Here is a 110,925-nt window from a genome sequence, read left to right on the forward strand (position 1 = left end):
GGTACGGACGGTGGCTGGTCATGCGGGAAGAGGCGTCGGTCATTTCACTTCTCGGCGGCCCATCGCGGTACGGAATCGCGCCAGGCCTGGTCGTGCACGGCGGTGGGTCAGACCGGGATCTCGCGCAGCTTCTTTTCCGCGTCCGTCAGGCTGCGCAGGAAGCCGGGATGCCGAAAGATGCGGTTGCCGTAATCCTCGATCGCCTTGCCATCCTTCGGCAGCGGCACGTCCAGCGACGGCAGGCGCCAGATGATCGGCGCCATGGCGCAGTCGGCCAGGCTCATCTCGGGATTGAGGAAGAACTTGCTCGCCTTGAACAGCGGCACGGATGCGGTCAGCAGTTCCTTCAGGCGCTTGCGGCCGGCTTCGGCCTGCGGCTTGTTGCCCAGCTGGATGGCCTGCACCTGCGGCACCCAGTCGTGCTCGATGCGCAACATCGCCAGGCGCAATCGGGCGCGCGACAACGGATCGACCGGCATCAGCGGCGGGTGCGGATAGCGTTCGTCGAGGTATTCGCTGACCACCGAGGCGGCGTACAGCACCAGATCGCGCTCCACCAGGGTGGGCACGGAATGGTAGGGATTCAGGTCGATGAGATCTTCGGGCGGATTCTGCGGGTCCACCGGGACCAGGTCGTAGCTCACGCCCTTGGCGGCGAGCACCAGCCGCACGCGGTGGCAAAGGACATCATCGGTGGAGGAAAACAACGTCAGTGTATTGCGCATACGTGGACTCGCAGCCATTCACGGCTCTCCGACGATCGGAATCCGCCGATCGCACCGACGCCGCCAGCCCCTTGCCGACGGTCGCCACGGTCCCTGAGTGTGCAATCCCCGCCGGAAAAAGCCAAGCAATCCCAACTGGCTTTCCCCATGCCGGCGCAGGCCTTCCGGCCTGCTCCGTGGCGTCGGACGCGCGACGCCGCTTAGTGGACGTCCTTCCAGTACTCCTGCTTCAGCAGGTAGGCCAGGAACGTTAGCGCCGAGAGGAACAGGATCACCCACACGCCGATGCTCTGGCGCTTCAGGGCTGCCGGCTCGCCGACATACTCCAGGAAGTTGGTGATGTCGCGCGCGGTCTGGTCGAACTGCTGCGCGTTCTGGCGACCGGCCTGCGTGACCTTGAGGCTTTCCACGTGGCGCTCGCCCGTGGCCGCGTCGGGCTGGCCGTACTCGGCGTGCTGCATGCCCTGCAGTTCCCACAGCGGGTTGGGCATGGACGCGTTGGGGAACAGCTTGTTGTTCCAGCCGAGCGGACGCGACTCGTCCAGGTAGAACGACTTGAGGTAGGTGTAGATCCAGTCGCTGCCACGCACGCGCGAGATGACGCTCAGGTCGGGCGGCATCTTGCCGAACCACTTGGTGGCCGGGTCGTGCGGCATCGACACCTGGATCTGCTCGCCGAACTTGGCGCCGGTGAAGTTGAGGTTCTTCATCACCTCCTCTTCGGTCAGGCCCAGATCCTCGGCCATGCGCGAATAGCGCATGTACTTCAGCGAGTGGCAGCCGGCGCAGTAGTTCATGTACAGCTGCGCACCGCGCTGCAGCGAGGCGCGGTCGCCCAGGTCGTTGCCGGCCTGCAGCTTCTCGCCGCCGCCGGCGGCGAACACGGAGAACGAAATCAGCAACCCGCTGGCGAAGACAGCTAGGCGAGAGGCGAAAGTCTTAGTCATGCGTCGTCACCCGCTCGGGCACTGGCTTGGTCTTGTCGATCTTGGTCCAGATCGGCATGGTCAGGAAGAACAGGAAGTAGAACGCGGTCAGGAAGCGGCCGACGATGGTCTCCACCGGATCCGTACCCGGACCGGCGCCGATCTTGCCCAGCCAGACGAAGCAGATCGCGAACACGCCCAGCAGCACCTTGGACAGCACGCCACGGTAGCGGTAGGACTTCACCTTCGCACGGTCCAGCCACGGCACCAGGAACAGGATCGCGATGGCGCCGAACATCACCAGCACGCCGCTCAGCTTGTGCGGCACCACGCGCAACATCGCGTAGTACGGCGTGTAGTACCACACCGGCTTGATGTGCTCCGGCGTGACCAGGCGGTTGGCTTCGGTGAAGTTGTCGTGCTCGAGGAACCAGCCGCCCATCGCGGGCGCGAAGAACACGATGAACGCGGCGAGGATCAGGAAGCCGCCGACGTAGAAGCCGTCCTTGACCGTGTAGTACGGGTGGAACGGCACGCCGTCCGCCGGCGCGGTCGGCGACCAGCGGTTGCCCTTCGGGCCCTTCTTGATCTCGACGCCGTCGGGGTTGTTCGAGCCGACCTCGTGCAGCGCGAAGATGTGCAGCACCACCAGCAGCAGCAGCACCAGCGGCAGCGCGATGACGTGCAGCGCGAAGAAGCGGTTCAGCGTGGCGTCGCTGGGCAGGTAGTCGCCCATGATCCACTCGGTCAGGCCGTTGCCGATCACCGGGATGGCGCCGAACAGCGAGATGATGACCTTGGCGCCCCAGAACGACATCTGGCCCCACGGCAGCACGTAGCCCAGGAAGGCTTCGGCCATCAGCACTAGGTAGATCAGCATGCCGAGGATCCACACCAGCTCGCGCGGCTTCTGGTACGAGCCGTACATCAGGCCGCGGAACATGTGGATGTAGACGACGATGAAGAACAGCGAGGCGCCGGTGCTGTGCATGTAGCGGATCAGCCAGCCCCACTCCACGTCGCGCATGATGTATTCGACCGAGGCGAAGGCTTCCGCCGCGCTCGGCTTGAAGTGCATCGTCAGGAAGATGCCGGTCAGGATCTGGTTGACCAGCACCACGATCGACAGCACGCCGAAGATGTACCAGATGTTGAAGTTCTTGGGCGCGTAGTACTCGCTCATGTGCTTGCGGTACACGGGCATGAAGCCCGGCGCGCGCGCGTTGAACCAGTCCACGACGCCGTCGGCGGTACGGGTGATGATGTTCGCCATGGCTTACGCGCCCCCTTGCGGATCGAGGCCGACCACGATGGTGTTGTCGTCCTGGTAGAAATGCGGCGGCACCACCAGGTTGGTCGGCGCAGGCACGCCCTGGAACACGCGGCCGGCCATGTCGAAGCGCGACTTGTGGCAGGGGCAGAAGTAGCCGCCCTTCCAGTTCGGGTCGTACGGTTCCGGCTTGATCTCGGCCGCCATTTCCGGCGAGCAGCCCAGGTGGGTGCACAGGCCGACCAGCACGGAGATCTCCGGCTTCAGCGAGCGCGTCTCACCGGTGATGTAGGCCGGCTGCTGGTCCTTGTTGGCCGACTGCGGGTCGCGCAGGTTGCCGTCCAGCGTGGGCAGCGCGTCCAGGATCGCCTTGGAACGCTTGACGATCCAGATCGGCTGGCCGCGCCATTCCAGGATCAGGCGCTGACCTTCCTGCAGACCGGTGAGATCGGCAGTCACCGGGGCGCCGGCCAGCTTGGCCCGGGCGCTCGGATTCCACGACTTGATAAAAGGTACTGCTGCAATACCGGCACCCACTGCACCCACCACCGCGGTGGTTGCAGTCAGGAACCGGCGTCGGCCCGTATTCACAGGCCCATTGACCCCATCGATGGCCATCCGGCACTCCGAAAAACAATCAGGTAGCTAAAAAGGCTGCCAAGGCCGCACGCCCAGACATCGGCGCGGACCGCAAAAGACGGCAAAGTGTAACGGAAGCCTTAATGGGCCGACAACGGCTGCCATGGAATCAAGGGCTTGCGTGCGCCCGGAGGCGCCGGCCGCGACTCAGCGCGCGGCGACGGCCTGCCGGTAACGGTCGGCCAGCACGGCCACGCGCTGGACGTAGCGCTGGGTTTCCTTGTACGGCGGGACGCCACCGTGACGGTCGACCGCGCCTTCGCCCGCGTTGTAGCCGGCGGCGGCCAGGGTCAGGTTGCCGTTGAAGCGCTTCAGCAGCCAGGCCAGGTACTGCGCGCCGCCACGGATGTTCTGGCCGGCGTTGTAGGAATCGGTCACGCCGAAACGGCGCGCCGTGGCCGGCATCAGCTGCATCAGGCCCTGCGCGCCGGCGTGCGAGAGCGCCATCGGGTTGTAGGAGGACTCGGCGTGCATGATCGCGCGGAGGATCGATTCTTCCACCCCGAACTCGCGCGACGCCGCGGCGATCTCGGCCGCGTAGGCGGAGGTGTTCAGGCGCAGGCGACCGAAGTCGACGCCCGGGTTGCCGCAGGCGAAGCAGGTCTCGATATAGCTGTACTTGATGGTGCGCAGGCTGGCCACCTGGGTACCGCCCTGCGGACGCGCGCTGGTGTAGTGGCGCACGCCGTCCTTGATATAGGAGTAGACCTGTCCGCTGACCACGCGGCGCGGACCCGTCGCGGCAGGCGCGGGCGCCGGCACGGCGGCCGGCACGATGGCGCTGGCCGAATCAGACAGTGCGGGCGCGGTGGCCGCCCCGATCGCCGGCGTGGCGACAGCCGGACGGGACACGGAGGCGACCTGGGTCGGACGACTGCGGTCGGGCGTGTAGCGGCTCACGACTTCGCAGCTGGCGCCGCTGACGCGCTTGCTGACATAGGCCGGCACACCGTCGGCGCCGGTGCACTTGTACAGCGTGCCCGCGCTGGCCGGCAGTGCGGTCAACGCGGCCAGCATGGCCAGAAGCGTCAGAGTCCCCCTCATGCCGCGCAGTGTCCCGAATTCCCGGGTGGTTGCCAAGTCCTTGTCCAACAAAGGTTTCCTCCAATCTGTGCGGCCGGTCGGAGTTCGACGCATCGGCGGCACGGCGGCCCGGTCGGGGCCAGATACCTCCTATCAACGCCATCCGGTCGGGCATCCGGCCGCCGCGGCAGCGCGTAAACTACGCCGCCCTGCCCGCCCACCCGACTGGATTAAGCGCCATGACCGGGACGCAAGCCCCCGAACTGCCGACCACGGCCAGCCCTGCCGTGACCGCCCCCGCCCTCGTTCCGCTACCCATCGGCCGCCCCCGTGCGCCGGACCAGGTGCGAGGCAAGCTGTACATCAAGACCCACGGGTGCCAGATGAACGAGTACGACTCGGCCAAGATGGCCGACGTGCTCGCCGCCTCCGACGGGCTGGAGCTGACCGACAACCCGGAAGAAGCCGACGTGGTGCTGGTCAACACCTGCTCCATCCGCGAGAAGGCGCAGGAGAAGGTATTCAGCCAGCTCGGCCGCTGGAAGGCGCTGAAGGCCGGCGGCCGCGACGTCATCATCGGCGTCGGCGGCTGCGTGGCCTCGCAGGAAGGCGAAGCCATCGTCAAACGCGCGCCCTACGTGGACCTGGTGTTCGGTCCGCAGACCCTGCATCGGCTGCCGGAACTGATCCGCGCGCGCCGCGAGCAGAACAGGCCGCAGGTCGACATCAGCTTCCCCGAGATCGAGAAGTTCGACCGCATGCCGGAGCCGCGCGCCGAAGGCCCGTCGGCGTTCGTGTCGATCATGGAAGGCTGCTCGAAGTACTGCTCGTTCTGCGTGGTCCCCTATACCCGTGGCACCGAAGTCAGCCGGCCGTTCGAGGATGTGCTGGTGGAAGTGGCGCAGTTGGCCGCCCAGGGCGTACGCGAGATCAACCTGCTCGGCCAGAACGTCAACGCCTACCGCGGCCCGTACGGTGACGGTGAAGTCGCCGACCTCGGCCTGCTGATCCGCACCATCGCCGAGATCGACGGCGTCGGCCGCATCCGTTTCACCACCTCGCACCCGCTGGAGTTCAGCGACTCGCTGGTGGACGCGTACCGCGACGTGCCGCAGCTGGCGAACTTCCTGCATCTGCCGGTGCAGGCGGGCAGCGACCGTGTGTTGTCGGCGATGAAGCGCGGCTACACGGCGCTGGAGTTCAAGCAGAAGATCCGCAAGCTGCGCGCGGTGCGGCCCGACATCTCGATCAGTTCTGACTTCATCGTCGGCTTCCCCGGCGAGACCGATGCCGACTTCGAGAAGACGATGAAGCTGCTGGAGGACGTCGGTTTCGACCAGAGCTTCAGCTTCATCTATTCGCGCCGCCCCGGCACGCCGGCGGCGGACCTGGAAGACGACACGTCCGATGCCGTGAAGCATGCGCGCCTCGACCGGCTGCAGCAGCACATCAATGCCTACGCCGCCGGCATCTCGCAGCGCATGGTCGGCACGGTGCAGTCGGTGCTGGTGGAAGGCCCGTCGAAGAAGAACCCGAACGAGCTGACCGGCAAGACCGAGAACATGCGCTCGGTGAACTTCCCAGGCCATCCGCGGCTGGTCGGCCAGTTCGTCGACGTGGTGATTACCGAGGCGCTGTCCAACTCGCTGCGCGGCCGCATCGCCGGCACCGACTGAGCCGGTGGATCAGCCGACGGCGGGCAGCGGCACGCCGTCGCGTTCGTTGCCCCAGATCATGTGGATGATCTTCCAACCCTCCTCGCCCTTGTAAAGCTGGATGCTGTTGATGCCGCGCCGCTCCGGCACGGCATCGCCGGGCGCGGTGCGCGCCTCGTATGCGCTCCAGACGTGGGCGATGTTGCCGAATACACGGATTTCGCGCCCGGTCTCGACCTCGAAGAAATCCATCTCCGCCAGCAGTGCGTCCGCATTGGCGCGGTACTCCGCCAGGGTGAACGACAAGCGCCACGGTGTGCCGTCCGCATCGACGCCGGTGCGGATCTGTCGGCAGTCGGGATGGAAGACCGCGTCCTGCGACGACCAGTCGCGCGGACCGGCTGGGCCTGAGATCATCGCGTACATGGCGTCCACCGCCGCGCCGATCGCCGTTTGCTCCATCGCCATGCTCCCCATCCCGGACAGGCCGCAAGCCTATCAGCCCGCGCTCCCCGTCCCGCCAGCGTACCGACCGGCGTTGATGTTTCCTTTCCAAGCAACGCGGTACGCTTCGACTCCTCTTGAGTTCGCCAGGAATCGCCGCCATTTCCCCGGATAGCCCGCGCCTGTGGGTGTTCACCCTGGAAGCCCGTCCCCTGCCCGAGAGCCCCGATTTCGTCGAGGCCGGCGGGGCGTTCGTCACCTGCTACCTGCGCCCGGGCTTCGTCCCGGACCCGATGCACCGCGCGGTCCAGTTCGTCCGCGAGCAGGGCTGGGAAGTGATCGCGGTGGAGGACGAGCCCCTGCAGATCGAGCGCCACGACGCGCCCGAGGAAAAACACTTCGACCAGGCCCTCGTCGACGACGAGGTCTATGTCTTCCACCAATGGCCGGTGGACGACGCAGACGAACAGACACGCCACTGATCCCGAATCCGAGACACCGCACGACCCCATGACCGTCCCCAGCCAACACGAATTCACCCTGCAGCCCGAGAACGTCGAGCGCCTCGCCAACCTGGCCGGGCCATTCGACGCGCACCTGCGCCAGATCGAACTGCGCCTGGGCGTGGAGATCGCCAACCGCGGCGCCATCTTCCGCGTCACCGGGCCTGAGAAGTCCGCCGCAGCAGCGGAGAAGCTGCTGCATGCGCTATACGAGGAGACCGCCAGCGAGACCTTCGACAGCGAGGCCATCCACCTGCGCCTGAACGCGTCCAACGTCGACCGTATCGCCGAGGCGGACTACCAGCCGCAGGACGTGGCCATCAAGGTCAAGCGCGGCACGGTGCGCGGCCGGGGCGCCAACCAGGCGAAGTACCTGCACGCCATCGCCACCCACGACATCAACTTCGGCATCGGCCCGGCCGGTACCGGCAAGACCTTCCTGGCGGTGGCCAGTGCGGTCGAGGCGCTGAACGAATCGCGCGTGCAGCGCCTGATCCTGGTGCGCCCCGCGGTGGAGGCCGGCGAGAAGCTCGGCTTCCTGCCCGGCGACCTGACCCAGAAGGTCGATCCCTACCTGCGCCCGCTGTACGACGCGCTGTACGAGATGCTGGGCGTGGAGAAGGTGGTCAAGCTGCTGGAGAAGAACGTCATCGAGATCGCGCCGCTGGCCTACATGCGCGGGCGCACGCTGAACGACGCGTTCGTGATCCTCGACGAGGCGCAGAACACCACCATCGAGCAGATGAAGATGTTCCTGACGCGCATCGGCTACGGCAGCACCGCCGTCGTCACCGGCGACCTGACCCAGATCGACCTGCCCAAGCACCAGAAATCGGGCCTCAAGGACGCGTTGGACGTGCTGCGCGGGGTGGACGGCATCTCGTTCAACTTCTTCACCAGCCGCGACGTCGTGCGCCATCCGCTGGTGGCGAAGATCGTGCGGGCTTACGATGCCCGTGACGGCAAGGATTTCGAAACCGGTCCTGCCTGATCCCCCCACCAGCCACGCACATCATGACCCAAGGTCCCGTCCGCCTCGAAGTCGCCGTCAACTACGCGCTGCCGCGCGCGGGCATTCCGTCCGCGGTGAGTTTCCGCAAGTGGGTCGCGGCGGCGTTGAAAGGCCGCATCCGCGAGGCGGATCTGGCCATCCGCATCGTCGACAGCAAGGAAGGCCGCGCGCTCAACCGCCATTACCGCGGCCGCGACTACGCGACCAATGTGCTGAGCTTTCCGGCCGAGATGGCCGAAGGCGTCAAGCTGCCGAAGTGCGTGAAGATGCCGCTGCTGGGCGACCTGGTGATCTGCGCGCCCGTGGTGGCGCGCGAGGCGAAGGAGCAGAAGAAGCCACTGGCCGCGCACTACGCGCACATGACCGTGCACGGCACCCTGCACCTGCTCGGCTGGGACCACGAGGACGACAAGGAAGCCGAGTGCATGGAACAGCTGGAACGCGAGATCCTGACCGAGCTCGGTATCGCCGACCCGTACGCGGAAGACTGAGCGAATGACGCGACTCCCGATCTTCGCGCCGCTGCTGGCGCTGTGCCTGCCGCTGTCCTCCACCGCGCAGGAAGCACGGCCCGACCTCGCCGCCCTGATCGAATGCCGCGGCGACCTCGGCCAGCTCACGGCGCTCGCCCCGCTGCTCGAAGACCCGTTGAAGGCGGTCGCGCTGGGCTGGGAGCCGCTGCCGCAGGCGAACATGTTCATGAGCGAGTACCGCCTGCTCGTCCCGATCCGGGTCTTCGGGCACGACACGAACCACGTCGCCTTCTCCGGCGGCGGTGTCGTCGCCGTGCTCGACCTGCCCGATCCGCGCCCGCTGGCGAGGCAGCTCGAGCTGGAGACCGCGGTCGACACGCCCGCCAAGGCCATGTTCGGCAAGGAAGTGCGCAGCGAGGATATCCGCGATCCCGCCACCGGGAAGGCACTGATCGACTCGGCCGTGCTCAACGTCAGCAACGTCTCCTCGCACCCGGGCAAGACCCTGGCCGGCTGCAGCTACAGCCTGGACGTGCCCGAGGACGAAGAGGAAGACGACGCCGGGGACCAGGCGCCGACGCCTGCGCCGGCCATCCAACCGGGTTAGACTGGCCGCCACGCCCCCTGCGGGCGACCACTCCCCCGAGATGTCAGAAGACGACAGTACCCTCGCGCCGGAAGGCTCCGACAAACCGTCGGAGAAACGGCGCACCTGGCTGGACCGCCTCAGTTCGGCGTTCTCCGGCGAACCCAGCACACGCGACGACCTGGTGGCCATCCTGCGCGATGCGCAGTCCGACGGCCTGATCGGCGGCGATACCCTCAAGATGATGGAAGGCGCCATTGCGGTCGCCGACCTCACGGTGGGCGACGTCATGGTGCCGCGCGCGCAGATGGTCTCCCTGCCGGTGGAAGCGCGCTTCCTCGACCTGATGAAGGATGTGGTGGAATCCGGTCACTCCCGCTTCCCGGTACACGGCGACAACAAGGACGAGATCCTCGGCATCCTGCTGGCCAAGGACCTGCTGCGCGGCGTCGTCGCCGACAACGGGCCTGGCAGCGTGCGTGAGCTGCTGCGGCCGGCGGTACTGATCCCGGAATCGAAGAAGCTCAACCTGCTGCTGAAGGAATTCCGGCTCTCGCGCAACCACATGGCGATCGTCGTGGACGAGTACGGCGGGGTGGCCGGCCTGGTCACCATCGAGGACGTGCTGGAGCAGATCGTCGGCGAGATCGACGACGAGCACGACGAAGCCGAGGACGGTGCGGCGCTGATCGCGGCGCAGGCTGACGGCCAGTTCGTGGTGGACGCGCTGACGCCGATCGCCGACTTCAACGAGCGCTTCGGCGCCGACTTCCTCGACGACGAGTACGACACCGTCGGCGGCCTGATCACCGCGGCCATCGGCCACCTGCCGGAGACCGGCGAGGAACTGACGCTGGGACGTTTCATGTTCCGCGTCGCGCGCGCCGATGCGCGCCGCGTGCATGCCTTCCACGTCGGAGTGCTGGCCGATGCGTAACGCGGCTGCGCGCCTGGCATTGCTGGGCGTGCTGTGGCTGCTGGCGGCGAGCGCATGGGCCGCACCGCGGATCGGCGTGGCGACGATGCAGCCGGGCGAGGTGTTCTTCGAGCGTTTCGGCCATAACGCCATCGTCGTGGTCGATCCCGCCAGCGGCGATGCGATCTCGTACAACTTCGGCTTCTTCGACCCGGGCGAGTCCGACTTCGTCGGCAACTTCGCCCGCGGCCACATGATGTATTACCTGGTCGCGCTGCCGTTCGAGCAGGACCTGATGCAGTACCGCGACAGCGGGCGCGGCGTGTCGCTGCAGTGGCTGGACATCGAGCCCGCGCAGGCGCAGGCGTTGGCGGACGCGCTGGCCGAACGTGCCAAGCCCGAGAACGCGCGCTACCGCTACGACTACTTCACTTCCAACTGCTCGACCCAGGTGCGCGACGCGCTGGATGCCGCCCTCGGTGGCCGGCTGAAGTCGCAGTTGGCCGGGCGCTCGCGCGGCAACACGTTCCGCAGCGAAGCCGTTCGACTCGCATCGCCGGCGACGTGGATGTGGCTGGGCTTCGACCTCGGTCTCGGCCCGAACGCCGACAAGCCGATGGCGCGCTGGGAGGAGGCCTACGTGCCGATGCGCCTGGCCGACAGCCTGCGCGAGGCGAAGAACGCTGCGGGCCGTCCGCTGGTGCAGTCGGAGATGCAGCTGCTGCCGCACCGCCTTGCGGCCGAGCCCGCCGAGACCCCGCGCCGCTGGCTGCCATGGCTGGGCGCCGGCGTACTGATCGCCATCGCCGTCGCGCTGGCCGGCCGTCGCTGGCCGCGCGCGCTCGTCGCCGTGGCGCTGCCGTTCTGGCTGGTGTGCTTCATCGGTGGTGCGTTGCTGGTCTATCTGTGGGGCTTCACCGACCACTGGGCAGCGTGGGCGAACCGCAACCTGCTGCTGCTCAATCCGCTGTGCGTGCTGCTGATTCCCGGCGCAATTGCCGTGCTGCGACGCCGCACGCCACCGGCGTGGTTCGGCTGGCTGCTCGTGGCCATCGCGGTGGGTGCATTGGGCGCGTGGTTCCTGCACTGGCTGCCGTTGCGGCTGCAGTACAACCAGACCTGGATCGCCCTGCTGCTGCCGATCCACCTGGCGCTTGCATACGTATTCATGCCGCGCCGCTTGTCGCGCTGAGCCACGCCACGCACGATGCGGCCCTCTGCCTATCGCGAGGGTCGCATGCTCCGTCTTCTTTCCCTGCTTGCCGTGTTCGGCGTCGCCGCATCGGCCCATGCCGGCCCCGGCCCCCGCGTCGCCTCGCCCGATGGTTCCATCGTGGTGGACCTGTCCACCGACAACGACGGTCGCCCTGCCTACGCGGTCTCGCGCAAGGGGCAAGCGGTCATCACGCCATCGCGGCTGGGCTTCCTGCTGCTGGACGCGCCGAAGTTCGAGCGCAACATCGAGATCGTGCAGCCGCGCACGCGCAGCTTCGACGAAACCTGGGAACAGCCCTGGGGCGAACGCCGCTATATCCGCAACCACTACAACGAACTGACCGTCACCCTGAAGGAAAAGGCCAAGCCGTTCCGCCAGTTCGACGTGGTGTTCCGCGTGTTCGACGACGGCGTGGGCTTCCGCTACCGCTTCCCGAAGCAGGCGGGTCTGGAGCAGGTGAAGATCGGCGAGGAGCTGACCGAGTTCTCGCTGGCCCGTGATGCGACGGCGTGGTGGATCCCGGCCGGCGAATGGAACCGCGAGGAATACCTGTACCACCGCACGCCGGTGCAGCAGGTCGGCGACGCCCAGACGCCGATCACCTTCAAGTTCGGGGACGGCAGTCACCTGTCGATCCATGAGGCGTCGCTGGTCGACTACAGCGGCATGAACCTGACCCGCGTCGAGGACCGACGCCTGAAGGCCGACCTGACGCCGGGCATCGGCGAAGGCAAGGTGGTGCGTGCCGCGCCGTTCGACACGCCGTGGCGCACGCTGCTGCTCAGCGACGACGCGGCCGGCCTGGCGATGTCCAGCCTGACGCTCAACCTCAACGAGCCCAACGCGCTCGGCGACGTGTCGTGGGTGAAGCCGATGAAGTACGTCGGCGTGTGGTGGGAGATGCACCTCGAGCTGAAGAGCTGGGCCTCCGGTCCCAAGCACGGCGCCACCAACGAGAACGTGCGCAAGCACATCGACTTCGCCGCCAAGCACGGCTTCGGCGGCGTGCTCGTCGAAGGCTGGAACGTGGGCTGGGACGGCGACTGGTTCGGCAACGGCGAGGATTTCAGCTTCACGAAATCGTATCCCGACTTCGACCTGGAAGCGCTGAGCGCCTATGCGCGCTCGAAGAACGTCGTGCTGATCGGCCACCACGAGACCTCCGGCAATGCGGCCCACTACGAAACGCAGCTGGGCGATGCCTTCGACCTGTACAAGCGCGTCGGCGTGCCCGCGGTGAAGACGGGCTACGTCGCCGATGCCAGCCAGGCCAAGGTCACCGGCACCGACGGCAAGCGCCACTACGCCTGGCACGAGGGCCAGGACATGGCGCGCCACCACCTGAAGGTGGTCACCGAAGCGGCGAAGCGCCACATCGCGGTCAATCCGCACGAGCCGATCAAGGACAGCGGCCTGCGCCGCACCTATCCGAACTGGATCACGCGCGAGGGCGCGCGCGGCATGGAGTTCAGCGCCTGGGGCCAGCCCGGCAATCCGCCGGAGCACGAGGCCAACCTGGTGTTCACCCGCCTGCTGGCCGGCCCGATGGATTACACCCCCGGCATCTTCGGCATGAAGACGCGCTCCACCGATGGCATCGCCACCACCTGGGCGAAGCAGCTGTCGCTGTACGTGGTGATCTACAGCCCGCTGCAGATGGCCGCCGACCTGCTGGAGAACTACGAGAAGAATCCGGCGCCATTCCAGTTCATCAAGGACGTACCGGTCGACTGGGACGACACCCGCGTGCTGAACGGCGAAGTCGGCGACTACGTCACTATCGCGCGCAAGGAGCGCGGCGGCGACAACTGGTACCTCGGATCGCTGACCGACGAGGATGGCCGCACGCTGAGCGTGCCCCTGACCTTCCTCGACGAAGGCCGCCGCTACACCGCGCAGATCTACCGCGACGGCGACAAGGCCAACTGGAAGACCGCCCCCCAGGACATCGTGATCGAGGAGCGCAGCGTGACCCGCGGCGATACGCTGACCTTGAAGCTGGCGCCCGGTGGTGGGCAGGCGATCCGCTTCGTGGCGCAGTGATCGCACGCCTCTGTAGGAGCGGGCCATGCCCGCGATGCTTTTGCGTGACCTAGAAGCATCGCGCCCATGGGGCGCTCCTACAGAGATGTTCTACAAGGAGCCCGACTTGCCGCAGCTGCGCTCGTGGCGCACGATTCCCGCCATGAATGACCTCGCGACCGTCGATACGAAACCCGCCCTGCCGCAGTGCGTGATCAACTGCGTGGTCTACGACAAGGACGGCAAGCGGCGCGACATCAGCCTCGATGAAATCAGCGACGTGCTCGCCGTCGACGATGGCAGCTTCATCTGGGTCGGTCTGTACGAACCGGCGGACACCATCCTCGAGAAGCTGCAGGAAGAGTTCTGCCTGCACGACCTGGCCGTCGAGGACGCGCAGAACGCGCACCAGCGCCCCAAGCTGGAGGCCTACGGTAATTCGCTGTTCGTGGCGGTGCATACCGCCCAGGTGGTCGACGACCGCATCAGGTTCGGCGAGACCCATGCCTTCCTCGGACCGCGCTACCTGGTGACCGTGCGCCACGGTGCCTCGCTGTCGTACGCGCCGGTACGCGAACGCGTGCAGCGCGAGCCGGAACTGCTCGCGCTCGGCCCCTCGTACGGCCTGTACGCGGTACTCGACTACATCGTCGACAACTACCGCCCGATCATCGACCAGTTCAAGCAAACGCTGGATACGCTGGAGAAGGACATCTTCGCCGACACCTACCGGAGGGTGACGGTGGTGAAACTGTACGAGCTGAAGCGCGAACTGACCCAGATGCGGCTGGCGGTGGCGCCACTGCAGGACGTGCTGGCGCAGCTGACGCGCTCGCAGAGCGCACTGATCCCGGAGGAAGTGCGGCTGTATTTCCGCGACGTGCAGGACCACGTGCTGCGCGTCAACGAGTACACGGACACGCTGCGTGAAATGCTGACGACGGCGCTCAGCGTGAACCTCTCGCTGGTGACGCTGGCCCAGGGCGAGATCGTCAAGCGCCTCGGCGCCTGGGCCGCCCTGCTCGCCGCGCCGACACTGATCACCAGTTGGTACGGCATGAACTTCAAGCACATGCCGGAGCTGGAAGGTCGCTTCGCCTACCCGTTGCTGATCGGTGGCGTGGCGCTGGCGTGCTACGGCCTGTACCGGCTGTTCAAGCGCTCGCGCTGGCTCTGATGGCCCTACGCCGCCGGACTGCGACCAAAGTCGAAGGCTGAATCCAGCATTACGGATTGACCGGTTTCCCGCATGGGGGGACCCTTGTCGGGACTTGTCGGAGGGTTCCGGAATGAATGGTTTTTCCAAGATCGGCTGGGCCGCGCTCGCGCTGCTCGGTGCGGTGTGTCTGGGCGTGGTGGCGCTGCGCCAGGGCGAACAGATCAGTGCGTTGTGGATCGTCGTCGCGGCGGTGTCCATCTACCTGGTCGCCTACCGCTACTACAGCCTGTACATCGCCAAGAACGTGATGCAGTTGGACCCGACCCGGGCCACGCCGGCGCACATCAACAACGACGGCCTGGACTACGTGCCCACCAACAAGCACGTGCTGTTCGGCCACCACTTCGCCGCCATCGCCGGCGCCGGCCCGCTGGTCGGCCCCGTGCTGGCCGCGCAGATGGGCTATCTGCCCGGCATGCTGTGGCTGATCGCCGGCGTGGTGCTGGCGGGTGCGGTGCAGGACTTCATGGTCCTGTTCATCTCCAGCCGCCGCAACGGCCGCTCGCTCGGTGACCTGGTCCGCGAGGAAATGGGCCAGGTGGCCGGCACCATCGCGCTGTTCGGTGCCTTCCTCATCATGATCATCATCCTGGCGGTGCTGGCGATGATCGTGGTGAAGGCCCTGGCCGAAAGCCCGTGGGGCATGTTCACCGTGATCGCCACGATGCCCATCGCGATCTTCATGGGCATCTACATGCGCTACATCCGCCCGGGCAAGATCGGCGAGATCTCGGTGGTCGGCATCGTCCTGCTGCTGCTCGCCATCTGGTTCGGCGGCAAGGTCGGCGCGCATCCCACCTGGGGCCCGGCGTTCACCTTCACCGGCACCCAGATCACCTGGATGCTGATCGGCTACGGCTTCGTTGCCGCCGTGCTGCCCGTGTGGCTGCTGCTGGCGCCGCGCGACTACCTGTCGACCTTCCTCAAGATCGGCGTGATCGTCGCGCTGGCCATCGGCATCGTCATCGCCAGCCCGGAAGTGACCTCGCTGAAGATGCCGGCGTTCACTCAGTTCGCCAGCACCGGCGACGGCCCGGTCTGGAAGGGCGGCCTGTTCCCGTTCCTCTTCATCACCATCGCCTGCGGCGCGGTGTCCGGCTTCCACGCGCTGATCAGCTCGGGCACCTCGCCCAAGCTGCTGGCCAACGAGACCCACACCCGCTACATCGGCTACGGCGGCATGCTGATGGAGTCGTTCGTCGCCATCATGGCGCTGGTCGCGGCTTCGATCATCGAGCCGGGCGTGTACTTCGCCATGAACAGCCCCGCCGCCGCCATCGGCACCACCGCGGTCGACGTGGCCGCCAAGGTCAGCAGCTGGGGCTTCGTGGTGACGCCGGACATGCTGGAACAGACGGCGCACAACATCGGCGAGAGCACGATCATCTCGCGCGCCGGTGGTGCTCCGACGCTGGCCGTCGGCATCGCGGTGATCCTGCACGACGCGCTGCCGGGCGGCGACGCGATGATGGCGTTCTGGTACCACTTCGCCATCCTGTTCGAAGCGTTGTTCATCCTGACCGCGGTGGATGCGGGTACGCGTGCCGGCCGCTTCATGCTGCAGGACCTGCTGGGTAACTTCATCCCGCCGCTGCGCAAGACCGACTCCTGGGGCGCGAACGTCATCGGCACCGCCGGCTGCGTCGCATTGTGGGGGTACTTCCTGTATCAGGGCGTGGTGGATCCGCTGGGTGGCATCAACACCCTGTGGCCGCTGTTCGGCATCGCCAACCAGATGCTCGCCGGCATCGCGCTGATGCTGTGCACGGTGGTGCTGTTCAAGATGAAGCGCGACCGCTACGCCTGGGTGACCATCGTGCCGGCGATCTGGCTGCTGATCTGCACGACTTACGCGGGCCTGATCAAGATCTTCGACAGCAACCCGGCGGTCGGTTTCGTCGCCCAGGCCAAGAAGTACCAAGCGTCCATCGCCGACGGTCAGCTGCTGGGCGCCGCCAAGAGCATGGGCCAGATGCACCAGGTGGTGATCAACAGCTACGTCAACACCGGCCTGACCGTGCTGTTCCTGTTCGTGGTGTTCAGCGTGCTGTTCTATGCGGTGAAGGCGATCCTCAAGGCCCGTGCCAGCAGCGAACGCACCGACCGCGAGTCGCCGTATGTGGCACTGACGGAAGAGCAGCAGAAGGTGTGGCTGTAAACCATGGGCACCGAACTCGTCCCGCTCTCGCACTTCGCCACGCACAAGCGTGTGTGGCGGAGGCTGGTGCAGACGGCGCGGCTGTGCTGCGGCGTGCCGGACTACGACAACTATGTCCGGCACATCCTCGAGAAGCATCCCGACCGCGAGCCGATGGACTACAAGACGTTCTTCCGGGAACGGCAGGAAGCGCGGTTCGGCGGCAGGAGCGGGTTCCGCTGCTGCTGAGGCAAACACCGGCTGTATTGCCAGTTCAACGACCGCCCCTCCGAAAGAGGGGCGGTTTTTTGTTGATCAGCCGCCGGCGAGCGCCTGCAGCATGAGTCCCGTCAGGTAAGCGCAGTAGGTACCCAGCACGTACCCCAGAACCGCAAGCAGAACACCCACGGGGGCCAGCGCAGGATGAAACGCACTGGCCACGACCGGCGCGCTGGCGGCCGCACCGATATTGGCCTGCGAGCCGACGGCCATGAAGAACAGCGGGGCGCGAATCAGGCGCGCGACCAGCAACATCAGGCTTGCATGCACCGCGATCCAGATCAGGCCCAGAAGCAGCAGAAAGGGCTTGTTGGCCAGTGCCTTCAGATCCATCTGCATGCCGATCGTCGCAATCAGAACATACAGGAAAACCGTGCCGATCTTCGACGCACCGGCGCCCTCGAGTTCACGCGCACGGGTCAGGCTGAGCACCACACCCACGGTAGTGGCGATCACCACCAGCCAGAAGAAGCGCGAATCCAGGCTGTAGTCCTGCAACCGCCATTCGGCAGGCAACGACGTGATCCACGCAACCAGTGGCTCGGCGAGAAAATGCGCGAAGCCTGTCGCGCCGATCGCCACCGCAAAGATCAGCATGAGATCCGTTGTCGATGCGATCCGTGCATGCTGTGCCTGGTAGCTCGCCATCCGCTCCTTGAGCGTTTCGATCGCCGAAGTGTCCGCCTTGAGCCAGCGATCCCAGAACGCCGCTCGCGACGCCATGAACAGCAGGGTCGCCATCCAGACGTAGCCCACGATCACGTCAACCGCCGCGAACTGTCCGAACAAAGTGGCGTCGACTTCGAACACCTCCTTCATCGCTGCCTGGTTGGCGCCGCCGCCGATCCAGCTTCCGGTCAAGGTGGTCATCCCGCGCCACGTTTCGCCGGCCACCGTTTCCGGATGGATCACCCCCATCGCCGTGAAACTGACCAACGCCCCCAGCATCACGCCCACGGTGCCGGTCAGGAACATCACCAGCGCCTTCGGACCGAGCCGGGAGATGCCACGAATGTCCATCGACACGCAGAACAGTACCAGCGACGCCGGCAACAGATAATCGCGCGCCATCGGATACAGGTTCGAGCCTGCACCGTCGACCAGGCCGAAGCTGTTGGCGATCGCCGGCAACAGGTAGCAGGGCAGGATTGCGGGGACCACCGAGTAGAACTTCTTCCAGACCCCCTTCTCGCGGGAAGCACTCCAGAAAACGAAACCCAGGATGATCGCCAGCAATCCGAGGACTGCGGCGTCGCCAGTGATGACGGCAGCATTCATCTGCTGCCCCTCTACGGGTGCGGCCATGCATTTACTCCCCGATGTGCTGCTTCAGCCAGGCGTTGACGGTGTCGTGCCACAGGATGCTGTTCTGCGGCTTCAGCACCCAGTGGTTCTCGTCGGGGAAGTACAGCAGCTTGGACTCGATGCCTTTGCGCTGCAGCGCGGTGAACGTGGACAGGCCCTGGTCGACCGGCACGCGATAGTCCTTCTCGCCCTGCACCACCAGCATGGGCACGCGCCAGTTGGCGATGTGGTTGACCGGGTTGAACTTCTCGATGTTCTTCGGCACGTCGTACGGGGTACCACCGTTCTCCCACTCGGTGAACCACAGTTCCTCGGTGACGTAGGCCATCGAGCGGATGTCGAACACGCCGTCGTGGTTGACCAGGCACTTCCACGGCTCGTTCCAGTTGCCGGCGATCCAGTTGATCATGTAACCGCCGTAGCTGGCACCCAGCGCACAGGCGTTCTTGCCGTCGAGGAAGGTGTATTTCTGCTGCGCCGCGGCCCAGCCCTTCTGCAGGTCTTCCAGCGGGCGGTCGCCCCAGTGCTGGCTGATCGCGTCGGTGAAGGCCTGGCCGTAGCCGGTGGAGCCGTGGAAGTCGATCATCACCACCGCGTAGCCCTGGCCCGCGTAGGTCTGCGGATTCCAGCGGTAGCTCCAGCCGTTGCCGAAACTGCCCTGCGGACCACCGTGGATCAGGAATGCCACCGGATACTTCTGCCCTTCCACGTAATCGTGCGGCTTGACCACGTAACCGTGCACGGTCTCGTTGTTCCAGCCCTTGAAGTTGAACTGTTCGAACTCACCGAACGACACGTCCTTCAGCACCTCGCCGGCGCTTGGGGTGATGGCACGCAGGGTGGCGCCGACGTCGTCGCTGGTGGCGTAGATGACGTCGCCGGACTGCAGCGTGTTGCGCGACAACACCAGGGTCTTGCCTGCCATGTCGAACGCCGAGACGCTACCGTCGCCAACGATCTTGCGGGTCTGGCCGCTCTGGATGTCCACCGAGAACAGCGGATGCTCGCCCACGTCCTGCGCAGTGGTGTAGATCCGCTCGCCGTCGTCCGAGAGCACGATGCTGTCGGCGCTGCGATCCCAGTTCGGTGCGATCTCGCGGACTTTCCCGTTGTCCAGGTCCATCGACATCAGGCCGTAGCGGTCGGCTTCGAAACCCGGGCGCTTCATCGCGCGGTAGAACAGCGTCTTGCCGTCCGCACTGAACACCGGACCGGTATCCCAGGCGGGGTTGGCCGCGGTCAGGTTGACCGGCGTACCACTGCCGTCGGCGGCGATCCTGTACAGATCGAAATTGGTCGACCACGCCTCGCGCTTGCCGGCCACGCGGATCGCAGCGACGACCGAGGCGCCGTCCGGCGACCAGGTGTATTCGTCGGCACCGCCGAAAGGCTTGGACGGTGCGTCACCGTCTAGGCTGTCGGTCAGCGAGGTGGCACTGGCGACCGGCTTGGCCTTGCCTGCCGGCAGCGCGGCGACGAACAGGCGGCTGCGGCGGCCGTCCGCCCAGGTATCCCAGTGGCGCACGAACAGGCCGTCGTAGACCACGCCGGTGCTCTTCTTCGCGGCGGTGTCGTCAAGCTTCTTCTTCGTGCAGGCGAAGTCGGCCTTGCAGTCGGCGAAGGTGTCGGTGCTGAACAGCACGCGCGCACCATCCGGCGACAGCTTGTAGCTGGCCACGTCCAGCGCGAAGTCGGTCAGCTGGCGCGGCGTGCCGCCCGCCACCGGCAGCGCGTACAGCTGCTGCGTGCCGGACTTGGCGCTGAGGAAATAGACGGTCTTGCCGTCCGGCGAGAACGACGGCGAGTTGACGCTCCAGCCTTCCGGCGTCAGCCGCTTCGGCGGCGCCATGTCGCGGGTCAGCAGGTTGCGGATCCACAGGCTGCTGCTGGCCTTCACCACGTCGGCATCGACGACGCGCTTGGCGAACACCACGGTGCTGCCATCCGGCGACAGCGTGGGCGAGGAGACGCGGTCCAGCTTCTGCAGGTCGCGCACGTCCAGGCCGCGGGCGGCGGCCAGCGACGGCAGCGCGGCCAGCAGGCAGAGGGGCAACAGGGCGGATTTCAGCTTCATCCGGGGCTCCGGCAACAGGGAAACCCCGATGGTAGGCGCTAAGCGCGCCGCGGCGCAAAGGCGTCAGGTCACGCCTTTGCGCCGTGTGTCATCTCACTTGGGACCGGGTTCGACGTCGCCCAGCGCCTTCGACTTGGCGCCCGTGCGGTAGAGCAGCCAGCCGACGATCGCCAGGATCACCAGGCCGACGATCTCGCCCTGCTGGAACGCCTCCGGCAGCACCAGCACGTCGCGGTCCTTGGTGGCGTAGATGGCGACGCCCACGGCGATGCCCATCAGCGCCTCGCCGGTGATCAGGCCGGCGGCGAACAGCGTGCCCGGGCGGTGCAGGCGATCGCGCGCCTCTTCGTCCTTCGTGCCGACCATGCCATGGCGCCTCTCGACCAGGTAGGCCAGCAGGCCGCCCAGGAAAATCGGCACCATCAGTTCCAGCGGCAGGTAGATGCCGATGGCCGCGGCCAGCACCGGCACGCGGAAGCTGCTGCCCTTGGCTTTCAGCGCTTCATCGATGGCGATGATGATCGCGCCGATCACCGCGCCGATGCCGATGATGCCCCACGGCAGTTCGCCGCCGAACAGGCCCTTGGCGACCGAGGCCATCAGCGTGGCCTGCGGGGCGGACAGCGGATTCGGATGTTCGGCCGTCGGTGCGCCGATGCCGTAGGCCTCGGAGAGGATGTTCAGCACCGGCGCCATGATCAGCGCGCAGGAGAACGCACCGATGCCCAGCATCAGCTGCTGCTTCCACGGCGTCGCACCGACGATGTAGCCCGCCTTGAGGTCCTGCAGGTTGTCGCCGCCCACGGCCGCGGCGCAGCACACCACCGCGCCGATCATGATCGCGGCCACCGCACCGAGCGGCGCACCGCCGGCACCGACCGCCATGCGACCGCTCTCGCCCAGCAACAGCAGCAGCACGACCGAGGCGAACAGGATGGTGGCGATGGTGATGCCCGACACCGGGTTGTTCGAGGAACCCACCAGGCCGGCCAGGTACGCCGATACCGATACGAACAGGAAGCCGGCGACGATCATGATGATCGCCATCGGAATGCTGACGTGCCACATGCCGACGATGGCCTGGTACAGCAGCAGCAGCGGCAGCACGAAGATGACCAGCGCCACCAGCATCCACTTCATCGGCAGGTCGCGATCGGTCTCGGCCACGTCGGCGCCGCCGGAGCCCGCGCGGGCAGCGGCGATGCCGCTCTTGACGCCCGACAGCAGCGACTTGCGCAGCGAAAACAGCGTCCACACGCCGCCGATCAGCATGGCGCCCACGCCGAGGTAGCGGATCTTGGCGGACCAGATGGCACCGGCCACGTCTTCCGCACCCGCACCCGCACCGGCAATGCTCTGCGCCAGCGCCGGGTCGGTGCCCATGAAGAACATGTGGTACAGCGGAATGGCGATATGCCAGGACAGGATGCTGCCCGACAGCACCACGATGCCGATGTTCAGGCCGACGATGTAGCCGACACCCAGCAGCGCCGGCGACAGGTTGGTGCCCAAATAGCCGAGGTACTTGCCGAAGAAGCCGGCACCGGCGGCGGTGTCGGGGATCAGGCGCATGCCGCTGTGCGCGGCGACCTTCAGCACCGCTCCGATGGCGGCGGAGAAGGCGAGGATCTTCAGGCCCGGGCCGGGATTCTCGCCGGCCTTCAGCACTTCGGCCGCGGCCTTGCCTTCGGGGAACGGCAGCGGCTCCTCGACGATCATCGAGCGGCGCAGCGGCACCGAGAACAGCACGCCCAGCAGGCCGCCGAGGCCGGCGATGGCCAGCACCCACGAGTACTGGAAGTCCTGCCAGTAGCCCAGGATGATCAGCGCCGGGATGGTGAAGATCACGCCCGCCGCGATCGACGAACCGGCGGAGGCGCCGGTCTGCACGATGTTGTTCTCCAGGATCGTGCCGCCGCCCAGCAGGCGCAGCACGCCCATCGAGACGACGGCCGCCGGGATGGCGGTGGCCACGGTCAGGCCGGCGAACAGGCCCAGGTAGGCATTGGCGGCGGACAGCACCACGGCGAGCACGATGGCCAGCACGACGGCGCGGAAGGTGAGTTGCGGGGTCCCCGGCGAGCTCATGGCGCGTTCCCGAATGGCAGAAAGCGGACAACCTAGCGTCCGCTGCCCGGCAAGTCCAGCTGCGGCGACGGGCCCGCCGCCTATACTCGGCCGGTTTTCCGATGCTGGAGCGGCCCTTGAGCCACCCTGCCCCCGCGGCCGCCGGCCGCGACGACTTCCTCGGCCATCCCAAGGGCGTCTACGTCTGCTTCTTCACCGAGATGTGGGAGCGCTTCTCGTTCTACGGGATGAAGGCGCTGCTGCTGCTCTACCTGACCAAGTACCACTTGTTCGCCGACGGGGCCGGCTACGACCTGATCGGCGCCTACGGCGGACTGGTCTACTGCATTCCGGTGATCGGCGGCCTGCTCGCCGATCGTTGGCTGGGGATGCGCAAGGCGGTGGTGTTCGGCGGCCTGTTGCTGGTCGCGGGCCATGCCGGCATGGCGCTGGAGGGCGTGGCGGCCGTCTCGGACGGGGGCGTGGTGACGCGCGACGACGGCGCGCTGCGCACGATGTACCTGTCGCTGGCGCTGATCGTCATGGGCGTGGGCTTCCTGAAGCCGAACATCACCGGCATCGTCGGCCGCCTGTATCCACCGGGCGATCCGCGCCGCGATGGCGGCTTCAGCCTGTTCTACGCCGGCATCAACCTCGGTGCGCTGCTGGCGTCGCTGGTGTGCGGCTACCTGGGCGAAACACTGGGCTGGAAATACGGCTTCGGCGCGGCCGGCATCGGCATGCTGCTGGGACTGGCGATGTTCCTGTGGGGCCAGCGCTACCTGCAGGGCCATGCGGAACCGCCGTCGCCGGTGGCATTGCGCGCACCGCTGCTCGGCGTGCCGCGCGAGTGGGCGATCTACCTGGGCGCGCTGGCGGGCGTGCTGCCGCTGGCATGGCTGATGTGGGCGGCGGCGAACGGTGCGTTCGCGCTGGGCGGCGAGCTGTCGCTCGCCCTGGTGCTGATGCTGGTCGTGCTGTTGGTGGTGCTCGGCTGGTTCGTATGGTTCATCACCACGCAGTGCACCGCGCTGCAGCGGCGGCAGATGCTCGCGCTGATGGCGATGATCTTCATGTGTCTAGTGTTCTTCACCCTGTACGAGCAGACCTATGGCTCGTGGGTGATGTTCACCGACCGCCTGCTGACCAAGGACCTGTTCCCGTCGCTGGTACATGCGCCGGGCGTGCTGGTGTGGTCGGACAGCCTGGTGGAGAACGCAGGCCTGTTCATGGGTACGGCCCCCTGGTCGACCTGGGGGCTGATCGCGATGCCGGTCGCCTTTGTGATGGCCGTGCGCGCATCGGAACGCGGCGCCCGTTCGGCCGCCCGCATGATCTTTCTCGGCGTGGCCGGTGTCATGGTCGCGCTCGTGCTGCGCGACTCGGTCGTGTTGCCGCAGACCGCAGGTTCCCTGACCTATCTCGGCGCGCTGTTCCTGGTGGTGCTGGCGCCGGTGTTCGCCTGGCTGTGGGCCGCTTTGGCACGGCACGGGCGCGATCCTTCCAAGCCGTTCAAGGGCGCGCTGGGCCTGGTGTTCGGTGGTCTGTCGTTCGTACCGCTGGCGCTCGCCGCACAGCAGGTCGGCGAGACCGGGGTGATGGCGAGCGTGTGGTGGCTGGTGCTGGCTTATCTGCTGCTGGAGATCGGCGAGATGTGCCTGGCGCCGGTCAGCCTGGCGGCGGTCACCGAGTTGTCGGTGCCACGCGTGGTCGGCCTGATGATGGGCATGTGGCTGCTCGCCACGGCGTTCTCGGAAACACTGGCCGCGCAGTTCGGCAAGCTGGCCGCGCTCGACGTTCCCGAGGGCGAGGCCTGGGATCTTGCGCAGGCCGCCGGCGGTTACGCCGACCTGTTCTGGCTGATGATGTGGATCGGCTTGGCCTGCGGTGCGCTGGCGCTGGTCGTTGCGCCGCTGCTGAAACGGATGACGCGACGCGCATGAAAAGCAACGGCGCCCGAGGACGCCGTTGGCTATCGAAAACCGGGCTGCGCGCTTACTTCGCGGTCGCGCCGCCCAGATGCCGGTTGAAGAAGGACAGCAGCCGCGTGTAGTACTCCTTCTGATGCTCAGGCTTGTAGAAGCCGTGGCCTTCGGTCTTGTAGTACAGCGTTTCGACCGGCACCCCCGCCGCTTTGAGGCGGCGCTCCATCATTTCGGTGTGCTGGATCGGTGTGCGCTTGTCCTCTCCACCTGCCGCCAGGAACACCGGCACCTTGATCTGGCCAGCGAGGTTCGTGGGCGACACGGCCGCGAGTTTCGCCTTGTCGCCATACCAGTCGCGCAGGAAGGTCTCGCCCGACATGGTCTCCTGGATATCGCCACGCTGGAACACCATCGGCAGATCGTACAGACCCACGTAGCCCGCAGAGCACTTGTAGAGCGCCGGCTCCTTCGCGACGCCCATCAGCGCCGCATACGCACCGTAGCTGGCTCCGTAGATGCAGATCCTTGCAGGATCGGCATGGCCTTCCGAGATGGCCCATCGGGTCGCATCGGTCACGTCGTCCTGCATCGCGCCGCCCCATTGTTGGGCGCCTGCCTGGTGGAAGCGCCGGCCGTATCCTCCGGAACCGCGGAAATTGATCTGCAGGACACTGTAGCCGGCGCTCGCCAGCATCTGGGTCTCTTCCTCGAAGGCCCAGTAGTCGCGGATGCCGAAGGGTCCGCCATGCGGCACCACGATCATCGGTGTCCTTCCGGTGACGCCGCGCGGCACCGTGAGATAGCCGTGCAGGTCGATGCCGTCACGCGACTTCAGCCGGATGGGACGCATGTCGGCCATCTTCTCCGCGTCGAGCCACTGCCGGCGCGCCAGCAGGAATTCGGCTTTCTTGGCCTGTGTGTCGAAGATGTAGAACTCACCAGGATTGCGATCCGAACTGACGCTGACCAGCACGAGCTTGCCATCGTCGGTGCTGGAGGTGATGCGTACCCGCTGGTCGGCGAACGCAGCCTCCAGACTCTTGTAGAGATGAGCTTCCGGCGCCTTGGCATCGAAGAACGTGGTGCTCCACTTGCCATCGGCGAGGAACACGCCCAACGGCACGTCCCGCACGCCATTGGAATAGATCACCGTTCCCGGATCGACATGGGCGTTACGGAAGATTTCCTTACGCTCGCCCGAGACCGTATCGTAGGCCACCACCGCATCCGGGCCCTGCGCTTGCTCGACCTGGAGATAGGCGATGCGATTGTCCTCGGCGAATCCCAAGGGGGCCTCGATGCGGCCCGTAACGGCCTCATCGTTCACCAGCTTCCATTCGTCGCCATCGCGTGCACGATGGAACAGCTTGCTGACATTGTCGCCTCCGGCACCCAGGGCGAACCTGACCGCGCTGGCGTTGTCCGTCGTGAAGTGAGCACGCCGCACGGGCGCGCGCGCAACCGGGACGCGACGCCCGGTGAACACGTCCATGCGTTCTGCCCGTGTATACGGCTCGTCCGCCCACGGCCAGATCGCCACCAGCACGTTCTTGTCGTCGCCTGGCAGCGAATCGATGAGCTCGGCGGACACCTGCTCGGACTTCTTCTGTTGGATATTGGAACCGACCTGCTGCGTGGCGATGCGGTAGCCCACCAGGATCGTGGGTTTCCCTCCATTCGCGCTGATCGCATAGAGCTCACCGGTGGGAACAGGGCGATCGAGCTGACCGAACTTTTCCGCGACCGCGATGACCACACGGTCCGGACTCACCCACCAGAAATCGTCGACATAGGTGTTCCTGCCCATGCTGAACGTGGCGAGCATCTTGGTTTCGGCACGGCTGGTGATCGCCAGCGCCGTACTGTCTTCCAGAGGCACTGTGGCGGCCAGATATTCGCCGTTCGGCGACAGCTTGATGTCTTCGAACTGGTCCTTGCGGACGAAGGCATTCACGTCCACCTGCGCCGACGCGATGCCGCTGGCCAGCGCCAGACACGCGGCCAGTCCCCATGTGATCCCCTGCAGCATGTCCTTCCCCGATGGATTCCCTGAAGCCCGGACGATAGCGACGACGGGACGGTCGCGCAATCGAGCCAGGGGAGGGTTATCGGGACCTAGACTGCGCGGCTCCCGGCAAGCCCATCGAGCACCGAGGCGAGGCCTTCCCGCCAGTCAGGCATCGCGCTCCCCAGTACGGCTTCCAATTTCGCCACGTCCAGGCAGGAGTAAGCCGGCCGTGTGGCGCGCGTCGGAAAGTCAGTCGTCGCGATCGGTACGACGCGGGGCGCCCGCGCAATCAACCCGCGTTCTGCCGCCCCTTCCATGATGGCGGTCGCGAAACCATGCCAGCTGGTCTCTCCGCCCGCTGTCAGATGGTAGGTGCCACGCGGCGCCGCGCGATCACGCAGCAGGTCCGCGGTGACATTAGCGATCAGGTAGGCCGGCGTTGGCGTACCGCGCTGGTCCGCCACCACGCGGAGTTCATCCCGTTCGGCACCGAGCCTCAGCATCGTCCGCAGGAAATTGTGGCCTCGCCCGCCGTAGACCCAGGCCGTGCGGAGGATCAGGTGCCCGTCACCCGCATTGCGGACGGCCTGCTCGCCAGCCAGCTTGCTGGCGCCGTATACGCCTAGTGGCGCGGTCACCTCGTCTTCGCGATAGGGGCGGGAACCCTGCCCATCGAACACGTAGTCGGTCGAGTAATGAACAAGGGGAATGCCGAGCTGGACACATGCTTGCGCTAGTACCCCCGGCGCTTCCGCGTTGGCACGGAAGGCGGCCGCTTCGTCGTCCTCTGCCTTGTCTACCGCTGTATACGCGGCGGCATTGACGACCGCGATCGGCGCGATGCGCCGCACCAGATCGGCAAGCATGTCCGGGCGGTCGAAGTCCGCGATCTCGCAACGCCCGCCGTCCGGTAGTTCGCCGGAACGCGTCGTCGCCACAACGTCTCCCAGCGGGGACAGGCTGCGCCTCAGCTCATGACCGACCTGGCCATTGGCGCCCAGCAGCAGGACGGTCATGGCTCGAATGTCGGCAGGCGCTCCGGTGCGATATCGGCCAGCAACGGCGCGACCTCGTCCTTGGCCGACAACTGCGGCTCGCTGATTGGCCAGTCGATGCCGATGGCCGGATCGTCCCAACGCACGCCGGCATCCGCCACCTTGTCGTACACGGCGGTGCACAGGTAGCTGAAGATCGCGCGCTCCGACACCACCGCGAAACCGTGCGCGAAGCCTTCCGGGATCCAGAACTGGCGCTTGTTCTCGGCACTCAGGATCACCGCTTCCCATTGCCCGAACGTCGGAGAGCCGCGACGGATGTCGACGGCCACGTCGTAGACCTCACCCTCGAGCACGCTGACCAGCTTGCCCTGCGGATTCGGCCACTGGTAGTGCAGGCCGCGCAGCACGCCTCGCGAGGACGAGGAGACGTTGCTCTGGACGAACGCGGTCGGCAAGCCGTGTTCGCCGAAACGTCCGGCATTCCACGTCTCGAAGAAGAATCCGCGCTCGTCGCCGAACACCGCAGGCTCGATGACCACGCAACCTGGCAGTTTGGTTTCAATTACTTTCATCGAACAACACCTCGTGCAGCGAGCGACAGCAGATATTGGCCGTAGCCGTTCTTGGCGAGCGGCGCCGCCAGTTTCTCGACCTGTGCCGCGTCGATCCAGCCGTTGCCGAAGGCAATCTCTTCAGGGCAACTGACCCGCAAGCCTTGGCGTGCTTCGATGGTTTCAATGAAATTCGATGCTTCGAGCAATGATTGGTGCGTGCCGGTATCGAGCCAGGCGTGTCCGCGGCCAAGTTGTTCGAGGTGCAGGTTACCCGCGTCGAGATAGCAACGATTCAAGTCAGTGATCTCGAGCTCGCCACGCGGCGAAGGCTTGAGCGAGGCTGCATAGTCACTCGCGCGTCCGTCATAGAAGTACAGACCGGTAACGGCATAGTTGGATCGCGGCTTGGCCGGCTTTTCTTCAATCCCGATGACCCGTCCGGCCTCATCGAAATCCGCTACGCCGTAGCGCTCGGGATCGTTGACCCAGTAACCGAAGACGGTAGCTCCCTCCGCACGCGCGTCCGCACGGCGAAGTTGCTCCGTGAAACCGTGACCGTAGAAGATGTTGTCGCCGAGCACGAGACAGCTCGGCTTGCCGTCCACGAAGTCGCGGCCGATCAGGTAGGCCTGTGCCAGTCCGTCCGGACTGGGCTGCACGGCGTACTGGATGTCCATGCCCCACTGGGACCCGTCCCCCAGCAATGCCTTGAACAGCGCCTGCTCATGAGGCGTGTTGATCACCAGCACTTCGCGAATGCCCGCCAGCATCAGCACGCTGAGCGGGTAGTAGATCATCGGCTTGTCGTACACCGGCAGCAGCTGCTTGCTGATCGCCTGCGTCAACGGATAGAGACGGGTGCCGGACCCGCCCGCGAGGATGATGCCCTTGCGTGTCGTCATGATCTTCCTGCCTGCTTAGGCTGCGGTACCGATGCGTTCCAGACGGTAGCTCCCGTCCAGGACACGCTTCACCCAGTCCTGGTTGGACAGGTACCAGTCGACCGTCTCGCCGATGCCCTGCTCGAAGGTGTAGGCGGGTTCCCAGCCGAGCTCGTCCCTCAGCTTGGACGCATCGATGGCATAACGGCGATCGTGCCCGGGCCGGTCGGCGACGAAGGTGATCTGGCTGCTGCGCGGTTGTCCGTCATCGCGCGGCACGCGGGCGTCTAGCAGCGCGCAGACCGTGTGGACGACCTCGAGGTTCTGCTTCTCGGCATTGCCGCCCACGTTATAGGTCTCGCCGACGCGCCCATCCTCGAGCACGCGGCGGATCGCGCTGCAGTGATCGCCGACGAACAGCCAGTCGCGCACGTTCCTGCCATCGCCGTATACCGGCAGCGGCTCGCCCGCGAGGGCACGCGCGATGATGAGCGGGATCAGTTTCTCGGGGAAATGATACGGGCCGTAGTTGTTGGAACAGTTTGTCGTCAGGACCGGCAGCCCGTACGTATGGTGGAATGCGCGGACCAGATGATCGGACGCCGCCTTCGACGCTGAGTAAGGCGAATTGGGGGCGTAGGGTGTCGTTTCGGTGAACTTGCCGGTATCGCCCAGCGAGCCGTAGACCTCATCCGTCGAAACGTGCAGGAAACGGAACTGGTCGCGCCGCTGGCCCTCAAGGGTTTTCCAGTAGTCGCGTGTCGATTCGAGCAAGCCCAGCGTGCCCACCACGTTGGTCTGGATGAAAGCACCCGGTCCGTCGATGGATCGATCGACATGGCTTTCCGCGGCGAAGTTGACTACCGCGTCGGGCTCGTGCTCCGCCAGCAGCCGCGCCACCAGATCACGGTCGCCGATGTCCCCATGCGCGAACACATGCAACGGGTTGTCCTGTACGGACGCCAGCGTATCCAGGTTGCCCGCGTACGTCAGTGCATCCAGATTGACCACCTTCACTCCCTGCGCGATGGCGCGCAGGACGAAGTTACCTCCAATGAAACCGGCGCCACCGGTGACAAGCCACGTCGGCATCTACTGCTCCTTTAAATCGAATCGAACGGTTGCTTCGTGCGGATATCGTGGCGATCAGAACGGAATATCGTCGTCCGCGAAATCGTCCATCGGCGCCGGCTGCGAGGCAGGTGCGGGCGCCTGGCGACGCTGGCCACCGCCACCGCCCTGGTTACCGTAGTCCTGGCGCGGCGCCCGGGCCGGACGGTCGCCGCCGCCCGCACCACCGCCGCCGCCTTCGCGGCCACCGAGCATCTGCATCTCGTCAGCGATGATGTCAGTGGAGTACTTCTCCTGCCCGTCCTGCCCGGTGTACTTGTCGTAGCGGATCGAGCCCTCGACGTACACCGAGCTGCCCTTGCGCAGGTATTCGCCGGCGATCTCGCCGAGCTTGCCGAAGAACACCACGCGGTGCCATTCGGTGCGTTCCTGCTGGTTGCCGTCCTTGTCCTTGCGCACGCTGGTGGTGGCCAGGCTGATCCGGGTGATCGCCATGCCGCCCTGCGTGTAGCGGGTTTCGGGGTCGTTGCCGAGGTTGCCGACGAGGATGACTTTGTTGATGCCGCGGGCCATATCGATATCCGTTCAGGGATGCCCGCCGAGCGCGGGCAAAGACCAGTGGAGTATACCCGCCGAGGCCCCGCCATCGGACTTAAACCAGCTCACATGTAGGGCATTACCGCAGCCGAGCGCCTATAATTCAGGCACTTCCCGACCCCGTGTCCCATGCCCGTCGTCGAATCCCCCCGCCCCGCCCTGGCCCTTCCCGGCGTCCAGTCGCTCGCCCAGGCCGACATGGCCGCCGTCGATACCCTGATCCGGGCGCGACTGGCCTCGGACGTGGTGCTGATCAACCAGATCGCCGACCACATCATCTCAGCCGGCGGCAAGCGCCTGCGCCCGATGCTGGTGGTGCTGGCCGGCCAGGCCTGCGGACCGACCACGCCGGACCACCACCAGTTGGCGGCCATCATCGAGTTCATCCACACCTCCACCCTGCTGCACGACGACGTGGTGGACGAATCCGACCTGCGCCGCGGCCGCAGCACGGCCAACGCGCTGTGGGGCAATGCGCCCAGCGTGCTGGTCGGCGACTTCCTGTATTCGCGCAGCTTCCAGCTGATGGTCGAACTGGACCGCATGGACGTGATGCGCCTGCTGGCCGACACCACCAACCGCATCGCCGAGGGTGAGGTGCTGCAGCTGCTGCACGTCCACAACCCGGATACCGACGAGGCGGCCTACCTGCGCGTGATCGAGCGCAAGACGGCCGTCCTGTTCGCCGCCGGCACCCGGTTGGGCGCGATGGCGTCGGGCGCGGACGCAGCCATCCAGCGCCGCCTGTACGACTACGGCATGGCGCTGGGGTATGCCTTCCAGATCGCCGACGACGTGCTGGACTACACCGCGGACGCCGAAGCACTCGGCAAGAACCTCGGCGACGACCTGGCCGAGGGCAAGGCGACGCTGCCGCTGATCCACGCGATCCGACATTCCGATGCGGCCACTGTGGAGCGCCTGCGCGCCATCGTGCAGGAAGGCGATGCCGGCGCCATGCCCGACGTCCTCGTCGCCATCCGCGCAACGGGTGGCCTGGACTACAGCCGCGAGCGTGCACGCCACTACGCCACGCAAGCCGAGCAAGCCCTCGACGGCCTGCCCGAATCCGACGCGCTGGCCGCCTTGCGCGGCCTCGCCCGCTATGCGGTGGAGCGCGGGCACTGACCCGCGTGACGCGTCACTGAGCGAATACGTCGCCGAAGAACTCCGCCATCATCCGGTAAGCCCGCCTGGCCGAGCGCTCGTGGTAGACGCAGCCTGGCGGGTTCTGCGCATCGGACTCGGCGAAGCAATGCACGGCACCGCTGAAGTTGACGAACTGCCAGTCTGCGCCGGCCTTGCGCATTTCGTCCTGGAACGCCGTGATCTCCGCAGCTGACACGTAGGTGTCGCCGCCGCCATTGAGCACCAGCACCGGCGTCTTTACGGCACCTGTCGCGGGCAGGTCGGTCGCCAGCCCGCCGTGCAGGCTGACCACACCGGCCAGCGCATCGCCGGCACGCACCAGTTCCAGCACCGCGCTGCCGCCGAAGCAGTAGCCGAACGCGCCGACGCGAGCGCGGTCCACCAGCGCGGCCGGTTGCTGCTTCAGCACCTCGACCGCCTTCTGGACTCGCGCCCGCAGCTTCGGTCGGTCGGCGCGCATTGCGGTGGCGACTGGGCCGGCCTCGGCATCGGTCTTCGGTCGGATGCCCTTGCCGTAGACGTCGGCGACCAGCACCACGTAGTCGTCGCCGGCGACGAGGTGAGCCTTCTCGATGGCGGACTCGTTGACGCCCTTCCAGTTGGGCACCATCACCAGGCCCGGACGCGGGGTCTTCACGCTGTCGTCGTAGACGAGGTAGCCCGAGAAGGTATCTCCGCCGATCTTCCATTCGACCGGCTTGGCGACAGGGGCCGCCAGCAGCGCGGGCGACCACAGCAGGGACAGCAGACAGGGCAGCAACAGGCGGTGGCGCATGGCAGGCTCCTCGTGGGGGACCTGCCGAGTGTAAGACCGGACGCTTGCGACGGCGTCGACGACGCGTGGTCTCAGGCGATGCCCAGACCGGGAATCGCCGTGATGGCATCCGGATCGAAACCCGCCAGTTCGGCGAAATGACGGCCACGCGCGACGTAGTCCTTGTACTGGCCGAAGCTCGGGGCACCGGGCGACAGCAGCAGCACGCCCTCGCCCTGCAGCGATGCGAGCGCCGCTTCGACCGCCTCAGGAAGCGTCGCCACGCCACGCAGGACAAAACCGCCCTCGCCCGCCACCGGCGCCAGCAACTCATGGATGCGGGGCCCGTTGGCGCCCATCGTGACGATCGCATGCGGGGCGTGGCCGCGCATGTGGGCCGCGAACTCCGACCAGTCCACGCCGCGGTCATGGCCACCGACCAGCAACGCGATGCGCCTTCCGGCGAAACAGTCCAGCGCGGCCAGCGTCGCATGCGGCGTGGTGCTGATGGAATCGTTGACCCAGGTGATGCCGTCGCGCGTGCCCATCGCCTGCAGGCGGTTCGGCAGCGGCCGGAACGATTGTGCATGCGCGGCCAGCGGCAGCGCGTCGATGCCCGCCGCTTCCAGCGCGGCCAGCACCGCGCAGAGATTGCTGCGGTTGTGGCGACCTGGCAGCGGCAACGGGCGAGCATCCATGACGAAGGCATCGCCGCGGTACAGATCGTCTTCGCGCAGGTGCCACCCGTCGGCATGGTTGAACCAGCGGATCTTGCTGTGCGGCAACTGCAGTGCGGCCAGTCGCGGATCGGCCGCATTGAGCACGGCAACCCGGGGATGCGCGCCGGTGACCAGCTTCAGCTTGTCCTCGATGTAGCGCGCCTCGCTGCCGTGCCAATCCAGATGCTCGGGAAACAGGTTCAGCACCACCGCGACCTCGGGGCGCGCGCCGCTCGCCGTGACATCGCCGGTCTGGTAGCTCGACAGTTCGATCGCCCACGCATCGGGCGCCGGCTGCGGCGCCAGCACTTCCAGCAGCGGTACGCCGATGTTGCCGACCAACGCCGTTCGACGACCCGAGGCACGCAGCAGGTGCGCCAGCAATGACGTCGTGGTGCTCTTGCCCTTGGTGCCGGTGACGCAGAACGTATGCGGCACGACGCCATCGTCGCCAGCATGTTCGGCGAACCACAGGCCGGTACCGCCGATGAAACGCGTCCCCGACGCTGTCGCCGACAGCGCCGCGGGGCTGTTGGGGCTGATGCCCGGCGACTTTATGACGACCTCGAAGGCCGACAGCGCTTCAGCCGTGGGCTGCGTCTCGATGGAAAGATGCGCGTCGCCGAGCGCAGCGGCATCGATGGCCTCCGCGTCGCTGCAGAACAGCGTCAGCGGCAGCGCCGGCAGCCGTTCACGGATCGCATGGTGCGCGGCGCGGCCTTCACGACCCCAGCCCCAGAGGGCGACACGCCTGCCTTCAAGCTGCGAAATTCGCATGCAGGCGCTCCCACAGCGCGGTGGGGATACGGTGCTCGCCACCGATCTCCAGCAGCGGCGCCACCATCTGTTCGGCGGCATCCAGCTGTGGGCGGATCTCATGGTTGAAGCGCGCGACGATCGCGTCCTCGCACCACTCCGGCCGGTCGCCGAGCGTCGCCATCGCCGCGCGCGACTCCTGGCCTTCGCCGACGCATTCGAACGGCTTGTGGTCCTGGTACTCGAGCAGCGCATCGAAGCCACCGGTCTGGTTCACGTCATCCAGCAGGTTGCGGCCGAAGATGCCGACCAGGCGCGGCTTGGGCATGAACGGCGCCATTGCCAGGAACACGAAATGGCACTTCGGGCATACGCCGCACCAACGGTTGGTCGGGCGCTCGCCGAGCAGGTGGAAATTGCGGTTGCAGCTGGAGAAATGCGCGTCGTAGTGGTCGGTACGCGCGAACTGCCGCGCCACCGCCAGCTCCGACAGCGGGCGCAGCAACGAGTAGTAGTGCAGGTCGGCGGCGACATGCGACTGCACATATTCGCCGAATGCCTGCTCGAAGGCCCAGCCCTTCGACCACTGGTGGTTCACCTCGCCAGTGCCAGGAATCATGCTGCCGTAGCTGGCCGAGCGTTCGTTGGAGAACACGACCTGATCCACGCCGTGCAGCAGCGCGGCCAGCACCATGATCGCCGAGTTGATCGCGGTGACCGGGATATGCCCGTTCCACGCGCCCTGGCGGTTGTAGTCGAACAGCTCCGGCGCCAGCGCGCGGCCGATGTTGAGCGTCGGCAGGCCGGTGCGCGCGGCACAGGCGGCGATCAGCTGCGAACCGCCGATCCAGGTCACCGTCTGGTCGACACCGGCACCACGCAAGGCCTCGATGCTGACCAGCGAGTCCTTGCCGCCGCCGATGGCGACCAGCGCATGCTCGTCCAGGCCCGCGGCCGGCGCAGTGGCCTGCGGCGGCGCAGCGACCGGGAAGCGCACGCGGCCGTGCAGGCTCAAGCCGTTGCGGTAGGCGAACTCACCCAGGCCATGCACGTAGACCTGTTCCAGCAGCACCGCGGTGGCCGCATCGATGGCATAGCCGTCGATGCGGATCTCGTTGGCCACGGCCGCCTTGTAGTAGCTGACGCCGGTGATCAGGTGCAGCAACCGCGCCGCCTGCTCGACGGCCTGCGCACGCGTGGCATCCAGAGTGAACGGCGCGCCGGGGATCGTCACCGTCTCGGTCAGCTCCGGACCGTCGTCGAAGGCGTAGACCAACCGCGCGACACCCGTCTCCGTCTCGAATGAACAACGGACGAAGCGGAAGGTGCGGATGCTGGATTTGTCGAAAGTCGTCATGCGTGATCCGGGAAAAGTGCGGCCTGTCGGCGCAGGTAGCGGCGGCAGGCGAAATATTCGATAGCGAACAACGGCGCGGCGCCGAACAGCGTCGCGATCAGCGAACCGTAAAAGACCAGGACCGGCAACCAGGCCAGGGCCTCGCCAGATCCGCCAGGCTGGCTGGCCGCCAACGCGTCGACCCCGATAGCGATCACCGCCCAGGCAGCCAGCGACAGCGGAAACAGCAGCAACACCACCAGCAGCAGGCGCAACGTCATGCCACCCGCCTTCCAGCGCCGCCCCGCGTGGCGCGCGCGCGCCTGCCACCGTGTGATGAACCAGGCGCCCAGGCCGGCCGCGAGCACTGCTGCGGGCGCGAACCGCAGCGCGGTCGTGAACTCGGCGACGCCCGGCATGCGACGATCCGCATCCATCAGCAGCACCACCGCGATGCTCAGCAACGCGGAGGTCAGCAGGCTGCACAGGATGAACTCAGTCCGCGGCGACATCGCCGGACACTCCTTCGATGACGTCTTCCGCCGGCAAACCCCGCAGGTTGTAGTGGCTGGCCATCACGTAGCCGTAGGCGCCGGCGTCGGAGAACAGCAGTACGTCGCCTTCCGCCGTCGCCGAGGACAGCTTGCGGCGCTTGCCGAAGATGTCGCTCGACTCGCAGATCGGGCCGACCACGTCGAACGGCTCCTGCGCCGCGTCGTCCGGGCGCGACAGGTTGGCCACGTCGTGCCACGCGTCGTACAGCGCGGGGCGGATCAGCGTATGCATGCCGGCATCGCTGCCGACACGCCGAATGCCGAGCTTCTCGACCACCTGCGTGACCTGCGCGAGCAGCACGCCGGATTCGGCCACGAGATAGCGACCTGGCTCGATCACCAGCTGGTAGCCCGGATACGCCGCCTTGATCGCCGCCAGGCCTTCGCCCCACGCCGCCAGATCGAACGGCTCGTCGCCTTCGGCATACGGAATCGGCAGGCCGCCCCCGATGTCGATCGTCTCGATGGTGCCGATCTGGTCGGCCAGTCCACCCAACTCGTCGGCGATCTGGTTCCAGTGCTGCGCACTTTCCACGCCACTGCCGAGGTGCGCGTGCAGGCCGGTGATGCGCACGTCGATCGCGCGCGCCGCAGCGAGGAATTCGTCCAGCTTGGCCAGCGGCAGGCCGAACTTCGAGGTCTTGCCGCCCGTCTTGACCTTGTCGTGGTGGCCGTCGCCGCGGCCCAGGTCCACACGCAGCCACAGCCGGCGACCGCGGAACACCTCGGGCCACTGCTGCAGCGCTTCGACATTGTCGAGGGTGACATTGATGCCGCGCTCCAGCGCGAACGCATACTCCGCGCGCGGCGCGAAGCTCGGCGTGAACAGCACGCGCTCCATCGGCAGCGAGGGCGCCACCTCGAAGACGCGCTCCAGTTCGCCGCGCGACACGCACTCCAGGCCGAAGCCCTCTTCCACCAGCACACGGAGGATGGCGGGGTGCGAATTGGCCTTGATCGCGAAGAAGCGACGGTCCACCGCGGTGATCCCGGCCAGCGCGCGCGCTCGTGCGCGCACCACGTCCAGGTTGTAGACGTAGCGCGGCGTCTCGCCCTGCGCCAGCGACAGCAGCCGATCGCGCGCCACAGGTGCATTCCACCAGCGCACGCCACGATGACGCACTGCGCCATTGATCTCGCGCCAGCTGGGGCCGAACACGCTGGCTTCATCGGCGGGCATCGCGCCGCTTTCGATCAACGCCTCATGCAGCAACGGGAGCATGCCGTCGGCATCGGCCTCGTCGATCACGAAGGTCAGGTTGAGGTCGTTGGACGATTGCGAGATCAGGTGCACGCGCTCGCGGCCGAACATCGCCCACACATCGGACAGCTTGTGCAGCAGGGAACGCATGCCACGGCCGACCAAGGTGATCGCCGTGCAGGGCGCGATCACCTTGACCCGGCAGATTTCCGCCAAGTCCGCCGACAGCGCGGCCAGCACATCGGTGTTGACCAGGTTTTCGCTGGGATCCAGCGACACGGTGACGTTGGTCTCCGACGAACCGATCAGGTCCACCGACAGGCCATGCTTCTTGAAGCGCGCGAACACGTCGGCCAGGAAGCCGACCTGCTGCCACATGCCGATGCCTTCCATCGACACCAGCACGATGCCGTTGCGGCGGCTGACCGCCTTCACGCCCAACACGGTCAGCGCGGTCCCGTCGATCGTGGTGCCCGGCAGCTCGGGACGCTCGGTGTCGAGGATCGCCATCGCCACGCCGGCGTCGCGGCAGGGCTTGATCGAGCGCGGGTGCAGCACCTTCGCGCCGGTGGTCGCGATTTCCTGCGCCTCGTAGTAATCCAGGCGCGTCAGCAGGCGCGCGTCAGGCACTTCGCGCGGGTTGGCGCTGAACATGCCGGGCACGTCCGTCCAGATTTCCACCCGCTGCGCACCGAGCAGGGCGCCGAAGTACGCCGCCGATGTGTCCGAGCCGCCGCGACCGAGGATGGCGGTGCCGCCATCGGCATGGCGCGAGATGAAGCCCTGGGTCAGCAGCATCCGGTTCGCCTGGCCGGCGAACGCGCGGCGCCAGTCCTGGTCGGGCGCGGTGTTGCACGACACCGACAGCCGCTGCGCCCACGGACTCTGATTGGGCAGGAAGTTCGCCTGCAGCCAGTGGCGCGCGTCGACCCAGCCGAAGTCCAGGCCCTGCGAGCGCAGGTAGGCGACACCCAGCGTGGACGACAGCAGTTCGCCCTGCCCCAGCACCTCGGCCTGCCAGTCCAACGCGCGCGTGGTGGCGCGCGGATCCGTCAGCAGGTTGCGCAGCGCTGCGAGGCGGTTACCGAGCACGGCATCGGCGTCCAGCTCCAGTTCGGCGATGAACTCGCGGTGGCGCTGCTCCAGCTTCGCCACGCGTTCGGCGCTGTCCGCGGCGCCATCGGCGATCGCGGTCAGCTCGTTGGTCACGCCGGACAGCGCCGACACCACCACCAGCACGCGGGCCTCGTTCTCGTCCACGCGTTTCTTCGCCAGCGTGCCGATCGTGTTCCAGCGGTGGCGACGCGACACCGAGGTGCCGCCGAACTTGAGGACGATCCAAGAATCAGACGCGGGGGTGGCAGAGGGCATGGATAGAATGGGGAGGGATGCCCGAACCCTTCGGGCGTGAACCGTCGATTCTAGCCCAAGCTCCCGGGCCCGGCCGGACCGTACCGCATGCAACGAACCTCCCACCGCTACCTGCAGGTCGACGTGTTCGCCGACCGTCCCGGCGCGGGCAACCCGCTGGGCGTCGTGATGGAGGCCGATGGCTGGGATGACGACCGCATGCAGGCGTTCGCGGCCTGGACCAACCTGTCGGAAACGATCTTCTTCCTGGCGCCGACCACCCCGGACGCGAGTTACCGCATCCGCATCTTCACCCCGCGGCAGGAACTGCCGTTCGCCGGGCATCCGAGCGTCGGTGCCGCCTGGGTTGCGCTGGAAGCCGGCCTGGTCGATGACACGGTCAGCCTGGTGCAGGAGTGCGCGGCCGGCCTGCTGCCGGTTCGCATCGACGGTGACGGACACCGGCGGGCGATCCGGTTGCGGGCGCCGCGCGCACGTCCCGTCGATGCAGCGGCATCGCCTGCCCTCCTGGACGCAGTGGTCGCGCGCCTTCCCATCGCCGGCCTGTCCCCCGCGCTCTGGAACAATGGACCTTCGTGGTGGCTGGTGGAACTGGAGGACGCCGATGCCGTCCGCCGCCTGGCGCCTGACCTGGCCGCCATCGCCACGCTGACGCAGGCGACCGCGGCCGTCGGCCTCGCCGTGTTCGGGCGGTCGCCGGCGGACACCGACCATGACCTCGCCGTGCGCGCCTTCTGCCCGGCCGACAACATCCCGGAAGATCCGGTCACCGGCAGCGTCAACGCGTGCATTGCCGCTGCCCTGCACGCGTCCAACGCGCTGCCCGGCAACGACCGGCGCTACACCGCCAGTCAGGGGCGCGAACTCGGCCGCGATGGCCGCGTCGCCTTGCAGGTCGATGACGAAGGCGAGGTCTGGATCGGCGGTCAGGTGCAGTTGGTCATCGATGGCCGGGTGACTTGGTAAGCTGCGCGGCCACCACGCGACAACGCTCCCATGACCCTCCGCCGCTACGTCCAGCTGGACGTATTCGCCGACCGCCCCGGCGCCGGCAACCCGCTGGCTGTCGTGCTCGACGCCGCCGGCCTCGACGACACCGCCATGCAGGCCATCGCCCGCTGGACGCGCCTGCCGGAAACCACCTTCGTGTTCGCCCCCACGCAGCCGAGCGCGAGCTACGCCGTGCGCATGTTCAGCCCACGTCGCGAAGTGCCGTTCGCCGGTCACCCCAGCGTCGGCACCGCGCACGTCGTGCTCGATGCCGGCCTCGCCACGCCGGTCGACGGCCTGCTGATGCAGGAAGGCGCGGCAGGCGTGCTGCCGCTGCGCGTCGAGGGCGAAGGCCCCAACCGCACCATCGCCGTGCGTACGCCACGTGCGCACGTGGTGAAGATCGGCGATCCGGCCGAAGACGAGCTGTTGCGCGCAGCCCTCGCCCACCTGCCGGCCGGCGCGCTGCCGACTGCACTGATGGATGGCGGTCGCCGCTGGTGGCTGGCCGAGGTGCGCGACGAGGCCGCGCTGCGTGGAGCGACGCCGGACTGGGACGCCATCGGCGCGCTCGCCCGTGCCAGCGAAAGCATGGGTGTCTGTGCGTATGCACGCACGCCTAGGCAGCCGTACGATCTCGCCGTACGTGCCTTCGTCGGCGCGCCTGCCGCATTCGAGGATGCCGCCTCCGGTGCCGCCAACGCGACGCTGGCGGCCTGGCTGGCGTCGCGCGATGCGCTGCCCGGCCGCGACGGCCGCTACACCGTCAGCCAGGGCCGCGAAGTCGGCTATGACGCACGCCTGCAACTGCGCGTGGACGAGGCCGGCGACGTGTGGTCCGGCGGCCACGTGCGCACCATCGTGACCGGCGAGATCGACTGGTAGCGGCATCCGGTTTTTTGTAGGAGCGACGTCAGTCGCGACCGCGGAGCCTCTTTGCTGCAGATGCCTGGGACAGGTGGATGCACTTCATCCCTGTCCCGGATGCGTTCTACTGCACGGTCGCGACTGACATCGCTCCTACAGAAGCCAGAGATCTACTTCGCCTCGTAGACCGGCTTGCCGTCGACCCAGGTCGAGCGGACATGCAGTTCGTCGAGCTGTTCGCCGGGAATCGCCAGCGGGTCTTCGTCGAGGATGACAAAATCGGCATGCAGGCCCGGCACGAGCCTGCCGACTTCGGTCTCGTCGTGCGCCGCCCATGCGGCATCGGCGGTGAAACCGCGCAGCGCCTCCGCCGCACTGAGCCGCTGGTCCGGCATCCAGCCGTCTGCCGGATTATCCTTGCCGTCCTGGCGCGTCACCGCCGCATGCAGGCCACGACGCGGATCGACCGATTCCACGGGGAAGTCGGAACCCAGTGCCAGCTTCACGCCACTCCCCTGCAGGCGCTGCCAGGCATAGGCGCCGCGGATGCGCACCGGCCCCAGCCGATCCTGCGCCCACGGCATGTCGGACGTGGCGTGCGTCGGCTGCATCGAGGCGATCACGCCGAGCGCAGCGAAGCGCGAGAACTCCTCCGGCGCCACCACCTGCGCATGCTCGATGCGCCAGCGATGGTCGGTCTTCGCCTCGTCACCCAGCACGCGCTGGTAGGCATCCAGCACCAGCCGGTTGCCGCGATCACCGATCGCGTGCGTCGCCACCCGCACCTTGCAGTCGCGCGCCTTGCGCATGGCAGCCTCCAGCGCGGCCGGCTCGGTCACCAGCAGGCCGCGATTGCCGGGATCGTCGCTGTAATCCTCCAGCAGCGCGGCACCGCGGCTCCCCAGCGCGCCGTCGGCATACAGCTTCACGCCCGTCATCTGCAGGCGCCCGCCGACATGGCGGTACGGGCCCTGCGCGCACAGATCCGCCAGCGCGGCGCCATCGCCGTCCGCGTAGGCATCGATGCGCAACGGCAGGCGGCCTTCGTCGGCGAACTGCTTCATCAGCGCCAGGTCTTCGCGCGACACGCCCATGTCGTGCACACCGGTCAGACCGTTGCGCACGGCGGCCTGCGTCGCCTTCTCAAGCGCCTGCCGGCGATACGCCGCATCGGGCGCCGGCACCACGGCGTTGACCAGCGCCATCGCGGCATCGACGAACACCCCGCTCGGCTTGCCATCGACGCGTTCGATGCGGCCACCGTCGGGTTGCCAGTCGCCGTCCAGCGGACGCGGCGCTTTCGCCGCCACGGCACGCAGGGCGGCACTGTTCGCCCAACCGGCGTGACCGTCCACGCGCTCGAGCCAGACCGGCCGATCGGGGAACGCGGCGTCGAGATCGGCGGCGGTCGGGAACGTCTTGCCCGGCCAGTCGTTCTGGTCCCAGCCGCCACCCAGCAGCCAGGCATTCGGAGGCAACTGCTTCTCGAAGGCGCGCAGCCGCGCGATCACTTCGGCCTTGTCCTGCGCATCCACCAGGTCCGCGCGCATCAGCGCATAGCCCAGACCCATGACATGGCCGTGTGCATCGATCAGCCCGGGGATCACGGTCTTGCCGGCCGCGTCGATGCGCACGGCATCGGGATAGCGTGCCTGCAACTCCTTCGCGCCACCGACGGCAAGGATGCGTCCCTGCGCATCCCAGGCCATCGCTTCGGCAACCGGTTGCGCAGGATCGGAGGTATGCACGCGCTTGGCCGTGACCACCTGTACCTGCGCTTGTGTTGCGCTTGAGAACGCCAACAGACCACCGATGCCCCACGCCAGATATCGCATCCCGCACTCCCACCTTGAGCCAGCGCGGACTATGCGCGGTGCGGCCCGCGACGGCAACGCCCACAAGAAGGGGCCTTGCGGCCCCTTTCGCGGCAATGCCCTGCCTGACGCCGCGGGTGCCCGCGCAAAGCGGGGGCTATTCCGGGCGGACGTCCACGCGCACGCGCATGCGGTCGCCGGGGTGGTAGCCGGTACGGGTGCGGTAGGTACGGCCACCGTATTCATAGGTCACGTCGTAACCCGAGACGCGGCCGTCGCCGTAGTAGTCGCCTTGGCGGCCGTCGTTCACGGGCACCGGGTCGCAGACGCGCACCTGCCCACGCTGCACCTGGCGGCTGCGCTGGTTGTTGTCATAGATGGAGCGGCCTGCCATGCCGCCGACCATCGAGCCGACGGCGGTACCGACGTAGCGGCCACTGCCGTCGCCGACCTTGCTGCCCAGGACCGCGCCGGCGATGCCGCCGATGACCGTGGCCACGGTACGACCGGCCTCGGTGCCGCCGGACGTCGTACGCCGGTCGCCATATCCGTTCTGCCCGTAGACATCGCGGTAGTCGCCATTGTCGTAGACATCGCCGTAGCCACGATTGCCGTAGACGTCGTCGCGATAGTCGTCCCGCGCGTAGACATCGTCGGCATCGCGGTAGTAGCACTGCCGGGACGTCGTCCCGCGCGTGTCGCGGTAGCCGCCGTCGATGATCGGATCGACGCGCACCACCCGCGCATAGTCGTAATAGGGTTCGTCGCCGTAACGGTCGGACGTGCCGTACTGTCGCGAGGTCTGCGCGGATGCCGCGCCGGCAGCGAGCAGGCCCACGGCCATCACGGCGGCGGAAAGACGCTTCATGTCGGGTACTCCCCCACGCCGGATTGGCGTGGACGCATGCTCGACCCCGGCAGGTGAAATCGGGCTGAACTCAACCGGCCTGAGCCGCGCGGTTTAGCCATTCGACAGTTTGTCCGGCGATCCCGGACGCATGCCGGTCCAGCAGCGGCCCGACATGTGAAGGAGAAACCGTTTGCAACACGTCGGACGACCATGCGGTCGCCATCGCCGACGCGATCGACGGCGGGATGTCGTCATCGGCCTGCGACAGCACGAACAGCACCGGACACGCGGGCCGCTCGACCTCGTCGCCCGCATACGCATGACGCAGCACCGCGCCGGATTCGTCGCGCCAGTGGCGAAACGCGAACAAGGCAGTCGCCTCGTCGGCGTCCGGCAACGAGCGCCGCGTCCCGTCGAGGCGCGCATCGCGGCGCCACGGCACGAGATCCGGCCAGGTGCGCGGCGCCAGTGCGGCATGCCAGGGCGCAGGCGGCAGCAGCGGGTTCACCAGGACCACTGCATCCGCGGCCTCGGCGACGTGGAGCGCCAGCAGGCCACCCAGGCTGGCGCCGACCACGATCCGTGGTCGCGGCATCATCGACAACGCGTCGCGTACCTGATGCAGGTAGTCACCGAAGCCCGTGGCCGCGAGTCCTGCGGCCACCGGCTGCAGATCCGGGGCGGCGACCGTGATGCCCGCCGCCTCGAACACGCCGCGCCATACATTCCATTCCCAGCCGCCGCCACCGGCGCCATGCACCAGCAGCGCGGCCCGGATGGCCGTCAAAGCAGCGTTGCCTCCAGCGACACCGGCACCGACAGCGCGCGCGAGATCACGCAGCCGGCCTTCGCCTGCTGGGCGATCTCCTCGAACTGCGCCGCGCTGATGCCCGGCACGCTGGCCGACACGGTCAGCTTGATCGCGGTGACGGTCGGTCCCGGATCCATGCCCGGCTCCATCGTCGCCTCGGCGCGCGTCTGCAGCTTGTCCGGCGTGAAGCCGGCCTTGCCCAGCACGGCGGACAGCGCCATGGTGAAGCAGCCGGCATGCGCCGCCGCCAGCAGTTCTTCCGGGTTGGTGCCCTTCTCGTCGCCGAAGCGCGTCTTGAAGGAATAGTTCTGCCCTTCGAACAGGCCGCTCTGCGGCGTGCTCAACGTGCCCTTGCCGGACTGCAGGTCGCCGGTCCACACCGCATCCGCGTAACGCTTCAAAGCCATGGTCGTGCTCCATCGGGTCAGGGGATGCGCAGGGTACACCCGTGGACGTTCACGGCATGTACCGCAGTGCGTCTTGACCCCGCCCGGCGGCATGCCGATGCTGGCCATCCGCCATGACCGCCCGCCGAGCGCCACGCTCACGGGATGCGCTCAGCCCGGACAGCCATGACGGCCCTTCGACCCCAACCTTCGGGAGGAACGGCCTCATGTCGTACAGCACACAACAGATCCGCAACGTGGCCCTGGCGGGCCACCCCGGCGCCGGCAAAACAACCTTGTTCGAAGCCCTGCTGCATGCCGGCGGCGCCCTCCAAGTGGCAGGCACCATCGAACGCGGCACCACCGTGTCGGACCACGATCCGATCGAGAAGACCCGCGGTCATTCCATCGATACCGCCATCGCCAGCACCGACCACGGCGGCATGCACGTCAACCTGATCGATACGCCCGGCTATCCGGAATTCCGCGGCCCGGCGCTGTCGGCGTTCTCCGCCGTGGATACCGCGCTGATCGTGGTCGATGCCGATACCGGCGTCGCGCACGGCACCCGCCGCCTGATGGAACGCGCCCGCGAGCGCAACCTGTGCCGCGCCATCGTCATCAACAAGATCGACCATGAAGGCGCCGACGCGGCCGGCGTGCTGGCCGCGCTGCGCGAGGAATTCGGTCCCGAGGTGCTGCCGCTCAACCTGCCCGCGCAGGGCGGCAAGGCCGTGATCGACTGCTTCTGGCAATCGGCCGGCGATTCCGATCTCGGGGCGGTCGCCGACTGGCACCAGAAGATCATCGACCAGGTGGTCGAGATCAACGAGACGGTGATGGAGCACTACCTGGATCTCGGCGAAGGCGGCCTGTCAGGCGAGGAACTGCACGACGCCTTCGAACAGTGCCTGCGCGAAGGACACCTGGTTCCGGTGTGCTTCGCGTCCGCGCGCACCGGCGCCGGCGTGAAGGAACTGCTGGACGTGGCCGAGCGGCTGTTCCCGAATCCGGCCGAAGCCAATCCGCCGCCGTTCGTGAAATCCAACGACAGCGGCCCACAACCGATCGAAGCGGTGCCCGACCCGCGCGCGCATGTCATCGCCGACGTCTTCAAGATCGTCAACGATCCCTTCGTCGGCAAGCTGGGCATCTTCCGCGTCTACCAGGGCACGCTGAAGAAGGACACGCAGTTGTTCGTCGACGACGGCAAGAAGCCGTTCAAGGTCGGCCACCTGTTCAAGCTCAAGGGCAAGGACCACGTGGAAGTCGACCAGGCCATCCCCGGCGACATCGCCGCCGTGGCCAAGGTCGACGACCTGCATTTCGATGCGGTGCTGCACGACAGCCACGACGAGGACCACATCCATCTGGCGCCGGTGGCGTTCCCGAAGCCGATGTTCGGTCTGGCGATCGAGGCCGCCAGCAAGGGCCAGGAGCAGAAACTGTCCATCGCCCTGCAGAAGCTGGCCGAAGAGGATCCCGCCTTCGTCGTCGAACACCAGCCCGAGTTGAACGAGACCGTCATCCGCGGCCTCTCCGACCTGCACCTGCGGGTGATGCTGGAGCGGCTGAAGGAACGGCACGGCGTGGAAGTGAAGACGCGACCGCCGCGTATCGCCTACCGCGAGACCATCGGCGCCAAGGCCGAAGGCCACCACCGCCACAAGAAGCAGACCGGTGGCGCCGGCCAGTTCGGCGAGGTCGCCCTGCGCATCGAACCGCTGCCGCGTGGCGCCGGCTTCGAGTTCGTCGACGAAGTGAAGGGCGGCACCATCCCCGGGCAGTTCCTGCCGGCGGTGGAGAAAGGCGTGCGCCAGGTGCTGGGCAGCGGCGCGGTGGCCGGCTATCCGTTGCAGGACATCCGCGTCGTCGTCCATGACGGCAAGCACCATGCGGTGGACAGCAAGGAGGTCGCGTTCGTCGCCGCCGGCAAGAAGGCCTTCCTCGACGCCATCGCCAAGGCGCGGCCGCAGGTGCTGGAACCGGTGGTCGACCTGGAAGTCGTCGTGCCGGAAGCGCAGGTCGGCGACATCACCGGCAGCCTCGCCGGCAAGCGCGCGCGCATCAACGGCACGGATACCGTGCGCGGCGAGATCGTGGTGAAGGCACAGGTACCGCTGGCGGAACTGGAAGGCTACGCGGCCGAACTGAAATCGATGACCGCCGGCCAGGGCCGCTACAGCCTGGATTTCAGCCACTACGAACCGGTACCGCCGGGCGTCCAGCAGAAACTGGTGGACGCCTACAAGCCGCGGCACGACGACGAATGAGCGTCGCAGGGGTGCGGCATCCGGTCGCGGCGGCATGCGACGGATGCCGCTTGCGGTGCATGTGAGTGAGGTGATTTCGTCATGCCGACCGGCGATTTCCGATGTGCGGCGACTGAAAAACAGAAAAAAAGCGAAAAAAAAGCTGTTTCAAGGGCGTTCTGCTCTTGGCGGCGCCAGTTCTTTGCCCTACATTTCGCTTGCCGATGCGATCGGCCCGATTACCCAACCACTCGACCGTAGAGACAGGACACATGGCAAAGAGCACCAAGAAGGCCGCGCCGAAAAAGGCCGCCAAGAAAGCTGCACCGAAGGCCGCCGCCAAGCCGGCCGCGCCGAAGCCGATCAAGGAAGCGCTGAGCAAGTCGGGCCTCGTCGCCCACATCGCCGAAGCCACCGCCGTTGCCGCCAAGGACGTCCGCGCCGTGCTGGCCTCGCTGGAAAGCGCCGTGCACGCCTCCGTCAACAAGAAGGGCGCTGGCGCCTTCACGCTGCCGGGCCTGCTGAAGATCACGGCCGTCAACGTGCCGGCCAAGCCGAAGCGCAAGGGCATCAACCCGTTCACCAAGGAAGAGCAGTGGTTCGCCGCCAAGCCCGCCACGGTGAAGGTCAAGGTTCGTCCGCTGAAGAAGCTGAAGGACGCCGCAGCCTGATCGCTGCGCACCTCGCGTGACCCGAACGGGACGGCCATGCCGTCCCGTTTTTTTTGGGATGTCGTAAATCACGCTTGCGAACGACCGTCATCGCCCGCAGATAGTCTGCTTGGTCCCCAACGCAAGGTACGGCACGCATGAAGATCCAGGGTTTCCTCGACCACCTGCTGAAATCCTCCAGCGGGAGCGGCAGCGTGCTCAACGCCGACTTCGGCAAGGGCGCGATCAGCGGAGGCGCACTCGGCCTGCTGCTGGGCAAGAACAAGACCACGCGCAAGCTGGCCACGTACGGTGGCCTGGCCGCGATCGGCGTGATGGCGTACCGCGCCTACGGCGAGTACAGGCAGCAGCAGGGCGGCTTCGCCGCCGGCGCCACGCCGCAGACGGTCGATCGCCTGCCACCGCCGCAGGTGGAACTGCACAGCCAGGCGATCCTCAAGGCGCTGGTCGCGGCGGCGAAGGCCGACGGCCATATCGACGCGCGCGAACGTGAGGTGATCGAAGGCGAGTTCTCCCGCGTCGGCACCGATGCCGACCTGCAGCAGTGGATGCATGCCGAACTGGAGAAGCCGCTGGATCCGGCCGAGGTCGCGCGCGCCGGCACCACGCCGGAGATCGCCTCCGAGATGTACCTGGCCAGCCTGATGGTGGCCGACGACCAGAACTTCATGGAGCGCGCCTACCTGGACGAACTGGCGAAGCAACTGAAGCTGGACCCCGCGCTGAAGGCCCAACTGGAACGCCAGCTCGCGCAGCCGCAGGCCTGATCCACTTGATGCGACCAGCCGCCCGCCGCCTGCGACGCCTCGCGTGGTCGTTGCTGTGGCTGGCGATCGTCGCCGGGCTGCTCGCTTGGGCCTGGGGACAGCCGTTCATGGCGTCCGCCCGCATGGTGTGGGATATCTCACGTGCGCCGCCGCCTCACGAGTTGCCGGTCCCCGTACAGGGCGTGCGTGCGCGGCAGGTCGCGGACACCTTCGGCGCACCGCGCGGCAGCGATCGTACGCACCAGGGTGTGGACATCTTCGCCAAGCGCGGCACGCCCGTGCTGAGTGCGACGCGCGGCCTGGTGGCCTCGGTGCGCGATGGCGGCCTCGGCGGCAAGCAGGTGTGGGTGATCGGGCCCGGCCGTGAGCGCCACTACTACGCCCACCTGGACGATTGGGCAGTGGACCTGTCCACCGGCCAGGTCGTGCATGCCGGCGACGTGCTGGGCTTCGTCGGCACCACCGGCAATGCGCAGGGCACGCCACCGCATCTGCACTACGGCATTTACGGCGCGGACGGAGCCTACGATCCCTTGCCGCTGTTCAAAGCCGGTAAGACCGCAACGACCTCAGACTGAACCGCGCCGCCATCCGGCGGAACAGTCCATCGCGGCGACGGCCCTCGTCCGCTCCGGCGCACGGGCCTATCTTGGCCCTGTCCCCACCGCGCTTGTCCCACCGCCATGCCCAACGACGCCCATCGCTACCGCATCACCGTCACCCCGATCGAGGACGACGGCCTGCAGTGCCAAGGCCGCTGCACCATCGAGTTCGAACACACCTGCCACGACGACTGGATGCGCATCCTCGAGGCCATCCAGCGCCAGCGCGGCCTCAGCGGCGACGAGCACGCCGCGCTGGTGGTCGGCACCAAGCTGCTCAGCGGCCTGATGCTGGACCATCGCAAGGACACCGACGACCTGTTCGCCCCATTGCGCCCACACATGGGCACGTTCATCGCTGCGCTCAAGGAACGCACCCGCGACGCCGGCTGACATCCCCGCCGCACCGCACTAGTCTTGACGGATGAAAGCACGCCACGCCGACGACGTCCGGAACCTCGAAGACATCCCCAACGTCGGCCCGTCCATCGCCGGCGACCTGCGAGGCATCGGCATCGTCCAGCCGCAGCACCTCGTCGGCCAGGATCCGCATGCGCTTTACCGCCGCGTGAACACGGCCACCGGCCAACGCCATGATCCCTGTCTCTGCGATTGCTTCATCGCCGCCGTGCGTTTCATGGAAGGCAGCGGACCGGTGCCGTGGTGGCACTACACCGCCGAGCGCAAGCGGCACTGGCGCGACGACCCGGCGCTCGCCGGTTAGCTATCGGACAGGCGGCCCCCGCTAAGGTGCGGCGACCCGTCACGGAGCTTTCCATGCGCACCCGCCGCCGCTTCCTGGTCGCTGCCCTCGCCGCCACCGCCACGCTCACCCTCGCCGGCTGCGAAACGCTGAACACGGTCACCGGCCTGTTCGGCAACCAGATCAACTTCACCCAGCCGCAGTTGCAGCGCTACCTCAACCAGAGCTTCCCGCGCGAGTTCGACAAGCTCGGCGGCCTGGTCTCGGCCACGCTGACCAATCCGCGCCTGAGCATGCCGTCGAACGACGACCGCCTGCGCCTGGACTTCGATATCAATGTCGGAGCGCTGGGCGCGCGCGACGTGAGCCGTGGTCATTTCGCACTCGCCAGTCGCTTGCGCTATGACCCCGCCACGCGCGGCCTGCACCTGGACAACCCGGAGATCCTGTCCGTCGATGTGCCCGGCAGCGGTTCGCTGATGGCCGGCGGCACGCGCCAGCTGGTCAATACCGTGCTGGCCGAGTACGCGCGCAGCGAGCCGGTCTACCGCATCGACAACGACATCCTGCAGCGTCTGCCGGCCAGCAAGCGGATCGGCAGCACGCAGATCGAGAACGGCCGCGTGGTCATCCACCTGCAATGAGGTAATCCAATGAAATCACTGTTCTCCCGACTTGCCCTGCTCACCGCGCTATCGCTGCCGGCACTCGCATCGGCCGCCGATACCGGCAACGTACTGCGCTTCGATGCTGCCCAGTTACAGACCGCCGCGCGCAGTGGATTCCCGGTGGAACACGCGCTGCTGGAAGGCTTTGCCTCGCTCACCCTGAGCGATCCGCAGGTGCGCATCCCGAAGCCGGGCGAACGCCTCAACCTGCAGATGAACTACGACGTCGTGCTGGCCAATGGCGATCGGCTCGAGAACGGCAATGTGGTCGTCAGCAGCGGCCTGCGCTACGACCCCGGCACGCGCGGCCTGCATCTGGTCGATCCGGTGCTGGAACACGTGGGTACCGGCGCCGCCGGCCGCGGCCTGCCCGGCGGTTCGCGCGAGGCCTTGCAGGACCTGATCCGCGAATACGCCAACACGCGCCCGCTGTACCGGCTGACCGACGACGACCTGGCGCAGGTACCGGGCACCCTGGCGGCCGACGCCGTCAGCATCGCGGACGGCCAGGTGGTCATCACCCTGCAGCCTGTAGCCCCGCGCTGACAGCGAGGCGTCAGATCTCGAAGCGGTAGCTCAGCTTGACCACCAGCTGTTCGTCGTCGCGCAGTTGGAAGCTGTCCTGCAGCAGGTCTTCCACGCCATCGGTGCCGGTGCGCTGCTCGTAGCCGCCACGGGCATAGACCACGTACAGGTAGGACAGGGGCGCGAGCTCGTAGCGGTAGCGCACCTGGAAACCCAGGTTGCGCACGCTGAAGTCCTCCACCGTATCGGACGCGGCCAGCGCATGGCCCAGCGGATCGAAGCGCCACGCATCCTGCACGCGCGCATCCAGCGCGATCGCCTGCATCTTCACCCGCAGCTCGTGGCGGTCCGACATCACCCAGTCCAATCCCGCGTCGAGACTGACCTGCCGGCGCTGGAAGCCGCCCACCAGGTCTTCGCGCTGCCAGACCAGCCAGTCGGGGGTGTAGAGCGCGTAGAAGCCGCCGTAGAGGCTGAAGGCGTCGTTGATGAAGTAGGTGCCGGTGTAGCCCACGCCGCCGCCCAGCTTGCGGTTGCCCGCCAGGCCGCCGCTGACGACCTCCATCTCCGTCTCGTGCGCCCAGTCGCCCTTGCGCGGCCGCTCGTACTCGAAATAGGTGTTGAAGTTCGCCGGCAGCCGGATCACGCCGTTGCCGCGCAGCAGCGTGTCGCCCAGGCCGGCGCTGTTGACGTTGATCTGCGCGTACTCGTAGCTGCCGTTGCGCAGCTGGCCTTCGCGGCTCATGCGGAACTGGTCGTTGAGCTTGTCGCCGTGGTCGTTGTGGCTGCTGCTGACGCGCCAGCGCCAGTCCTTCGACGAGTAGCGCGAATCACCCGGCAGACCGGTGAAACGCTTGCGCACTTCCCAGTGCAGGTAATTGGTACTGTTGCGCGACAGGTAGCCGAAATCATTGAGCTGCAGGTCGTTGCCGAAGTGCATGGCAATCCACTGCTGGCGCCAGCCGTCGTCCATCTCGTAGTCGGCCCACACGGTGGCGCCGACGTCGTCGACCTCGTTGCCGGCCTGCTCGGTGCGGCTGCCCAGCAGGCGCGTGCGCACGTTCCAGCGCGCGGTCGGCCGCCAGTTGTGGTCCACGCCCAGCACGGTGGCATCGCGGTCGCGCCACGGGTCGTCGACGCGGGTCAGCATGGCGCCGAGGTTCTGCTTGTCGAAGTCGCGCACCACGCGCAGCGCGTGGTAGCTGCGCCCGGTGTTGCCGTCCTCGTCGGCCGAGAACAGGCCGTAGTTCACCTTGCCCAGGCTGCCGTTCAACTTCACCGCCGCCGTGATGTCACCGGTGCTGCCGACGCGGCGCGTGTACAGCTGTTGGCTGTCGTCCGACGGCGTGGTCAATTCAAAGATGCCCTGGTTCTCGGTGAAGAACGGGCGCTTGTCGCTGATGAAGGTTTCGGTGGCGCTGAAGTTGACCACCAGGTCGTCGGCTTCCACTTGGCCGAAGTCAGGCTTCACCGTCGCAGTCAGCTGGAAGCGGCCGTTCGGCTTCCAGAACAGGTCGGCGCCGGCGTTGAAATCGCCACCGCCGCCGACGTTGTCGTACAGCCCCGACACGTAGGGCGTGATGGCGAGCAGCGACTGGTCGTACTTCGGCACGGTGACCGGCGCGAAGTCGGACAGGAAGCGCGGGCGTTCGAAGCTGGCCTGCGGCCATGCCATGCGCTCGCCGGTGGCGCCGATCACCCGCGCCAGGAACACCTTGAGCGTGCGTTGACCATCGGTGCCGTCGCGCATCGGCGCGGTATGCCAGGGGATCAGCAGCTCGACCGACCAGCCCTGCTCGTCCTCGCCGACGGCATGGCGCCACTGCCCGTCCCAGTCGTCGCTGAACTGGTTCTCGTTGGTGATGATCTCGTCGGCGATACCGCCCGTCGAGCTGACGGTGAAGGCATAGCCGGTGCGGCCGTCGCCGTCGAAGTCGATGAAGGCGTTGACGCGGTCGACCTGTTCGTCGAAGTCGCGCTGCACCTTCTGCCGCGTGCGCGGCACGCTGGCCGGGTGGGCGGCGCGGAAGGCGATCGCCAGGCCGTCCGGCGTGGCCAGGATCCAGGCCTCGGTGGGCAGCGAGCCGGGCTCGCCGGTCAAAGGCTGGGTCTTGCGGAATTCGGTGACGTGGCACGCGTCCTGCCATTCGGCAGGGTCGATGCGGCCGTCGATCTCGACGGCATGGACAAGACTGCAGGGAACGGCCAGCACGAGCGCGCTGGCGAAACGGAAGAGGGTCATGGCAGGCGGGTGGTGGTCCGGTGCGCGCAAGGTAGCGACGGGAATGACGGACCACACCTGCCTTCGGTCATTTCAACCTTCTGGCACGCTGCGGCATCCGTGCCTGCGAAAGGGGCTCGCCGGGATCAGCGGCCCTTCTTGGGTTGCAGCATGGTACCGGTGCACTTCTTGCTGCCGCAACGGCAGGCCCAGATCTTCTTCAGGCGGGCAGTGTGCGGCTCGGCCAGCACGATGCCGTAGTTGTAGGTCAGCTCCTCGCCGGGCTTGATCGCGCGGATCGCCTCGATGAACACCTTGTCCTTCTTGCGGTTCTTGCCTTCGTGCTCTTCGATGACGGCTTCGCAGTTGGGGTCGCAGCTGTGGTTGATCCAGCGCGCCTTGTTGCCCTTGTGGTTCGCGTCGATGACGTAGTCGTCGTTGAGCGTGAACAGGAAGGTATGCCCGGAATCGGCGTCGCCAGTGTCGTCGGCGTCCACTTCGTCATGCGTGCGGCGCTTGCCCTTGTATTCCACCACGCGCTCGCCCTTCTCGATCGGGGCGATGGCGAACACGCCGTTGCCGTGGATGTCGGATTGACGGGCTTCGATCTTGCGGGGCATGCGGTATCCAATGGGGACAGGGGGTGCGAAGGGGGATTCTCCCCCATGCCCGCGGGATTCCCAAATCGGCGGCCTGAATGGCGGGCGGTCCCGACATGGCCGGTCCACGTGGGACGGCGCGTTCGATGGCTGATTCCCGTCGCAGAGCCCTCGCCATGCATCCGATCCGTTCCCTACTCGTTCCCGCGCTGGCGCTGTCGCTGGCCGCCTGCCATGTCCAGTCCCCGCACACGCAGGCAGCGCAACCCGCTTCAACGCCGTCTGACGCCGACCTGCTGGCGCGCGGGGAATACCTGGTCCGCATCACGGGCTGCAACGACTGCCATACGCCGGGCTATGCGGAGTCCGGCGGGACGGTGGCCAAGGACACCTGGCTGGTCGGTTCGCCGATGGGCTTCAACGGGCCGTGGGGTACCACTTACCCCAGCAATCTGCGCCTGCGGATGCAACAGCTGACCGAAGCGCAATGGATGGAATACAGCGCCACCCTGCGCACGCGTCCGATGATGCCGGACTTCGCCGTGCGCGCGATGAGCGAAGACGACCGCCGCGCGATCTACCGCTTCGTCCACGCGCTGGGCGCGGCAGGCCAGCCGGCCCCCGAAGCACTGCCGCCCGGGAAGACGCCGCCAGCACCGTACTTGGGCATGGTATTGCCGGCCGCCGCGGAGGCACCGGCCGCGAAATGAGCGGCCGGGCGCGACTCACCACGGAAAACCGCGGCCGTTGAAGATCCAGGCCAGGCCGAATGCCAGGCCGAACACGGTCCAGAACAGTGCGCCGACACCGCGGAACAGCTTGACCGCAAGGTAGATGCCGCCCGCAACCAGCAGGGCGCGCCAGAGGAAACGATGGTCCAGGCCATGGCCTGGGGAAACGGATTCGGTGTGGGCATGGGACGTGTTCATGGCGGTTGCCTCGGGTCGCTGACCGTCCGGGAGTGGACGTGAGCCATCTTCCGGATCGCGTCGGTGCGGTATCAGTCGCAGCCGTCAACCATCGCGGGTGACATTCGTCAGCCGGAGCGCCCTCGTCTGAACGGGGAAAACACCCGGGGTTTGAGCCCGGCGCCATGAAAGCGTACAATTTCGGTACGTTTTTCGGACCTCCCCCTCCCCCGATGCTCCGTGTCACCAAGCTCACCGACTACGCCACCGTGGTCCTGACCGTGCTCGCCGCGCGTCCGGGCGAGGTGCTCAGCGCGTCCGACCTGGCCGAACATTCCGGCCTGGAGACGCCCACCGTCAGCAAGGTATTGAAGCCGCTGGCCCAGGCCGGGCTGGTGGAAGGCCTGCGTGGCGTGCACGGCGGCTACCGCCTGAGCCGCGACGCCGCCGAAATCAGCCTGGTGGAGATCGTCGAGGCCATGGAAGGTCCGCTGGCGATGACCGAATGCAGCCAGAGCGAAAGCCAGTGCGGCATCGCGCAGAAGTGCGGCGCACGCGCCAACTGGCGGCTGATCAACGATGTGGTAGCCGACGCCCTGCGCGGTTTCACTCTCGCCCAGATGATCGCCCCTCCCCCCTCCTCTTCCGACGACGTGCGCAGGCGACCCATCGCCGTGCAGGTCGCCACCCGCTGAACCGTAGGCAGCCCGATGGCCACCGAGAACGCTGAAATCCTTGAACAACTGGGACGTCGCTACGACGCCGGCTTCATTACCGACATCGAATCCGATTCGCTGCCGCCCGGCCTCGACGAGGACGTGGTGCGTGCGCTGTCCGCCAAGAAGGACGAACCGGAGTGGATGACCGAATGGCGTCTGGCCGCCTATCGCCACTGGCTGACCATGCCGGTGCCGCACTGGGCAAAGCTGAAGATCGCGCCGATCGACTTCCAGGCGATCAGCTACTACTCCGCGCCGAAGGCCAAGTACGCCTCGCTGGATGACGTCCCGCAGGAGCTGCTGGACACGTACGACAAGCTGGGCGTGCCGTTGCACGAGCGCGCCAAGCTCGCCGGCGTGGCGGTGGACGCGGTATTCGACTCCGTCTCCGTCGGCACCACGTTCCGCAAGGAACTGGCCGAGAAGGGCGTGATCTTCTGCTCGATGAGCGAGGCGATCAAGGAACATCCGGAACTCGTGAAGCAGTACCTGGGCAGCGTGGTGCCGGTCGGCGACAACTACTTCGCCGCGCTGAACTCGGCGGTGTTCTCCGACGGCAGCTTCGTGTTCATCCCGAAGGGCGTGCGCTGTCCGATGGAGCTGAGCACCTACTTCCGCATCAACGCCGGCCACACCGGCCAGTTCGAGCGCACGCTGATTGTCTGCGAGGACAAGGCCTATGTCTCGTACCTGGAAGGCTGCACGGCGCCGATGCGCGACGAGAACCAGCTGCACGCGGCGGTGGTCGAGCTGGTCGCGCTGGAAGACGCCGAGATCAAGTACTCCACGGTGCAGAACTGGTACCCGGGTGACGAGGAAGGTCGCGGCGGCATCTACAACTTCGTCACCAAGCGCGCCGAATGCCGTGGCGCCCGCAGCAAGGTGACGTGGACGCAGGTGGAAACCGGCTCGGCGATCACCTGGAAATACCCGTCCTGCGTGCTGCTCGGCGACGACTCGGTGGGCGAGTTCCATTCGGTCGCGCTGACCCACCATCGCCAGCAGGCCGATACCGGCACCAAGATGATCCACATCGGCAAGCGCACCAAGTCGAAGATCGTCAGCAAGGGCATCAGCGCCGGCCGCGGCCAGAACACGTACCGTGGCCTGGTGAAGGTGGACCGCAACGCCGATGGCGCGCGCAACCACACCCAGTGCGACAGCCTGCTGATCGGCAAGAAGTGCGGCGCGCACACCTTCCCCTACATCGAGGTGAAGAACCCGACGGCGACGCTGGAGCACGAGGCCACCACCTCGAAGATCAGCGACGACCAGATGTTCTATTGCCGCGCGCGCGGCATCGGCCAGGAAGACGCGGTCTCGATGATCGTCGATGGCTTCTGCAAGCAGGTCTTCCGCGAACTGCCGATGGAATTCGCGGTGGAAGCGAAAAAGCTGCTGGAAGTGTCACTGGAAGGCAGTGTGGGATGAGGCTTTTCCCTTCTCCCGCCGGGAGAAGGTGGCGCAAAGCGCCGGATGAGGGTGCGGCGAAGTCGATGATGTCCGAACCACCGGGACTTCGCCGGACCCTCTCCCCAACCCCTCTCCCGACGGGAGAGGGGCTCAAAGAATCAAAACGGAAACGAACATGCTCAAGATCGACAACCTCCACGCCAGCGTCGCCGGCAAGGACATCCTCAAGGGCCTGACGCTGGAGGTGAAGCCCGGCGAAGTGCACGCCATCATGGGCCCCAACGGCGCCGGCAAGTCCACGCTGGGCAACATCCTGGCCGGTCGCGAAGGCTATGAAGTCACCGCCGGCAGCGTCGAGTTCGACGGCAAGCCGCTACTGGAACTCGAGCCTGAAGAACGCGCTGCCGCCGGCATGTTCCTGGCATTCCAGTACCCGGTCGAGATTCCGGGCGTGAACAACACCTACTTCCTGCGCGCTGCGCTCAACGCCCAGCGCAAGGCGCGCGGCGAGCCGGAGCTGGATTCGATGCAGTTCCTCAAGCTGGTGCGCGACAAGCTGGCCGTTCTGCACCTGAAGGACGAACTGCTGCACCGTGGCGTCAACGAGGGCTTCAGCGGCGGCGAGAAGAAGCGCAACGAGATCTTCCAGCTCGCCGTGCTGGAACCGAAGCTGGCGATCCTCGACGAGACCGACAGCGGCCTGGACATCGATGCATTGAAGAACGTCGCCGACGGCGTCAACGCATTGCGTTCGCCGGACCGCGCCTTCCTCGTCATCACCCACTACCAGCGCCTGCTCGACTACATCAAGCCGGACGTGGTGCACGTGCTGGCCGGCGGCCGCATCGTCGAGAGCGGCGGTCCCGCGCTGGCGCTGGAGCTCGAACAGCACGGCTATGCGTGGATCAAGGATCGCGTGACGCCAGAGCAGGCCGCCTGATGAGTGCGTTGCTGGATTCCCTGTCGGCCGGTTTCGCCGGCGATGTCGCGCGCCGCGCGGTACTGGACGAGGCGCTGCGCGACGGCCTGCCGGGCCCGCGCGCCGAAGCCTGGAAGTACACCTCGCTGCGCCAGCTGGAGCGCCGCAGCTTCCAGCCGGTGGACGCACTGCCTGCGCTCGACCCGATGCTGCTGGCCGACATCCCGGCGCCGCGCGCGGTGTTCGTCAACGGCCGCTATTCGGTCGCGCTGTCGCTGACGACCGACCTGCCGGACGGCGTCAGCCTGCAGCTGCTGTCCGAGGCGCTGGCCGAAGATGGCGACGCCGCGCGGTTCCTGCAGCGCCGCTTCGAGCGCAACGACGAAGTATTCGCGCGCCTCAACGCGGCGTTGGCCACCGAAGGCATACTGCTGCGCGCCGAGCCCGAGGTGCACAGCGACCAGCCGTTGCACCTGGTGTTCATCGGCACCGGCGACGGCGCGGATCGCGCGTGGCACCTGCGCAACCTGATCGAGTTGCGCGCCGGCGCCCGCCTGACCGTGATCGAGCACCATATCGCCACCGACAGCCATGCGCACTTCATCAATGCCCTGAGCCACGTGCACCTGGCCAAGGATGCGCGCTTGACGCATGCACGCATCGAAACCGACAGCGAGCGCGCGACCACGCTGCTGCGCACCGATGCCGTCCTCGCCCGCGAGGCGGAATACCGCCGCGTGGACCTGGAACTCGGCGGCGCACTGTCGCGGCACGAATTGAACGTCCGCCTGGAAGGCGAGAACGCGCGCTTGGTCGCCAACGGCGTGCTGCTGGCGCATGGGCGCCGGCATGTCGATACGCGGCTGGGCATCGATCACATCGGTCGCGACACGGCTTGCGAACTGACCTGGCGTGGTTTAGGCGCGGACCGTGGCCGCGCGGTGTTCCATGGCGGCATTCTGATCCGCGAGGGTGCCGACGGCACCGATGCAGCGCTGTCGAACAAGAACCTGCTGCTGTCGGCCAACGCCGAGATCGATACCCAGCCCGTGCTGGAGATCCACGCCGACGAAGTGAAGGCTGCGCACGGCGCCACCGTTGGCCAACTCGACGCGACCGCGATGTTCTACCTGCGCTCGCGCGGCCTGCCGCAGGCAGAGGCCCAGCAACTGCTGACGACCGCGTTCTGCCGCGAGCCGCTCTCTGCGATCGAAGACGCCGGCCTGCGCGATCTGCTGGTGTCCCGCGTGGATGCCGCATTGGCGGCACTGGGCGCGGCATGAACCGCGAAGCCGCCCACGGGTCTACGGAAAGCACCATCGACTGGGCGCGCGTACGCGTGGATTTCCCGCTACTGACGCGCCAGATCAATGGCAAGCCGCTCGTCTATCTGGACAGCGCGAACACGGGACAGAAACCGGCATCGGTCATCCAGACCGTCGACGACTTCTACCGCCAGCACAACGCGAACGTCAGCCGCGCCGTGCACACGCTCGGCACGGAGGCAACGGACGCGTACGAAGGTGCGCGCAGGAGGCTGGCGCGCTTCCTCAACGTGCGGCCCGACGAGCTCGTGCTGTGCAGCGGCACGACGTTCGCGATCAACCTGGTCGCGTATTCGTGGGCGCTGCCTCGCCTGAGGGCCGGCGACACGATCCTCATCTCGCGCATGGAGCACCACGCCAACATCGTGCCATGGCAGCTGGTCGCGCAGCGGACCGGTGCCACGGTCAAGGTCGCCGAGATCCGTGAGGACGGCACGCTCGACCTGGATGCGCTGTATGCGGCGATGACCGGCGATGTGAAGCTGCTCGCGCTCACCCATACCTCGAACGTATTGGGGACCGTGAATCCCGTCCGCGAGATCTGCCGCGAAGCGCGCAGGCGCGGCGTTGTCACCGTGGTGGACGGCTCGCAGGCCGTGCCGCACCGCGCCGTCGATATCGCCGCGATCGGCTGCGACTTCTACGCGCTGACCGGCCACAAGATGTGCGGCCCCACCGGCACCGGCGCCCTGTGGGCGCGCAAGGAACATCTGCAGGCCATGCCGCCCTTCATCGGCGGCGGCGAGATGATCAAGGAAGTCAGCTTCCACGGCACCGTATTCAACGACGCGCCGCACAAGTTCGAGGCCGGCACGCCCAACATCGCGGGCTTCATTGGCTTGGGCAGCGCCGTGGAGTACCTGGACGCGCTCGGCATGGCGAATGTGGCGGCGCGCGAATCGGAGTTGCTGGCGCACGCCACTGAAGAGCTCGACCGGATCGACGGCGTGCGCATCTTCGGCCGTTCGCCCGACAAGGCGGCGGTGATCTCGTTTCTGGTCGAAGGCGCTCACGCGCACGACCTGGCGACCCTGCTGGATCTGGAAGGCGTCGCCGTCCGGTCCGGCCAGCATTGCGCGCACCCCTTGCTGCAGTTCTACGGCGTGGCTGCGACCCTGCGCGCGTCGTTCGCGTTTTACAACACCCACGAGGAAGTGGAGCACTTCGTCGCCGCGCTGAAGAAGGCCCGGACCCTGTTGGCCTGAGATGGTGCCCGGTGCCGCCGCGACGGCGGCCGGCGCCCTACAATGCGCGGATGGATACTCCGACCTTCCGCGCCGCCACGTCCGACGACATCCCTGCCCTCGTTTCCCTGGTGACGTCCGCCTACCGCGGCGACGTCAGCAAGCAGGGCTGGACCACCGAGGCCGACATGCTGGACGGGCAGCGCATCGATGCCGAGGTGCTGCGCAAGGACATCGAACGACCGCGCAGCCGGATCGTGTTGGCGGAGCGTCCGGACGGCGAACTGCTCGCTTGCGCACACGTGGCGGAAGAAGGCGGCGCGGGCTATTTCGGCATGTTCTCGGTCCGACCCGACTTGCAGGGCGGCGGAGTCGGCAAGGCCGTCCTGGGAGAAGCCGAGCGCGTCGCGCGCGAGGAATGGAACCTTCCGGCCATGCGCATGACCGTGATCGACATCCGCGACGAACTGATCGCGTTCTACGAGCGCCGCGGCTACGTGCGTACCGGCATCAAGAAGCCGTTTCCTTATGGCGATGATCGCTACGGAATTCCCAAGCGCGACGACCTTCGCTTCGAGGTGCTGGAGAAGCCGCTGACCGGAGCCGTCGCATGAGCGGGAACTGGACCTTCGTCTGCGCCACGGGTGAGCTGTTGCCCGGGGAAATGAGGACCGTCTTCGACGAGGTGACCGGCACGCCGATCGTGGTGGTCAATCACGACGGCGAGATGTACGCGCTCGAGGACAAATGCAGCCATGAGGATTTCGAGCTGTCCTCCGGCACCTTCGACCCCACCGAGGCCAGTATCGAGTGCGTGCTGCATGGCGCCCGCTTCGATGTCAGGGACGGACGTGCCCTGTGTGCGCCTGCTTACTCCCCCGTGGTGAAGTTCCCCACCAAGCTGGAGCACGGCGGGGTATGGACCCGAGACGACCGGGATTAGCTTGCCTCGCCTGCCGCCCCGGCAGCGGCCGCAACTTGCAAAGATTCTGTTGTAATCGCGAATAATTCTCATTATTCTGGCGCCCCGCCTGCGACCGGCTGTCGCAGCCCTGCGCCGGACGCCCTTGATCCCTCCGTCCTCCCTTGCCGCCCGTATCGCCACCCGCCTCCTGCTGGCGTGGGCGTTGCTGGTCATCGCCAGTGCGGCCATGGCGACAGGGAAAACCGCCGCAACGGCATACGACGCACCGGCGCCGTCCGCCCAATTGTTGGCCAGCACCGAGCCCGGCGATACAGGCCGCGACGATGCTTCCTGCGTGAAAACGCCTCCGGTTCTGCCGTTCGACGAATCCGGGGTATCGAAGAGCGAAGCCGAGCCTGAGCTCACCTTGCCAGGCTCAACTCCCGCTTGCGCCGGTCCGCTCTTCAGCGTGCTGCACGGCTTCCACGACGCTGCCCGCATCTCCGGAAAGGCAGCTCGGCTGAGCCGCGGTCCTCCGCTACAGGCCTGAGACAGCGCACGTCGAAGACGTACGTCTCCATTTTTCCGATCCGCCCGCCTCCGGTCGCCGTCCAGCAACCGCCCTGCGTCCCGATCACCCCTATCCCCCGCCAGCCATCGCCAACGGGTGCTTCCATCACCTTGAGGATGCCCATGAACCTCCGTCACTCCCCGCTTGCCGCCGCATTGATGTTGGCGATCTCCACCCCCGTGCTGGCCGCACCCGCCGGCGACACCCCGGCCGACGCGTCGGGTCAGGCCAAACAACTCGATACGATCGAAGTCCATGGCGAACGCGTGCGCAAGGCCAGTTCGCCGAAGTACACCGAAGAACTGGTCGATACACCGCAAACGGTCACGGTCGTCACCAGCGAGGTGATGGCGCAGCAGAACCTGCTGGGCCTGCGTGACGTGCTCAGCACCCTGCCCGGCATCACGTTCGGCGCGGGCGAGGGCGGCGGCGGCTACGGCGACAGCATCAACCTGCGCGGCTTCACCGCCAGCAGCGACATCACCACGGACGGCGTGCGCGACAGCGCGCAATACACCCGCACCGACAATTTCAATCTCGAGTCGATCGAACTGATCAACGGCGCCAACTCCGCCATGTCCGGCGCGGGCTCGGTCGGCGGCAACATCAATCTCGTCAGCAAAATGGCCCGCGAGGGAGACTCGCAGAGCTATACCATCGGTGCCGGCACCGACGGCTATGCGCGTGCGACGGCCGACAGCAATTTCTCGCTGGACAGCGGCGTCGCGGTACGCCTGAACGCGATGGCGCACCAGAACGACGCGCCGGGCCGCGACTACGAGGAATTCAAGCGCTGGGGGTTCGCTCCCTCGGTGGCCTTCGGGTTGGGCTCGGATACGCGACTCACCCTGAGCTATCTCCACCAGCATGATGAAAACGTGCCGCAGTATGGCGTGCCGTATTACATGAATGCGTTCAACAATGGTCCGCTGCCCGGCCTGGATACCAGCAATTACTACGGCTACCACAACATCGATGAGCAGGAGATCGATGTCGATGTACTGACGGGGGTGTTCGAGCACGACTTCGGCAGTAGTACGACGCTGCGCAGCCTGGCCCGCTTCCAGAAGGTCGACCAGTTGTCGGTGGTGGATGCGACGCAAGGCACCTGGTGTCTCGCGAACGGCATCAATCCCGCCACCGGCGCCACGTGCACACCGACAGGTACGTACCAACCGAGCGGTCCGCGCGGCTATTCGCGCGACACCAGCAATGCCATCGCCATCAGCCAGACCGATCTGACCACACGCTTCAGCACCGGCGCCGTCGAGCATGCGCTGGTGGCTGGCGTGTCGTTCTCGCGCGAAACCTTCGATCTGGATGTCGGCAGCCTGCTGCGCACGCCGGCAGGAGTGCCCGCGACCCTGCCGCGCATGGATCTCTACAACCCCGATTCGACCTGGACCGGGCCCGTCAACTACACGCTGACCGGGCGGACCGAGGGAACGCTGAGCAACCAGGCGGTGTATCTGTTCGATACGGTGAAGTTCGGCGAGCGCTTCCTGATCAATCTCGGCGCTCGTTATGAGCATAACGAAGGCGACACGGCAGCTTGGAACATCAAGCAGTACACCGCGCCCACTACGGCGAACCCCAACCCGGACAACACCGGCATCGGCAATGTCCTGAGCAGAGGAGCCTCGTTCAGGAACGAGGACGACCTGTTCTCCTATCGCGCGGGCCTGGTGTTCAAGCCGGCCGAGAACGGCTCCATCTATCTGTCCTACGCCAACTCCAAGACGCCCTCGAAGGCCTCGGTCAACGGCGCATGCACTGCCCAGACGTGTGAGGTCGATCCCGAAACGGCCGTCAATATCGAGCTGGGTACGAAGTGGGACCTCCTCGACAACCGTCTGGCGCTGACAGCTGCCCTGTTCCGCAACGAGCGCCAGAACTACAAGGTCGCCGATCCGGCCAATCCGCTGAATCCCTCGGGCGAGCAGCAGTTGGACGGCAAGGCGCGCGTGCAGGGCGTTGCGCTGGGCGTCGCCGGCAACATCACGCGCGAGTGGTCAATCTTCGCCAACTACACCTATCTGGACAGCGAAGTCCTCAATGGCGTGTCGAACTACTGCGCCGCCAATCCGAACAATCACCTGCTCAACGGCAATCCGGTCAATACCGACAACGTCAACTGCAGCAACAGCACGCACTTCCCGGACCCGCTGAAGGGCAACCCGTTGACCGCTACGCCAGAGCATTCGGCCAATCTCTGGACCACCTACCGCCTCGGCGACTGGATGCTCGGTTATGGCGTGACCTATCTGGGCGAGATCTATCTCAACAACAACGTCTTGCCGACCACGAACCCGGTCACGAATACCACGCCCGCGGTGCTGTACATGTCGCCGGATTACGTGACCCACCGTGCCATGGTCGGCTACCAGATCAACAGCCAGATCGGACTGCAGTTGAACGTCAACAACCTGTTCGACAAGGAGTACTACACGCGCATCCGCAACAACGGCTGGGCAACGCCCGGAGATGCACGCTCCGCCGTGCTCACCGCGACGTTCAAGTTCTGACCGGCGTGATGACGTAGTTCCCGGCCGCCCCGCCCGTGCACAATGGGCGGGGCGCTTTCATTGCAAGGTGGAACGACATGCTGCTGGCGATTCCCGACGTCCTCACCCCCGACCAAGTCCTTCGGGCACGCGCGCTACTTGACGCTGCCGACTGGGCCGATGGGCGCATCACCGCCGGCTATCAATCCGCCAAGGCCAAGGACAACGCACAGTTGCCTGAGGATTCACCTGCCGCGCGCGACGTGGGTGCGCTGATCCTCGATGCGCTGTCGCGCAACAGCACCTTCTTCTCGGCCACGCTGCCCAAGCGCATCTATCCGCCGCTCTTCAACCGCTACAGCGGTGGCCAGTCGTTCGGCTACCACGTGGACAACGCCATCCGCTACGACCGCAGCCGCAGCGGCGTGGATCCCGTGCGGACCGACCTGTCCGCGACGCTGTTCCTCAGCGCACCCGAGGACTACGACGGCGGCGAGCTGATCATCGAAGACACGTTCGGCACCCAGAGCGTGAAGCTGCCTGCCGGGCACATGGTGCTCTACCCCGGCACCAGCCTGCACCGGGTCACGCCGGTGACGCGTGGCGCGAGGATCGCGTCCTTCTTCTGGATGCAGAGCATGGTGCGCGACGATGGACAGCGCCGCTTGATGTTCGAGCTGGACGTATCGATCCGGCGCCTGACCGCAGAGCTTCCGGACCACCCTGCGCTGGTGCAGCTGACCGGTGTCTACCACAACCTTTTACGGCAATGGGCGGAGACCTGAGCCGCTGAAAGAGCGGCCAAACAAGATTCGACCTTGTTTGCATTTGATAAGTATTCTCATTTAAGATGTTCCCTGTTCGATGCGCCACTTCTGGCGCATCGCCGGGGAAACACGTGATCCACGCCTTGCCAGCCACCGTCCGTCAGACCTGCACGCCACCTGGCGATGCGGTGCGCGGATTCTGGATGCCGGCCATCCTGGCGCTTGTGGTCCTGTGCGGCACGCTGGGATTCTCCGATGCCGGTTCGCGCGCACGCGGCGAGATCGCGACTGCGGTCGTGGCGACGGTGTGGGCCACGACTGACGCACATGACGGCGGCGACCCGCCGCATCAGGCGCCTATTCGCGAATTCCACCTGAAGAAGCCCCGCATCAACACGCTGCAGGTGTGTACCCGTCCGGCGTCGCCGGTGTGTCCGCCGCTCGCCCGCCCTGTCGTCGATCTCCGCGTTGCCGTAGCGGATGAAGCCGGTACTCGCCAACTCCTCACCACGGACGAAGCGCACGCTCATCGTCCCGATCCCGCGCTGCACCTGCATCCCGGTCAGGCGCCGCCGCACGCCGCCTGACGAAACCGGCCTGTGCACGAGGAGGCCCGTTGTTCCCCTGCTGCTCACGGACCCGTCGCTGCCGGCGGTGCGCCTTCTGTTTATCCCCCTCCGATGATTGCCATGAAGACCTCTTGCAGTTCCCTGCAGGCGCCCCTGCGCCGCAACCGCCTTGCCCTCGCCCTTCTCGCCCTGGTCTGCGCGCCCGCGCTGGCCCAGCCCTTGCCGGACGGCGCGGCGGATCCCACCGATCTCGATACCGTGGTCGTCACCGCCTCGGGCTTCGAGCAGAAGATCACCGATGCGCCCGCCAGCATCAGCGTGATTACTGCGGAAGAGTTGCGCCAGCGTCCCTACATCACGCTGATCGATGCCGTGCGCGACCTGGAAGGCGTGGACGTCGGCGAGACCTCGGACAAGACTGGCCAGAAGACGATCAGCATCCGCGGCATGGGCTCGGACTACACGCTGATCCTCATCGACGGCAGGCGCCAGAACAACCACGGCGACATCTATCCCAACTCGTTCGGCGGCAACCAGTTCAACCATATCCCGCCGCTGGACATGATCCAGCGCATCGAAGTCATACGCGGCCCCGCGTCCACGCTGTACGGCGCCGACGCGCTGGGTGGCGTGATCAACATCATCACCCGCAAGGTGTCCGACCGCTGGCGCGGTTCGGCCACGCTGGGCCATGGCGTCCAGGAGAACAACGATTTCGGCAGCGACAGTACGTTCGACTTCGCGCTGATGGGCCCGCTGGTGAAGGATCGCCTGGGCCTGGGCGTGCGTGGCTCGTGGTACGAACGCAATGCGTCGACGCCGGAATACGAGGCGATCGCCGCGCCGGACGGCACCGTGTTCGAGCGCGCGCTGGGCTTCGGCGGCGGCGGCAAGACGGTGGACAACACCAACAAGAGTGCGGGCGTCACCCTGAGCTGGACGCCGACGGACAACCAGAGCTTGCTCTTCGATTACGACACCTCCGAGCAGGTGTACGACAACACGCCGTACATCAACAACCTGGGCACCGAAACCTATCCGCTGGGCACCGTGGATGGCCTGGCCGGCATCTGGCGCGCGGCGCCGCAGGTCGGTTACGCCGCCGACCAGGAGTTCACGCGCGACCAGTGGTCGGTCACGCACAACGGCCAATGGGCCTTCGGCGACAGCTTCGTTTCGCTGGCGCACATCGAGACCGGCAATCATGGCCGCACGCTGCCGTTCACCGTCGCCGAGCGCCTGCTGCACCAGCAGATCTTCCGCGGCACGGGGGCCTACACCGGGTTGAGCGTGGCCGAGCGGCAGGCCATCGCCGTGTCGACCTTCCTGCCGCGGCCCAAGCGCACGATGGAGAGCAGCCAGTACACGCTGGACGCGAAGCTCGACTTCGCCCTCGGTGAGGCGCACCGCTTCATCGTCGGCGGCCAGGTGATCGACGGCGAACTTGAAGACGGCGTGTTCGGCATGGAAGGCGGCGGCGATGGCGGCGGTACCGTGCAGGAGCACAGGATGTGGTCGCTGTTCGCCGAGGACAACTGGAAACCGCTGGAGGCACTGACCATCACGCTGGGCCTGCGCCATGACGACCACAACGTGTTCGGCGGCCAGCTCAGTCCCCGCGCGTACGCGGTCTGGGACGTCAGCGAGGCATGGACGTTGAAGGGCGGCGTCAGCACCGGCTTCAAGACGCCCAAGACCACCGACCTGTACGACGGCATCACCGGCTTCGGCGGCCAGGGCACCACGCCCTTCGTCGGCAATCCAGACCTGCAGCCGGAGACCAGCGTCAACAGCGAGATCGCGCTGTACTGGACCTCGCCGGACGATGCGCACAACGTCAACGTCACGGTGTTCCGCAACGACTTCGACGACAAGATCGCACGCGGCGAAACCAGCCTGAGCTGCGAGCAGACGGGTGGTGTCCGCCCCTGCGCCAATCTGGGGGACTACGCGCTGCTGGGGTACACCACGTACGCGCAGAACATCAACATCGACAAAGTCCGTATCCAGGGCGCGGAGGTGGCGGGTCGCTGGGGCATTACCGACACCTGGTCGGTGCGCGCCAACTACACGTTCACCGACAGCGAGCAGCTCAGCGGTGCGCAACGGGGGCTGCCGCTGACCAACACCGCCAAGCACATGGCGAATGCCAGTCTGAACTGGCAGACGACGGACCGCTTCAGCATGCAGCTGCTGGCGGAACACCGCTCCAAGCGCTACCGCGACGTAGTGAACGGCGTACGCCGCGACTACCAGGATTACACCGTCCTGCATCTTGGTGCGCATTTCCGCTTCAGCGACCACGTTTCGGTATCGGGTCGCATCAACAACCTGCTGGATGAGGACTTCACCTCGTTCCAGACGATCTGGACCGAAGCAAACGGTACGTACACGCCGACCTACCTGGACGACTACAACAACAAGGACAAGTCGCGGAACCTCTGGCTGAGTCTCAACGTCACCTTCTGAGGGGCGCACGCGTTTCTCCTCCCGCAAGGGAGGGGAAACGCCTCAATTGAGAGCCATTCTCATCTGTGATGTAATGGCGATCCGCTCCATCCTGCCTCGAGACTGACGTTGTCCCCTTCTGCATCCCCTGCCCTCCAGCAACAACGCCGTGGCTTCTGGCTGCGGACGTTGCACCAGTGGCACTGGATCAGTTCGGCGGTCTGCCTGATCGGCATGCTGTTGTTTGCGATCACCGGGATCACGCTGAACCATGCTTCGAAGATCGAAGCCGCGCCCGCCATCACCAACCTCACCGCCACCGTGCCGGCTCCCGTCCTGGCGACGTTGGGCGAGCGGCAGGAAGGCGATGCGCCCTTGCCTGCCGCCGTCGCCGCCTGGCTGGAACAGGAACTGTCGATATCGATCGGCAAGCGACCGGCGGAATGGTCGGACGTGGAGCTCTACGTCTCGATGCCAGGGCCCGGGACCGATGCCTGGCTGAGCATCGACCGCGACTCCGGCGCCGTCGAGTACGAGCGCACGAACCGCGGCTGGGTCTCCTATTTCAACGACCTGCACAAAGGCCGTAACGCCGGCCCGGCGTGGGGATGGTTCCTCGACATCTTTGCCGTGGCCTGCCTGGTGTTCTGCATCACCGGCCTGTTCCTGCTCTACCTGCATGGCAGGCAGCGCAGCATGACTTGGCCGATGGTCGGCCTGGGCCTGCTGGTACCGCTGCTGATCGCCCTGCTCTTCATCCACTGACCCTTCCACGAACCACGAGTGACCGCATGTCGAAGATCGCCGTCCACACCACGCTGACCATCGCGCTCAGCGGCCTGCTGGCCACGCCGGCCTATGCCGCCACGCTGGACATCAACGTCGAGATCCCCAAGCTCAACGTGGCCGAGTACCACCGCCCGTACGTCGCGGTGTGGGTCGAAGGTGCCGACCAGAAGGTCGCCGCCAATCTGTCCGTCTGGTACCAGCAGACCAGCAACTCCGAAGGCCACGGCACCAAGTGGTTGCCCGACATGCGCCAGTGGTGGCGCAAGTCCGGTCGTTCTTTGAAGGTTCCGGTGGACGGCGTCACCGGGCCGACCAAGCCGGTCGGCAAGCATGCGCTGAGCTTCACCGACAAGCAGCAGCTCGCGAAGCTGGCGCCGGGCGAGTACACGCTGGTCGTGGAAGCCGCACGCGAAGTCGGAGGCCGCGAGCTGCTGAAGATCCCCTTCACCTGGCCCGCCAAGGGCGCGCCGCAATCGGGCAAGGCGCAGGGCAGTACCGAACTCGGTGCCGTCACGCTGACCGTCAAGCCCTGATCCCCTTCCACGTACCGAGCTGGAGATTCCGATGAAGCGTCCCCTTGCCGTGGCCATCGCCCTGGCCTCCGTCATTCCCGCCACCGCACTGGCGCACAAGGCCTGGCTGCAGCCGTCGCAGACCGTCATCGCCGGCACCGATCCGTGGATCACGGTGGACGCCGCCGTCTCCAACGACCTGTTCTACTTCAACCACGTGCCGCTGCGTACCGAAGGCCTGGTCATCACCGCGCCGGATGGGCGCACCGCTGAAGCGCAGAACGTGGCGACCGGCAAGTACCGTACGGTGTTCGATGTCGAACTCAAGCAGCAGGGCACCTACCGCATCGCCACGGTCAACAAGGGCTTGATGGTTCGCTGGGAAGGCGCCGATGGCAAGCCGGGCGGCCTGCGCGGCGCGAAGCCGGAAGACCTGGCGACCAAGGTGCCGAAGGACGCGAAGAACCTGCAGGTGTCGCAGTCGATCGGCCGCATCGAGACCTTCGTGACCAACGGCTCGCCTAACGACACCGCGCTGAAAGCGACGGGCGAAGGCATCGAACTGGTGCCGGTGACGCACCCGAACGATCTGTTCGCCGGCGAGCCGGCGAAGTTCAAGATGCTGGTCGACGGCAAGCCGGCCGCCGGCCTGGAGTTCGAGATCACCCGCGGCGGTACGCGCTATCGCAACGCGCAGGACGAGATCAAGGTCACCACCGACGCGCAGGGCGAGTTCACCGTGACCTGGCCCGAAGCGGGCATGTACTGGCTGGAAACCGGCACGCAGGACGAGAAGACCACGATCCCGCAGGCCAAGCAGCGCCGCCTGAGCTACGTCGCAACGCTGGAAGTGCTGCCACAGTAAGACCGGCATCGCGCCGCCGGAGCCACGTCCGGCGGCGCCCACGCTATATGAACACTTCTCTCTCCCCGTCTTCCGCGCCGGCGAGCGCCGTGCACGCGTTGCATGGGCAGACCATGGGGACGACCTGGTCGGTCCAGTACACGAGCCAGGCGCGCATCGACGCGCATGCGCTGCACGATGCCGTACAGGCGCGCCTGGACCAGGTGGTCGCGCAGATGAGCACGTGGGAAGCGGACGCGGACATCGTGCGTTTCAACCGTTGCCCGCCTGGCTCATGGTTTTCGCTGCAGGACGACTTTCTTAAGGTGTTTGGCGCGGCGCTCGACGTCGCCGCCGCCAGTGGAGGCGCGTTCGATCCCACCGTGTCGCCGCTGGTCGCCGCCTGGGGATTCGGCGCGCACGCCCTGCCTCGTGGGCGGCCTGCCGAGAGGGATCTCGTCGATGCGCGTGCACGCGTGGGCTGGCAACACCTGCGATTCGATCCCGGGCAGCACCGCGTCCTTCAGCCGGGCAATGTGATGCTGGATCTTTCCGCCATCGCCAAGGGGTACGGTGTCGATGTGGTCGCAGATCTGCTGCAGCGTCGTGGCATCGGCGCCGCGCTGATCGAAGTCGGCGGCGAGCTGTACGGCTATGGGCACAAGGCCGATGGCCAGCCATGGTGTGTCCTGGTCGAGTCTTCCCCGGACGAGGAAGCGGACAGCGAAGGCTTGGAACCGCGCGTACTGGCGCTGGACGGCATCGCCGTGGCCACCTCCGGCGATCGCTGGCATGCCTATGCGCAGGACGGCAGGCGTTACTCGCACACCATCGATCCACGCAGCGGCGAGCCGGTGACCGATGCCGCCGCCGCGGTCACCGTGATCGCGCCGGATGCCATGCATGCCGACGCCTGGGCCACAGCACTGACCGTGATGGGGGCCACTGCCGGCCACGCATTCGCGGTAAGTAACGAACTGGCGGCACGTTTCCTGCAACGCACTGCGGACGGCCTGCGGGAAACCATGACCCCTGCGTTCGAGCGACATCTCGCCGCATGAGCACGTCATCCGTCCCACCTCGAAGCGGAATCGCCTCGCTGGCAGGCAACGCCGTCGTGATGGCCTTGCTGGCCGGATGCGCGTGGCTGCTGGCCGGCCTGCACGAGGGCGACTGGTGGCAGGCCACGCCAGCATCGACGCGGGTCTACGCCGCCGTTGCCGCGGCGCTTGCCTATGCAGGACTCATGGCCACCTTCCTTTACCGGGCGCATGCGAGAGACAGGGCGTCGCAACCGAAGGCACTGGCCGCACAAGATGCGGTGTGGGTCGTGCATGCCAGCCAGACCGGTTTCGCGATGGAGCTCGCCGACATGACCGCGACGTCGCTCCGCCATGGCGGCGTAACCGTGCAGCGCGCGGGTTTGGAGCATCTCCGCGCAGCACGGCTACGGAGCATCAAGCGCGCAGTCTTCGTCATCAGCACCACGGGCGAAGGCGACCCGCCCGACCCGGCGCTGGGTTTCGTGCGTCAGGTGATGTCGCAGACACTCGCTCTGGAAACGTTGCAGTACGCCGTGCTGGCGCTCGGCGATCGCGAGTACACGCAGTTCTGCGCCTTCGGTCACCAGCTCGACGAATGGCTGCGGCAACAGGGCGCGAAACCGCTGTTCGATCTAGTCGAAGTCGACAATGCCGACGACAGCGCGCTGCGCCACTGGCAACACCACATCGGCCAGCTTGGCGATGGCGTCGAGGTCCCGGACTGGTCGGCGCCACGCTACGAAACATGGCGGCTGCGCGATCGTGTCGAATTGAATCCGGGCAGCGTGGGAGGAGCTGCATTCCATCTCACGCTGGAGCCGGGCAACGGAGCACTGCCCGCCTGGACGGCCGGCGATATCGCCGAGATCGGGCCGCAGCACGCCGCGGAGGACATCCGGGATTTCCTAGCACGCGTCGGCAGCGCCGGCGATGCGCAGGTCCGCTGGCAGGACAAAGATCAGACGCTCGCGACCGTACTGGCGCGCAGCCATTGGCCCGAGATGGCGTCGGCGATCACTACCGCAGATGCGCAGTCACTGGCGGACGCCTGCACACCGCTCCCGCACCGGGAATACTCCATCGCCTCCGTGCCCGACGACGGCGCACTGCACTTGCTGGTTCGCCTGATGCAGCGCCCGGACGGCTCGCTCGGGCTGGGCAGCGGATGGCTGTGCCGGCACGCGCAACCAGGCGAGTCGATCGCCCTGCGGGTACGGCGCAATCCGAACTTCCACCCGCCTGCCGCCGACATGCCGATGATCCTGATCGGCAACGGCACCGGGCTCGCCGGCTTGCGTGCCCACCTCAAGGCCAGAGCCCAGGCAGGTACCACGCGCAACTGGCTGCTGTTCGGCGAACGCCAGCGCGCGCACGACTTCTTCCATGCCGATGAGTTGCTCGCATGGCAGACGCAGGGACTGCTCGAACACCTCGACCTGGCCTTCTCGCGCGACGGCGGCCAGCACCGCTACGTCCAGCATGCATTGCTGGCACAGGCGGACCGGCTGCGTCAGTGGTTCGATGCGGGCGCCGCCTTGTATGTCTGCGGCAGCCTGGCCGGCATGGCGCCCGAGGTGGATGCCGTGCTGCGTGGCACCCTGGGTGAGGAACAGGTCGAAGCCCTGCGCGTCAGCGGACGCTATCGCCGGGACGTCTACTGACGCGCAACCTTCAGCCGGCTTCCGTTTCGACACGGACGGCCAACAGCTCTCCGCCGCCCTGGATGGCGTAGCGCGTACGCGCTTTCCCAGGCACCAGGACCGCGGTATCGCCACTCCAGAGAGAACCGAGACCACTGGCGGCGTCGAACATCGCCTGTCCGGCGATCAGATGGATGACCCAGTGCACGCCGGGCTCGGTGAAGAACAGCATCGGCCCCACCAGTGGACGGTGCAGCAGCTCCGTGCGGACGCGGCCGCGACGCCACATCAGGTTGAAGTCGTGCGTCGTGCCGTCGATCAGTTCGCCGATCACCGCGTCTTCGCCAGCGAAGCGCAGGCGGTCGTGCGGGGGCATCAAATCAATCGCGCGACCATCATCGAACGTCAGGCGCAACCCGTTTCCGCGCAGCAGCACCAGTTCGCGGTCGATACCAGGGAATGAGGAGAACGCCGCGTCTCGCTCGATCTCCGCAATCGACAAACGCCAGTCCCAAGCCTCGTTGTCCGGCACCCGCAGGATCTCGCGCGTCCATCCAAGACCATTCTTCCAGCGCTCGCGCCGGTATTCGTTCGCAGGGATGATCCGTGATGCTGGGGGCATGGGGTGGACCTGTGAGGACGCCGCGCGATTCTAGCCCGCCCATCCTTCAGCGACCCCAGACGTCGGGCGCAGAAACGACATCGCCCGGCTGCGCATCCTGCGCGTCCGGGCGATGTCCACCTCCGTGTCGGCATCCTGCCAGTATCAGGCTCCTGCCCGTTCCTGACCCTTGCGCATCCTGCGCGGTATGGATACGTCCTTGTCGGCCTCCTGCCTATCTCCCCCTGGCTTCCTGCCCCTGTGCCCGGCGCCCCACCTCCTGTGGAGACGCCCCGCACGGGATTCGATCAGCGTCGCGCCACCGGCTTGGCGGGCGTCGACGCGGTGGCCGCCGGCTTGCTTGCTGGCGTCGTGCCGGCGCGCAGTTCGATGCGGTCACGGTTCTGCTCGATGGTGCTCAGGCCGATGCCCTTCACCATGGCCAGTTCCTCGGCGCTCTTGAACGGTCCATTGGTCTTGCGATATTCGACGATGGCGGCAGCCTTGGCCGGCCCCACGCCGATCAGCACGCGGTCCAGCGCGGCCGCGTCGGCGGTGTTGATGTTGACCTTCTCCGCGGCCATCGCCTGCACGGCGAACAGCAGCGACAGGGCGGTGGCAAACACGATGTGGACGAACGATTTCATGACGACTCTCCTTGTGGCATTGGACTCTCCATGGATGGCGGCTGCATCGCGGCATCCGCCATGTTTCCGCCGCCGGGCCGCTGGCCTGCGACGGTAGGGAGAGTCTCCAGCCCCAACGGGCACCAAGGTATCGCCCGTGCGCGTGGGAATCTGCCCGTAAACACCGCGGCCGGGTGTAGGAAAAGTCCTACCCGTGGCCAGGGCGTAGAATGGCGTCCTGCCTTTCAGTGCCCGGAGTTGCCATGGATACCGCCAAAGTCGACCGCTACCTTGCCGAAAAATGGGATGACGACATCGTCCCGCAGCTGGTCGAGTACATTCGCATCCCCAACAAGTCGCCGATGTTCGACAAGGACTGGGTGGCGAACGGCTACATGGAGCAGGCCGTACAACTGATGGAACGCTGGGCGAAGGCGCAGTCGGTGCCCGGCATGCAGGTCGAGGTCGTACGGCTGGAGGGTCGCACGCCATTGATCCTCATCGAGATTCCCGCCAGCGGCCCGGAGACCGGCGCCGACACCGTCCTGCTGTACGGCCATCTGGACAAGCAGCCGGAGATGACCGGCTGGGACGACGACCTCGGCCCTTGGGTGCCGGTCATCAAGGGCGACAAGCTCTACGGTCGCGGCGGTGCCGACGATGGCTATGCGATCTTCGGCTCGCTGGCCGCCATCCAGGCGTTGCAGCAGCAGGGCCTGCCGCATGCGCGTTGCGTGGTACTGATCGAAGCCTGCGAGGAATCCGGCAGCTACGACCTGCCCGCCTACGTGGACCACCTGGCCGATCGCATCGGCAAGCCGTCATTGGTCGTCTGCCTGGACTCGGGCTGCGGCAACTACGAGCAACTGTGGTGCACCACCTCGCTGCGTGGCTTGGCCGGCGGCAACTTCACCGTCAAGGTGCTGGAGGAAGGCGTGCATTCCGGCGACGCGTCCGGCGTGGTGCCGTCCAGCTTCCGCCTGTTGCGCCAGTTGCTGTCGCGACTCGAAGACGAAAAGAACGGCCGCATCCTGCCGGACGGCCTGCAGGTCGAGATTCCCGCCGCCCGCCTGGCGCAGGCGCAGGAAGCCGCGCGCGTGCTGGATACCGCCGTGTTCGACAAGTTCCCGTTCCTGCCCGGCATGACGCCGATGGCGGAAGACTTGGCCGAGCTGGTGCTCAACCGGACCTGGCGTCCGGCCCTCTCGGTGACCGGCGTGGACGGCATGCCGCCCTTGTCATCGGCGGGCAATGTGTTGCGTCCCTACACCTCGGTGAAGCTCTCGCTGCGTCTGCCGCCCACATTGGAGGGCAAGCAGGCGGGCCAGTTGCTGAAGGACCTGCTGGAGAAGGACCCGCCGAACGGCGCACAGGTCACACTGGAGCTGGAAAAGGCCAGCACCGGCTGGAATGCACCGGCGATGTCGCCGTGGCTGGAGAAGGCCATCGACGCGTCCAGTCGCGAGTTCTTCGGCAAACCCGCGATGTACATGGGCGAAGGCGGCACCATTCCCTTCATGGGCATGCTGGGCGAGAAATTCCCCGGCGCGCAGTTCATGATCACCGGCGTGCTGGGCCCGCACTCCAATGCGCACGGTCCGAACGAGTTCCTGCACATCCCGATGGGCAAGAAGGTCACCGCCTGCGTGGCGCGGGTGATCGCCGAGCACCACGCCGCCAGCGTGCGTGGCGAAACGACGGGCGTCGCCGCCGTGGCCGGTGGCGAGCAGCACGGCGACCACGGCTGCTGCTGATCCGCGCGACAACAGGATCGATACGGAACGCCGGGGAAACCCGGCGTTTTCCTTTCCGTTACCCGGGGATGGCTGGCCGACCCTCCGCCCTGCTAGGCTCGCATCGCCCCACACCTTCCCAACCGGAGCGATTCAATGGAACAGATCTTTGGTGGCGGTATTCTCTGGACCCTGCTGATCGGCTTCCTCGCCGGCCTGCTCGCACGGGCGCTCAAGCCCGGCAACGATAAGCTCGGCTTCTTCATGACCATCGTGCTGGGCATCCTCGGCGCGCTGCTCGCCCGCTTCATCGGTGGCGCGCTGGGCTGGTATGCGCCAGGCGAACCGGCCGGTTTCATCGCCTCCGTGGTCGGCGCCATCGTGCTGCTGGTCATCTATGCGATGGTGAAGAAGAAGCGCTGAAGATCGTGCCATGCGTTCGGATGCCCCCTTGCGGGGCATTCTTTTTTGTTCCCTCGCTCCACAGGTAGTCCGATGCGCACGATGACGCCGATCCCGTTCCGCCTGCTCATGGCGATGTCCTGCGTGTTCGCCGGCCCCGTGCTGGCCGCCTCATCCCTCGACGGGGCCTGGCGCCTGGAGTCTGGCAGCTACGTCGATGCCGAAGGCCGGGAGAAGGACTACGGCAGCCTGAAACTGCAGGGCACCAAGCTGCTGGTGGATGGCCATTTTTCCTTCAGCACCGCGCAGGACGGCCGCTTCTGGGCGGGCGGCTCAGGCGCGTTCACCGCCGATGCCGAGACTTATGTGGAGACGCCGCGGACGGCGTCGTACCCGGTGGTCGACGGCGGAAGCTACCGGTTCCGCTATACGCTCGAAGGCGACATGTGGACGCTGGAACGGTACGAGGGCGGCAAGCGCGTCGAACGCGAAGTCTGGCGACGCATCACGTCCACGCCCTGACCGCCGCCGATTACGGGCTTCGGCCGTAGACGTCCTCGAACCGCACGATGTCGTCTTCGCCCAGGTAGCTGCCCGACTGCACTTCGATCAGCTCCAGCGGCACCTTGCCCGGGTTCTCCAGGCGATGCTTCACGCCCAGCGGGATGTAGGTGCTCTCGTTCTCGGACAGCAGCAGCGTTTCGTCGCCGCGCGTCACCTTGGCGGTGCCACTGACCACGATCCAGTGTTCGGCGCGGTGATGATGCATCTGCAGGCTGAGTGACGCGCCCGGCTTGACCTTGATGCGCTTCACCTGGTGGCGGCCACCGTTGTCGACGGAGTCGTAGCTGCCCCAGGGGCGGTGCACTTCGCGGTGCAGGACGGCCTGGCTGCGCTGCTCCTTCTTCAGTTGTGCGACGACCTGCTTGACGTCCTGCACGCGGTCCTTGCGCGCGACCAGCACGGCGTCGTCGGTTTCGACCACCACGATGTCGTCGACGCCGACCAGTGCGACCAGCCGTTGCGCATAGGCATAGCTGTTGCGACTGTCGACGGCGATCACGTCGCCGTGGTGCGCATTGCCGTCGGCGTCACGCTCGGCGACGTCCCACAGCGCGGACCAGCTGCCGACGTCGTTCCAGCCGATGTCGACCGGCAGCACCATCGCGTGATCCGTCTTCTCGAAGACAGCGTAGTCGATCGAGTCCGACGGGCAGGCAGCGAAGGCATCCTTGTCGAGCCGCACGAAATCGCCGTCGTGCCGCGCAGCCGCATGCGATGCGCGCGTGGCGTCGACGATGTCGGGGCGGAAGCGCGCGAGTTCTTCCAGATAACGGCTGGCGCGGAACAGGAACATGCCGCTGTTCCAGTAGTACCCGCCGGCATCCAGGTATGCCTGGGCGGTGGCCGCATCGGGCTTCTCGACGAAGCGCGAGACCTTGCGCAGGCCGTCGCCGGCTTCGGCCTGGATGTAGCCGAATCCCGTTTCCGGCGCATCCGGAACGATACCGAACGTCACCAACGCGCCCGCCTCGGCCGCTGCGGAAGCATCGCGCACTGCGCGCTGGAAGCCGGCGACATCGCGGACCACGTGGTCCGACGGCAGCACCAGCAACAGCGGATCCGCACCGTCCGCCATCGCCTGCAGCGCGGCGGCGGCGATGGCCGGTGCGGTGTTGCGGCCGACGGGCTCCAGCAGGATGGCCGGGACCGGCGCACCGACTTGCCGCAGCTGTTCGGCCACCAGGAAGCGGTGTTCTTCGTTCGCAACCACGATGGGGGCGAGCTCGGCGATCGCGTCCACGCGACGCCACGTCGCCTGCACCATCGTGTCGTCACCGGCCAGCGGCAGGAACTGCTTGGGGTAGGCCTCGCGCGACAGCGGCCACAGCCGCGTGCCGGAGCCGCCAGACAGCAACACAGGTTGGAGTTTGGCCATGCAAGCCTCGCAAGTCGGTCAGGCGCCAGTTTACCCTGTAGGCCTTTATTGCCTGTGTGTGGTCGCCATTTCATGAACCCTACGATTCAGGACCCCTCGGGGCGGGGAGCCCAGCGGCTGGAGTGGGCGCGTGGTGCGCTCGGCGACCCGTACGCGCAGCTCGAACGCGCTTCGATGGACGCCGGCTACCGCAGTTACTGGCGCAGCCTGGGCGACGGGCCAGGACGGATCGTGATGGACTCCCCGCCCGGGCTCGAGGACGTGCGCCCATGGCTGGCGATGCGCGACCTGCTGGTGAGCGGCGATGTGCGCGTGCCGGACGTGCTGGCCATCGACACCGACCTCGGCTTCCTGCTGCTCGAGGACCTCGGCGGCCCGACACTGGCGCACGTGATCAGCGAGGACAACGCCGACACTTGGTTCGATGCCGCCATCGAACAGTTGCTGCGCCTGCAGGCCATCACACCGCCCGAGGGTATGGGCGAGTTCGGCGAGGCGCTGTTGCAGCGCGATGCCGGGTTGTTCGACGAGTGGTTCCTGCGCCGTCATCTGGGACTGACGCTGGATTGCGGCGAAGCCGACGGCCTGGAACTGGCGCAGCGGCGCCTGATGGACAACGCGTTGACGCAGGCGCGCGTGCTGACTCACCGCGACTTCATGCCGCGCAACCTGATGCCGATCACGCCCGGCCCCGCGGTGCTCGACTTCCAGGATTGCGTGCGCGGACCGGTGGCCTACGATGCGATGAGCCTGTTCAAGGACGCGTTCCTGAGCTGGCCGATCGAACGCGTCGATGGCTGGCTGGCGCGCTACCACGCCCGCGCGACACGCGCCGGCGTGCCGGTGCCCGAGCTGAAGGTGTTCCTGCGCGATGCGGACTGGATGGGCATCCAGCGGCACCTGAAGATCCTCGGCATCTTCTCGCGCCTGCACTATCGCGACGGCAAGACCCGCTACCTGCCGGACGTGCCGCGCTTCATCCGCTATCTCGACGAAGTGCTGCCGCGTTACCCGGAACTGGCCGGCCTGCGCACGCTGCTCGATGCCCGCATCAAGCCCGTGCTGCACGCCCGCGGGGAAATCGCATGAAGGCGCTGGTCTTCGCGGCCGGTCTCGGCGAGCGCATGCGGCCGCTGACCGACCACACGCCCAAGCCGCTGATCGAGGCCGGCGGCAAACCGTTGATCGTCTGGCACCTGGAAAAGCTGGCGGCGATGGGCGTGCAGGAGGTCGTGATCAACACCAGTTGGCTGGCCGACCGTTTTCCTGCCGTGCTGGGCGACGGTGCGCAGTGGGGGCTGCGGCTGCACTACCTCCACGAAGGCGACACGCCGCTGGAAACCGGGGGCGGCATGCTCAACGCGTGCCCGGTCCTCGGCGAGGCACCGTTCCTGCTGGTGAACGGCGACATCTGGACCGACTTCGATTTCGCCCGCCTGCCGCGTGAGCCGGACGGGCTGGCGCACCTCGTGATGATAGATCCACCCGGCTACGCCACCCATGGCGACTTTGCACTGGATGAAGCAGGTTACGTCCGTCGAGACGGAGAAAGCCGCTTGACCTACGCGGGCATCGGCATCTATCGGGGTGCCCTGCTCGAGGATTGGCAGCGCCATGTCGACGAGCATGCCAGCACCACCGCCAACGGCAAGCCGCGCTTCCGCTTGGCCCCGATCCTGCGTGCACACATGGACAGGGACAGCATCCGCGGCGAACGCCATGCGGGCCGATGGACCGATGTGGGCACTCCCGACCGCCTTGCGGAACTAGAACGCGCGCTCGCCGCGGGCTGAACGCTCAGAGCACCTGCCGCAGGAAGGGCACGGTGATGCGGCGCTGCGCCGCGAGCGATGCGCGGTCCAGCCGATCCAGCAGCACGATCAGCGCGCCGAGGTCACGGTCGGTGCGCGTGAGCAGCCAGTCCAGCGCCGCATCCTCCAGCACCAGGCCGCGACGCTGCGCACGATCGCGCAGCACATCGCGACGGCCGTCGTCGTCGAGCGGATCCAGCACGAGGCGCAGACACTGCTGCAGCCGCGAACGAAGGTCCGGCAACACCAGGCCGATGTCATCGGGGATACTGCGCGCCGTGTAGAGCACGTTCAAACCAGAAGAGCGCGCGCGATTGTGGAAGTCGAACAACGCGACTTCATCCTCGCGGCCGCCCGCGATCGCATCCAGTCCGTCCAGGGCCACGACGTCGTGGCCCTCCAGCGCATCGAGCGCGTCGCGCAGGCGTCCCGCCGCCGCCGCCAGCGGCAGGTAGGCAGCGCGGCGCCCCTGCTGCTCGGCTGCCGCACAGACCGCCAACGCTAAGTGAGTCTTGCCGGTCCGCGACGCACCAGACAGGTACACCCAGTCCGCACCTGCCTTGGCCGCCAGCGCCGACAGGGCCGGCAATGCCCCCGCGGGAGGCGCGATGAAACTCTCGAAGCGCTGGTCCGGCGGATAGCGCAGCGCCAGCGGCAACTGTGGCCCCAGCGGGGTGTCCGGCAACTCGCGGCTCACGGCGTATCGGAATCGGCGCGAGGCGCGGCCTGCTCGAGGCTGCCCTTGTCGATGTAGGAATCCAGCACGATCGACGGCCGGTCACCGGCATACAGGCGGCTCTGCGTGTAGCGCTCGTGCGCGAAGCGCAGCAGCACGTTGGCGATCGCCGCGATCGGCAAGGCCAGCAGCATGCCGAGGAAACCGAACAACTGCCCGCCCGCCATGATGGCGAAGATCACTGCCACCGGATGCAGGCCGATGCGGTCGCCGACGATGCGCGGCGTCAGCACATAGCCTTCCAGCATCTGCCCGACCACGAACACGCCCATCACCATCGCCACCAGCGACCAGTCCCCGCCCGACTGCACCAGCGCTGCGATCACACCCAGCACGATGCCGGTGGCCGTACCCAGGTACGGCACGAAGCTGATCAGGCCGGCGATGATGCCGACCAGCAGGCCGACCTTCAGGCCGACGACCGACAGGCCCAGGGCGTAGATCGCGCCCAGCGCCAGCATCACCAGGAATTGCCCGCGCAGGAAGGCGCCCAGCACCTCGTTGGACTCCAGCGCCAGCCGCGTCACGGTCGCGATGTGGTCGCGCGGCACCAGCGCCGCGATGCGCTCGACCAGGACGTCCCAATCGCGCAGGAAGTAGAACGTCAGGATCGGCAGCAGCACCAAGTTGGCGACCCACGCCATCACCGCGAAGCCGGAGCGCGAGAAATAGCCGAACAGCGTGGCGGCGACACCGCCCGCCTGCTGCCAGTGGCTGCGCACCCACTCCGTCAGCCGGTCGGGATCGAGCCAGGCCACCAGTTCCAGTCCCGTACGACGCTCGACCCACGGCAACGCCGTCTGCACGAACCAGTCGCGGTACGCCGGCAGCGATTCGATCACCGTCACCACCTGGCGCTCGATCATCGGCACCAGGATCACCAGCGCGAGCACCAGCAGCAGCACCATCAGGGTGAAGACCAGCACCACGGCGGTCGTGCGCGACCGGCCGCTGCGTTCCAGCCGGTCGACCCAGGGATCGCCCAGCCAGCCCAGCAATGCGGCGCACACGAACGGCGTCAGCACTGGCGCCAGCAGCCAGATCAGCCAACCGACGATCAGCGCGATGAGCAGCCATTGCCAGCGGCGGGCCAGCGTGCCTGCCGGCGTGGTGGAGATATCCATGCAGCGTCCTTGTGTCAGCGCATCTGGTAGGCCGGCGGCTCGCCTTCGCCACCGGTGAAGGGAGCCTCGTCGCCCATGGTGCGGCGGAAGCCGGCCAGGCCCGAGACCAGTTCCAGGTCGAGCTCCAGCACATCGCCGCTGGCGCGCACCGGCGTGATGCGACGGACCACGGCCATCTTCTGCAGGTGCCCGGTCAGGCGCAGGTAGTCGTCGGTGTTGCGGATACCGGTGAACAGCACGCGGTAGGTGCCGGCCGGACCGGCGCTGCCGCGCTTGCCGTAACGCTTCACCAGCGCATCGGCGGTGCCATCGGCGCCCGAGGCCATCGCGCGGCGCGCATCGGCGTCGGTCACCGCCCACGTTGCGAGCACCTTGCCGGCGTCGACGAAGACCCAGTCCGCCGTCCAGCCACCCTTGGCATTGCGGTACAGCTTGCCGATCAGCTGCATCGGCGGGCTGTAGCGTGCCGACGCGCGGGCGACGGCGGCGGTGTCCTGGCGCCAGATCGCGCCGACCAGCGCCTGTTCCGCGGCGCCGCCGGCCGGCAGGCCGAGGCCGTAGCCGCGCTCGATGGCGCGATTGAGCAGCGGGCGCGCGGCATTGGATTGCGGCAATCCCACCAGGCGCGGGCCGCTGCCGTCATTGATCGCCAGCCATACCACCGGCTTGGGACGCGGCTGCGGCCAGACCGGCAGGCCGAGCGCACCGGCCAGCCCGTTGACCTGGTCTTCGTCGAAGCGCACCACCAGCGTGGTGCGGAAGGTCGGCGCACCGGTGGCCGACGTCCCCTGATCCTGGCGGTAGTCGTAGCCATCCACATAGTCCTTGGCGTTGCGCAGCTCGGCGCCTACGCCGGGACGCGACATTGCGCCGCGGTCGCCCGACAGCTTGGCCAGCACGCTGCCCAGCGCGCGCGCAAAACCGCCCTGGCGCTCTGCCTCGCCCTGCCCGCTGACCGGCACTTCCGCTTGGTACAGCCCGCGTGCGGACACCGCATCGCCTTCCGTGCGCAAGCCGGACTGCGCCTGCACCGTGGGCGTCATGGTCAGTGCCGCCACCAGCAATGCCGTGGCGAGTGCGATACCTGGGATCCGGCGCATCGAGCGTCCTTGAGCTCTACAGACCTGGCGAATTGTTGCCCGAATGGACCGATACCGCCAACGCCACCCGTTCAGGACGCACCGATTCCTTTAAAATCACGCCTCTTGCCCCACCGACGACCGCCCGTGACCCAGCCGACGCCTTCCGCCCCCACCCCGATGACCTATCGCGACGCGGGTGTCGACATCGACGCCGGCAACGAACTGGTCGAACGCATCAAGCCGCTGGTGAAGCGGAGCTTCCGCCCGGAAGTGATGGGCGGACTGGGCGGGTTCGGTGCGTTGTTCGACCTGTCCGGCAAGTACCGCGAGCCGGTGCTGGTCTCCGGCACCGACGGCGTCGGCACCAAGCTGAAGCTGGCCCAGCTACTGGGCCGCCACGACACCATCGGCATCGACCTGGTCGCCATGTGCGTCAACGATGTGCTGGTACAGGGCGCCGAGCCGCTGTTCTTCCTCGATTATTTCGCCACCGGCAAGCTCGATGTCGACACCACCGTCGCCGTCGTCGGCGGCATCGCCCGCGGCTGCGAACTGTCCGGTTGCGCGCTGATCGGTGGCGAGACCGCCGAGATGCCCGACATGTACGGTCCGGGCGAATACGACCTGGCCGGCTTCTGCGTAGCGGCGGTGGAGAAGTCGCGCCTGCTGGACGGCAACAAGGTCCGCGCCGGCGACGTGCTCATCGGCATCGCATCCAGTGGCCCGCACTCCAATGGCTACTCCCTGGTCCGCCGCATCTACGACCGCGCCGGCCGTCCGGCCGACCTGGACGTCGGCGGCGTGAAGCTGGCCGACGCGCTGATGGCACCGACCACGCTGTACGTCAAGCCGATCCTGGAACTGCTGCAGGCGCACGACCTGCACGGCATGGCCCACATCACCGGTGGCGGCCTGACCGAAAACATCATCCGCGTGATCCCGGACGGCCTGGGCCTGCAGATCGACGCCAGTGCGTGGACGCTGCCGCCGGTGTTCGACTGGCTGCAGCGCGAAGGTGCGGTCGAAAACGCCGAGATGTGGCGCACCTTCAACTGCGGCATCGGCTTCGTGCTGGTGGTCGCGCCGGACCAGGTCGCCGCCGTGCAGGCGGACCTGGCCCGCCTGCACCTGACCCACTGGCAGATCGGCGACGTCGTCACCGCCAGCGGCGGCGAACGCGTCCGCATCGGCTGAGCGCGGCATGCCGCGCAGCAAGGCGATCGCCTTCGGGCTGACGCTGGCGGTCTTCGGCGCCAGCTGGATCGCGCCCCGCTGGCCGGTCGAACAGGCCCTGCACAGCAGCCTGACCGTGATCGGGCTGGCATGGCTGTGGTGGCACGACCGGCGCTGGCCGCTGCGGCCGGCGCACTTCGCACTGATCTGCGCCTTCATCGTCGCGCATTGCATCGGCGCGCGCTGGCTGTACTCCTATGTGCCGTACGACGCGTGGCTGCAGGCGGCGGTCGGCTGGTCGCCGGCGGAGGCATTCGGCTGGCAGCGCAACCACTTCGACCGTTTCATCCACCTGATGTACGGCGTCTGCTTCGCCCCGGCGGTCTGGCACTGGCTGCGCCAGCGCTGGCGGCGGCTGTCCATCGGGCAAGCCTTCATCCTCGCGGTGATGCTGATCATGTGCACGAGCCTGGTGTACGAGTGGCTGGAATGGGGCATCGCGCTGACGATGTCGCCGGAGGCCGCCGAGTCCTACAACGGTCAGCAGGGCGATGTGTGGGATGCCCACGCGGACATGCTGCTGGCGACGTTGGGCGCCCTGCTCGTCTGGCCACTGGCTCGCGCCGAGCGCAAGAGAGCCATGGCATGACGGCCCGCGTCGCCGTGCTCGCCTCCGGTCGCGGCAGCAATCTGCAGGCCATCCTGCAGGCCATCGCCGGTCGCACGCTGGATGCCGAGGTGGTGGGCGTGTTCTCCGACAAGCCGAACGCGCCCGCCCTGCGGCAGGTATCACGCGATCGCCGCTGGAGCGCGCGTCCCGCTTCCTTCCCGGATCGTGCCGTCTACGAGACCGCCCTGTCCGACGCCGTCGCGGCCGCCCACCCCGACTGGGTGGTCTGCGCCGGCTACATGCGCATCCTGGGCGATGCGTTCATCGCCCGCTTCCGTGGGCGCCTGCTGAACATCCATCCGTCGCTGCTGCCGAAGTACCGCGGCCTGCACACCCATGCCCGCGCAATCGAGGCAGGGGATTCCGAACATGGCGCCAGTGTCCATTTCGTCATTCCTGAACTGGATGCCGGCGCCGTCATTGCCCAGGTCAGGGTGCCGGTCCTGCCAGGCGATACGCCGGAAGCACTGGCCGAACGGCTGCTCCCGCGCGAGCACGCCCTGCTGCTGGCGGTGCTGCGGATGGCCAGCGCGGGCCGGCTAGCTGAACAGGGCGACGTCACGCTCTGTCACGGTCAGCCGTTATTAAATCCCCTGTCCCTAGATTCAGCCGACCGTTTGGTTTCCTGACCCCGCTCTGCCTCAATGACTGCCCTGTTCCGCTCCCTGCTGCTTGGGCTGGCCTTGGCCGGATCCACCGCGCCCGCCCGGGCGCTGGAGCCGTTCGTCGCCAGCTACCAGGCCTACAACGAGGGCAAGCTGGCCGGCAGCGCCAGCATGAAGGTCGCCCCCAAGGCCGGCAGCCAATGGCAGATCGACCTGAGCGTCAAGGGCACGCGCGGGTTCGCTCGGCTGGCGGGACTGAACATCGAGCAGAGCACGGTCTTCGACAACATCGACGGGCAGTTCCGCCCGCTCAGCCAGGCCACCGTCCGCCGGGCGGTGTTCATGGGCAAGCGGATGGTCGGCACCTACGACTGGAATGCCGGTACGGCGCAGTGGCAGGGCGACATCAAGAAGGACCGCCGCGCTCCCCTGCCCCTCCAGCCCGGCGACGTGAGCGCGCTGCTGATGAACCTGGCGGTGATCCGTGATGCCGCGCCGGGCAAACAGCTCGACTACCGTGTGGTGGACAACGGGCGCATCCGCGAGTACCAGTACCAAGTGTCGCCCGAGCCCGAAACCGTGACCGTCGAAGACCTGAGCTACAGCGCGTTGCGCGTCAGCAGGGCCAACGGCGGCAACGACGAAACCATCTTCTGGGTCGCCGACGGCGTGCCCACCCCCGTACGCATCCTGCAGCGGGAAGACGGCCAGGATGGCGTAGACCTCCGCCTGGTCGAATACCAAGGAGCACCATGAACATCATGAAGACCCCCGTTTCCTTTCCCCGCCTGCTGCTGGCTGGCGCGCTCCTTGCCGCTGCCAGTACGCCGGTCCTCGCGGTTGAAGCCTTTACCGCGCAGTACAGCGCCAGCGCGCTGGGCATGGTCGGCGAAGGCCAGATGTCGGTCGCCGCGCAGCCCGGCAACCGCTGGCAGTACTCGTTGACCGTACGCAACCAGGCCGTCGACCTGAGCCAGAAGACCGTGTTCGACGTACAGGATGGCCGCATGCGACCGCTGAGCAGCAGCGACAGCTCGCGCCTGCTGATCAAGAAGAAGAACGTCAACACCGTCTACGACTGGGGCAAGGCGCAGGCCACCTGGAACGGCGACGTGAAGCCCGACCGCGCCGGCCCCGTGAAGCTCGCGGCGGGCGACATGGATGCACTGCTGGTCAACCTGGCGATCGTCCGCGACGTGGCGGCCGGCAAGCCGCTGACCTACCGCATGGTGGAGAACGGCCGCGCCAAGGCGATGACCTACCAGGTCGCCGGCAAGGAGCGCATCACCGTGGCAGGCAAGCCGCAGGACGCCACCAGGGTCGTGCGCACCGATGGCGACAAGCAGACCATCGTCTGGGTGATCGCCGATGCCCCGGTGCCGGCGCGCATCCTGCAGCGCGAAAAGGGACAGGACACCATTGACCTGACGCTCAAGTCCTGGCGCTGAGTCATCAAGAGAAAAGCCCGGCGTCGGCCGGGCTTTTATCATTCTGCGTCGGGCTGGAACACCGTCTTGCAGTCCATCCGGATGGTACCGCCGCCATCGCGCCATGCGAACGCGTTGCACTGCCGATTGCCGTCCTGCTTCTGCTCGACCACCACGGTGAAGACGGCTTGCGCGATCTCGCCCTGCGTCACCGTGCCGTCGCCGTTCCAGTCCATGTCGCGGGTGGTGATGCCGTGCGTGGCGGCCGAGCCCGTGTGGTGCAGCCAGGCCACCAGCGCGAGCAGTCCCACGACGATGCCCAGCAGGATCTTGCGGCGCAGCGGGAAGCGCGGACGGATCCCGGAGAGCTTGGGATCGTGCCTGCTCACGACACGCGCCTGATCTTGGCGCCCAGGCCGCCCAGCTTCTCCTCGATGTTCTCGTAGCCGCGGTCGAGGTGGTAGATGCGGTCGATGGTGGTGTCCTCGTTGGCCACCAGACCGGCCAGGATCAGCGAGGCCGACGCGCGCAGGTCGGTCGCCATCACCGGCGCGCCGCCCAGTCGTTCCACGCCGCGCACGATGGCGGTGTGGCCTTCCACGCGGATGTCGGCGCCCAGGCGCAGCAGTTCGTTGACGTGCATGAAGCGGTTTTCGAAGATCGTTTCGTTGATCACGCCCACGCCGTCGGCCACGCAGTTCAACGCCATGAACTGCGCCTGCATGTCGGTGGGGAACGCCGGGTACGGCGCCGTGGTCAGGCTGACCGCCTTCGGGCGCTTGCCCTGCATGTCCAGGGTGATGCTGTCGGCGGTGATCTCGATCTTCGCGCCGGCCTCGGTCAGCTTGTCGAGTACCGCTTCCAGCGTGTCGGGGCGCGCATTGCGCGCGGTCACCCTGCCGCCGGTCATCGCCGCCGCGACCAGGAAGGTGCCTGTCTCGATGCGGTCCGGCACCACCGAATGGCGGCCGCCACCCAAGCGCTCGACGCCATGGATGACGATGCGCGAGGTGCCGGCGCCTTCGATCTTCGCGCCCAGCGCATTGAGGCATTCGGCCAGGTCGGTGACTTCCGGTTCCATCGCCGCATTCTCCAGCACCGTGGTGCCTTCTGCGAGCGTGGCGGCCGCCATGACGTTCTCGGTGCCGGTGACGGTGACCATGTCGAACACGAAGCGCGCACCCTTCAGGCGTGCCGCGCGCGCCTTGATGTAGCCGTTCTCGACGGTGATCTCGGCCCCCAGCGCCTGCAGGCCCTTGATGTGCTGGTCGACCGGACGCGAACCGATCGCGCAACCGCCCGGCAGCGACACCACGGCGGCGCCATGGCGGGCGACCAGCGGGCCGAGCACGAGGATCGACGCACGCATGGTCTTCACCAGCTCGTAGGGCGCGACGAAGCGGCTGACAGTGGTGGGGTCGACGGTGATGCCACGCCCTTTCGCCAAGGTGCCTTCGTCGATGGTGATGCCGGCGCCGAGTTCGCCCAGCAGCTTCACCGTGGTCACCACGTCGTGCAGGTGCGGCACGTTGGTGATTTCCACCGGCGCATCCGCCAGCAGCGTCGCGCACAGGATGGGAAGGACGGCGTTCTTGGCGCCCGAGATGGTGACTTCGCCGTTGAGCGTGTTGCCACCGGTGACGATGATCTTCTGCATGGAATTCCGGAGTGGAAGGTGCGGAGGGAAGGCGATGCGGGGTCCCGCGACGGCGGCCGGCTCAGCGCGCGGCGCCGGCCTCGTCGGGCGTGATGGTCTTCAGCTGCAGGGCATGGATCGCGCCGCCCATCAGGTCGCCCAGCGTGGCGTAGACCATGCGGTGGCGGGCCAGCGGCAGCTTGCCGCGGAACGCCTCGGACACGACGGTTGCCTCGAAATGGACGCCATCGTCGCCGAGCACGTCGGCGCGGGCGCCCGGCAGGCCGGATTCGATCAGTTTACGGATGGTTTCGGCGTCCAACGGGCTTTCCTAATAAAATACCCGGCCATTCTACCCGCCGGCGCCCCGTCCGCATGTCCCAGCCGCAGCCCCAGACCCCGTCCGTCTCGCCCGCCAGCCTGGCCGCCAGCGGCCGTCGGGTCGTCGAGATCGAGGCGCGGGCGCTGGATGCTCTGGCCGCCCGCATCGACGGCACCTTCGCTGCCGCCTGCCAGGTCATGCTGGCCGGCAAGGGCCGCGTGGTCTGCACCGGCATGGGCAAGTCGGGGCACGTCGCCCGCAAGATCGCCGCGACGCTGGCCTCGACCGGCACGCCCGCGTTCTACGTGCACCCGGGCGAAGCCGGGCACGGCGACCTGGGCATGATCACCGACGCCGACGTGGTGCTCGCGCTGTCGTATTCGGGCGAGTCGGACGAAGTGCTGATGCTGCTGCCGGTACTCAAGCGTCAAGGCAATACGGTCATCGGCATGACCGGCCGACCGCAGTCCACGCTGGCGCGCGAGAGCGACATCCACCTCGACGTCAGCGTGCCGGCCGAGGCCTGTCCGCTGGACCTGGCGCCGACCAGCAGCACCACCGCCTCGCTGGCGATGGGCGACGCGCTGGCCGTGGCGCTGCTGGACGCGCGCGGTTTCACCGCCGACGACTTCGCCCGATCCCATCCTGCCGGCAGCCTCGGCCGTCGCCTGCTGCTGCACATCACCGACGTGATGCATGCGGGCGACGACGTGCCGCGCGTGGATGTCGCCGCCACGCTGAGCGAAGCGCTGGTGGAGATGAGCCGCAAGCGCCTGGGGATGACGGCCGTGGTCGATACCGATGGCCGCCTGGCCGGACTGTTCACCGACGGCGACCTGCGCCGCACGCTCGACAACCCTGCACTGGACGTGCGCACCGCGCGCATCGCCGAGGTGATGACGCGCGCGCCCAAGACCATCGGCGCGGACCAGCTGGCGGTGGAAGCGGCGCGATTGATGGAAACCCACAAGATCAGCGGCCTGATCGTGGTGGACGGCGAGCATCGCCCCGTCGGCGCGCTCAACATTCACGACCTGTTGCGTGCCCGCGTGGTGTAACCCGTAGCACCGCTGCCCCACTCCCCTTCCTGCCACTGCCTCCTGCCCATGCCGCTGCGCCATCTCCATGACCTGACCGAAGACGTGCTGGCCCGCGCCGCGCGCATCCGTCTGGCGTGCTTCGATGTGGACGGTACGCTGACCGACGGCCGCCTGTTCCTGGACGACGAAGGTCGCGAGCAGAAGGCGTTCCACGTGCAGGATGGTCAAGGCCTGGTACTGCTGAAGCGCGCCGGCATCGAGGTGGCCTTCATCACGGCGCGCGGTGGCACCGTCGCCGTGGCGCGCGGTCGCGAGCTGGGTGTACAGGTCTTCACCGGGGTCAAGGACAAGCTGGCCACCGTGCGCGATCTCGGCGCCGGGCTGGGCATCGGGTTGGATGAGGTCGCTTTCATGGGCGACGACCTGCCGGACGTCCCACCGTTCCGTGCCGTGGGACTGGCGATCGCGCCGGCCGACGCACACCCGTGGACCGCGCAGCACGCGCACTGGCGGACGCGCCGATCGGGCGGCCAGGGTGCCGCGCGCGAGGCCTGCGACCTGCTGCTGGGGACGCAGGGCCACGCGCCCACCTTCGAAGGGGGCATGGCATGAGCTGGCGCACCACGCTCGGGCTGATCCTGCTGCTGGCCGCCATCGTCAGCGGCTGGTCGGCCTGGAAGAACCGCGACGTTCCCCCGCCCAACCGCATCGTCGCGGACCGCTCGGACTACGTGATGCGCGACTTCGAGATGATCGCCCTCAATGGGGAAGGCACCGAGGCCGTGGCGGTCCGGGCGCCCGAGATGGCGCGCAACCCGCAGGACGAGACATACACCATCACTACGCCGCTGTTCCTGCTGCCGGAAGAACAGGGCCGTTCGTGGGAGCTGCGCTCGAAGACCGGCTGGCTCAGCGCGAAGGGCGAGGAATTGCGCCTGAAGGGCGACGTGCACGGCGTGTCGCCCGAAGGCAGCGCGCGCAAGGCGGAGTTCCGTACGGAGACACTGAATGTGTTCCCGGATCGCGACCTCGCCCAGACCGACGACGTGGTGACGGTGACGCAGCCCGGCTCTAGACTGAGCGGGCGGGGTTTTGAGACCAACCTCAAGACCAAGGAATACACATTCAAATCCCAGGTGAGATCCATCTATGAACCGCGTTCTGCTCGCTAGCGCCGCGCTGCTGCTCCTGCTGCCCGCCGCAGGTGCCATCGCGAAGTCCACCGACCGCAACCAGGCCATGACCATCGATTCCGGCAGCCAGAACGGCAACATGGAAGGCAATGGCAAGACCGTGCTGGGCGGCGGCGTGGTGGTCTCCCAGGGCACGCTGGAGATCAGGTCCGCCGGTGCCGAGATCTACATGGCCGACGGCGAGATCTCGCGCTCGATCTTCACCGGCAAGCAGGTGAAGATGAAGCAGCAGATGGACGACGGCAGCTGGATGGACGCGCAGGCCGACCGTGTCGAATACGACATGAAGACCGAGACCATCACTTTCATCGGCAACTACACGGTGAAGTCCGACCGCGGCTCCAACAGCGGCCAGCGCATGGTCTACAACACCAAGAGCGGCAACATGCAGAGCGGCGGCGACGGTACCCGCGTGCGTACGGTGATCCAGCCCAAGTCCGCCGCGCCGGCACAGGGCAAGAACTGATGCTGACCGCGAAGGGACTGCGCAAGCGCTACAAGCAGCGCGAAGTCGTCGCCGACTTCGGCCTGACCCTGCAGCCGGGCGAAGTCGTCGGCCTGCTGGGCCCGAACGGTGCCGGCAAGACCACCTGTTTCTACATGATCGTCGGCCTGGTAGCCGCCGATGCCGGCAGCATCGAACTGGACGGCCAGGACATCACCGCCCAGCCGATGTTCCAGCGCGCGAAGCTCGGCGTGGGCTACCTGCCGCAGGAACCCTCGGTGTTCCGCAAGCTCAGCGTCGCCGACAACATCCGCCTGGTGCTGGAGCTGCGCGACGACCTGGACAGCGCCGGCATCGAGCGCGAACTGGCTTCGCTGCTGGACGAACTGCAGGTCACCCACGTGGCCGACCAGCTCGGCGCCAGCCTGTCCGGCGGAGAGCGCCGGCGCGTGGAGATCGCCCGCGCCCTCGCCGCCCGTCCGCGCCTGATGCTGCTGGACGAACCCTTCGCCGGCGTCGATCCGATCTCGGTCGGCGAGATCCAGCGGATCGTGAAGCACCTCAAGGATCGCGGCATCGGCGTGCTGATCACCGATCACAACGTGCGCGAAACCTTGGGAATCTGCGACCGGGCGTATATCCTCAACGCCGGTAGCGTTCTGGCGCAGGGGGCCCCGGACGCATTGCTGGCCAATCCGGACGTACGCCGGGTCTATCTGGGCGAAACCTTCCGCCTGTGATCCCCGTCGGCGGCCACCGGCCGCCTCACGGGTTTCCAAGGTCGGGAATGAAGCCACGCCTGCAGACATCGCTGGGACAACAACTGGTCATGACGCCGCAGCTGCGTCAGGCCATCCGGCTGCTGCAGATGTCCACCGCCGAGCTCGAGATCGAACTGACCGAGGCGGTCGAGACCAATCCCCTGCTCGACTGGAGCGAGCCCGAGGAAGAACCGGCGCAGGTCCGCGGTAACGACGACGACCAGCCGCCCGCCGAACCGGTGCAGCAGGTCGAGCACGACGCCGCCGACGACCGCGACGACTGGTCGCTCGACGAAGGCCCCTGGACGACGTCCGGCAGCGGCGGTTCCTTCGACGATGACGACGGCGGCAGTCCCGCCGAGCGCGTGGCGGAAGCCGACACGCTGCACGGCCATCTGTTGTGGCAACTGCATCTCTCCCATCTCTCCGTGCGCGACCGCCGCATCGGCGCGACCCTCATCGATGCGCTGGAAGACGACGGCTATCTGCGCGAACCGCTGTCCGCCATCGTGCAGGCGCTACGGCCGGATGTCGAAGCGCGCGAGGAGGAAGTGCTGGTCGTGCTGCGCCAGGTCCAGCGCTTCGACCCGGTCGGCGTCGCCGCGCGCACGCTCGGCGAATGCCTGCACCTGCAACTGGCGGTGCTGAGCGAGGACACGCCCGGCAAGGCGCTGGCGCTGCAGATCGCCGATACCGCACTCGAACGCCTGCCGCGCAGTGGCGTGACCGGCATTGCCCACGAGATGAAACGCCCCGTCGCCGAGGTCGAGGAGGCCGTGCAGTTGCTGCGCACGCTGGATCCCAAGCCAGGCGCGCAGGTCGGCGACCTCTCGCACGACACCTACGTGGTGCCCGACTGCGTCGTCTGGCGCCAGCGCGGTGTCTGGCGCGCGGCGCTGGCCGGCAATACCTTGCCGCGCATCTCGATCCATCGCGGCTACGAGCAGATGATCCGGCAGTGCGGCGACAGCGATGCCGGTTACCTCAAGGCGCAACTGCAGGAAGCCCGCTGGCTGCTCAAGAGCGTCGAGGCCCGCGGCGACACGTTGCTGAAAGTGATGCGCTGCCTGTTGCACCAGCAGGCGGGCTTCCTGGAGTTCGGCGAACAGGCGCTGCGCCCGCTGACGCTGCGCGACGTCGCCGAGGAGGTCGGCCTTCACGAATCCACCGTGTCGCGCGCGATCGCCCGCAAGTACGTGCGCACCCCGCGCGGCACGCTGCCGATGCGATCCTTCTTCGCCTCCGGCATCGATACCGAAGGCGGCGGCGAAGCGTCCAGCACGGCGATCCAGGCGATGATCCGCCGGCTGGTCGATGGCGAGAATCCGCGCAAGCCGCTGTCCGATGCCAAGCTGGCCGATCTGCTCAAGGCGTCGGGCATCCCGGTGGCGCGCCGCACCGTCGCGAAGTACCGCGAGGCGCTCAATATCCTGTCGTCCCACGAGCGCGTGCGTATCGGCTGAACGCCCTCTGCGTCGCACCGGTTCCGTGACTCCGTTCCGCGCCCGCGAAACGCTTTTCTAACACCGCTCGCCTTCCTGCAGGAAAGTGCGCCGGAACGGTTGATAGTTGTCGCGGACGGGTCCATCTTGTCCTCGAAGGCATCGCCTTCCCCCGTCACCGCCACAGGAGAATCGCCGGAACCCAGACCCCTGCCGCGTTGTCACATGACACGCTCTCCGCGCCACGCGCGCGGTTCTACCGACCAGAAGGAGGCACACATGCGTATCGAGACTTACGGCCATGAAATCGAAGTCACTCCCGCCTTGCGCGAATACGTTGAAACCAAACTGAAGCGGTTGGAGCGCCACTTCGAGCAACCCTGCGAAGTCCGTACGCAACTGGGAACCCGCAAGCCCGATTACCTCGCCGAGGCCACGGTCAACGTGTCCGGGCGCACCCTGCATGCCGACGCCGGCGCGCAGACGATGTACGCGGCCATCGACATCCTGGCCGACAAGCTCGACCGCCTGCTGGTCAAGCACAAGGAAAAGCGCACCGACGTCCAGCGCCACAGCATGCGCGGCGAACTGATCGGCTGACGCATCGCCCCACGGGCCGCTTCGCGCCGCGGAGCGGCCCTTGCACTCCACGAGTAATTTCGCGTCCAGCGCCTTCGCGACGCCTTCGTGGTCGCGCGCTCCCGGAAGGGACATTACACTGGCCCTCGCTGCGCTCCGGGCGGATCGCGCCGACTCCCTGTCGTCGAGGGCATACCGTCCGGAGAAGCGCTCCCTTCCCGCCGGCTGCCTCCGCATGATGAATACCAGCATCACCGCCCGTGAACTGTTCGACCAGCAGAAGGACAAGCTGGCCCTGCGCTGGCTGGCAGGACAGAAGGGCGAGAAGCGCGTGCTGGAGTCCGGCGATACCGTCTCGCGACGCCCGTCGCTGGCCGGCTATCTCAATGCCGTCTACCCGAACAAGGTGCAGATTCTCGGCACCGAGGAACTGACCTGGCTGGATTCGCTCGATTCGCGGCAGCGCTGGGAGACCATCGAGAAGATCGTGCAGGCCAAGCCGCTGGCACTGGTGATCAGCAAGAGCCAGTCCTGCCCCGAAGACCTGCGTGAGGCCGCCAACGAGAACGATACCCCCCTGTGGGGCTCGCCCAAGCGCGGCCACGAACTGCTCAACCATCTCTCCTACCACCTGGCACGCACATTGGCGCCGCGGGTGACGCTGCACGGCGTCTTCATGGAGATCTATTCGATCGGCGTGCTGATCACCGGCGAGGCAGGATCCGGCAAGAGCGAACTGGCACTGGAACTGCTGAGCCGCGGCCATCGCCTGGTCGCCGACGACGCACCGGAGTTCACCCAGATCGCGCCGGACGTGCTCGACGGCACGTGCCCCGAACTGCTGCAGGACCTGCTGGAAGTGCGTGGACTGGGCGTGCTCAACGTGCGCGAGATGTTCGGCGACACGGCGGTGAAGAAGAACAAGTACCTGCGCCTGATCGTCCACCTGACCCGGCCGATGACCGAGCCCAATCCGCATGGCTACGAGCGGCTGACCGGCGACTCCGGAACGCGCCACGTACTGGACCTGGACGTGCCGCTGATCACCCTGCCGGTGATGCCCGGCCGCAACCTGGCCGTGCTGACCGAAGCCGCCACGCGCCTGCACATCCTGCGCACCAAGGGCATCGACCCGGCGGCGATGTTCATCGCCCGCCACAGCAACCTGCTCGAGCGCAGCACGCCATGACCGCGACCGGCGACGACGCCGCGCCGTTGCACGAGGACGCCGGCGCCACCGCGCCGCCCACGGTGGTGATCGTCAGTGGCCTGTCCGGCTCGGGCAAGTCGGTGGCGCTGAAGACGTTCGAGGACCTGGACTACTACTGCGTCGACAACCTGCCCGTGGACCTGCTGCCGTCGTTCGTGCGCAGCCTGGTCCGCGAGGACGAGCTGCCGCCCAAGATCGCGGTCGGCATCGACGTGCGCAGCCGCCACAGCGACCTGTCGAAGCTGGCGCAGTGGCGCGCGGCGCTGGCGCAACTGGGGCTGTCGGGCCGGCTGGTCTTCTTCGACGCCGGCGACGACGTGCTGCTGCGCCGCTACTCCGACACCCGCCGCCGGCATCCGCTGGGCCATGGCGGCCTGTCGCTGCAGGAGGCGATCCGGCAGGAGCGCGAGATCGTCCAGCCGCTGCGCGACGAGGCGGACGTCGTCATCGACACCAGCCAGCTCAACGTGCACCAGCTGCGCCGCCGGATCATCGCCGAGTTCGCCCTCAACCGCGGCACGCAGCTCTCGCTGCTGTTCGAATCCTTCGCCTACAAGCGCGGCGTGCCGGCGGACGCGGACTTCGTGTTCGATGCCCGCGTGCTGCCCAATCCGCACTGGAACCCGGAACTTCGCCCCTACGCCGGCCGCGACCCGAAGGTGCGGGCGTTCCTCGACACGCAGCCCGACGTGGCCGAGTACGTCGGTCAGGTCAGCGGCTTCCTCGACACCTGGCTGCCCCGCCTGCGCGGCGAGACCCGCAGCTACGTGACCATCGCCTTCGGTTGCACCGGCGGCAAGCACCGCTCGGTCTACCTGGCCGAAACCCTGGCCCGGCACGCACGCGAGCAGGGCTGGGAAGAAGTCGCCACCTTCCACCGCGAACTGGACTGAGCCGACCCGTGCATCCGGCAGGGTAATGTGACCCGGCCATGCCCGCTCCGTTCCATCGGCGCCGCTTCCAGCGTGTCATGCCGGTCTGTTAACGTTCCGGCATGGCCTGTGGCATTCTTCTTGTGACTCATCCTGGCGTGGGCGCGGCGATCCTGGCGGTCGCCACGGCGTTGCTGCGACAGCTGCCCCTGAAGGCGGAAGCCTTCGAGGTGCCGTTCGACGCCGACCTCGATGTCCTGCTCCCGCAGGCATCGGCCGCGCTGCGGCGTGTGGACGGGGGCGACGGCGTGCTGGTGCTGACCGATCTGTACGGGGCCAGCCCCAGCAATCTGGCCGGCAAGCTGGCCCGTCTGGGCACACCGGTGCGCCGCGTGTCGGCGCTCAGTCTGCCCATGCTGCTGAGGGTGATGAACTATCCGGAACAGGGACTGGACGACCTGCCTGCCACTGCCGCGGCCGGCGCACGCAATGGAGTCATTCACGACGATGCTTGAACGCGAACTCATCATTTCCAACCGCCTCGGGCTGCACGCGCGCGCCACCGCCAAGCTGGTGCAGACGCTGTCCGGGTTCCGCTGCAACGCGACGCTGGCGGCCAAGGGCCGCGAAGTGAACGCCAAGAGCATCATGGGCGTCATGCTGCTCGCCGCCGGCCAGGGCACCCCGGTCATCGTCCGCATCGAGGGCGAGGACGAAGCCGCCGCCATGCAGGAAGTCGTCTCGCTGTTCGAGCGACGATTCGACGAGGAGTCCTGATGCGGGCGCTGCTGCCGGGCCATGGGGCTTCGCGCGGCAGCGCGCTGGGACGTGCGCGGGTCCGGCTGCCGCATGTGCTCGATGTCGTCGAGCAGCACATCCGCCAGGACCAGATCGACGATGAGATAAACCGCCTGCATGCGGCGGTCGACGCCACCCGCGGCGAGATGCACAGCCTGCGCGCACGGCTGCACGGCGCGCTGGCGAAGGAGGTCGGCGAGTTCCTCGACCTGCACGCCCTGCTGCTGGACGATCCCGAACTGCTGCATGGCCTGGACGAACTGATCCGTACCGGGCGTTACGCGGCCGACTATGCGCTGCGCCTGCAGCGCGACCGGCTCGCCGCCGTCTTCGACGGCATGGACGATGCCTACCTCAAGAGCCGCATGGACGACCTCGATCATGTGATCGGGCGCATCCACGCGCACCTGCACCAGCGTGCGCCCGACGCGCCTGCCGTCGCCGGCGAGATCCTGGTCAGCGACAACGTGGCGCCGTCCGAACTCGCGGAGCTCCAGCAGCACGGGGTCGTTGCGGTCGTCACCGCCGCCGGCAGCGCGCTGTCGCACAGCGCCATACTCGCGCGCAGCCTGCACCTGCCGCTGGTGGTGGGCAATGCGCAGGCGCTGCAGAAGATCAACGACGGCGACGTGCTGCTGGTCGACGGCGCCACCGGCGAGGTGGTGGTCGATCCCGATCCTGACGACCTGCGCCGCTACCGCGAACGCCTGCGCGAGGCCGCCAAGGAGGCGCGCGAACTCGGCCGCCTGCGTTCCAAGCCCAGCCGCACCCGCGACGGCGTCGACATCGCCCTGTGGGCCAATGCGGAATCGCTGGAGGATGTGGCGAGCGCGCATGCCCTCGGCGCCGCCGGCGTGGGCCTGTACCGCACCGAGTTCCTGTTCCTGCAGCAGCGCGAGCTGCCCAGCGAGGAGCAGCAGTTCCAGGTCTACCGCGACCTCGTGCTCGGCATGGGCGGCCGGCCGGTGACCATCCGCACGCTCGATCTCGGCGCCGACAAGGCGGACCGTGCCGGCCTGGTCGTCAGCGACGAAGACAATCCGGCACTCGGCCTGCGTGGCGTACGCCTGTCGCTGGCGCATGCCGGCGTGTTCGACACCCAGCTGCGCGCCATCCTGCGCGCGTCCCATTACGGCCCGGTGCGCGTGCTCGTGCCGATGGTCAGCAGCCGCGAGGAAATGCTGGATGTGCGCCGCCGCCTGCAGCGCGCGGCCCTGCAGCTGCGCAAGCAGGGCCACGAGATCGCGGTGCAGCTCGAACTGGGCGCGATGATCGAAGTGCCCGCCGCGGCGATCGCCCTGCACGCCTTCGTCGACGTGGTGGACTTCGTCTCGATCGGCACCAACGACCTGGTGCAGTACCTACTGGCGGCCGATCGCAACAACGAGGCCCTGGGCGAACTGTATTCCCCGCTGCATCCGGGCGTGCTGCGCCTGCTGCGGCATGTGATCCGCACCGGCGCCGAACACGACCTCCCGGTGGCGATGTGCGGCGAGATCGCCGGCGACGCCACGCTCGCGCCGATGCTGCTGGCGCTGGGCCTGCGCGAATTCAGCCTGCACCCGGCGACGCTGCTGGAGGTGCGCCGCGCCATCCGCGATGTCGATCTCGGCGACCTGGAAGCACGCACCGAGAAACTGCTGCAGGCGCGCGACCGCGCCGGCATCGAGCGCTGGTTGAAGGCGGCGGTCGCGAGCTGACAGCACCTGTAGGAGCGCCCCATGGGCGCGATGCTTTTCCGCTCTCGAATCCAATGCACCAGCATCGCGCCATGGGGCGCTCCTACACCAGCATGGGATCCTTATCGGATGGCTTGTACAGGGTGTCCATAACCCGCAGGCCGGGCGATAATGGCGCAATGAACGCCTGATGCCCCGGTCGCATCCGCCTGACGGATCGGCCCCATTCCGGAGTACCGAATGGTCGAGACCATCCGCCACGACAAGACCGCGCGCCAGTTGCGCCTGCTCTCCGACGCGCTCGACAGCGGTCGGCTGGGTCCCGTGCGCCGGCTGGTCAATACCTTGTCGCCCGCGGAGATCGGCAACCTGCTGGAGTCGCTGCCGCCGGGCAAGCGCGAAGTCGTCTGGGGCCTGGTCGATCCCGAGGACGACGGCGAGGTGCTGGTGCACGTCGGCGACGAGGTGCGCGAAAGCCTGCTGGCGGACATGGACACCGACGAGATCGTCGCCGCCGTCGAAGACCTCGACATCGACGACCTCGCCGACCTGGTCGAAGACCTGCCCGACACCGTCATCGACGAAGTCCTCAAGTCGATGGACCGCGAGAACCGCGAGCGCCTGGAACAGGTGCTGTCCTACGCCGAGGACACCGCCGGCCGCTTGATGAATCCGGACGTGGTCACTGTGCGCGCCGACGTCAATGTCGACGTGGTACTGCGCTACCTGCGCCTGCGCGGGGAGCTGCCCGACCACACCGACCACCTGTACGTGGTCAGCCGTCGCCACCAGTACCTCGGCCGGGTGCCGCTGGCCGCGCTGGTCACGCACGAGGACACCACCCCGATCAACCGGCTCATCGACGACGAGCAGCCGGCCATCGACGTGGGCGAGAGCGCGCAGGAAGTGGCGCGCCAGTTCTCCGACCATGACTGGGTGTCGGCGCCTGTCGTGGACGACAACAACATCCTGCTCGGCCGCATCACCATCGACGACGTGGTCGACATCATCCGCGAGCAGGCCGAGCACCAGGCGCTCGGCGCCGCCGGCCTGGACGAGGACGAGGACCTGTTCTCGCCGGTCAAGCGCGCCGTGCGCGGCCGCGTGGTGTGGCTGGGCATCAACCTGTTCACCGCGTTCATGGCGGCCACCGTCATCAAGGAGTTCGATGCCACGCTGGAGAAGATCGTCGCGCTCGCCGTCTTGATGCCCATCGTCGCCGGCATCGGCGGCAATGCGGCCGTGCAGGTGCTGACGCTGATGGTGCGCGGCCTGGCGCTGGGCCAGGTGGGCTCCAGCAATGCCGGCATCCTGTGGTGGAAGGAACTCCGCGTCGCACTGATCAACGGCCTGCTGATCGGCGGCATCGTCGGGCTGATTGCGTTCCTGTGGTTCCGCAGTCCCATGCTGTCGCTGGTGATCGCGTTGGCGCTGATCATCAACTTCTGCGCCGCCGCCACGGCCGGCGTGCTGCTGCCATTGCTGCTGAAGCGCATGAACATCGATCCTGCGGTCGCCGGCACCGTCGTCGTCACCGCGGTCACCGATGTGATGGGCTTCTTCTGCTTCCTGGGCCTGGCCACGCTGATCCTGTTGCACTGAGGCCCGCACATGGAGCGACTCGGCAAGGTCAGCGAATGGAACGACGATCGCGGCTTCGGCTTCATCGCGCCCGTCGACGGTGAGCCGGCACGCGTGTTCTTCCACGTCCGCGACTACCGCCTGGACGGACGCCGGCCCGAGGTCGGCGAGCTGGTGAAGTTCAAGGCGCTGCGCCAATCCGACGGCAAGTGGCGTGCGCAAGCGGTGCAGCGGACGGTCCCCGCCGCGCGTCGCGCCAGTCCGGCTACGCCTGCGCGCAGGCCATCACGGCCGCCATCGGCCATCCCGGGCGCGGCGGCTGTTCTCGCCTACGCGCTGCTGATCGCGTGGGCCATCCGCGGAGGCCGGCTGCCGTTCGAGGCGATGTTCCTGCCGATGATCCTGTCGGCGATCACCTACGTGGTGTACGCGCTGGACAAGCACGCCGCGCAGACCGGCCGCTGGCGCACGCAGGAGACCACGCTCCATCTGCTCGAATTGCTGGGTGGCTGGCCCGGCGCGTGGGTCGCGCAGCACACGTTGCGGCACAAGTCGCGCAAGCCCGGCTACCGCGTCGCGTTCTGGACGATGGTGGTGCTGCACGTTGTCGCCGTGTGTGCGTGGCTGTGGATGCGGGGTTGAGCATGGCGTCGCCCGGTTCGATGCTGGTTCCATAACACGACTCCGTCCCGATTCGACCTCGGGCACTTCCTACGCAAGGCTGCGGTGTAAGCCGATCCCCCCGTTTGATCGAACGCGCGACGCTGGCGCCTCCTCGGCCCGGTCCGCTTCCATGCGCCTGCTGCTCTTCGCCCTGCTCTGCCTGCTCACGTGGTCCGCGCTGTCTGCGCCACCGCCCGAACCGATGCTGGCGACCACGTACCACGACGACATACCCGTCGCGGCTTTCCTCGTCAGCGAAAAACTGGATGGCGTGCGTGCCCGCTGGGATGGCCGGGCCTTGTGGACGCGCGGCGGCGCGCGCATTGCGGCGCCTCCCATGTTCACCCGTGGCTGGCCGGCCGAGCCGATGGACGGTGAACTGTGGATCGCACGTGGCCGCTTCGACGAGGTCAGCGCCCTCATCCGCCGTGTCGGCACCGAGGCGCAGGCCTGGCGCAACGTACGCTTCATGGTGTTCGACCTTCCGGACCATCCAGGTCCGTTTGCCGACCGTGTCGCGCGCATGCAGAACCTCGTCGCAGCGACGCGTAGCACGCATCTCGCGGTGATTCCGCAGCAACGCTTCGACACAAAGGCCCAGCTGGATAACGAACTGGCGCGCGTGGTCGCCCTGGGCGGCGAGGGCCTGATGCTGCATCGACGCAACGCACTCTACCGCGCCGGCCGCAGCGAAGACCTGCTCAAGTACAAGCCGCATGAAGACGCGGAGGCACAGGTCATCGCCCACCTGCCTGGCAAGGGCAAGTACGAAGGCATGATGGGCGCGTTGCAGGTACGCACGCCGGAGGGGCGAAGCTTCCGCATCGGCACCGGCTTCACCGATGCGCAGCGCGCCAGGCCGCCGCCAATCGGCGCGTGGCTGACCTACCGGTACAACGGACTCACCTCGACCGGACTGCCGCGCTTCGCGCGGTTCATGCGGGTGCGCGACGAGATGCCTCCCCCCGACCCCAGGCGCTGACGCGGTGGATCGACGCGGCGCCGTCCGCGACGCGACGGGGTATGCTGCCGCCCGTTACCCTCGGACCGCGACCACCATGCGCTCTCTCGCCACCGCCTGCCTGGGCTTGCTTCTGATCCTGATGACCGCCTGCACCACCACCGCTCCCATGAATCCGACCGGCGAGTTCGTCTCGCGCGAGGTCACCCTGGCAGGCAAGACCTACCGCTACCAGGTGTTCGTGCCCGCCGCGCGCTTCCGCAGCGGCAAGCCGCCGGTGGTGCTGTTCCTCAACGGCTCAGGCGAGCGCGGCAGCGATGGCGTGAAGCAGACGATGGCCGGGCTGGGACCCTACCTGCGCCAGCATGCCGACACGTTCCCTGCCCTGGTGGTGTTCCCGCAGGCGCCGGACGATACGGAATGGACCCAGGACGCCGGCCCCATCGCGTTCGCCACGCTGGACGCCGCGCTGCGCGAGTTCAACGGCGATCCCGACCGTGTCTCGCTGACCGGCATGTCGATGGGCGGCTACGGCACCTGGGAACTGGCGCTGCAGCAGCCCACGCGCTTCGCCGCGCTGGTGCCGGTGTGCGGCGGCATCACGGTGGACTGGGGACGCGACCGTCCCAGCATGAACGTGCACAGCGTGGCAGGCACGGCGGACCCGTTCGCCGCCGCCGCGCAGCACCTGAAGGACGTGCCAACGTGGATCTTCCATGGCGGCAAGGACGACGTGGTGCCGCCGTCGCAGTCGCGGCGCATGGATGCTGCGCTGAAGGCCGCCGGCGCGCGCGACGCCCGCTACACCGAATTTCCCGATGCCAATCACAACAGCTGGGACGCGACCTACGCCTACGCGCCGATGTGGGACTGGCTGTTCGCGCAGAAGCGCGGGCGCTGAGCGTGGCCGAACTCGTCCCCGACTACTTCACCGCCGGCTGGCGCGAGCGCGATCTGGCCTGCCCCTGCGACTGGCACGGCGACAGCCGTGCGATGGCGATGGAACTGCACGACGCCGTCACCGACTACGCCTGCCCCCGATGCGGCAACCTCCTGCTGATCGTCTCGCACCCCAGCCTGGACCAGGTCCGCGCGGCCGCGGCCGCCGGCAATGCCGAGGCAGCGGGTCAACTGGCCATCATCGATGAAGCCCTGGACCGCTTCCCGCCCGGCGCCGGCTGAGTCCACGCCGGCGCGCGCTGCGTCACGCTTCCGCCGGTCCGTGATCGCCGGACGGCCATGCCCCTCAACCCGCGTCCCTCGCGGCCGATAACCCGGCATCCCCTGCTGGCTGACGGGCATCCGCCCATGGCCGTGAGAGCGACGCGCATGGCTGACCTGGCCGACGAAAATTCAGGCGTTTCCGGCGGCTTCCGCCGGTTGTGGTCGCGGCGCCGCGAGGCCGGCGCGTCGGCCTCACGCGAACTCGCCACGACCAAGGCCGGCGGCCAGCAGCCGGCGATCAGCAGCGCGCAACTGCAGGCCCTGTTCGCGCATGCGGAGGAACCCGCAACCCTGCTGTCCGCGTTCGCCAACGGTGTCGCCGGCCTGCCCGGCGAACTGCACGGCATGGGCGAACGCCTGCAGTCCGCGCACGCCGACAGCGACTGGCCGCGTTACGGCCGCGCGTTGCGACAACTGGTCGACAAGTACATCCGCACGATCCAGGACGAGCCGCTGTCCGGCGAAGCCGAACAACTGCGCGACCTGCTGCACCATCTGCTGGTCGGCGGCATGGAGCATCTGCTCCGCGACGATGCCACCCTGCTGCCGCAGGCGCACGCGCTGGCCGACCGCGTGCGCCAATGGCAGCCCGCGCAGCCGCTGGCCGAACTCGGCAGTGACCTCAAGGAACTCTGCCAACAGATCGGCCTGCGCACGCACGAAGTGAACGACGCGCAGGAATTGATGCGCAGCCTGTTCGACCTGCTGCTGGAGAACGTCGGTGAACTGATCGAGGACGGCAGCTGGCTGCAGGACCAGATCGGGGCCGTGCGCCAGCTGCTGGCCGGTCCACTGGACCGCACCGCGCTGGAACAGACCCGCGCCGGCCTGCGCGAGGTCATCTACAAGCAGGGCCTGCTGAAGCAGGGACTGGCCGAGTCGAAGGCGTCGATGAAGGAGATGATGGTGACCTTCGTCGAGCGCCTGGACGGCATGGCCAGCAGCACCGGCGAGTACCACGACCGCATCAGCTTCCACGCGCAGGCCGTGCGCGACAGCCGCAGCATCGCCGAGCTGGGCAAGCGGATGGAGGACATCCTCGACGACACCGCGCAGGTGCAGGCGCAGGCGCTGCGCGCGCGCGACAGCCTGCTGGAGGCGCGCCGCGAGGTGGAGGAAGCCGAGCGCCGCGTGATGAACCTCGAGCAGGAACTGCGATCCGTTTCCGAACTGGTGCGCGTGGACCAGCTGACCGAAGCGCTGAACCGGCGCGGCTTCGACGAACTGTTCAAGCGCGAATCGGTGCGTGCGCTGCGCAGCACCCAGACGCTCTGCCTGGCGCTGCTCGACCTCGACGACTTCCGCCACATCAACGCCGCGCACGGCCACCTCGGTGGCGATGCGGCGCTATGCCATGTCGTGACGTTGGCACGCGCCACCCTGCGCGCCAGCGATGCGGTCGCACGCTTCGGCGGCGAAGAGTTCGTGCTGCTGCTGCCGGACACCAGCTTCCTGGAAGCCATGGGCACGCTGGAGCGCCTGCGCGACCGGCTCGCACACAAGCCGCTGGTCTACGAAGGCGGCGGCATCGTGGCGACCTTCAGCGCGGGCGTGGCGCGCTGGCGGCCGGGCGAATCGCAGGACGAGCTGCTGGCGCGCGCCGACCGCGCCATGTACCAGGCCAAGCAGGCCGGCAAGAACCGCGTGGTCGCCGCGCCGGAGTGAGTCTGACCATCGGTAGGAGGCCCTTCAGGGCCGACCGGAATGCGTCGGGCCTGAAGGCCCTCCTACATAGGTAGCCGGTAGACGCCGGCTCAGCCCAGCAACATCTCCAGCACCGCCATGCGGATGGCGACGCCGTTGCTGACCTGGCGCAGCACCAGCGACTGCGGGCCGTCGGCCACCTCGTCGGTGATCTCGACGCCGCGGTTGATCGGGCCGGGATGCAGCACCACGGCGTCCTTGGCCGCGCGCGTCAGCCGCGTCGTGGTCAGGCCGTAGTCGCGGTGGTAGTCCTCCAGCGAGGACACCAGCCCTTCTTCCATGCGCTCGCGCTGCAGGCGCAGCATCATCACCACGTCGACGCCCTCGAGCATCGCATCGAAATCCTGCCCGGTCGCGCATCCGGCCAGCGTGCCGTCGTCCGGCAGCAGCGACTGCGGGCCGCACACGCGGATCTCGCCCGCGCCCAGCGTGCGCAGCGCATGCAGATCGGAACGCGCCACGCGCGAATGCGCCACGTCGCCGACCATCAGGATCTTCAGGCGCGAGAAGTCGGCGCCCTTGGCCTGGCGGATCGTCAGTACGTCCAGCAGACCCTGGGTGGGATGCGCGCTGCGGCCGTCGCCGGCGTTGATCAAGGCGGTGCCCTCGCCGGCCTCGGCGGCCAGCGCGGCGACCGCGCCGTCGTCGGCATGGCGGACGATGAAGCCGCGCACGCCCATCGCTTCCAGGTTGCGCAGCGTGTCGCGCGCGGTCTCGCCCTTGCGGGTCGACGAGGTGGAAGCGTCGAAGTTCAACACGTCCGCGCCCAGCCGCTGCGCGGCGATGTGGAACGAACTGCGCGTGCGCGTAGACGGTTCGAAGAACAGCGTGCAGACGGTGGTGCCGTCGAGTACCTGCCGGCGCGGCGTGCGGCCGAGCGCGGCGTCGCGGATCTGGCCTGCGCGGTCGATCAGGCGGCACAGGGTGTCGCGTGGCAGGCCGTCGAGGGTAAGGAGGTGGCGCAGGCGTCCGTCGGAATCGAGTTGTGGGGTCATGGGGCGTGGTCGGGAGTGATCAGGTCAGCTGGGTCGCGTCCTGGGGCGCGGCCAGCCAGCGTTCGATGATGACGGCGGCGGCGACGGCGTCGAGCGCGGCGGCGTCGCGGCGGCGCTTGCGGCCTTCGGCGCGGTCCAGCGCAAAGCGTTCGGCGGCTTCGGCGGAGCTGGTACGTTCGTCCACCAGCACCACCGGCAACTGGTAGCGCGTGCGCAGTTCGCGGGCGAAGGCATGGGCGCGCTTGCGGTTCGGCTGGTCGCCGCCGTCCAGCGTCATCGGGTCGCCGACGACCAGGCCGTCGGGCTTCCACTCCGCATGCAGCCGGTCGATGGCCGGCCAGTCGGGCCCGTGGCCGTGCACGTCGATCACCGCCAGCGCGCGTGCGCCGGTACCGAATGCGCTGCCCACCGCCACGCCGATGCGGCGCGCGCCCACGTCGAATCCCAGTACGGTGCCATCCAGCTTCATGCCCACTGCCTCCCTTCGCTACGGTCTGCGCCATCCCGCGACAGCGTCCGTGGATACGGCGTCGGCGTGCGCGGACTCATGCGTGTCCGCTGTAGTCCGTCAGCCGGGTCATGTCCACGCCGATCCGCTGGCCCGCCGTCTGCCAGCGCTGCTCCAGCGGCACGGTGAACAGCAGTTCGGCATCCGCCGGTGCGGTCAGCCAGCTGTTCTCGCCCAGTTCGTATTCCAACTGGCCCGCGCCCCAGCCGGCGCAGCCCAGCGCGACCACGGCGTGCGCCGGGCCTTCGCCCTCCGCCATCGCTTCGAGGATGTCGCGCGAGGTGGTCAGGTACAGGCCGCTGGCGACTTCCAGTGTCGATTCCCAGGCGCGGGCGCTGTCGTGCAGCACGAAGCCGCGCTCTGGATGCACGGGGCCTCCCGCCAAAACGATCTGGTCGTCCAGCCGCGGATCGTGCGAGGCGAGGTTCATCTGCCGCAGCACCTCGCCCAGCGTGTACTCCGACGGGCGATTGACGACCACGCCCATGGCGCCTTCGTCGTCGTGCTGGCAGATCAGGGTAACCGCGCGGGCGAAATTGGGATCCGACAGCGCCGGCAGGGCGATCAGCAGCTGGTTGGCCAGGGGCGTGGCGACGTCTTGCATGGGCACCATTCTAGCCCGGCCCCGCGCATGCCGCGCCTGCCGCGCCTGCGCGGACGGTACCTGTCCGCTACACGCCCTAGAATCGGACCTCCCTCCACCATCCCGCCCCCCCATGCCTGGCTACTGCGACATCGCCCCCGGCCATCCCCTGCACGGCCCCTACCACGACCGTGAGTACGGCTTTCCCCAACGCGAGGAGGCGGTGCTGTTCGAACGCCTGCTGCTGGAGATCAATCAGGCCGGCCTCAGCTGGGAGACGATGCTCAAGAAGCGCGAAGGCTTCCGTACCGCTTACAGCGGCTTCGACGTCGACAAGGTCGCCCGCTACGGCGACAAGGATCGCGCCCGCCTGCTCGCCGACCCCGGCATCATCCGCAACCGGCTGAAGGTCGAGGCCGCCATCCACAACGCGCAGGTCATCCAGCAGTTGCGCAAGCGCCACGGCAGTTTCGCCGCCTGGCTGGACGCGCACCACCCGTTGCCGAAAGCCGACTGGATCAAGCTGTTCAAGAAGACCTTCCGCTTCACCGGCGGCGAAATCACCAACGAATTCCTGATGAGCCTGGGCTACCTGCCCGGCGCGCACCGCGAGGACTGTCCGGCCTTCAAGCGCGCGGCGAAGCAGCGCCCGCCGTGGATGGCCGCCGCAGGGCATTGATCCGGCGCAACCCGCGCGCCGCACGATGGTCGTATCCTGCGGCCCACCGCCCCACGCGATAATCATGGTTTCGTTACGCCGATGCCGCCTCCGATGGACGAAGATCGTATCCGCCACGCCGGCCTGCGCGGCCGCGTGACCAGCGCCGAGCACGCGGCCAGCCTGATCCAGCCCGGCGAGACCGTCGCCATGAGCGGCTTCACCGGCTCCGGCTACCCCAAGGCAGTGCCGCTGGCGCTGGCCACGCGCATCGAACAGGCCCATGCCGCTGGCGTGCCTTTCCAGATCAAGCTGATGACCGGCGCCTCCACCGCGCCGGAACTCGATGGCGCGCTCGCCAAGGCCGATGCCATCGCGCTGCGCATGCCGTTCCAGAGCGATCCCGATGCACGAAAACGCATCAACGATGGCACGCTGGACTACATCGACATCCACCTGAGCCACGTCGCCCAGCATGTATGGTTCGGCTTCTACGGGCCCATCGACACTGCGGTGATCGAAGTGTCGGCGATCCGCGAAGACGGCACGCTGGTGCCGTCTACTTCGGTCGGCAACAACAAGACCTGGCTGGACCTGGCGAACAAGGTCATCGTCGAGGTCAACGACTGGCAGCCGGCCGATGTCGACGGCATGCACGACATCTACTACGGCACCGCGCTGCCGCCGCACCGCAAGCCGATTCCGCTGGAACACGTGCGCGACCGCATCGGCGACACCGGACTGCGCTGCGATCCCGCCAAGATCGTCGCGGTGGTGCGCACGCACGGTCCCGACCGCAACAGCGCGTTCACGCCGATCGACGTCACCAGCGAGCGCATCGCCGCGCACCTGATCGACTTCCTCAAGCACGAAGTGACGCAGGGCCGCCTGCCGCCGACCCTGCTGCCGCTGCAGTCCGGCGTCGGCAACATCCCCAACGCCGTGCTCGCCGGGCTGGCGAAGAGCGGCTTCCGCGGGCTGACCGCGTTCACCGAGGTCATCCAGGACGGCATGCTCGACCTGCTGCGCGAAGGTGTGCTGGACGTGGCGTCATGCACCGGCTTCGCGCTGAGCCCGGAAGCGAACGAGGCGTTCAAGCGCGACATCGCCTTCTACCGCGAGCGCATCATCATGCGCACGCAGGAGATGTCGAACCATCCGGAACTGGTGCGCCGGCTCGGCTGCATCGGCATGAACGGGATGATCGAGGCCGACCTGTACGGCCACGTCAATTCCACCCACGTGATGGGCAGCCGCATCCAGAACGGCATCGGCGGCTCGGGCGATTTCGCGCGCAACGGCTTCATGTCGGTGTTCCTCAGCCCCAGCACCGCCAAGGGTGGGAGCATCTCGGCGCTGGTGCCGATGGTCAGCCACGTGGACCACACCGAGCACGACGTCTCCGTCATCGTCACCGAACAGGGCCTGGCCGACCTGCGCGGCCTCACGCCGAAGCAGCGCGCCCGCCTGCTGATCGCCAACTGCGCGCATCCGGACTACCGCGACGCGCTGCAGGACTATTTCGACCGCGCCCTGCACCACAGCTACGGCAAGCACACCCCGCACCTGCTGCCGGAAGCGCTGTCGTGGCATCAGCGCTGGCTGGATACCGGCAGCATGAAGGGCTGAGCCAGCAGCTTTCGTAGGATGGGTGGAGCCGAAGGCGATACCCATCATCAAGGTGCTGTCGATCTGGCAAGCAATGGGTAGACCGGCTATGCCGTTGAATGCCGCTACGCTCCACCCATCCTACGTCGCCTATCGCGCGCAACCGGCGGTCAGATCCAGTCCATCCCGGTACTTCAGCAAGAATGATTCGAACCCTGTAGGTTCTGCCGGTATTTCCTGAATATCCGCCGCCTGCGTCCGCACCAGAGACCGGGACAAAACACCAACCGCGTCGCCCAGACCGGGGGCCCGCGCCTCGAATCCCGCGAACTCCATCACCACGAGCGCCTGCTCGCTGTTGATCAACACAACGAGCGGCACGCCCTTGCAGGAAAACTCGAGCGAATTCGACGCCTCGTCTCCTGCGTTGAGTTCAACACCTGGACCCACACCTGATCGTTCGATCTCGATGGCGAGCGATCTGATGGCGCGGAACTCGCTCGCCGATAACGGCCGATACACGTCTTGTCTCGCCGGGATCGATGTCGGGTACATCACCCACACCAGAGCCCCGGTCAACACCAGGATGCCGATCACTATCGCGACTGCTTTCATCTGATGCACTTGGCCTGTCGGGGGTCAAGGGATGGAATCACACCGCTCCAGCCATCCTACCTCGTCACCGTCAGGCGCTCCGCTCGACAAAGCGGTGCAGCCCCATCACTGCCAGCACCCGCACGGCGCGCCCCATGAACAGCCCGCTGAAAAGTCCGTATGTCGCGGACACCATGGCCACCGCCGTCGTCGAATCGAGCACGCCAGGCTTCACGGCATGGGCCACGGCCACCGCGTACTTGAAGAAGAAGATGCCCATCATCAGCGCCAGCGGCAGCCAGCTGCCGGCCACCGTGAACTGCGCGGTCGTTGCATCGTAGGACGCGCTGCGCGAGGGTCCGCGCACAAGGCCGATCGCCACGACGGCGCCCCACGCGCAGGCCCAGGCGGCCAGCGCGGTGAGGTGGGCATCGAAGGTCGACCATACGGAATACAGCGACCACGCCAGCATGGCGATGGGCATCACGATCAACCGGTTGCGCGAGACCTGACGCGTCCTGCTCTGGACGTAACCCAGATAGACCAGACCGAAGAAGAGGCCGAAAACCCAGAGCGGGGTGTGCGTGAGGATCTGCGTGATCACGGAGAGGTTCCTGGATTCCGACACTGCGTCGGGTCAGGAACATCTTCCGGCCGGTGTCGCGGGAACTTAGGTGCCGGAAGTCACCAGTTTGGGGTGTCGGAGCTGAGGATCGGCAGCCCCACCTCACGCCGCCCCGATCATTCCTTGCGACGTTTCTCGTCCGGCTTCTTCGCCCCCGCCGCCTGCGCACCCAGCGCCTGCGCCATGCCTTCCATCTTGCCGGACAACAGCAGACGCCATGTCCCTTGGTACGGCTTCAGGCTGATCACTTCCATCTGCGTGAGCTGCAGCGCGCCGGCGCCTGCCGTGTTGCGGGTCACCAGGTGCACCACATCGCCTTCGCGCACGCTGCCGAGGGTTTCCGATGTTCCGATGCTAACGTTCATCGCAGCCATCTGGTTCTGCGCGAAGCCCATGAAGCCCTGCATGAATGCCTTTGCGTCCATCGCCTGCACCGAGGCCAGCGTCGCCTTCTGCCCGAAGAACGCCTTGCGCAGGGGATCGGCGGACGGGCTGTCTCCTACCAGTACCGGCAGCAGCATGCCGCGGAACCGTTCCAGCTCATCGGGATGGATGTAGTCCGGCACGGCTGCCAAACCGTCTTTGCGAATGGCACCGACGTAAGCGTCCGCCACCTGCTCGGGAGTCTCGGCGGCGAACACACTGGCCTGCATGCCGAAGCTGAGGGCAAGCGCGAACAACAGGGAGGCAATCAAATTATTCACGGGAACGCATATCCGGCAGATCGGTTGGATTGGGCTTCCGTCATCACCATTGCGCTTGCCGATACTTGGCAAGTCGCTTGACAACGGAAGGATCGACGCGCGACATCCACACACCATTTAGAAGCAGGCGAAAACAAGGGCTGCGCCTGGCAAGCAGGTCGATCTCTTCTATCATGCGCGAGCCGTGGTGCACCAAGAGATCCTCCAGCGGGCCGGCTGCCAAGACCTGAAAATGCGTACCTGCAGGATCTGAAGGAATGAGGGTCAGTATCCGCAAGATGGCGTCCAAGCAAAGTCTCGGGTTTTCGGTAGGCAGCTCCCAATCAAGATCGTATCCATCTGAATCGCCAGACTGCTCAGCCACGGGGATCGACCACTTCTCGATCCAGCGCGCCGCGACGTCAGCGGCCGGGGGTTCACGCGGCGGAGGTGCAGTACGGGGCTTGCCGCCGGGGTACTCC

The 110,925-nt window shown here is 67.2% G+C and carries 115 protein-coding genes (2 of these 115 cut by a window edge); 71 read left to right on the forward strand and 44 right to left on the reverse strand.

Annotated features, from left to right (window positions below; genetic code table 11):
* From AC04MD_RS09730 to AC04MD_RS09755, 6 genes are all read right to left on the reverse strand, one after another.
* Positions 1–43 carry the start of a ClpXP protease specificity-enhancing factor gene (locus tag AC04MD_RS09730; protein ID WP_475497085.1) on the reverse strand. 416 nt of this gene lie to the left of the window's left edge, so 43 of the gene's 459 nt are visible here — the first part of the coding sequence; the start codon lies at positions 41–43; the stop codon falls past the left edge of the window.
* A gap of 64 nt (positions 44–107) precedes the next feature.
* On the reverse strand, positions 108–743 hold the full coding sequence (locus tag AC04MD_RS09735) for a glutathione S-transferase N-terminal domain-containing protein (RefSeq protein ID WP_475497086.1): 636 nt from the start codon (positions 741–743) through the stop codon (positions 108–110).
* Positions 744–925: 182 nt separating this feature from the next.
* A complete protein-coding gene (locus AC04MD_RS09740; RefSeq protein ID WP_475497087.1) occupies positions 926–1,672 on the reverse strand; it encodes a cytochrome c1 in 747 nt (248 codons plus the stop codon).
* A complete protein-coding gene (locus tag AC04MD_RS09745; RefSeq protein ID WP_475497088.1) occupies positions 1,665–2,924 on the reverse strand; it encodes a cytochrome b in 1,260 nt (419 codons plus the stop codon). The genes AC04MD_RS09740 and AC04MD_RS09745 overlap by 8 nt, the downstream gene beginning before the upstream one ends.
* 3 nt (positions 2,925–2,927) lie before the next feature.
* Positions 2,928–3,539 carry a ubiquinol-cytochrome c reductase iron-sulfur subunit gene (gene petA / locus AC04MD_RS09750; RefSeq protein ID WP_475497089.1) on the reverse strand — a complete coding sequence of 204 codons (612 nt, stop codon included), beginning with the start codon at positions 3,537–3,539 and terminating at the stop codon, positions 2,928–2,930.
* Positions 3,540–3,707: 168 nt separating this feature from the next.
* A complete protein-coding gene (locus AC04MD_RS09755; RefSeq protein WP_475497090.1) occupies positions 3,708–4,604 on the reverse strand; it encodes a lytic transglycosylase domain-containing protein in 897 nt (298 codons plus the stop codon).
* A 218-nt stretch (positions 4,605–4,822) separates the two neighbouring features.
* Between AC04MD_RS09755 and miaB the strand changes: the two genes are divergently transcribed.
* Positions 4,823–6,259, forward strand: a complete 1,437-nt coding sequence (gene miaB / locus AC04MD_RS09760; protein WP_475497091.1) for a tRNA (N6-isopentenyl adenosine(37)-C2)-methylthiotransferase MiaB — start codon at positions 4,823–4,825, stop codon at positions 6,257–6,259.
* Between the two features lie 9 nt (positions 6,260–6,268).
* On the opposite strand, the gene AC04MD_RS09765 is transcribed toward miaB, so the two are convergent.
* Complete coding sequence (locus tag AC04MD_RS09765) at positions 6,269–6,706, reverse strand: hypothetical protein (RefSeq protein ID WP_475497092.1); 438 nt, start codon at positions 6,704–6,706, stop codon at positions 6,269–6,271.
* A 113-nt stretch (positions 6,707–6,819) separates the two neighbouring features.
* Between AC04MD_RS09765 and AC04MD_RS09770 the strand changes: the two genes are divergently transcribed.
* The 10 genes from AC04MD_RS09770 to AC04MD_RS09815 all read left to right on the forward strand — a co-directional run bounded on the left by AC04MD_RS09770 (position 6,820) and on the right by AC04MD_RS09815 (position 17,015).
* A complete protein-coding gene (locus tag AC04MD_RS09770) occupies positions 6,820–7,164 on the forward strand; it encodes a hypothetical protein (protein WP_475497093.1) in 345 nt (114 codons plus the stop codon).
* 28 nt (positions 7,165–7,192) lie between these two features.
* Positions 7,193–8,176, forward strand: coding sequence for a PhoH family protein (locus AC04MD_RS09775; RefSeq protein ID WP_475497094.1), 984 nt, complete (start codon positions 7,193–7,195; stop codon positions 8,174–8,176).
* 23 nt (positions 8,177–8,199) lie between these two features.
* Complete coding sequence (gene ybeY, locus AC04MD_RS09780; RefSeq protein WP_475497095.1) at positions 8,200–8,688, forward strand: rRNA maturation RNase YbeY; 489 nt, start codon at positions 8,200–8,202, stop codon at positions 8,686–8,688.
* Positions 8,689–8,692: 4 nt separating this feature from the next.
* Positions 8,693–9,277 carry a hypothetical protein gene (locus AC04MD_RS09785; protein ID WP_475497096.1) on the forward strand — a complete coding sequence of 195 codons (585 nt, stop codon included), beginning with the start codon at positions 8,693–8,695 and terminating at the stop codon, positions 9,275–9,277.
* Between the two features lie 40 nt (positions 9,278–9,317).
* The gene (locus tag AC04MD_RS09790; protein ID WP_062351247.1) at positions 9,318–10,193 is read left to right on the forward strand and encodes an HlyC/CorC family transporter; all 876 of its coding nucleotides are present in this window, start codon (positions 9,318–9,320) and stop codon (positions 10,191–10,193) included.
* Complete coding sequence (locus tag AC04MD_RS09795) at positions 10,186–11,364, forward strand: lipoprotein N-acyltransferase Lnb domain-containing protein (protein WP_475497097.1); 1,179 nt, start codon at positions 10,186–10,188, stop codon at positions 11,362–11,364. The genes AC04MD_RS09790 and AC04MD_RS09795 overlap by 8 nt, the downstream gene beginning before the upstream one ends.
* Positions 11,365–11,409: 45 nt before the next feature.
* Complete coding sequence (locus AC04MD_RS09800; protein ID WP_475497098.1) at positions 11,410–13,431, forward strand: glycoside hydrolase family 97 protein; 2,022 nt, start codon at positions 11,410–11,412, stop codon at positions 13,429–13,431.
* 142 nt (positions 13,432–13,573) lie between these two features.
* Entirely contained in the window at positions 13,574–14,587 is a 1,014-nt protein-coding gene (gene corA / locus AC04MD_RS09805; RefSeq protein WP_475497099.1) for a magnesium/cobalt transporter CorA, read from the forward strand.
* A gap of 112 nt (positions 14,588–14,699) precedes the next feature.
* Positions 14,700–16,787, forward strand: coding sequence for a carbon starvation CstA family protein (locus tag AC04MD_RS09810; protein ID WP_475497100.1), 2,088 nt, complete (start codon positions 14,700–14,702; stop codon positions 16,785–16,787).
* 3 nt (positions 16,788–16,790) lie between these two features.
* Positions 16,791–17,015 (forward strand): YbdD/YjiX family protein, encoded by a 225-nt coding sequence (locus tag AC04MD_RS09815; RefSeq protein ID WP_192200437.1) that lies wholly within the window; start codon positions 16,791–16,793, stop codon positions 17,013–17,015.
* Between the two features lie 66 nt (positions 17,016–17,081).
* Here the strand turns inward: AC04MD_RS09815 and AC04MD_RS09820 are convergent, their stop codons facing one another.
* The 3 genes from AC04MD_RS09820 to AC04MD_RS09830 all read right to left on the reverse strand — a co-directional run bounded on the left by AC04MD_RS09820 (position 17,082) and on the right by AC04MD_RS09830 (position 22,512).
* A complete protein-coding gene (locus AC04MD_RS09820) occupies positions 17,082–18,350 on the reverse strand; it encodes a DUF819 family protein (RefSeq protein ID WP_475497101.1) in 1,269 nt (422 codons plus the stop codon).
* A gap of 4 nt (positions 18,351–18,354) precedes the next feature.
* Entirely contained in the window at positions 18,355–20,424 is a 2,070-nt protein-coding gene (locus tag AC04MD_RS09825) for a S9 family peptidase (protein ID WP_475497102.1), read from the reverse strand.
* Between the two features lie 93 nt (positions 20,425–20,517).
* A complete protein-coding gene (locus AC04MD_RS09830) occupies positions 20,518–22,512 on the reverse strand; it encodes an OPT family oligopeptide transporter (RefSeq protein ID WP_475497103.1) in 1,995 nt (664 codons plus the stop codon).
* A gap of 116 nt (positions 22,513–22,628) precedes the next feature.
* Here AC04MD_RS09830 and AC04MD_RS09835 point away from each other — a divergent pair, with 116 nt between their 5' ends.
* Positions 22,629–24,434, forward strand: a complete 1,806-nt coding sequence (locus tag AC04MD_RS09835; protein ID WP_475497104.1) for a peptide MFS transporter — start codon at positions 22,629–22,631, stop codon at positions 24,432–24,434.
* 52 nt (positions 24,435–24,486) lie between these two features.
* Here the strand turns inward: AC04MD_RS09835 and AC04MD_RS09840 are convergent, their stop codons facing one another.
* The 6 genes from AC04MD_RS09840 to AC04MD_RS09865 form a co-directional block, all read right to left on the reverse strand.
* Complete coding sequence (locus tag AC04MD_RS09840; protein ID WP_475497105.1) at positions 24,487–26,445, reverse strand: alpha/beta hydrolase family protein; 1,959 nt, start codon at positions 26,443–26,445, stop codon at positions 24,487–24,489.
* A gap of 86 nt (positions 26,446–26,531) precedes the next feature.
* Positions 26,532–27,440: a dTDP-4-dehydrorhamnose reductase gene (rfbD, locus tag AC04MD_RS09845; protein WP_475497106.1), complete on the reverse strand. Its 909-nt coding sequence runs from the start codon at positions 27,438–27,440 to the stop codon at positions 26,532–26,534.
* A complete protein-coding gene (gene rfbC, locus AC04MD_RS09850) occupies positions 27,437–27,994 on the reverse strand; it encodes a dTDP-4-dehydrorhamnose 3,5-epimerase (RefSeq protein WP_475497107.1) in 558 nt (185 codons plus the stop codon). Before rfbC ends, rfbD begins: the two co-directional genes overlap by 4 nt.
* A complete protein-coding gene (rfbA, locus tag AC04MD_RS09855; RefSeq protein WP_475497108.1) occupies positions 27,991–28,878 on the reverse strand; it encodes a glucose-1-phosphate thymidylyltransferase RfbA in 888 nt (295 codons plus the stop codon). Before rfbA ends, rfbC begins: the two co-directional genes overlap by 4 nt.
* A 15-nt stretch (positions 28,879–28,893) precedes the next feature.
* A complete protein-coding gene (rfbB, locus tag AC04MD_RS09860) occupies positions 28,894–29,949 on the reverse strand; it encodes a dTDP-glucose 4,6-dehydratase (protein WP_475497109.1) in 1,056 nt (351 codons plus the stop codon).
* Positions 29,950–30,003: 54 nt separating this feature from the next.
* Entirely contained in the window at positions 30,004–30,501 is a 498-nt protein-coding gene (locus AC04MD_RS09865; protein WP_475497110.1) for a single-stranded DNA-binding protein, read from the reverse strand.
* 153 nt (positions 30,502–30,654) lie between these two features.
* On the opposite strand from AC04MD_RS09865, the gene AC04MD_RS09870 reads away from it, so the two are divergent.
* Positions 30,655–31,653, forward strand: coding sequence for a polyprenyl synthetase family protein (locus AC04MD_RS09870; protein WP_475497111.1), 999 nt, complete (start codon positions 30,655–30,657; stop codon positions 31,651–31,653).
* Positions 31,654–31,666: 13 nt separating this feature from the next.
* Here the strand turns inward: AC04MD_RS09870 and AC04MD_RS09875 are convergent, their stop codons facing one another.
* The 5 genes from AC04MD_RS09875 to AC04MD_RS09895 all read right to left on the reverse strand — a co-directional run bounded on the left by AC04MD_RS09875 (position 31,667) and on the right by AC04MD_RS09895 (position 38,365).
* Positions 31,667–32,449: a dienelactone hydrolase family protein gene (locus AC04MD_RS09875; RefSeq protein ID WP_475497112.1), complete on the reverse strand. Its 783-nt coding sequence runs from the start codon at positions 32,447–32,449 to the stop codon at positions 31,667–31,669.
* A gap of 71 nt (positions 32,450–32,520) precedes the next feature.
* On the reverse strand, positions 32,521–33,924 hold the full coding sequence (murD, locus tag AC04MD_RS09880) for a UDP-N-acetylmuramoyl-L-alanine--D-glutamate ligase (RefSeq protein ID WP_475497113.1): 1,404 nt from the start codon (positions 33,922–33,924) through the stop codon (positions 32,521–32,523).
* The gene (gene murL / locus AC04MD_RS09885; RefSeq protein WP_475497114.1) at positions 33,905–35,260 is read right to left on the reverse strand and encodes a UDP-N-acetyl-alpha-D-muramoyl-L-alanyl-L-glutamate epimerase; all 1,356 of its coding nucleotides are present in this window, start codon (positions 35,258–35,260) and stop codon (positions 33,905–33,907) included. The genes murD and murL overlap by 20 nt, the downstream gene beginning before the upstream one ends.
* Positions 35,257–35,751, reverse strand: a complete 495-nt coding sequence (locus AC04MD_RS09890; protein ID WP_475497115.1) for a hypothetical protein — start codon at positions 35,749–35,751, stop codon at positions 35,257–35,259. The genes murL and AC04MD_RS09890 overlap by 4 nt, the downstream gene beginning before the upstream one ends.
* Positions 35,735–38,365 (reverse strand): bifunctional aspartate kinase/diaminopimelate decarboxylase, encoded by a 2,631-nt coding sequence (locus AC04MD_RS09895; protein ID WP_475497116.1) that lies wholly within the window; start codon positions 38,363–38,365, stop codon positions 35,735–35,737. Before AC04MD_RS09895 ends, AC04MD_RS09890 begins: the two co-directional genes overlap by 17 nt.
* A gap of 87 nt (positions 38,366–38,452) precedes the next feature.
* Between AC04MD_RS09895 and AC04MD_RS09900 the strand changes: the two genes are divergently transcribed.
* Together AC04MD_RS09900 and AC04MD_RS09905 are read left to right on the forward strand one after the other, a co-directional pair.
* Positions 38,453–39,331 carry a PhzF family phenazine biosynthesis protein gene (locus AC04MD_RS09900; RefSeq protein ID WP_475497117.1) on the forward strand — a complete coding sequence of 293 codons (879 nt, stop codon included), beginning with the start codon at positions 38,453–38,455 and terminating at the stop codon, positions 39,329–39,331.
* A 30-nt stretch (positions 39,332–39,361) separates the two neighbouring features.
* Positions 39,362–40,240 (forward strand): PhzF family phenazine biosynthesis protein, encoded by an 879-nt coding sequence (locus AC04MD_RS09905; RefSeq protein ID WP_475497118.1) that lies wholly within the window; start codon positions 39,362–39,364, stop codon positions 40,238–40,240.
* 152 nt (positions 40,241–40,392) lie between these two features.
* On the opposite strand, the gene AC04MD_RS09910 is transcribed toward AC04MD_RS09905, so the two are convergent.
* From AC04MD_RS09910 to AC04MD_RS09925, 4 genes are all read right to left on the reverse strand, one after another.
* Positions 40,393–42,057 carry an amidohydrolase gene (locus AC04MD_RS09910; RefSeq protein ID WP_475497119.1) on the reverse strand — a complete coding sequence of 555 codons (1,665 nt, stop codon included), beginning with the start codon at positions 42,055–42,057 and terminating at the stop codon, positions 40,393–40,395.
* A gap of 136 nt (positions 42,058–42,193) precedes the next feature.
* Positions 42,194–42,904 (reverse strand): glycine zipper 2TM domain-containing protein, encoded by a 711-nt coding sequence (locus tag AC04MD_RS09915; RefSeq protein WP_475497120.1) that lies wholly within the window; start codon positions 42,902–42,904, stop codon positions 42,194–42,196.
* Between the two features lie 70 nt (positions 42,905–42,974).
* On the reverse strand, positions 42,975–43,646 hold the full coding sequence (locus tag AC04MD_RS09920; protein WP_475497676.1) for an alpha/beta hydrolase: 672 nt from the start codon (positions 43,644–43,646) through the stop codon (positions 42,975–42,977).
* A gap of 23 nt (positions 43,647–43,669) precedes the next feature.
* Positions 43,670–44,104, reverse strand: a complete 435-nt coding sequence (locus AC04MD_RS09925) for an OsmC family protein (protein ID WP_475497121.1) — start codon at positions 44,102–44,104, stop codon at positions 43,670–43,672.
* A 206-nt stretch (positions 44,105–44,310) separates the two neighbouring features.
* On the opposite strand from AC04MD_RS09925, the gene fusA reads away from it, so the two are divergent.
* From fusA to AC04MD_RS09965, 8 genes are all read left to right on the forward strand, one after another.
* Positions 44,311–46,356: an elongation factor G gene (gene fusA / locus AC04MD_RS09930; protein WP_475497122.1), complete on the forward strand. Its 2,046-nt coding sequence runs from the start codon at positions 44,311–44,313 to the stop codon at positions 46,354–46,356.
* A gap of 251 nt (positions 46,357–46,607) precedes the next feature.
* The gene (locus AC04MD_RS09935) at positions 46,608–47,006 is read left to right on the forward strand and encodes an HU family DNA-binding protein (RefSeq protein ID WP_062351169.1); all 399 of its coding nucleotides are present in this window, start codon (positions 46,608–46,610) and stop codon (positions 47,004–47,006) included.
* Positions 47,007–47,143: 137 nt separating this feature from the next.
* On the forward strand, positions 47,144–47,773 hold the full coding sequence (locus tag AC04MD_RS09940; protein ID WP_475497123.1) for a tellurite resistance TerB family protein: 630 nt from the start codon (positions 47,144–47,146) through the stop codon (positions 47,771–47,773).
* A gap of 8 nt (positions 47,774–47,781) precedes the next feature.
* Positions 47,782–48,351, forward strand: a complete 570-nt coding sequence (locus AC04MD_RS09945; RefSeq protein WP_475497124.1) for a M23 family metallopeptidase — start codon at positions 47,782–47,784, stop codon at positions 48,349–48,351.
* 105 nt (positions 48,352–48,456) lie between these two features.
* A complete protein-coding gene (locus AC04MD_RS09950; protein ID WP_475497125.1) occupies positions 48,457–48,768 on the forward strand; it encodes a DUF3861 domain-containing protein in 312 nt (103 codons plus the stop codon).
* A gap of 31 nt (positions 48,769–48,799) precedes the next feature.
* Complete coding sequence (locus AC04MD_RS09955; RefSeq protein ID WP_475497126.1) at positions 48,800–49,099, forward strand: helix-hairpin-helix domain-containing protein; 300 nt, start codon at positions 48,800–48,802, stop codon at positions 49,097–49,099.
* Between the two features lie 53 nt (positions 49,100–49,152).
* Positions 49,153–49,722 carry a DUF1439 domain-containing protein gene (locus AC04MD_RS09960; protein ID WP_475497127.1) on the forward strand — a complete coding sequence of 190 codons (570 nt, stop codon included), beginning with the start codon at positions 49,153–49,155 and terminating at the stop codon, positions 49,720–49,722.
* A gap of 9 nt (positions 49,723–49,731) precedes the next feature.
* A complete protein-coding gene (locus AC04MD_RS09965) occupies positions 49,732–50,292 on the forward strand; it encodes a YceB family lipoprotein (RefSeq protein WP_475497128.1) in 561 nt (186 codons plus the stop codon).
* 10 nt (positions 50,293–50,302) lie between these two features.
* On the opposite strand, the gene AC04MD_RS09970 is transcribed toward AC04MD_RS09965, so the two are convergent.
* Positions 50,303–52,513 (reverse strand): DUF5916 domain-containing protein, encoded by a 2,211-nt coding sequence (locus AC04MD_RS09970; protein ID WP_475497129.1) that lies wholly within the window; start codon positions 52,511–52,513, stop codon positions 50,303–50,305.
* A 125-nt stretch (positions 52,514–52,638) separates the two neighbouring features.
* Positions 52,639–53,112, reverse strand: coding sequence for an SET domain-containing protein (locus tag AC04MD_RS09975; RefSeq protein WP_475497130.1), 474 nt, complete (start codon positions 53,110–53,112; stop codon positions 52,639–52,641).
* A gap of 155 nt (positions 53,113–53,267) precedes the next feature.
* Here AC04MD_RS09975 and AC04MD_RS09980 point away from each other — a divergent pair, with 155 nt between their 5' ends.
* Positions 53,268–53,801 (forward strand): cytochrome C, encoded by a 534-nt coding sequence (locus AC04MD_RS09980; RefSeq protein WP_475497131.1) that lies wholly within the window; start codon positions 53,268–53,270, stop codon positions 53,799–53,801.
* A gap of 15 nt (positions 53,802–53,816) precedes the next feature.
* Here AC04MD_RS09980 and AC04MD_RS09985 read toward each other — a convergent pair whose 3' ends face one another.
* Entirely contained in the window at positions 53,817–54,020 is a 204-nt protein-coding gene (locus tag AC04MD_RS09985) for a hypothetical protein (RefSeq protein ID WP_475497132.1), read from the reverse strand.
* Positions 54,021–54,232: 212 nt separating this feature from the next.
* On the opposite strand from AC04MD_RS09985, the gene AC04MD_RS09990 reads away from it, so the two are divergent.
* From AC04MD_RS09990 to AC04MD_RS10070, 17 genes are all read left to right on the forward strand, one after another.
* Positions 54,233–54,694: an SUF system Fe-S cluster assembly regulator gene (locus AC04MD_RS09990; protein ID WP_475497133.1), complete on the forward strand. Its 462-nt coding sequence runs from the start codon at positions 54,233–54,235 to the stop codon at positions 54,692–54,694.
* Between the two features lie 15 nt (positions 54,695–54,709).
* The gene (gene sufB, locus AC04MD_RS09995) at positions 54,710–56,149 is read left to right on the forward strand and encodes a Fe-S cluster assembly protein SufB (RefSeq protein WP_475497134.1); all 1,440 of its coding nucleotides are present in this window, start codon (positions 54,710–54,712) and stop codon (positions 56,147–56,149) included.
* A gap of 157 nt (positions 56,150–56,306) precedes the next feature.
* On the forward strand, positions 56,307–57,071 hold the full coding sequence (sufC, locus tag AC04MD_RS10000; protein ID WP_475497135.1) for a Fe-S cluster assembly ATPase SufC: 765 nt from the start codon (positions 56,307–56,309) through the stop codon (positions 57,069–57,071).
* Positions 57,071–58,333 (forward strand): Fe-S cluster assembly protein SufD, encoded by a 1,263-nt coding sequence (sufD, locus tag AC04MD_RS10005; protein WP_475497136.1) that lies wholly within the window; start codon positions 57,071–57,073, stop codon positions 58,331–58,333. Before sufC ends, sufD begins: the two co-directional genes overlap by 1 nt.
* Complete coding sequence (locus AC04MD_RS10010) at positions 58,330–59,580, forward strand: cysteine desulfurase (protein ID WP_475497137.1); 1,251 nt, start codon at positions 58,330–58,332, stop codon at positions 59,578–59,580. Before sufD ends, AC04MD_RS10010 begins: the two co-directional genes overlap by 4 nt.
* Before the next feature lie 50 nt (positions 59,581–59,630).
* Positions 59,631–60,173 (forward strand): GNAT family N-acetyltransferase, encoded by a 543-nt coding sequence (locus AC04MD_RS10015; RefSeq protein ID WP_475497138.1) that lies wholly within the window; start codon positions 59,631–59,633, stop codon positions 60,171–60,173.
* Positions 60,170–60,502: a non-heme iron oxygenase ferredoxin subunit gene (locus tag AC04MD_RS10020; protein ID WP_475497139.1), complete on the forward strand. Its 333-nt coding sequence runs from the start codon at positions 60,170–60,172 to the stop codon at positions 60,500–60,502. Before AC04MD_RS10015 ends, AC04MD_RS10020 begins: the two co-directional genes overlap by 4 nt.
* A 124-nt stretch (positions 60,503–60,626) precedes the next feature.
* Positions 60,627–61,013: a hypothetical protein gene (locus AC04MD_RS10025; protein ID WP_475497140.1), complete on the forward strand. Its 387-nt coding sequence runs from the start codon at positions 60,627–60,629 to the stop codon at positions 61,011–61,013.
* Positions 61,014–61,156: 143 nt separating this feature from the next.
* Entirely contained in the window at positions 61,157–63,559 is a 2,403-nt protein-coding gene (locus tag AC04MD_RS10030) for a TonB-dependent receptor (RefSeq protein WP_475497141.1), read from the forward strand.
* Between the two features lie 77 nt (positions 63,560–63,636).
* Positions 63,637–64,323 carry a Fe2+-dependent dioxygenase gene (locus AC04MD_RS10035; RefSeq protein WP_475497142.1) on the forward strand — a complete coding sequence of 229 codons (687 nt, stop codon included), beginning with the start codon at positions 63,637–63,639 and terminating at the stop codon, positions 64,321–64,323.
* A 185-nt stretch (positions 64,324–64,508) separates the two neighbouring features.
* Positions 64,509–64,892 (forward strand): hypothetical protein, encoded by a 384-nt coding sequence (locus AC04MD_RS10040; protein ID WP_475497143.1) that lies wholly within the window; start codon positions 64,509–64,511, stop codon positions 64,890–64,892.
* Between the two features lie 102 nt (positions 64,893–64,994).
* Positions 64,995–67,343: a TonB-dependent receptor domain-containing protein gene (locus AC04MD_RS10045; protein WP_475497144.1), complete on the forward strand. Its 2,349-nt coding sequence runs from the start codon at positions 64,995–64,997 to the stop codon at positions 67,341–67,343.
* Between the two features lie 108 nt (positions 67,344–67,451).
* The gene (locus AC04MD_RS10050; protein ID WP_475497145.1) at positions 67,452–68,087 is read left to right on the forward strand and encodes a PepSY-associated TM helix domain-containing protein; all 636 of its coding nucleotides are present in this window, start codon (positions 67,452–67,454) and stop codon (positions 68,085–68,087) included.
* A gap of 26 nt (positions 68,088–68,113) precedes the next feature.
* A complete protein-coding gene (locus AC04MD_RS10055; RefSeq protein ID WP_475497146.1) occupies positions 68,114–68,644 on the forward strand; it encodes a DUF2271 domain-containing protein in 531 nt (176 codons plus the stop codon).
* 31 nt (positions 68,645–68,675) lie between these two features.
* Positions 68,676–69,488, forward strand: a complete 813-nt coding sequence (locus tag AC04MD_RS10060) for a DUF4198 domain-containing protein (protein WP_475497147.1) — start codon at positions 68,676–68,678, stop codon at positions 69,486–69,488.
* Positions 69,489–69,601: 113 nt separating this feature from the next.
* Positions 69,602–70,528, forward strand: coding sequence for an FAD:protein FMN transferase (locus AC04MD_RS10065; RefSeq protein ID WP_475497148.1), 927 nt, complete (start codon positions 69,602–69,604; stop codon positions 70,526–70,528).
* On the forward strand, positions 70,525–72,171 hold the full coding sequence (locus tag AC04MD_RS10070) for a sulfite reductase subunit alpha (RefSeq protein ID WP_475497149.1): 1,647 nt from the start codon (positions 70,525–70,527) through the stop codon (positions 72,169–72,171). The genes AC04MD_RS10065 and AC04MD_RS10070 overlap by 4 nt, the downstream gene beginning before the upstream one ends.
* Before the next feature lie 10 nt (positions 72,172–72,181).
* Here AC04MD_RS10070 and AC04MD_RS10075 read toward each other — a convergent pair whose 3' ends face one another.
* Together AC04MD_RS10075 and AC04MD_RS10080 are read right to left on the reverse strand one after the other, a co-directional pair.
* Positions 72,182–72,772, reverse strand: a complete 591-nt coding sequence (locus AC04MD_RS10075) for a HutD/Ves family protein (RefSeq protein WP_475497150.1) — start codon at positions 72,770–72,772, stop codon at positions 72,182–72,184.
* 287 nt (positions 72,773–73,059) lie between these two features.
* A complete protein-coding gene (locus AC04MD_RS10080; protein ID WP_475497151.1) occupies positions 73,060–73,398 on the reverse strand; it encodes a ComEA family DNA-binding protein in 339 nt (112 codons plus the stop codon).
* Between the two features lie 242 nt (positions 73,399–73,640).
* On the opposite strand from AC04MD_RS10080, the gene AC04MD_RS10085 reads away from it, so the two are divergent.
* The 3 genes from AC04MD_RS10085 (at position 73,641) to AC04MD_RS10095 (ending at position 76,034) form a co-directional block, all read left to right on the forward strand.
* Positions 73,641–75,131 (forward strand): M20 family metallopeptidase, encoded by a 1,491-nt coding sequence (locus AC04MD_RS10085; RefSeq protein ID WP_475497152.1) that lies wholly within the window; start codon positions 73,641–73,643, stop codon positions 75,129–75,131.
* A gap of 135 nt (positions 75,132–75,266) precedes the next feature.
* On the forward strand, positions 75,267–75,533 hold the full coding sequence (locus AC04MD_RS10090) for a GlsB/YeaQ/YmgE family stress response membrane protein (protein ID WP_475497153.1): 267 nt from the start codon (positions 75,267–75,269) through the stop codon (positions 75,531–75,533).
* 81 nt (positions 75,534–75,614) lie between these two features.
* Positions 75,615–76,034 (forward strand): hypothetical protein, encoded by a 420-nt coding sequence (locus AC04MD_RS10095; RefSeq protein WP_475497154.1) that lies wholly within the window; start codon positions 75,615–75,617, stop codon positions 76,032–76,034.
* A 10-nt stretch (positions 76,035–76,044) separates the two neighbouring features.
* On the opposite strand, the gene AC04MD_RS10100 is transcribed toward AC04MD_RS10095, so the two are convergent.
* Positions 76,045–77,451: a mannose-1-phosphate guanylyltransferase/mannose-6-phosphate isomerase gene (locus tag AC04MD_RS10100; RefSeq protein ID WP_475497155.1), complete on the reverse strand. Its 1,407-nt coding sequence runs from the start codon at positions 77,449–77,451 to the stop codon at positions 76,045–76,047.
* Between the two features lie 72 nt (positions 77,452–77,523).
* Here AC04MD_RS10100 and AC04MD_RS10105 point away from each other — a divergent pair, with 72 nt between their 5' ends.
* Both AC04MD_RS10105 and murU read left to right on the forward strand, forming a co-directional pair.
* Entirely contained in the window at positions 77,524–78,540 is a 1,017-nt protein-coding gene (locus tag AC04MD_RS10105; RefSeq protein ID WP_475497156.1) for an aminoglycoside phosphotransferase family protein, read from the forward strand.
* The gene (murU, locus tag AC04MD_RS10110; RefSeq protein ID WP_475497157.1) at positions 78,537–79,244 is read left to right on the forward strand and encodes an N-acetylmuramate alpha-1-phosphate uridylyltransferase MurU; all 708 of its coding nucleotides are present in this window, start codon (positions 78,537–78,539) and stop codon (positions 79,242–79,244) included. Before AC04MD_RS10105 ends, murU begins: the two co-directional genes overlap by 4 nt.
* Before the next feature lie 4 nt (positions 79,245–79,248).
* Here the strand turns inward: murU and hda are convergent, their stop codons facing one another.
* Genes hda through AC04MD_RS10125 form a run of 3 tightly spaced genes read right to left on the reverse strand, consistent with a single transcriptional unit; the run spans position 79,249 to position 82,222 of the window.
* Entirely contained in the window at positions 79,249–79,932 is a 684-nt protein-coding gene (hda, locus tag AC04MD_RS10115) for a DnaA regulatory inactivator Hda (protein ID WP_475497677.1), read from the reverse strand.
* Between the two features lie 23 nt (positions 79,933–79,955).
* Positions 79,956–81,116, reverse strand: coding sequence for an AI-2E family transporter (locus tag AC04MD_RS10120; protein WP_475497678.1), 1,161 nt, complete (start codon positions 81,114–81,116; stop codon positions 79,956–79,958).
* Between the two features lie 20 nt (positions 81,117–81,136).
* Positions 81,137–82,222, reverse strand: a complete 1,086-nt coding sequence (locus AC04MD_RS10125; RefSeq protein WP_475497158.1) for a DUF2066 domain-containing protein — start codon at positions 82,220–82,222, stop codon at positions 81,137–81,139.
* A gap of 126 nt (positions 82,223–82,348) precedes the next feature.
* Here AC04MD_RS10125 and purM point away from each other — a divergent pair, with 126 nt between their 5' ends.
* From purM to AC04MD_RS10150, 5 genes are read left to right on the forward strand one after another with little or no spacing between them, the layout of a single operon-like run.
* Complete coding sequence (purM, locus tag AC04MD_RS10130; RefSeq protein ID WP_475497159.1) at positions 82,349–83,398, forward strand: phosphoribosylformylglycinamidine cyclo-ligase; 1,050 nt, start codon at positions 82,349–82,351, stop codon at positions 83,396–83,398.
* Positions 83,399–83,405: 7 nt separating this feature from the next.
* Positions 83,406–84,026: a DUF2238 domain-containing protein gene (locus AC04MD_RS10135; protein WP_475497160.1), complete on the forward strand. Its 621-nt coding sequence runs from the start codon at positions 83,406–83,408 to the stop codon at positions 84,024–84,026.
* On the forward strand, positions 84,023–84,676 hold the full coding sequence (purN, locus tag AC04MD_RS10140; protein ID WP_475497161.1) for a phosphoribosylglycinamide formyltransferase: 654 nt from the start codon (positions 84,023–84,025) through the stop codon (positions 84,674–84,676). Before AC04MD_RS10135 ends, purN begins: the two co-directional genes overlap by 4 nt.
* Positions 84,677–84,691: 15 nt before the next feature.
* Positions 84,692–85,408, forward strand: a complete 717-nt coding sequence (locus AC04MD_RS10145; RefSeq protein WP_475497162.1) for a DUF3108 domain-containing protein — start codon at positions 84,692–84,694, stop codon at positions 85,406–85,408.
* 5 nt (positions 85,409–85,413) lie between these two features.
* Entirely contained in the window at positions 85,414–86,100 is a 687-nt protein-coding gene (locus AC04MD_RS10150; RefSeq protein ID WP_475497163.1) for a DUF3108 domain-containing protein, read from the forward strand.
* Positions 86,101–86,138: 38 nt separating this feature from the next.
* On the opposite strand, the gene AC04MD_RS10155 is transcribed toward AC04MD_RS10150, so the two are convergent.
* From AC04MD_RS10155 to AC04MD_RS10165, 3 genes are all read right to left on the reverse strand, one after another.
* A complete protein-coding gene (locus tag AC04MD_RS10155) occupies positions 86,139–86,468 on the reverse strand; it encodes an EF-hand domain-containing protein (RefSeq protein ID WP_475497164.1) in 330 nt (109 codons plus the stop codon).
* Positions 86,465–87,736: a UDP-N-acetylglucosamine 1-carboxyvinyltransferase gene (murA, locus tag AC04MD_RS10160; protein ID WP_475497165.1), complete on the reverse strand. Its 1,272-nt coding sequence runs from the start codon at positions 87,734–87,736 to the stop codon at positions 86,465–86,467. The genes AC04MD_RS10155 and murA overlap by 4 nt, the downstream gene beginning before the upstream one ends.
* Before the next feature lie 61 nt (positions 87,737–87,797).
* The gene (locus AC04MD_RS10165) at positions 87,798–88,037 is read right to left on the reverse strand and encodes a BolA family protein (RefSeq protein ID WP_475497166.1); all 240 of its coding nucleotides are present in this window, start codon (positions 88,035–88,037) and stop codon (positions 87,798–87,800) included.
* A gap of 53 nt (positions 88,038–88,090) precedes the next feature.
* On the opposite strand from AC04MD_RS10165, the gene AC04MD_RS10170 reads away from it, so the two are divergent.
* The 18 genes from AC04MD_RS10170 to AC04MD_RS10255 all read left to right on the forward strand — a co-directional run bounded on the left by AC04MD_RS10170 (position 88,091) and on the right by AC04MD_RS10255 (position 104,150).
* Complete coding sequence (locus AC04MD_RS10170) at positions 88,091–89,095, forward strand: KpsF/GutQ family sugar-phosphate isomerase (RefSeq protein WP_475497167.1); 1,005 nt, start codon at positions 88,091–88,093, stop codon at positions 89,093–89,095.
* Between the two features lie 48 nt (positions 89,096–89,143).
* Positions 89,144–89,689, forward strand: coding sequence for a KdsC family phosphatase (locus AC04MD_RS10175; RefSeq protein WP_475497168.1), 546 nt, complete (start codon positions 89,144–89,146; stop codon positions 89,687–89,689).
* Positions 89,686–90,249, forward strand: a complete 564-nt coding sequence (gene lptC, locus AC04MD_RS10180) for an LPS export ABC transporter periplasmic protein LptC (RefSeq protein WP_475497169.1) — start codon at positions 89,686–89,688, stop codon at positions 90,247–90,249. The genes AC04MD_RS10175 and lptC overlap by 4 nt, the downstream gene beginning before the upstream one ends.
* Positions 90,227–90,736, forward strand: a complete 510-nt coding sequence (lptA, locus tag AC04MD_RS10185; protein ID WP_475497170.1) for a lipopolysaccharide transport periplasmic protein LptA — start codon at positions 90,227–90,229, stop codon at positions 90,734–90,736. The genes lptC and lptA overlap by 23 nt, the downstream gene beginning before the upstream one ends.
* Positions 90,736–91,455 (forward strand): LPS export ABC transporter ATP-binding protein, encoded by a 720-nt coding sequence (lptB, locus tag AC04MD_RS10190; RefSeq protein ID WP_475497171.1) that lies wholly within the window; start codon positions 90,736–90,738, stop codon positions 91,453–91,455. Before lptA ends, lptB begins: the two co-directional genes overlap by 1 nt.
* Before the next feature lie 89 nt (positions 91,456–91,544).
* On the forward strand, positions 91,545–92,939 hold the full coding sequence (locus AC04MD_RS10195; protein WP_475497679.1) for an RNA polymerase factor sigma-54: 1,395 nt from the start codon (positions 91,545–91,547) through the stop codon (positions 92,937–92,939).
* 258 nt (positions 92,940–93,197) lie between these two features.
* A complete protein-coding gene (hpf, locus tag AC04MD_RS10200) occupies positions 93,198–93,518 on the forward strand; it encodes a ribosome hibernation-promoting factor, HPF/YfiA family (RefSeq protein WP_162339176.1) in 321 nt (106 codons plus the stop codon).
* Between the two features lie 217 nt (positions 93,519–93,735).
* Complete coding sequence (gene hprK, locus AC04MD_RS10205; protein ID WP_296278563.1) at positions 93,736–94,686, forward strand: HPr(Ser) kinase/phosphatase; 951 nt, start codon at positions 93,736–93,738, stop codon at positions 94,684–94,686.
* On the forward strand, positions 94,683–95,600 hold the full coding sequence (rapZ, locus tag AC04MD_RS10210; RefSeq protein WP_475497172.1) for an RNase adapter RapZ: 918 nt from the start codon (positions 94,683–94,685) through the stop codon (positions 95,598–95,600). The genes hprK and rapZ overlap by 4 nt, the downstream gene beginning before the upstream one ends.
* Before the next feature lie 101 nt (positions 95,601–95,701).
* Positions 95,702–96,094, forward strand: a complete 393-nt coding sequence (locus AC04MD_RS10215; RefSeq protein ID WP_213600920.1) for a PTS sugar transporter subunit IIA — start codon at positions 95,702–95,704, stop codon at positions 96,092–96,094.
* Positions 96,087–96,356, forward strand: coding sequence for an HPr family phosphocarrier protein (locus AC04MD_RS10220; protein WP_475497173.1), 270 nt, complete (start codon positions 96,087–96,089; stop codon positions 96,354–96,356). The genes AC04MD_RS10215 and AC04MD_RS10220 overlap by 8 nt, the downstream gene beginning before the upstream one ends.
* Positions 96,356–98,077: a phosphoenolpyruvate--protein phosphotransferase gene (gene ptsP, locus AC04MD_RS10225; protein WP_475497174.1), complete on the forward strand. Its 1,722-nt coding sequence runs from the start codon at positions 96,356–96,358 to the stop codon at positions 98,075–98,077. Before AC04MD_RS10220 ends, ptsP begins: the two co-directional genes overlap by 1 nt.
* A gap of 219 nt (positions 98,078–98,296) precedes the next feature.
* Positions 98,297–99,658 (forward strand): magnesium transporter, encoded by a 1,362-nt coding sequence (mgtE, locus tag AC04MD_RS10230; RefSeq protein WP_192270163.1) that lies wholly within the window; start codon positions 98,297–98,299, stop codon positions 99,656–99,658.
* Between the two features lie 9 nt (positions 99,659–99,667).
* Entirely contained in the window at positions 99,668–100,279 is a 612-nt protein-coding gene (locus AC04MD_RS10235) for a DUF1294 domain-containing protein (protein ID WP_475497175.1), read from the forward strand.
* A gap of 151 nt (positions 100,280–100,430) precedes the next feature.
* Complete coding sequence (locus AC04MD_RS10240) at positions 100,431–101,282, forward strand: DNA ligase (protein WP_475497176.1); 852 nt, start codon at positions 100,431–100,433, stop codon at positions 101,280–101,282.
* Positions 101,283–101,358: 76 nt separating this feature from the next.
* Positions 101,359–102,162: a carboxylesterase family protein gene (locus AC04MD_RS10245; protein ID WP_475497177.1), complete on the forward strand. Its 804-nt coding sequence runs from the start codon at positions 101,359–101,361 to the stop codon at positions 102,160–102,162.
* Positions 102,163–102,164: 2 nt separating this feature from the next.
* A complete protein-coding gene (locus AC04MD_RS10250) occupies positions 102,165–102,443 on the forward strand; it encodes a hypothetical protein (protein WP_475497178.1) in 279 nt (92 codons plus the stop codon).
* A gap of 147 nt (positions 102,444–102,590) precedes the next feature.
* On the forward strand, positions 102,591–104,150 hold the full coding sequence (locus AC04MD_RS10255) for a GGDEF domain-containing protein (protein WP_475497179.1): 1,560 nt from the start codon (positions 102,591–102,593) through the stop codon (positions 104,148–104,150).
* Positions 104,151–104,239: 89 nt separating this feature from the next.
* Here AC04MD_RS10255 and AC04MD_RS10260 read toward each other — a convergent pair whose 3' ends face one another.
* From AC04MD_RS10260 to AC04MD_RS10270, 3 genes are all read right to left on the reverse strand, one after another.
* Positions 104,240–105,184, reverse strand: a complete 945-nt coding sequence (locus AC04MD_RS10260) for an aspartate carbamoyltransferase catalytic subunit (protein WP_475497180.1) — start codon at positions 105,182–105,184, stop codon at positions 104,240–104,242.
* 19 nt (positions 105,185–105,203) lie between these two features.
* Positions 105,204–105,653 carry a Holliday junction resolvase RuvX gene (gene ruvX / locus AC04MD_RS10265; RefSeq protein ID WP_475497181.1) on the reverse strand — a complete coding sequence of 150 codons (450 nt, stop codon included), beginning with the start codon at positions 105,651–105,653 and terminating at the stop codon, positions 105,204–105,206.
* A gap of 76 nt (positions 105,654–105,729) precedes the next feature.
* Entirely contained in the window at positions 105,730–106,296 is a 567-nt protein-coding gene (locus tag AC04MD_RS10270) for a YqgE/AlgH family protein (protein WP_475497182.1), read from the reverse strand.
* A 112-nt stretch (positions 106,297–106,408) separates the two neighbouring features.
* On the opposite strand from AC04MD_RS10270, the gene AC04MD_RS10275 reads away from it, so the two are divergent.
* Together AC04MD_RS10275 and AC04MD_RS10280 are read left to right on the forward strand one after the other, a co-directional pair.
* A complete protein-coding gene (locus AC04MD_RS10275; RefSeq protein ID WP_475497183.1) occupies positions 106,409–106,954 on the forward strand; it encodes a DNA-3-methyladenine glycosylase I in 546 nt (181 codons plus the stop codon).
* A 93-nt stretch (positions 106,955–107,047) separates the two neighbouring features.
* The gene (locus AC04MD_RS10280; protein ID WP_475497184.1) at positions 107,048–108,562 is read left to right on the forward strand and encodes an acetyl-CoA hydrolase/transferase family protein; all 1,515 of its coding nucleotides are present in this window, start codon (positions 107,048–107,050) and stop codon (positions 108,560–108,562) included.
* A 129-nt stretch (positions 108,563–108,691) separates the two neighbouring features.
* Here the strand turns inward: AC04MD_RS10280 and AC04MD_RS10285 are convergent, their stop codons facing one another.
* The 4 genes from AC04MD_RS10285 to AC04MD_RS10300 all read right to left on the reverse strand — a co-directional run.
* On the reverse strand, positions 108,692–109,156 hold the full coding sequence (locus AC04MD_RS10285) for a hypothetical protein (protein WP_475497185.1): 465 nt from the start codon (positions 109,154–109,156) through the stop codon (positions 108,692–108,694).
* 70 nt (positions 109,157–109,226) lie between these two features.
* Entirely contained in the window at positions 109,227–109,739 is a 513-nt protein-coding gene (locus tag AC04MD_RS10290; protein ID WP_475497186.1) for a DUF6622 family protein, read from the reverse strand.
* Positions 109,740–109,876: 137 nt separating this feature from the next.
* Positions 109,877–110,548, reverse strand: coding sequence for a hypothetical protein (locus AC04MD_RS10295; protein ID WP_475497187.1), 672 nt, complete (start codon positions 110,546–110,548; stop codon positions 109,877–109,879).
* A protein-coding gene (locus tag AC04MD_RS10300) for a DUF6869 domain-containing protein (RefSeq protein ID WP_475497188.1) crosses the window boundary here: on the reverse strand, positions 110,508–110,925 show its 3' portion. The gene runs 29 nt beyond the window's last position; the window shows 418 of its 447 coding nt (coding positions 30–447); its start codon lies off the right edge, out of view; it ends in the stop codon at positions 110,508–110,510. The genes AC04MD_RS10295 and AC04MD_RS10300 overlap by 41 nt, the downstream gene beginning before the upstream one ends.

It is taken from the genome of Pseudoxanthomonas sp. LjRoot206, from assembly GCF_056175725.1.

What these genes read in the sequence shown, in the direction of transcription:
- sufD (WP_475497136.1), top strand. Translation starts at nt 57,071, where the DNA reads ATGAGTGCGTTGCTGGATTCCCTGTCGGCCGGTTTCGCCGGCGATGTC.
- AC04MD_RS09900 (WP_475497117.1), top strand. Translation starts at nt 38,453, where the DNA reads ATGCAACGAACCTCCCACCGCTACCTGCAGGTCGACGTGTTCGCCGAC.
- AC04MD_RS10090 (WP_475497153.1), top strand. Translation starts at nt 75,267, where the DNA reads ATGGAACAGATCTTTGGTGGCGGTATTCTCTGGACCCTGCTGATCGGC.
- ruvX (WP_475497181.1), bottom strand. Translation starts at nt 105,653, where the DNA reads ATGAAGCTGGATGGCACCGTACTGGGATTCGACGTGGGCGCGCGCCGC.
- AC04MD_RS09935 (WP_062351169.1), top strand. Translation starts at nt 46,608, where the DNA reads ATGGCAAAGAGCACCAAGAAGGCCGCGCCGAAAAAGGCCGCCAAGAAA.
- AC04MD_RS09765 (WP_475497092.1), bottom strand. Translation starts at nt 6,706, where the DNA reads ATGGCGATGGAGCAAACGGCGATCGGCGCGGCGGTGGACGCCATGTAC.
- AC04MD_RS09890 (WP_475497115.1), bottom strand. Translation starts at nt 35,751, where the DNA reads ATGTCGCCGCGGACTGAGTTCATCCTGTGCAGCCTGCTGACCTCCGCG.
- AC04MD_RS10275 (WP_475497183.1), top strand. Translation starts at nt 106,409, where the DNA reads ATGCCTGGCTACTGCGACATCGCCCCCGGCCATCCCCTGCACGGCCCC.
- murA (WP_475497165.1), bottom strand. Translation starts at nt 87,736, where the DNA reads ATGCAGAAGATCATCGTCACCGGTGGCAACACGCTCAACGGCGAAGTC.
- AC04MD_RS10075 (WP_475497150.1), bottom strand. Translation starts at nt 72,772, where the DNA reads ATGCCCCCAGCATCACGGATCATCCCTGCGAACGAATACCGGCGCGAG.
- murD (WP_475497113.1), bottom strand. Translation starts at nt 33,924, where the DNA reads ATGCGAATTTCGCAGCTTGAAGGCAGGCGTGTCGCCCTCTGGGGCTGG.
- AC04MD_RS10060 (WP_475497147.1), top strand. Translation starts at nt 68,676, where the DNA reads ATGAAGCGTCCCCTTGCCGTGGCCATCGCCCTGGCCTCCGTCATTCCC.
- rfbC (WP_475497107.1), bottom strand. Translation starts at nt 27,994, where the DNA reads ATGAAAGTAATTGAAACCAAACTGCCAGGTTGCGTGGTCATCGAGCCT.
- AC04MD_RS10010 (WP_475497137.1), top strand. Translation starts at nt 58,330, where the DNA reads ATGAACCGCGAAGCCGCCCACGGGTCTACGGAAAGCACCATCGACTGG.
- sufC (WP_475497135.1), top strand. Translation starts at nt 56,307, where the DNA reads ATGCTCAAGATCGACAACCTCCACGCCAGCGTCGCCGGCAAGGACATC.
- AC04MD_RS10055 (WP_475497146.1), top strand. Translation starts at nt 68,114, where the DNA reads ATGTCGAAGATCGCCGTCCACACCACGCTGACCATCGCGCTCAGCGGC.
- AC04MD_RS09990 (WP_475497133.1), top strand. Translation starts at nt 54,233, where the DNA reads ATGCTCCGTGTCACCAAGCTCACCGACTACGCCACCGTGGTCCTGACC.
- lptA (WP_475497170.1), top strand. Translation starts at nt 90,227, where the DNA reads ATGAACCGCGTTCTGCTCGCTAGCGCCGCGCTGCTGCTCCTGCTGCCC.
- AC04MD_RS10220 (WP_475497173.1), top strand. Translation starts at nt 96,087, where the DNA reads ATGCTTGAACGCGAACTCATCATTTCCAACCGCCTCGGGCTGCACGCG.
- AC04MD_RS10280 (WP_475497184.1), top strand. Translation starts at nt 107,048, where the DNA reads ATGGACGAAGATCGTATCCGCCACGCCGGCCTGCGCGGCCGCGTGACC.
- AC04MD_RS09985 (WP_475497132.1), bottom strand. Translation starts at nt 54,020, where the DNA reads ATGAACACGTCCCATGCCCACACCGAATCCGTTTCCCCAGGCCATGGC.
- AC04MD_RS09745 (WP_475497088.1), bottom strand. Translation starts at nt 2,924, where the DNA reads ATGGCGAACATCATCACCCGTACCGCCGACGGCGTCGTGGACTGGTTC.
- AC04MD_RS10145 (WP_475497162.1), top strand. Translation starts at nt 84,692, where the DNA reads ATGACTGCCCTGTTCCGCTCCCTGCTGCTTGGGCTGGCCTTGGCCGGA.
- petA (WP_475497089.1), bottom strand. Translation starts at nt 3,539, where the DNA reads ATGGCCATCGATGGGGTCAATGGGCCTGTGAATACGGGCCGACGCCGG.
- AC04MD_RS09875 (WP_475497112.1), bottom strand. Translation starts at nt 32,449, where the DNA reads ATGCGCCACCGCCTGTTGCTGCCCTGTCTGCTGTCCCTGCTGTGGTCG.
- AC04MD_RS10035 (WP_475497142.1), top strand. Translation starts at nt 63,637, where the DNA reads ATGCTGCTGGCGATTCCCGACGTCCTCACCCCCGACCAAGTCCTTCGG.
- sufB (WP_475497134.1), top strand. Translation starts at nt 54,710, where the DNA reads ATGGCCACCGAGAACGCTGAAATCCTTGAACAACTGGGACGTCGCTAC.
- AC04MD_RS09980 (WP_475497131.1), top strand. Translation starts at nt 53,268, where the DNA reads ATGCATCCGATCCGTTCCCTACTCGTTCCCGCGCTGGCGCTGTCGCTG.
- AC04MD_RS10070 (WP_475497149.1), top strand. Translation starts at nt 70,525, where the DNA reads ATGAGCACGTCATCCGTCCCACCTCGAAGCGGAATCGCCTCGCTGGCA.
- hpf (WP_162339176.1), top strand. Translation starts at nt 93,198, where the DNA reads ATGCGTATCGAGACTTACGGCCATGAAATCGAAGTCACTCCCGCCTTG.
- murU (WP_475497157.1), top strand. Translation starts at nt 78,537, where the DNA reads ATGAAGGCGCTGGTCTTCGCGGCCGGTCTCGGCGAGCGCATGCGGCCG.
- AC04MD_RS10245 (WP_475497177.1), top strand. Translation starts at nt 101,359, where the DNA reads ATGCGCTCTCTCGCCACCGCCTGCCTGGGCTTGCTTCTGATCCTGATG.
- AC04MD_RS10255 (WP_475497179.1), top strand. Translation starts at nt 102,591, where the DNA reads ATGGCTGACCTGGCCGACGAAAATTCAGGCGTTTCCGGCGGCTTCCGC.
- AC04MD_RS09970 (WP_475497129.1), bottom strand. Translation starts at nt 52,513, where the DNA reads ATGACCCTCTTCCGTTTCGCCAGCGCGCTCGTGCTGGCCGTTCCCTGC.
- mgtE (WP_192270163.1), top strand. Translation starts at nt 98,297, where the DNA reads ATGGTCGAGACCATCCGCCACGACAAGACCGCGCGCCAGTTGCGCCTG.
- AC04MD_RS09965 (WP_475497128.1), top strand. Translation starts at nt 49,732, where the DNA reads ATGAAATCACTGTTCTCCCGACTTGCCCTGCTCACCGCGCTATCGCTG.
- AC04MD_RS10045 (WP_475497144.1), top strand. Translation starts at nt 64,995, where the DNA reads ATGAAGACCTCTTGCAGTTCCCTGCAGGCGCCCCTGCGCCGCAACCGC.
- AC04MD_RS09820 (WP_475497101.1), bottom strand. Translation starts at nt 18,350, where the DNA reads ATGGCCGCACCCGTAGAGGGGCAGCAGATGAATGCTGCCGTCATCACT.
- AC04MD_RS09950 (WP_475497125.1), top strand. Translation starts at nt 48,457, where the DNA reads ATGCCCAACGACGCCCATCGCTACCGCATCACCGTCACCCCGATCGAG.
- AC04MD_RS09735 (WP_475497086.1), bottom strand. Translation starts at nt 743, where the DNA reads ATGGCTGCGAGTCCACGTATGCGCAATACACTGACGTTGTTTTCCTCC.
- AC04MD_RS09795 (WP_475497097.1), top strand. Translation starts at nt 10,186, where the DNA reads ATGCGTAACGCGGCTGCGCGCCTGGCATTGCTGGGCGTGCTGTGGCTG.
- AC04MD_RS10215 (WP_213600920.1), top strand. Translation starts at nt 95,702, where the DNA reads ATGGCCTGTGGCATTCTTCTTGTGACTCATCCTGGCGTGGGCGCGGCG.
- AC04MD_RS09840 (WP_475497105.1), bottom strand. Translation starts at nt 26,445, where the DNA reads ATGCTGCAGGGGATCACATGGGGACTGGCCGCGTGTCTGGCGCTGGCC.
- AC04MD_RS10080 (WP_475497151.1), bottom strand. Translation starts at nt 73,398, where the DNA reads ATGAAATCGTTCGTCCACATCGTGTTTGCCACCGCCCTGTCGCTGCTG.
- AC04MD_RS10170 (WP_475497167.1), top strand. Translation starts at nt 88,091, where the DNA reads ATGTCCCAGCCGCAGCCCCAGACCCCGTCCGTCTCGCCCGCCAGCCTG.
- AC04MD_RS09825 (WP_475497102.1), bottom strand. Translation starts at nt 20,424, where the DNA reads ATGAAGCTGAAATCCGCCCTGTTGCCCCTCTGCCTGCTGGCCGCGCTG.
- AC04MD_RS10260 (WP_475497180.1), bottom strand. Translation starts at nt 105,184, where the DNA reads ATGACCCCACAACTCGATTCCGACGGACGCCTGCGCCACCTCCTTACC.
- AC04MD_RS10195 (WP_475497679.1), top strand. Translation starts at nt 91,545, where the DNA reads ATGACGCCGCAGCTGCGTCAGGCCATCCGGCTGCTGCAGATGTCCACC.
- AC04MD_RS10085 (WP_475497152.1), top strand. Translation starts at nt 73,641, where the DNA reads ATGGATACCGCCAAAGTCGACCGCTACCTTGCCGAAAAATGGGATGAC.
- AC04MD_RS09830 (WP_475497103.1), bottom strand. Translation starts at nt 22,512, where the DNA reads ATGAGCTCGCCGGGGACCCCGCAACTCACCTTCCGCGCCGTCGTGCTG.
- AC04MD_RS09895 (WP_475497116.1), bottom strand. Translation starts at nt 38,365, where the DNA reads ATGCCCTCTGCCACCCCCGCGTCTGATTCTTGGATCGTCCTCAAGTTC.
- lptB (WP_475497171.1), top strand. Translation starts at nt 90,736, where the DNA reads ATGCTGACCGCGAAGGGACTGCGCAAGCGCTACAAGCAGCGCGAAGTC.
- rapZ (WP_475497172.1), top strand. Translation starts at nt 94,683, where the DNA reads ATGACCGCGACCGGCGACGACGCCGCGCCGTTGCACGAGGACGCCGGC.
- AC04MD_RS09955 (WP_475497126.1), top strand. Translation starts at nt 48,800, where the DNA reads ATGAAAGCACGCCACGCCGACGACGTCCGGAACCTCGAAGACATCCCC.
- miaB (WP_475497091.1), top strand. Translation starts at nt 4,823, where the DNA reads ATGACCGGGACGCAAGCCCCCGAACTGCCGACCACGGCCAGCCCTGCC.
- AC04MD_RS10135 (WP_475497160.1), top strand. Translation starts at nt 83,406, where the DNA reads ATGCCGCGCAGCAAGGCGATCGCCTTCGGGCTGACGCTGGCGGTCTTC.
- AC04MD_RS10105 (WP_475497156.1), top strand. Translation starts at nt 77,524, where the DNA reads ATGAACCCTACGATTCAGGACCCCTCGGGGCGGGGAGCCCAGCGGCTG.
- AC04MD_RS10175 (WP_475497168.1), top strand. Translation starts at nt 89,144, where the DNA reads ATGCCGCTGCGCCATCTCCATGACCTGACCGAAGACGTGCTGGCCCGC.
- AC04MD_RS09815 (WP_192200437.1), top strand. Translation starts at nt 16,791, where the DNA reads ATGGGCACCGAACTCGTCCCGCTCTCGCACTTCGCCACGCACAAGCGT.
- ptsP (WP_475497174.1), top strand. Translation starts at nt 96,356, where the DNA reads ATGCGGGCGCTGCTGCCGGGCCATGGGGCTTCGCGCGGCAGCGCGCTG.
- AC04MD_RS10095 (WP_475497154.1), top strand. Translation starts at nt 75,615, where the DNA reads ATGACGCCGATCCCGTTCCGCCTGCTCATGGCGATGTCCTGCGTGTTC.
- AC04MD_RS09945 (WP_475497124.1), top strand. Translation starts at nt 47,782, where the DNA reads ATGCGACCAGCCGCCCGCCGCCTGCGACGCCTCGCGTGGTCGTTGCTG.
- AC04MD_RS09790 (WP_062351247.1), top strand. Translation starts at nt 9,318, where the DNA reads ATGTCAGAAGACGACAGTACCCTCGCGCCGGAAGGCTCCGACAAACCG.
- AC04MD_RS10040 (WP_475497143.1), top strand. Translation starts at nt 64,509, where the DNA reads ATGCCGGCCATCCTGGCGCTTGTGGTCCTGTGCGGCACGCTGGGATTC.
- corA (WP_475497099.1), top strand. Translation starts at nt 13,574, where the DNA reads ATGAATGACCTCGCGACCGTCGATACGAAACCCGCCCTGCCGCAGTGC.
- AC04MD_RS09910 (WP_475497119.1), bottom strand. Translation starts at nt 42,057, where the DNA reads ATGCGATATCTGGCGTGGGGCATCGGTGGTCTGTTGGCGTTCTCAAGC.
- AC04MD_RS09865 (WP_475497110.1), bottom strand. Translation starts at nt 30,501, where the DNA reads ATGGCCCGCGGCATCAACAAAGTCATCCTCGTCGGCAACCTCGGCAAC.
- AC04MD_RS10100 (WP_475497155.1), bottom strand. Translation starts at nt 77,451, where the DNA reads ATGGCCAAACTCCAACCTGTGTTGCTGTCTGGCGGCTCCGGCACGCGG.
- AC04MD_RS09800 (WP_475497098.1), top strand. Translation starts at nt 11,410, where the DNA reads ATGCTCCGTCTTCTTTCCCTGCTTGCCGTGTTCGGCGTCGCCGCATCG.
- AC04MD_RS10020 (WP_475497139.1), top strand. Translation starts at nt 60,170, where the DNA reads ATGAGCGGGAACTGGACCTTCGTCTGCGCCACGGGTGAGCTGTTGCCC.
- AC04MD_RS09940 (WP_475497123.1), top strand. Translation starts at nt 47,144, where the DNA reads ATGAAGATCCAGGGTTTCCTCGACCACCTGCTGAAATCCTCCAGCGGG.
- murL (WP_475497114.1), bottom strand. Translation starts at nt 35,260, where the DNA reads ATGACGACTTTCGACAAATCCAGCATCCGCACCTTCCGCTTCGTCCGT.
- hprK (WP_296278563.1), top strand. Translation starts at nt 93,736, where the DNA reads ATGAATACCAGCATCACCGCCCGTGAACTGTTCGACCAGCAGAAGGAC.
- lptC (WP_475497169.1), top strand. Translation starts at nt 89,686, where the DNA reads ATGAGCTGGCGCACCACGCTCGGGCTGATCCTGCTGCTGGCCGCCATC.
- AC04MD_RS10065 (WP_475497148.1), top strand. Translation starts at nt 69,602, where the DNA reads ATGGGGACGACCTGGTCGGTCCAGTACACGAGCCAGGCGCGCATCGAC.
- AC04MD_RS09810 (WP_475497100.1), top strand. Translation starts at nt 14,700, where the DNA reads ATGAATGGTTTTTCCAAGATCGGCTGGGCCGCGCTCGCGCTGCTCGGT.
- AC04MD_RS09740 (WP_475497087.1), bottom strand. Translation starts at nt 1,672, where the DNA reads ATGACTAAGACTTTCGCCTCTCGCCTAGCTGTCTTCGCCAGCGGGTTG.
- purN (WP_475497161.1), top strand. Translation starts at nt 84,023, where the DNA reads ATGACGGCCCGCGTCGCCGTGCTCGCCTCCGGTCGCGGCAGCAATCTG.
- AC04MD_RS10125 (WP_475497158.1), bottom strand. Translation starts at nt 82,222, where the DNA reads ATGCGCCGGATCCCAGGTATCGCACTCGCCACGGCATTGCTGGTGGCG.
- AC04MD_RS09915 (WP_475497120.1), bottom strand. Translation starts at nt 42,904, where the DNA reads ATGAAGCGTCTTTCCGCCGCCGTGATGGCCGTGGGCCTGCTCGCTGCC.
- AC04MD_RS09755 (WP_475497090.1), bottom strand. Translation starts at nt 4,604, where the DNA reads ATGAGGGGGACTCTGACGCTTCTGGCCATGCTGGCCGCGTTGACCGCA.
- AC04MD_RS10150 (WP_475497163.1), top strand. Translation starts at nt 85,414, where the DNA reads ATGAAGACCCCCGTTTCCTTTCCCCGCCTGCTGCTGGCTGGCGCGCTC.
- rfbD (WP_475497106.1), bottom strand. Translation starts at nt 27,440, where the DNA reads ATGACCGTCCTGCTGCTGGGCGCCAATGGCCAGGTCGGTCATGAGCTG.
- AC04MD_RS09775 (WP_475497094.1), top strand. Translation starts at nt 7,193, where the DNA reads ATGACCGTCCCCAGCCAACACGAATTCACCCTGCAGCCCGAGAACGTC.
- fusA (WP_475497122.1), top strand. Translation starts at nt 44,311, where the DNA reads ATGTCGTACAGCACACAACAGATCCGCAACGTGGCCCTGGCGGGCCAC.
- rfbA (WP_475497108.1), bottom strand. Translation starts at nt 28,878, where the DNA reads ATGACGACACGCAAGGGCATCATCCTCGCGGGCGGGTCCGGCACCCGT.
- AC04MD_RS09975 (WP_475497130.1), bottom strand. Translation starts at nt 53,112, where the DNA reads ATGCCCCGCAAGATCGAAGCCCGTCAATCCGACATCCACGGCAACGGC.
- AC04MD_RS10015 (WP_475497138.1), top strand. Translation starts at nt 59,631, where the DNA reads ATGGATACTCCGACCTTCCGCGCCGCCACGTCCGACGACATCCCTGCC.
- AC04MD_RS09870 (WP_475497111.1), top strand. Translation starts at nt 30,655, where the DNA reads ATGCCCGTCGTCGAATCCCCCCGCCCCGCCCTGGCCCTTCCCGGCGTC.
- AC04MD_RS10030 (WP_475497141.1), top strand. Translation starts at nt 61,157, where the DNA reads ATGAACCTCCGTCACTCCCCGCTTGCCGCCGCATTGATGTTGGCGATC.
- AC04MD_RS09785 (WP_475497096.1), top strand. Translation starts at nt 8,693, where the DNA reads ATGACGCGACTCCCGATCTTCGCGCCGCTGCTGGCGCTGTGCCTGCCG.
- AC04MD_RS09925 (WP_475497121.1), bottom strand. Translation starts at nt 44,104, where the DNA reads ATGGCTTTGAAGCGTTACGCGGATGCGGTGTGGACCGGCGACCTGCAG.
- AC04MD_RS10235 (WP_475497175.1), top strand. Translation starts at nt 99,668, where the DNA reads ATGGAGCGACTCGGCAAGGTCAGCGAATGGAACGACGATCGCGGCTTC.
- AC04MD_RS10285 (WP_475497185.1), bottom strand. Translation starts at nt 109,156, where the DNA reads ATGAAAGCAGTCGCGATAGTGATCGGCATCCTGGTGTTGACCGGGGCT.
- AC04MD_RS10240 (WP_475497176.1), top strand. Translation starts at nt 100,431, where the DNA reads ATGCGCCTGCTGCTCTTCGCCCTGCTCTGCCTGCTCACGTGGTCCGCG.
- AC04MD_RS09960 (WP_475497127.1), top strand. Translation starts at nt 49,153, where the DNA reads ATGCGCACCCGCCGCCGCTTCCTGGTCGCTGCCCTCGCCGCCACCGCC.
- AC04MD_RS09905 (WP_475497118.1), top strand. Translation starts at nt 39,362, where the DNA reads ATGACCCTCCGCCGCTACGTCCAGCTGGACGTATTCGCCGACCGCCCC.
- rfbB (WP_475497109.1), bottom strand. Translation starts at nt 29,949, where the DNA reads ATGCCGACGTGGCTTGTCACCGGTGGCGCCGGTTTCATTGGAGGTAAC.
- ybeY (WP_475497095.1), top strand. Translation starts at nt 8,200, where the DNA reads ATGACCCAAGGTCCCGTCCGCCTCGAAGTCGCCGTCAACTACGCGCTG.
- AC04MD_RS10270 (WP_475497182.1), bottom strand. Translation starts at nt 106,296, where the DNA reads ATGCAAGACGTCGCCACGCCCCTGGCCAACCAGCTGCTGATCGCCCTG.